At 44.0% G+C, this 115,343-nt stretch carries 101 protein-coding genes, 1 rRNA gene and 4 pseudogenes (1 of these 106 running past the window's edge); 37 read left to right on the forward strand and 69 right to left on the reverse strand.

From position 1 onward, the window contains the following. From AC58VC_RS32860 to AC58VC_RS32880, 5 genes are all read right to left on the reverse strand, one after another. A 16S ribosomal RNA gene (locus AC58VC_RS32860) occupies positions 1–112 on the reverse strand; the annotation flags it as partial. Between the two features lie 426 nt (positions 113–538). Continuing rightward, a complete protein-coding gene (locus AC58VC_RS32865; RefSeq protein WP_497375304.1) occupies positions 539–1,060 on the reverse strand; it encodes a GNAT family N-acetyltransferase in 522 nt (173 codons plus the stop codon). A gap of 89 nt (positions 1,061–1,149) precedes the next feature. Continuing rightward, entirely contained in the window at positions 1,150–1,935 is a 786-nt protein-coding gene (locus AC58VC_RS32870; RefSeq protein ID WP_497375306.1) for a putative protein N(5)-glutamine methyltransferase, read from the reverse strand. A 193-nt stretch (positions 1,936–2,128) separates the two neighbouring features. Next, positions 2,129–2,488 (reverse strand): DUF1304 domain-containing protein, encoded by a 360-nt coding sequence (locus AC58VC_RS32875; protein ID WP_497375596.1) that lies wholly within the window; start codon positions 2,486–2,488, stop codon positions 2,129–2,131. A 252-nt stretch (positions 2,489–2,740) separates the two neighbouring features. Next, positions 2,741–3,268, reverse strand: coding sequence for a hypothetical protein (locus AC58VC_RS32880; protein ID WP_497375308.1), 528 nt, complete (start codon positions 3,266–3,268; stop codon positions 2,741–2,743). 415 nt (positions 3,269–3,683) lie between these two features. Between AC58VC_RS32880 and AC58VC_RS32885 the strand changes: the two genes are divergently transcribed. The 3 genes and pseudogenes from AC58VC_RS32885 to AC58VC_RS32895 form a co-directional block, all read left to right on the forward strand. Next, positions 3,684–4,133: a sulfatase-like hydrolase/transferase gene (locus AC58VC_RS32885; RefSeq protein WP_497375598.1), complete on the forward strand. Its 450-nt coding sequence runs from the start codon at positions 3,684–3,686 to the stop codon at positions 4,131–4,133. Next, positions 4,072–4,983, forward strand: coding sequence for a sulfatase family protein (locus tag AC58VC_RS32890; RefSeq protein WP_497375310.1), 912 nt, complete (start codon positions 4,072–4,074; stop codon positions 4,981–4,983). The genes AC58VC_RS32885 and AC58VC_RS32890 overlap by 62 nt, the downstream gene beginning before the upstream one ends. A gap of 167 nt (positions 4,984–5,150) precedes the next feature. Continuing rightward, positions 5,151–5,378, forward strand: a pseudogene (locus AC58VC_RS32895) (heavy metal translocating P-type ATPase); the annotation flags it as partial. A 102-nt stretch (positions 5,379–5,480) separates the two neighbouring features. Here the strand turns inward: AC58VC_RS32895 and AC58VC_RS32900 are convergent. From AC58VC_RS32900 to AC58VC_RS32925, 6 genes are all read right to left on the reverse strand, one after another. Continuing rightward, on the reverse strand, positions 5,481–6,524 hold the full coding sequence (locus AC58VC_RS32900; protein ID WP_497375312.1) for an Atu2307/SP_0267 family LLM class monooxygenase: 1,044 nt from the start codon (positions 6,522–6,524) through the stop codon (positions 5,481–5,483). Positions 6,525–6,738: 214 nt separating this feature from the next. After that, positions 6,739–8,037 carry a purine/pyrimidine permease gene (locus AC58VC_RS32905; protein ID WP_497375314.1) on the reverse strand — a complete coding sequence of 433 codons (1,299 nt, stop codon included), beginning with the start codon at positions 8,035–8,037 and terminating at the stop codon, positions 6,739–6,741. 217 nt (positions 8,038–8,254) lie between these two features. Then, positions 8,255–9,823 carry a glutathione ABC transporter substrate-binding protein gene (locus AC58VC_RS32910; RefSeq protein ID WP_497375316.1) on the reverse strand — a complete coding sequence of 523 codons (1,569 nt, stop codon included), beginning with the start codon at positions 9,821–9,823 and terminating at the stop codon, positions 8,255–8,257. A gap of 1,085 nt (positions 9,824–10,908) precedes the next feature. Continuing rightward, positions 10,909–12,135 (reverse strand): amidohydrolase family protein, encoded by a 1,227-nt coding sequence (locus tag AC58VC_RS32915; protein WP_497375318.1) that lies wholly within the window; start codon positions 12,133–12,135, stop codon positions 10,909–10,911. A 39-nt stretch (positions 12,136–12,174) separates the two neighbouring features. Further along, positions 12,175–13,659, reverse strand: a complete 1,485-nt coding sequence (locus AC58VC_RS32920; protein ID WP_497375320.1) for an amidohydrolase family protein — start codon at positions 13,657–13,659, stop codon at positions 12,175–12,177. Beyond that, positions 13,656–14,882 carry an amidohydrolase gene (locus AC58VC_RS32925; protein ID WP_497375322.1) on the reverse strand — a complete coding sequence of 409 codons (1,227 nt, stop codon included), beginning with the start codon at positions 14,880–14,882 and terminating at the stop codon, positions 13,656–13,658. Before AC58VC_RS32925 ends, AC58VC_RS32920 begins: the two co-directional genes overlap by 4 nt. A 192-nt stretch (positions 14,883–15,074) precedes the next feature. On the opposite strand from AC58VC_RS32925, the gene nikC reads away from it, so the two are divergent. The 10 genes from nikC (at position 15,075) to AC58VC_RS32975 (ending at position 25,917) form a co-directional block, all read left to right on the forward strand. Then, positions 15,075–15,974 (forward strand): nickel transporter permease, encoded by a 900-nt coding sequence (nikC, locus tag AC58VC_RS32930; protein WP_497375324.1) that lies wholly within the window; start codon positions 15,075–15,077, stop codon positions 15,972–15,974. Between the two features lie 63 nt (positions 15,975–16,037). Next, complete coding sequence (locus AC58VC_RS32935; RefSeq protein ID WP_497375326.1) at positions 16,038–16,958, forward strand: ABC transporter permease; 921 nt, start codon at positions 16,038–16,040, stop codon at positions 16,956–16,958. A gap of 14 nt (positions 16,959–16,972) precedes the next feature. Continuing rightward, entirely contained in the window at positions 16,973–18,004 is a 1,032-nt protein-coding gene (locus AC58VC_RS32940) for an ABC transporter ATP-binding protein (RefSeq protein ID WP_497375328.1), read from the forward strand. Then, entirely contained in the window at positions 18,001–19,008 is a 1,008-nt protein-coding gene (locus tag AC58VC_RS32945; RefSeq protein ID WP_497375330.1) for an ABC transporter ATP-binding protein, read from the forward strand. Before AC58VC_RS32940 ends, AC58VC_RS32945 begins: the two co-directional genes overlap by 4 nt. Positions 19,009–19,087: 79 nt before the next feature. Continuing rightward, on the forward strand, positions 19,088–19,855 hold the full coding sequence (locus AC58VC_RS32950; protein ID WP_497375332.1) for a sensor histidine kinase: 768 nt from the start codon (positions 19,088–19,090) through the stop codon (positions 19,853–19,855). Further along, positions 19,855–20,553: a response regulator transcription factor gene (locus AC58VC_RS32955; protein WP_497375334.1), complete on the forward strand. Its 699-nt coding sequence runs from the start codon at positions 19,855–19,857 to the stop codon at positions 20,551–20,553. The genes AC58VC_RS32950 and AC58VC_RS32955 overlap by 1 nt, the downstream gene beginning before the upstream one ends. A gap of 2 nt (positions 20,554–20,555) precedes the next feature. Beyond that, positions 20,556–21,869, forward strand: coding sequence for a sodium:solute symporter family transporter (locus tag AC58VC_RS32960; protein WP_497375336.1), 1,314 nt, complete (start codon positions 20,556–20,558; stop codon positions 21,867–21,869). 15 nt (positions 21,870–21,884) lie between these two features. Beyond that, positions 21,885–22,772 carry a DMT family transporter gene (locus tag AC58VC_RS32965; RefSeq protein ID WP_497375338.1) on the forward strand — a complete coding sequence of 296 codons (888 nt, stop codon included), beginning with the start codon at positions 21,885–21,887 and terminating at the stop codon, positions 22,770–22,772. A gap of 121 nt (positions 22,773–22,893) precedes the next feature. Further along, positions 22,894–23,979 carry a stalk domain-containing protein gene (locus AC58VC_RS32970; protein WP_497375343.1) on the forward strand — a complete coding sequence of 362 codons (1,086 nt, stop codon included), beginning with the start codon at positions 22,894–22,896 and terminating at the stop codon, positions 23,977–23,979. 498 nt (positions 23,980–24,477) lie between these two features. After that, a complete protein-coding gene (locus AC58VC_RS32975) occupies positions 24,478–25,917 on the forward strand; it encodes an ABC transporter substrate-binding protein (RefSeq protein ID WP_497375347.1) in 1,440 nt (479 codons plus the stop codon). 131 nt (positions 25,918–26,048) lie between these two features. Here the strand turns inward: AC58VC_RS32975 and AC58VC_RS32980 are convergent, their stop codons facing one another. Beyond that, positions 26,049–27,515, reverse strand: coding sequence for a sulfatase family protein (locus tag AC58VC_RS32980; protein WP_497375349.1), 1,467 nt, complete (start codon positions 27,513–27,515; stop codon positions 26,049–26,051). A 219-nt stretch (positions 27,516–27,734) separates the two neighbouring features. On the opposite strand from AC58VC_RS32980, the gene AC58VC_RS32985 reads away from it, so the two are divergent. The 6 genes from AC58VC_RS32985 to AC58VC_RS33010 all read left to right on the forward strand — a co-directional run bounded on the left by AC58VC_RS32985 (position 27,735) and on the right by AC58VC_RS33010 (position 35,087). Then, the gene (locus tag AC58VC_RS32985; protein WP_497375351.1) at positions 27,735–28,532 is read left to right on the forward strand and encodes a helix-turn-helix domain-containing protein; all 798 of its coding nucleotides are present in this window, start codon (positions 27,735–27,737) and stop codon (positions 28,530–28,532) included. 98 nt (positions 28,533–28,630) lie between these two features. Beyond that, complete coding sequence (locus AC58VC_RS32990; protein WP_497375353.1) at positions 28,631–30,385, forward strand: ABC transporter substrate-binding protein; 1,755 nt, start codon at positions 28,631–28,633, stop codon at positions 30,383–30,385. Positions 30,386–30,567: 182 nt separating this feature from the next. Continuing rightward, entirely contained in the window at positions 30,568–31,581 is a 1,014-nt protein-coding gene (locus tag AC58VC_RS32995) for an ABC transporter substrate-binding protein (RefSeq protein WP_497375355.1), read from the forward strand. Between the two features lie 36 nt (positions 31,582–31,617). Beyond that, the gene (locus tag AC58VC_RS33000) at positions 31,618–32,373 is read left to right on the forward strand and encodes an IucA/IucC family C-terminal-domain containing protein (RefSeq protein ID WP_497375357.1); all 756 of its coding nucleotides are present in this window, start codon (positions 31,618–31,620) and stop codon (positions 32,371–32,373) included. A 317-nt stretch (positions 32,374–32,690) separates the two neighbouring features. Beyond that, positions 32,691–33,254, forward strand: a complete 564-nt coding sequence (locus tag AC58VC_RS33005) for a hypothetical protein (RefSeq protein WP_497375359.1) — start codon at positions 32,691–32,693, stop codon at positions 33,252–33,254. Positions 33,255–33,749: 495 nt separating this feature from the next. Beyond that, on the forward strand, positions 33,750–35,087 hold the full coding sequence (locus AC58VC_RS33010) for a glycosyltransferase (RefSeq protein WP_497375361.1): 1,338 nt from the start codon (positions 33,750–33,752) through the stop codon (positions 35,085–35,087). Positions 35,088–35,166: 79 nt separating this feature from the next. On the opposite strand, the gene AC58VC_RS33015 is transcribed toward AC58VC_RS33010, so the two are convergent. Together AC58VC_RS33015 and AC58VC_RS33020 are read right to left on the reverse strand one after the other, a co-directional pair. Continuing rightward, the gene (locus tag AC58VC_RS33015; RefSeq protein WP_497375363.1) at positions 35,167–36,474 is read right to left on the reverse strand and encodes a nucleotide sugar dehydrogenase; all 1,308 of its coding nucleotides are present in this window, start codon (positions 36,472–36,474) and stop codon (positions 35,167–35,169) included. Positions 36,475–36,744: 270 nt separating this feature from the next. Further along, a complete protein-coding gene (locus tag AC58VC_RS33020) occupies positions 36,745–37,278 on the reverse strand; it encodes an acyltransferase (RefSeq protein WP_497375365.1) in 534 nt (177 codons plus the stop codon). A gap of 284 nt (positions 37,279–37,562) precedes the next feature. On the opposite strand from AC58VC_RS33020, the gene AC58VC_RS33025 reads away from it, so the two are divergent. Next, the gene (locus AC58VC_RS33025; RefSeq protein WP_497375367.1) at positions 37,563–38,048 is read left to right on the forward strand and encodes a hypothetical protein; all 486 of its coding nucleotides are present in this window, start codon (positions 37,563–37,565) and stop codon (positions 38,046–38,048) included. A gap of 474 nt (positions 38,049–38,522) precedes the next feature. Here the strand turns inward: AC58VC_RS33025 and AC58VC_RS33030 are convergent, their stop codons facing one another. The 3 genes and pseudogenes from AC58VC_RS33030 to AC58VC_RS33040 all read right to left on the reverse strand — a co-directional run bounded on the left by AC58VC_RS33030 (position 38,523) and on the right by AC58VC_RS33040 (position 40,295). Continuing rightward, positions 38,523–38,705 (reverse strand): hypothetical protein, encoded by a 183-nt coding sequence (locus AC58VC_RS33030; RefSeq protein WP_497375369.1) that lies wholly within the window; start codon positions 38,703–38,705, stop codon positions 38,523–38,525. Next, positions 38,669–39,197: pseudogene (locus tag AC58VC_RS33035) on the reverse strand (Gfo/Idh/MocA family protein). Before AC58VC_RS33035 ends, AC58VC_RS33030 begins: the two are co-directional and overlap by 37 nt. Before the next feature lie 9 nt (positions 39,198–39,206). Then, on the reverse strand, positions 39,207–40,295 hold the full coding sequence (locus AC58VC_RS33040) for a glycosyltransferase family 2 protein (protein ID WP_497375371.1): 1,089 nt from the start codon (positions 40,293–40,295) through the stop codon (positions 39,207–39,209). A gap of 118 nt (positions 40,296–40,413) precedes the next feature. Between AC58VC_RS33040 and AC58VC_RS33045 the strand changes: the two genes are divergently transcribed. Further along, complete coding sequence (locus AC58VC_RS33045) at positions 40,414–41,136, forward strand: glycosyltransferase family 2 protein (RefSeq protein ID WP_497375373.1); 723 nt, start codon at positions 40,414–40,416, stop codon at positions 41,134–41,136. A 16-nt stretch (positions 41,137–41,152) separates the two neighbouring features. On the opposite strand, the gene AC58VC_RS33050 is transcribed toward AC58VC_RS33045, so the two are convergent. The 21 genes from AC58VC_RS33050 to AC58VC_RS33150 all read right to left on the reverse strand — a co-directional run bounded on the left by AC58VC_RS33050 (position 41,153) and on the right by AC58VC_RS33150 (position 62,373). Next, entirely contained in the window at positions 41,153–42,142 is a 990-nt protein-coding gene (locus AC58VC_RS33050) for a phosphotransferase (RefSeq protein ID WP_497375375.1), read from the reverse strand. Positions 42,143–42,585: 443 nt separating this feature from the next. After that, positions 42,586–44,928: a helix-turn-helix domain-containing protein gene (locus AC58VC_RS33055; RefSeq protein WP_497375377.1), complete on the reverse strand. Its 2,343-nt coding sequence runs from the start codon at positions 44,926–44,928 to the stop codon at positions 42,586–42,588. 30 nt (positions 44,929–44,958) lie between these two features. Further along, positions 44,959–46,461, reverse strand: coding sequence for an extracellular solute-binding protein (locus tag AC58VC_RS33060; protein WP_497375379.1), 1,503 nt, complete (start codon positions 46,459–46,461; stop codon positions 44,959–44,961). Positions 46,462–46,514: 53 nt separating this feature from the next. After that, positions 46,515–47,603: a mandelate racemase/muconate lactonizing enzyme family protein gene (locus tag AC58VC_RS33065; RefSeq protein ID WP_497375381.1), complete on the reverse strand. Its 1,089-nt coding sequence runs from the start codon at positions 47,601–47,603 to the stop codon at positions 46,515–46,517. 58 nt (positions 47,604–47,661) lie between these two features. Further along, positions 47,662–48,540, reverse strand: coding sequence for a carbohydrate ABC transporter permease (locus AC58VC_RS33070; protein ID WP_497375383.1), 879 nt, complete (start codon positions 48,538–48,540; stop codon positions 47,662–47,664). A gap of 21 nt (positions 48,541–48,561) precedes the next feature. Further along, positions 48,562–49,518, reverse strand: a complete 957-nt coding sequence (locus AC58VC_RS33075) for an ABC transporter permease (RefSeq protein ID WP_497375385.1) — start codon at positions 49,516–49,518, stop codon at positions 48,562–48,564. A gap of 30 nt (positions 49,519–49,548) precedes the next feature. Further along, positions 49,549–50,835 carry a Gfo/Idh/MocA family protein gene (locus AC58VC_RS33080; RefSeq protein WP_497375387.1) on the reverse strand — a complete coding sequence of 429 codons (1,287 nt, stop codon included), beginning with the start codon at positions 50,833–50,835 and terminating at the stop codon, positions 49,549–49,551. Between the two features lie 288 nt (positions 50,836–51,123). Next, positions 51,124–51,732 carry a DUF1349 domain-containing protein gene (locus AC58VC_RS33085; RefSeq protein ID WP_497375389.1) on the reverse strand — a complete coding sequence of 203 codons (609 nt, stop codon included), beginning with the start codon at positions 51,730–51,732 and terminating at the stop codon, positions 51,124–51,126. Positions 51,733–51,771: 39 nt separating this feature from the next. Beyond that, the gene (locus tag AC58VC_RS33090; RefSeq protein ID WP_497375391.1) at positions 51,772–52,191 is read right to left on the reverse strand and encodes an HIT family protein; all 420 of its coding nucleotides are present in this window, start codon (positions 52,189–52,191) and stop codon (positions 51,772–51,774) included. Between the two features lie 353 nt (positions 52,192–52,544). Continuing rightward, positions 52,545–52,769, reverse strand: a complete 225-nt coding sequence (locus AC58VC_RS33095) for a DinB family protein (protein ID WP_497375393.1) — start codon at positions 52,767–52,769, stop codon at positions 52,545–52,547. Beyond that, positions 52,766–52,975, reverse strand: a complete 210-nt coding sequence (locus AC58VC_RS33100; RefSeq protein ID WP_497375395.1) for a DinB family protein — start codon at positions 52,973–52,975, stop codon at positions 52,766–52,768. Before AC58VC_RS33100 ends, AC58VC_RS33095 begins: the two co-directional genes overlap by 4 nt. A 121-nt stretch (positions 52,976–53,096) precedes the next feature. Next, positions 53,097–53,570 (reverse strand): DinB family protein, encoded by a 474-nt coding sequence (locus AC58VC_RS33105; protein WP_497375397.1) that lies wholly within the window; start codon positions 53,568–53,570, stop codon positions 53,097–53,099. 354 nt (positions 53,571–53,924) lie between these two features. Beyond that, positions 53,925–54,650, reverse strand: a complete 726-nt coding sequence (locus AC58VC_RS33110) for a 5-oxoprolinase subunit PxpA (RefSeq protein ID WP_497375399.1) — start codon at positions 54,648–54,650, stop codon at positions 53,925–53,927. Beyond that, entirely contained in the window at positions 54,647–56,128 is a 1,482-nt protein-coding gene (locus AC58VC_RS33115) for an amidase (protein WP_497375401.1), read from the reverse strand. The genes AC58VC_RS33110 and AC58VC_RS33115 overlap by 4 nt, the downstream gene beginning before the upstream one ends. 114 nt (positions 56,129–56,242) lie before the next feature. Next, positions 56,243–57,523 (reverse strand): cytosine permease, encoded by a 1,281-nt coding sequence (locus AC58VC_RS33120; protein WP_497375403.1) that lies wholly within the window; start codon positions 57,521–57,523, stop codon positions 56,243–56,245. A 97-nt stretch (positions 57,524–57,620) separates the two neighbouring features. Next, entirely contained in the window at positions 57,621–58,271 is a 651-nt protein-coding gene (locus AC58VC_RS33125; RefSeq protein WP_497375405.1) for a GntR family transcriptional regulator, read from the reverse strand. A gap of 253 nt (positions 58,272–58,524) precedes the next feature. Then, positions 58,525–59,238 carry a DUF421 domain-containing protein gene (locus AC58VC_RS33130; RefSeq protein ID WP_497375407.1) on the reverse strand — a complete coding sequence of 238 codons (714 nt, stop codon included), beginning with the start codon at positions 59,236–59,238 and terminating at the stop codon, positions 58,525–58,527. A 95-nt stretch (positions 59,239–59,333) separates the two neighbouring features. Then, the gene (locus AC58VC_RS33135; protein WP_497375408.1) at positions 59,334–60,455 is read right to left on the reverse strand and encodes a HAMP domain-containing sensor histidine kinase; all 1,122 of its coding nucleotides are present in this window, start codon (positions 60,453–60,455) and stop codon (positions 59,334–59,336) included. After that, positions 60,448–61,149 carry a response regulator transcription factor gene (locus AC58VC_RS33140; protein ID WP_497375410.1) on the reverse strand — a complete coding sequence of 234 codons (702 nt, stop codon included), beginning with the start codon at positions 61,147–61,149 and terminating at the stop codon, positions 60,448–60,450. Before AC58VC_RS33140 ends, AC58VC_RS33135 begins: the two co-directional genes overlap by 8 nt. Before the next feature lie 52 nt (positions 61,150–61,201). Beyond that, positions 61,202–61,801 carry a DedA family protein gene (locus AC58VC_RS33145; RefSeq protein WP_497375412.1) on the reverse strand — a complete coding sequence of 200 codons (600 nt, stop codon included), beginning with the start codon at positions 61,799–61,801 and terminating at the stop codon, positions 61,202–61,204. Further along, a complete protein-coding gene (locus AC58VC_RS33150; protein ID WP_497375414.1) occupies positions 61,798–62,373 on the reverse strand; it encodes a class I SAM-dependent methyltransferase in 576 nt (191 codons plus the stop codon). The genes AC58VC_RS33145 and AC58VC_RS33150 overlap by 4 nt, the downstream gene beginning before the upstream one ends. A 222-nt stretch (positions 62,374–62,595) precedes the next feature. On the opposite strand from AC58VC_RS33150, the gene AC58VC_RS33155 reads away from it, so the two are divergent. The 3 genes from AC58VC_RS33155 to AC58VC_RS33165 are packed head-to-tail and all read left to right on the forward strand — an operon-like array spanning position 62,596 to position 65,882. Further along, positions 62,596–63,390: a DUF6492 family protein gene (locus tag AC58VC_RS33155; RefSeq protein WP_497375416.1), complete on the forward strand. Its 795-nt coding sequence runs from the start codon at positions 62,596–62,598 to the stop codon at positions 63,388–63,390. Continuing rightward, positions 63,387–64,502 carry a glycosyltransferase family 4 protein gene (locus AC58VC_RS33160; RefSeq protein ID WP_497375418.1) on the forward strand — a complete coding sequence of 372 codons (1,116 nt, stop codon included), beginning with the start codon at positions 63,387–63,389 and terminating at the stop codon, positions 64,500–64,502. The genes AC58VC_RS33155 and AC58VC_RS33160 overlap by 4 nt, the downstream gene beginning before the upstream one ends. Before the next feature lie 39 nt (positions 64,503–64,541). Next, positions 64,542–65,882: a sugar phosphate nucleotidyltransferase gene (locus AC58VC_RS33165; RefSeq protein WP_497375420.1), complete on the forward strand. Its 1,341-nt coding sequence runs from the start codon at positions 64,542–64,544 to the stop codon at positions 65,880–65,882. Between the two features lie 281 nt (positions 65,883–66,163). Here AC58VC_RS33165 and AC58VC_RS33170 read toward each other — a convergent pair whose 3' ends face one another. The 8 genes from AC58VC_RS33170 to AC58VC_RS33205 all read right to left on the reverse strand — a co-directional run bounded on the left by AC58VC_RS33170 (position 66,164) and on the right by AC58VC_RS33205 (position 74,164). Further along, the gene (locus AC58VC_RS33170; protein WP_497375422.1) at positions 66,164–66,523 is read right to left on the reverse strand and encodes a hypothetical protein; all 360 of its coding nucleotides are present in this window, start codon (positions 66,521–66,523) and stop codon (positions 66,164–66,166) included. Between the two features lie 244 nt (positions 66,524–66,767). Further along, complete coding sequence (locus AC58VC_RS33175; RefSeq protein WP_497375424.1) at positions 66,768–67,238, reverse strand: DUF4367 domain-containing protein; 471 nt, start codon at positions 67,236–67,238, stop codon at positions 66,768–66,770. A 251-nt stretch (positions 67,239–67,489) separates the two neighbouring features. Beyond that, positions 67,490–67,726 (reverse strand): hypothetical protein, encoded by a 237-nt coding sequence (locus AC58VC_RS33180; protein ID WP_497375426.1) that lies wholly within the window; start codon positions 67,724–67,726, stop codon positions 67,490–67,492. 625 nt (positions 67,727–68,351) lie between these two features. Next, on the reverse strand, positions 68,352–69,008 hold the full coding sequence (locus AC58VC_RS33185; RefSeq protein WP_497375428.1) for an alpha/beta hydrolase: 657 nt from the start codon (positions 69,006–69,008) through the stop codon (positions 68,352–68,354). 869 nt (positions 69,009–69,877) lie between these two features. Then, on the reverse strand, positions 69,878–71,065 hold the full coding sequence (locus AC58VC_RS33190; protein ID WP_497375430.1) for an NAD(P)/FAD-dependent oxidoreductase: 1,188 nt from the start codon (positions 71,063–71,065) through the stop codon (positions 69,878–69,880). Positions 71,066–71,499: 434 nt separating this feature from the next. Beyond that, complete coding sequence (gene sigJ, locus AC58VC_RS33195) at positions 71,500–72,372, reverse strand: RNA polymerase sigma factor SigJ (protein WP_497375432.1); 873 nt, start codon at positions 72,370–72,372, stop codon at positions 71,500–71,502. Between the two features lie 276 nt (positions 72,373–72,648). Beyond that, on the reverse strand, positions 72,649–73,287 hold the full coding sequence (locus tag AC58VC_RS33200; protein ID WP_497375434.1) for an FMN-dependent NADH-azoreductase: 639 nt from the start codon (positions 73,285–73,287) through the stop codon (positions 72,649–72,651). 94 nt (positions 73,288–73,381) lie between these two features. After that, positions 73,382–74,164: an arylamine N-acetyltransferase family protein gene (locus AC58VC_RS33205; RefSeq protein ID WP_497375436.1), complete on the reverse strand. Its 783-nt coding sequence runs from the start codon at positions 74,162–74,164 to the stop codon at positions 73,382–73,384. A gap of 397 nt (positions 74,165–74,561) precedes the next feature. On the opposite strand from AC58VC_RS33205, the gene AC58VC_RS33210 reads away from it, so the two are divergent. After that, the gene (locus AC58VC_RS33210) at positions 74,562–75,422 is read left to right on the forward strand and encodes an NAD-dependent epimerase/dehydratase family protein (RefSeq protein ID WP_497375438.1); all 861 of its coding nucleotides are present in this window, start codon (positions 74,562–74,564) and stop codon (positions 75,420–75,422) included. 650 nt (positions 75,423–76,072) lie between these two features. On the opposite strand, the gene AC58VC_RS33215 is transcribed toward AC58VC_RS33210, so the two are convergent. Continuing rightward, the gene (locus tag AC58VC_RS33215; protein WP_497375440.1) at positions 76,073–76,879 is read right to left on the reverse strand and encodes a HAMP domain-containing sensor histidine kinase; all 807 of its coding nucleotides are present in this window, start codon (positions 76,877–76,879) and stop codon (positions 76,073–76,075) included. Here AC58VC_RS33215 and AC58VC_RS33220 point away from each other — a divergent pair. Beyond that, the gene (locus AC58VC_RS33220; RefSeq protein ID WP_497375442.1) at positions 76,878–77,942 is read left to right on the forward strand and encodes a DMT family transporter; all 1,065 of its coding nucleotides are present in this window, start codon (positions 76,878–76,880) and stop codon (positions 77,940–77,942) included. The genes AC58VC_RS33215 and AC58VC_RS33220 overlap by 2 nt on opposite strands. A 712-nt stretch (positions 77,943–78,654) precedes the next feature. Here the strand turns inward: AC58VC_RS33220 and AC58VC_RS33225 are convergent. Next, the gene (locus AC58VC_RS33225) at positions 78,655–79,218 is read right to left on the reverse strand and encodes a hypothetical protein (protein ID WP_497375444.1); all 564 of its coding nucleotides are present in this window, start codon (positions 79,216–79,218) and stop codon (positions 78,655–78,657) included. 198 nt (positions 79,219–79,416) lie between these two features. Here AC58VC_RS33225 and AC58VC_RS33230 point away from each other — a divergent pair, with 198 nt between their 5' ends. Further along, positions 79,417–79,680 (forward strand): IS110 family transposase, encoded by a 264-nt coding sequence (locus tag AC58VC_RS33230; protein ID WP_497375446.1) that lies wholly within the window; start codon positions 79,417–79,419, stop codon positions 79,678–79,680. An 89-nt stretch (positions 79,681–79,769) separates the two neighbouring features. Here the strand turns inward: AC58VC_RS33230 and AC58VC_RS33235 are convergent, their stop codons facing one another. The 7 genes from AC58VC_RS33235 to AC58VC_RS33265 form a co-directional block, all read right to left on the reverse strand. After that, positions 79,770–81,023 (reverse strand): threonine synthase, encoded by a 1,254-nt coding sequence (locus AC58VC_RS33235; RefSeq protein ID WP_497375448.1) that lies wholly within the window; start codon positions 81,021–81,023, stop codon positions 79,770–79,772. Positions 81,024–81,062: 39 nt separating this feature from the next. Next, entirely contained in the window at positions 81,063–82,172 is a 1,110-nt protein-coding gene (locus tag AC58VC_RS33240; RefSeq protein ID WP_497375450.1) for an amidohydrolase/deacetylase family metallohydrolase, read from the reverse strand. Between the two features lie 72 nt (positions 82,173–82,244). Further along, positions 82,245–83,795: an ABC transporter substrate-binding protein gene (locus AC58VC_RS33245; RefSeq protein WP_497375452.1), complete on the reverse strand. Its 1,551-nt coding sequence runs from the start codon at positions 83,793–83,795 to the stop codon at positions 82,245–82,247. A 118-nt stretch (positions 83,796–83,913) separates the two neighbouring features. After that, positions 83,914–85,503 (reverse strand): response regulator transcription factor, encoded by a 1,590-nt coding sequence (locus AC58VC_RS33250; protein WP_497375454.1) that lies wholly within the window; start codon positions 85,501–85,503, stop codon positions 83,914–83,916. Then, on the reverse strand, positions 85,478–87,199 hold the full coding sequence (locus AC58VC_RS33255; RefSeq protein ID WP_497375456.1) for a sensor histidine kinase: 1,722 nt from the start codon (positions 87,197–87,199) through the stop codon (positions 85,478–85,480). The genes AC58VC_RS33250 and AC58VC_RS33255 overlap by 26 nt, the downstream gene beginning before the upstream one ends. Before the next feature lie 180 nt (positions 87,200–87,379). Then, a complete protein-coding gene (locus tag AC58VC_RS33260) occupies positions 87,380–88,267 on the reverse strand; it encodes a carbohydrate ABC transporter permease (protein ID WP_497375458.1) in 888 nt (295 codons plus the stop codon). A gap of 13 nt (positions 88,268–88,280) precedes the next feature. Further along, a complete protein-coding gene (locus AC58VC_RS33265) occupies positions 88,281–89,150 on the reverse strand; it encodes an ABC transporter permease (protein ID WP_497375600.1) in 870 nt (289 codons plus the stop codon). A gap of 502 nt (positions 89,151–89,652) precedes the next feature. Here AC58VC_RS33265 and AC58VC_RS33270 point away from each other — a divergent pair. Continuing rightward, positions 89,653–90,107 (forward strand): annotated as a pseudogene (locus tag AC58VC_RS33270) (ABC transporter substrate-binding protein). Positions 90,108–90,354: 247 nt separating this feature from the next. On the opposite strand, the gene AC58VC_RS33275 reads toward AC58VC_RS33270, so the two are convergent. Next, complete coding sequence (locus AC58VC_RS33275) at positions 90,355–91,053, reverse strand: hypothetical protein (RefSeq protein ID WP_497375460.1); 699 nt, start codon at positions 91,051–91,053, stop codon at positions 90,355–90,357. On the opposite strand from AC58VC_RS33275, the gene AC58VC_RS33280 reads away from it, so the two are divergent. Continuing rightward, on the forward strand, positions 91,022–91,702 hold the full coding sequence (locus tag AC58VC_RS33280; protein WP_497375462.1) for a Ger(x)C family spore germination C-terminal domain-containing protein: 681 nt from the start codon (positions 91,022–91,024) through the stop codon (positions 91,700–91,702). The genes AC58VC_RS33275 and AC58VC_RS33280 overlap by 32 nt on opposite strands. A 669-nt stretch (positions 91,703–92,371) precedes the next feature. Here the strand turns inward: AC58VC_RS33280 and AC58VC_RS33285 are convergent. The 6 genes from AC58VC_RS33285 to AC58VC_RS33310 all read right to left on the reverse strand — a co-directional run bounded on the left by AC58VC_RS33285 (position 92,372) and on the right by AC58VC_RS33310 (position 98,586). Next, positions 92,372–93,064: a GNAT family N-acetyltransferase gene (locus AC58VC_RS33285; RefSeq protein WP_497375464.1), complete on the reverse strand. Its 693-nt coding sequence runs from the start codon at positions 93,062–93,064 to the stop codon at positions 92,372–92,374. Positions 93,065–93,247: 183 nt separating this feature from the next. Then, on the reverse strand, positions 93,248–94,165 hold the full coding sequence (locus tag AC58VC_RS33290; RefSeq protein ID WP_497375602.1) for an alpha/beta fold hydrolase: 918 nt from the start codon (positions 94,163–94,165) through the stop codon (positions 93,248–93,250). Positions 94,166–95,046: 881 nt separating this feature from the next. Then, entirely contained in the window at positions 95,047–95,832 is a 786-nt protein-coding gene (locus tag AC58VC_RS33295; protein ID WP_497375466.1) for a GNAT family N-acetyltransferase, read from the reverse strand. A gap of 187 nt (positions 95,833–96,019) precedes the next feature. Further along, positions 96,020–96,361 (reverse strand): nuclear transport factor 2 family protein, encoded by a 342-nt coding sequence (locus AC58VC_RS33300; protein ID WP_497375468.1) that lies wholly within the window; start codon positions 96,359–96,361, stop codon positions 96,020–96,022. Between the two features lie 37 nt (positions 96,362–96,398). After that, positions 96,399–97,190 (reverse strand): SDR family oxidoreductase, encoded by a 792-nt coding sequence (locus tag AC58VC_RS33305; RefSeq protein ID WP_497375470.1) that lies wholly within the window; start codon positions 97,188–97,190, stop codon positions 96,399–96,401. A gap of 238 nt (positions 97,191–97,428) precedes the next feature. After that, the gene (locus AC58VC_RS33310; RefSeq protein WP_497375472.1) at positions 97,429–98,586 is read right to left on the reverse strand and encodes an MFS transporter; all 1,158 of its coding nucleotides are present in this window, start codon (positions 98,584–98,586) and stop codon (positions 97,429–97,431) included. A 334-nt stretch (positions 98,587–98,920) separates the two neighbouring features. On the opposite strand from AC58VC_RS33310, the gene AC58VC_RS33315 reads away from it, so the two are divergent. The 4 genes and pseudogenes from AC58VC_RS33315 (at position 98,921) to AC58VC_RS33330 (ending at position 104,717) form a co-directional block, all read left to right on the forward strand. Next, entirely contained in the window at positions 98,921–99,796 is an 876-nt protein-coding gene (locus AC58VC_RS33315) for a LysR family transcriptional regulator (protein ID WP_497375474.1), read from the forward strand. A gap of 186 nt (positions 99,797–99,982) precedes the next feature. Next, complete coding sequence (locus tag AC58VC_RS33320) at positions 99,983–100,291, forward strand: DUF1330 domain-containing protein (RefSeq protein WP_497375476.1); 309 nt, start codon at positions 99,983–99,985, stop codon at positions 100,289–100,291. A 420-nt stretch (positions 100,292–100,711) separates the two neighbouring features. Continuing rightward, positions 100,712–101,921: pseudogene (locus AC58VC_RS33325) on the forward strand (IS110 family RNA-guided transposase). Positions 101,922–102,815: 894 nt separating this feature from the next. Then, the gene (locus AC58VC_RS33330; protein ID WP_497375478.1) at positions 102,816–104,717 is read left to right on the forward strand and encodes an N-acetylmuramoyl-L-alanine amidase; all 1,902 of its coding nucleotides are present in this window, start codon (positions 102,816–102,818) and stop codon (positions 104,715–104,717) included. 184 nt (positions 104,718–104,901) lie between these two features. Here AC58VC_RS33330 and AC58VC_RS33335 read toward each other — a convergent pair whose 3' ends face one another. The 6 genes from AC58VC_RS33335 to AC58VC_RS33360 all read right to left on the reverse strand — a co-directional run bounded on the left by AC58VC_RS33335 (position 104,902) and on the right by AC58VC_RS33360 (position 109,676). Beyond that, positions 104,902–105,204, reverse strand: a complete 303-nt coding sequence (locus AC58VC_RS33335; RefSeq protein WP_497375480.1) for a hypothetical protein — start codon at positions 105,202–105,204, stop codon at positions 104,902–104,904. Positions 105,205–105,638: 434 nt separating this feature from the next. Further along, positions 105,639–106,130 carry a P-loop nucleotide/nucleoside kinase family protein gene (locus AC58VC_RS33340; RefSeq protein WP_497375482.1) on the reverse strand — a complete coding sequence of 164 codons (492 nt, stop codon included), beginning with the start codon at positions 106,128–106,130 and terminating at the stop codon, positions 105,639–105,641. 613 nt (positions 106,131–106,743) lie between these two features. After that, positions 106,744–107,622 carry a hypothetical protein gene (locus tag AC58VC_RS33345; protein ID WP_497375484.1) on the reverse strand — a complete coding sequence of 293 codons (879 nt, stop codon included), beginning with the start codon at positions 107,620–107,622 and terminating at the stop codon, positions 106,744–106,746. Positions 107,623–107,872: 250 nt separating this feature from the next. Further along, positions 107,873–108,262: an HIT family protein gene (locus tag AC58VC_RS33350; protein ID WP_497375486.1), complete on the reverse strand. Its 390-nt coding sequence runs from the start codon at positions 108,260–108,262 to the stop codon at positions 107,873–107,875. Between the two features lie 125 nt (positions 108,263–108,387). Beyond that, positions 108,388–109,059: an orotate phosphoribosyltransferase gene (pyrE, locus tag AC58VC_RS33355; protein ID WP_497375488.1), complete on the reverse strand. Its 672-nt coding sequence runs from the start codon at positions 109,057–109,059 to the stop codon at positions 108,388–108,390. Between the two features lie 158 nt (positions 109,060–109,217). Then, entirely contained in the window at positions 109,218–109,676 is a 459-nt protein-coding gene (locus tag AC58VC_RS33360) for an NUDIX domain-containing protein (protein ID WP_497375490.1), read from the reverse strand. A gap of 763 nt (positions 109,677–110,439) precedes the next feature. On the opposite strand from AC58VC_RS33360, the gene AC58VC_RS33365 reads away from it, so the two are divergent. Continuing rightward, on the forward strand, positions 110,440–110,994 hold the full coding sequence (locus AC58VC_RS33365; RefSeq protein ID WP_497375492.1) for an NADPH-dependent FMN reductase: 555 nt from the start codon (positions 110,440–110,442) through the stop codon (positions 110,992–110,994). Between the two features lie 145 nt (positions 110,995–111,139). After that, on the forward strand, positions 111,140–111,904 hold the full coding sequence (locus AC58VC_RS33370) for an SDR family NAD(P)-dependent oxidoreductase (RefSeq protein WP_497375494.1): 765 nt from the start codon (positions 111,140–111,142) through the stop codon (positions 111,902–111,904). A 252-nt stretch (positions 111,905–112,156) separates the two neighbouring features. Here the strand turns inward: AC58VC_RS33370 and AC58VC_RS33375 are convergent, their stop codons facing one another. Next, a complete protein-coding gene (locus AC58VC_RS33375; RefSeq protein WP_497375496.1) occupies positions 112,157–112,621 on the reverse strand; it encodes a YciI family protein in 465 nt (154 codons plus the stop codon). Between the two features lie 412 nt (positions 112,622–113,033). Here AC58VC_RS33375 and AC58VC_RS33380 point away from each other — a divergent pair, with 412 nt between their 5' ends. Both AC58VC_RS33380 and AC58VC_RS33385 read left to right on the forward strand, forming a co-directional pair. Beyond that, a complete protein-coding gene (locus AC58VC_RS33380) occupies positions 113,034–114,158 on the forward strand; it encodes an IS110 family RNA-guided transposase (protein ID WP_497375498.1) in 1,125 nt (374 codons plus the stop codon). A gap of 548 nt (positions 114,159–114,706) precedes the next feature. Next, positions 114,707–115,343, forward strand: partial view of a YncE family protein gene (locus AC58VC_RS33385; RefSeq protein ID WP_497375500.1) — the 5' portion only. The gene runs 407 nt beyond the window's last position; only the first 637 of its 1,044 coding nucleotides appear in the window; its start codon is at positions 114,707–114,709; its stop codon lies beyond the right edge, outside the window.

Raw genomic sequence — 115,343 nt, forward strand, 5'->3', positions numbered from 1 at the left:
CCTACGTGTTACTCACCCGTCCGCCGCTAAGCACCGAAGTGCTCCGCTCGACTTGCATGTATTAGGCACGCCGCCAGCGTTCGTCCTGAGCCAGGATCAAACTCTCCATAATAGTTGACGATTGCTCGCCCTTATATCTGAAAGCTTAATTGTACTCATTGACTTGCTAGCGAGATTATTCATCTCATTTATAGTCGATTACTCGACTGTGCTTACTCACTCGTTGTTCAGTTTTCAAAGATCAATTTCTTTCGTTCACTGCCGCGTTACCGAAGCAGCGAGAAGTAATATACCATGTAAGAATTTCAATTGCAAGTGTTTTTTTCATCCATTTTTAAAGTTTTCAACATGTTCAGCTTAACAATTAGTCTGACTATTTCATGCTGATCTTTATGCCACGCCATATGAATTGATTACGTTATTCATCCGCGTTGAATGGTGGATTTGCAATATACCACGGATTAAAAAGTATTACAACCTTTTATTCAAAAAAATTCTTTTATTCACTTTCTCATTTATTCACTCTTTCATTCATCTTTCACGCATCGAGCACTAGTCTCCAATTATTACAATGCATGAAATTGCCTGGAGGGTATTCGAATTCACAGTCACTGATCAATTGAAAGTTGAGCTTGTGACAGACTGCGTTCGACGCCGGGTTATGAATAGACGGGAAAGCATGAATATACTTATGTTTCTTCTCGATAGTTGCGTTTGCGATAGCTTCAATGACCGCTGAGGTTGCCACGCCTCTACCTTGGTAGGAAGGCAAGACACTCCAACCAATCTCATAGATGCTCTCGTCTTTCCACTTGCTATCCCAGTAACCAATACTGCCGACCGTTTCATTATCTGGAAGCAGCACAATACTAAACATGCGGCCGGTTCCCTTTCCGCCGATCTCAAGATATCGCTTATGGCGTCTTAGCAGTAGCTCCTCCGATTCAGGACCACCGAGGTGTTCCATCATCTCAGGCGCATTAATCTTACGCAGCAAATCAAGATTAGATTCGGACCATGATTCTAACTTGACATGTGGTCTTCTCATTGGCTCTGCCATTTCCCTCACCTCAATTATTCCTTCTATAGAGATTCATTCCTGCGCCCTACTCAAAATATCTACCCCCAAATATTAACAGAACATATGTTCTATGTCAAATCAAACCTCGTTCCAACGATAACCGTAGCGTCCAACTCATCATATCTAGACACAGTCGGAATCAACCCGCTGCGGGCAATAATCTCTGCAGCCTGCGGCGCCTGCCGCTCACTAACCTCAACGAAAAGGTGACCACCGGGCGCTAACCAAAGTAGCGCTTCGAAAGCAACACGACGCAGCACATCAAGTCCGTCCTCTCCCCCGTCTAGCGCCAAGCGCGCCTCATGAATACGGGCTTCCGAGGGAAGCAGCTCGATAGCTCCGGTTGGCACGTAAGGTACGTTAGCCAGCAGGATGTCGATACGGTTAAGCAATGTTTCGGGCAGCGGCTCGAAGATATCGCCTTCGAAGACCTGGCCTCCGGCAGCTGTGATGTTTCGGCGGGCACACTGCACCGCTGCGGGGTCGATATCCACTGCATACAGCTCAATTCCTTCCACCTCATCTGCCAAAGCTGCGCCCAACGCGCCTGTTCCACAGCATAGATCGACGACGACCGCTCCTGACTTGGCTACTTCAGTGGCCCGACGAACAAGAAACTCTGTGCGGTGACGGGGAATGAAGACTCCCGGGTCTACCTCTATCCGAATACCGTAGAACTCCATCCAACCAATGACGTGTTCTAATGGATAACCTAAGGCTCGCTGATCCGCCATTTCTGCTAACTCAACCGGCGTCTTCGCGACCGAAATGAGCATTTGAGCTTCATCTTCTGCGAAAACGCAGCCTGCATCACGAAGTCTAGTGACGAGATGATGATAATTGATATTCTCCATAAAAAATCACCACAATTCTGTTTATCGATAACATCATTTTATCCTTTGTACAAGTTTGCCGGACAGGTAGAATTTTTTTATAGCTAACTATCCTTCTGTTCACTTAGTTCGCACGGACATGCACGCACCAAAAAAAGCCCTGTGCTCAACATCAACACAACAGGACCTTCTTCTTTTCCAATGATTTTACAATTTACAAAATAACAAACAGCAGGGCTATCACAGCCGGCAATCCTTGCACAAGCAAGATCGACCTCTTAGCGGTTGCCCCGCCGTACAAGGCAGCAACAATCACACAAACGAGGAAAAACAGTTGAATGGAGCGTCCGATCAATGGATCTGGATGAACAAGTCCCCATATGAGCCCAGCTGCCAAAAAGCCATTGTACAAACCTTGATTTGCTGCCAGCGACTTAGTAGCCTCAGCCTGCTCCTTGGTCATGCCAAAGGCTTTCATCCCACGAGGGCTGGTCCACAAAAACATTTCCAAAACAAGTATGTATACATGCTCCAATGCCACTAATCCTACGAGTATAGACGTAATTATCGTAATAATAAACTTATCCCCCTGAACCGAATTGTGTGTATCCTAATACGTTTATTATATTTTATTAACTTAAATTTCGATAGTAAAAAAAGAAGCTACCCCGAGGGAAGCTCCTTTACTTGACAAGCCTGTTAGAATTCCTTCTACCACAAAAACAAATCATTCCCTTTCAATTTAAAACAGCTTCCATGAAATAATAATCCCCATAAATGATTGTCGAGTGGCATACATGGTGGTGATACGCAGCTGATGCATGGGTTAGCACACAATCAGAATCAGTTGTCCAGTCACTTCCAGCGTTCTCAGGAGCTTCAGTGCGGCGCTCAGATAAACATCCTTTTCATGCTGTCCAACGACTTTGGAGATTTCAATTAATCCGCATGCTGCTACAGCTGCCTCCGTGGAGTCTTCGTAGGCAGGCTCTTTCGGCTGTTTGAAATCAATTGGAATCACGCCGTTTGCGGGGTTGTTAGCCATAAAATAATGTGCAACACGTTGGGCTGTATGCAAGTATTCCACCTTCTGCGTGTGCATATAGCTCATCACAAAACCATATAAGGCCCATGCCTGTCCACGTGTCCACGAGGAGCCTTCTTCATATCCTTGACCGTCGTATGTTTTTACCACTCCGCCCAGAAACGGGTTGAACTCAACAATATGATGAACGGATCCATCCGCCCTAACAGATGCCTTCATTGCTGTATCCGCGTGCGCCATAGCAATTTGCTTAAATTGTGGATCGCTCGTTTCTTCACTTGCCCAATACAAAAGAGGAAGATTCATCATACAATCCACAATGGCCCAACCCCGTGTGTCTAACCTCTCTGAGTCATTCCATGCACGAATAAATCCGCCAGCCAGATTAAAACGCCCAGCAAGCAAATTGGCAGCATGCAGCGCTCATAGGCAGCCACATGAATCCGACGTCTTGATGCAGTCCGTAAAATTGGGAAAAACATTCGTCAAGCGCCTCTTCTGAGATATTAGCCATTTGTCTATATATTTCATTGCCGGTTTCGTGATACATGAGCCACATGATGCCGGCTGGCTAGCGATTAGAAATCAGCGATATCATCGATGCATCATCCAAAACCAACTTTTGCTGTTATCCGATTCCGATCTACGTATCCTATTTATGACTTCACAGTCCGCATCATTGACAGTCTTCATTATGTGCACGTAGAGTGAGTTCTAGCACGAGATTAGAAATTGCCAATACGCGCCTAATATCCACAAACTATCACAGGAAAGTGTCCGATTCAACCGGGCTTACTGTTCCTCTCCCCTATGTGTTCCGGCACGCGGATCGTTCTTTACGGGGCGATATCCGAACCAAACCGGTTGTTTAATAAATCCTTGGGAAGAGCAGGACGCCGTTCATGGATATGTGCAAAAGAACACCCCAAATCTATATCAGCTCCTTGAAAATGACTGGGACAGCTGGCATACAGGGAAGCAGCATCTGCTGACCGAGGAGCGTTTCGATCGTTCCGAACGCTCACAAACTCACTGGGTGCCACTGGAAGGGCGATATACCAAGCACCTTAAGAGTACCGGGAGGAGCTTCCTTCCAAAGCGTAGTTCCGGAAATGGCGGGCGGAACGACCACTCGTGCGGCAACGTACTCCATACCCACGACTGGTTGCTATGAAGAAGGGTTTGACGCATTCTTCGATGGATTCATCTTGAACGACTCGCTGCAAGCTTTGCAATTGCGGGATCAGACGAAGCCTGTGTTCTTGAGTGCTATGTTCCTTGCTCCCCATCCACCACTCGATATTCCCGATCCATGGTATTCGATGTATGCACAGGAGGACATAACGCTTCCAGAAAATGTTGGTGTATGGGCCAAAAATCAGTCGCCGCTTCAACTTTACAACCTGACAGGCGCGATCGGAACCCATTACTCCAGAGAGGACTGGCAACGGATTTGGACCGTGTATGCCGGACTTGTCCGGCTGCTTGACGATTGCGTGGGCCGCATCATCGATGAGTTGAAGGCACAGGGGATCTATGACGATACGCTTCTGATCTTCACAAGCGATCATGGCGAAATGCTCGGCTCCCACTGCCTCTGGCAGAAAATGTGCATGTACGAAGAGTCGGTACGTACTCCGTTATTCATGAAATTCCCTGCCCGTTTCAAGGTGGAGGCGCGCGATTCAATTGCTCTTGTTAGTGCCATAGACATTGTACCGACGTTATGCGACTACTTAGACATTCCACTGCCAGAGGGCGTTGCAGGAACATCGTTATTACCGCTTGTACATGGGGAGCAATTAAACCGTGAACGTCTATTTATTCAGTTTGACGGCAATGGAGCCAGAGGCATCTTCCAGCGCTGCGTGATTGAAGGAGATGATAAACTCATTGTCGATTGGTTCAAGGATGAAATCTATCTTGAATTGTATAATACGGCTAATGACCCCCAAGAACGAATCAATCTCTCGCTCGAAGCCGTTCACCGTGATAAAATCCTATCACTGCTTGGACATATCTAAGAGCACATGCGGTCCACAGGCGATTTACTGGAGTTGCCCGATGACACGTATGACATGTTTATCGTTAGATATACTCCTTTTCGGCATTAAGGCTCTCACCGCAGTTACTTACTCTGGAAGTAGACGAATCAAAAAAGATCGCCATCCCTCCCTGCATACCCAGGTGGTTGTTAATGGCCGATCATTTAGAGAAGCTTCCTCACACCGTTAACCTTAGCCGCAAAGCCATACAAATTATTAAACAAAATATATGGTTTTCACTGATCATTAAGGTAGCAGCCTTGATTCTCATTTTCCCTGAACTGCTAACTTTATGGATTGCAGTCATCAGTGATACAGGTGCGGCTTTAATTGTGATTTTGAATAGTATGCGCTTATTAAAGTTCAAGAATTAAAGCTTTTGCGAAATAACGAGTAATTACAACAGAGAAACACTCCAATGATAGCCTAACTGGCCCTCATTGGAGTGTTTTTTTAATTCTTTATTTGAATGCTTATTAAGCTTCCAATTTAGCAAGCTGTTCCCGAACTCGCGGTGCGACTTCTGTCCCCAACAGTTCAATGGCTTTCATAACTTCATCATGCGGCATTGTGCCGACTGGTAAATGCATGAAAAACCGCGAGAAACCTAAATGTTTGCTCATGTGAACGATTTTATTAGCCACCGTTTCGGTATCGCCTACATAAAGCGCGCCTTCAAGGCTTCGGGAAGCATCGAACTGTGCACGGCTATAATTCCCCCAACCGCGCTCTTTACCAAACATGTTCATCGAAGCTTGCGTAGGTGGAAAATACCTGTCGACCGCAAGCGAGGTGCTCTCGGCAACGAAACCAAGTGAGTGTACAGCCACTGGTAATTTCGACGCATCATGTCCTGCACGAGTAGCTGCTTCTTTATATAGCTTAACGATCGGAGCAAATTGGACCGGGCTCCCGCCAATGATCGCCAAAACTAGCGGTAATCCTAGTACACCTGCGCGAATAGCCGACTCAGGATTCCCCCCACTGCCTATCCACACAGGTAGAGGGGTCTGAACAGGACGCGGATAAATACCTAAATTCGTAAAAGCGGGACGATGCCCACCTTTCCAGGATACTTTCTCCGATTCCCTTAATTTCAAGAATAGTTCCAGTTTCTCCTCGAAAAGCTCTTCGTAGTCGTTCAAATCATAGCCAAACAATGGAAATGCATCGACCATGGAGCCTCGACCCACAATAATTTCTGCACGACCATTGGAAATACCATCGAGCGTTGCAAATTCCTGAAACACACGGACTGGATCCGCAGCAGAAAGTACGGTAACCGAGCTGGTTAAACGTATCTTTTTGGTAACAGCCGCCGCTGCCGCCAGCACCACGACTGAAGCGGAATCCCCAAATTCCTTACGATGATGCTCACCGACTCCGAATATATCCAAACCTACCTGATCGGCGAGGGTAATTTCTTCTACAACCTGACGCAATCTCTCCGCATGACTTATTGTCTTGCCTGTATGAACATCCGGCGTCGTTTCAACAAATGTATCTACACCTATTTCCACTTTCAAATCCCCCTATCTATAGTAAAAAATCGAACTCTATTTTCTTATCCTTAAAATATTTATCCTAACATTAGAAATTATAATATTAATGTAATGGAGTCGTCAACCTAGTGTTAGAATTTGGGACATCCTACAACACAAAAAAAATTGCCGTATCTCCAGCCTTAAGGCCAAGATAACGACAACTTTTTAAAAAATGCTTATGCTTTCGTGCTCATGCTTTATCAGTTTTCCATAGTTGCTCTAGCAAGATCACGATCATCGTACCTACCAGCAGTCCATTACTGAGTACATATTGTAGGATAGAAGGAAGTCCTTGGAATGCTGTCGACGGTAGGAACATAAGTCCGATGCTAATCAGCAGTGTGATGCCCAGAATAGTCAGTCGGCGTTGATCCAGTGTTTCCTTTAGAATAGACTGAAAAGCGATGCCAATCATTTGGACAAAAGATGCCAGTAATGCCGCCGTAGCGATTGGCCCTGGAAGCAGTGCCAGGAAGTTAACGATAACCGGTACTAATGAAATACCTGATAAGGCCAGACAAGCTGCAAGGAACGGACGAATTCGTGTCTGTTCGGTTAGTCGAATAAAACCCGCGGAAACCGGTAATGGAACGACTCCGATGGCTGAGAACAAAGCACATAACAGATGCGAAATTCCACCTAAGATTCCGCCGCGATTCAGCGTTTCTTTTAATTTCCTCGGAGGTTCCGGAACGACTTGGCTGACAGCCGAAACCGCAGCAATCGTATTAGAGACTAAAATGAACGTAAACAGAATCGCGGTGATCACAATTCCAGCATTGAATTGCGGGTTCCCCCATGCAAAAATGTCCGGAAGCTTAACCCAAGATTGGTTCGTGCTAAGTGTACCTGAGCTTTTGCCGAGCAAAGTATACAGCAGCCACCCGGATAAGATCCCGATCAACACGGCATAATTTTTGATCCAACCTTTGCCTCTCACAGATAGAAGGATGACGAGAATAAAGACTCCAAACGATATCGCTGCGGTTCCATAATCGGGAAGGGATGCCTCTCCTTGTAAAGCTATCATACCTTTCATGAAAACGCCGCTAAGTTGAAGCGCTAAGATCAAAAGAAAAGAACCGGTAACCAGAGGGGTGAACAGGAAGAGAAGTCGATGGAAATACCCGCTCAAGCCAAGAATAAGGAGAAGTACACCTGCAATAATGAATCCACCCTCCAGAATTTGCAGCGTTTCCTTCAAGCTTTGACCCTGTCTGACTGCTACGTCGGCCAAAATCACAAACACACTGACCCATGAACCTGCGGGGCCATCTGCAATCGGATACCGATGCCCCAACCATCCCTGGATGAAAGAACTCAAGCCAACCACCAAGAATGTTCGCTGCATCAACGCCGAAACTTCTTCTATCGATAAGTGAAAAATACCGCCGATCACGATAGGTAGTGCGACAGAATTGGCCAACAGGAAAATAAACCATTGAAATGTGCTTAAGCTGCCGTAGAACCGGCCTTTTTTTGTTTCCATTTTACCCACCTTATATAGGGATCTTTGGGCGTAGCTCAAAGTCTCTCCGCTTTTATATAGGGATCTTTGGGCGTAGCTCAAAGTCTCTCCGCTTTTATATAGGGATCTTTGGGCGTAGCTCAAAGTCTCTCCGCTTTTATATAGGGATCTTTGGGCGTAGCTCAAAGTTCTCCGCTTTTATGCAGGGAGCTTTGAGCGTGCCCAAGTCTCTCCGCTTTTATTTTACAGTAACGTCATTCAGCATCAGATAGCCTATTGGATTTAATGAGAATCCTTTGACACTTTTAGCCGTTACAGCTATGTGATCAATTGTTCGAATCGGAATTAACGGACTTTCTTTCATCTCGATGTCTTGCGCTTTCGCGTAAATAACTTTGCGTTTCTCCACATCTTTCTCACGACGGCCTTCTTCAATTAACTTGTCCACTTCCGGATTGGTATAGAAAGCGAGATTGCCTTTGCTTCCGTGGGAAGAGCTGTGGAAGACATTATACTGATTATAATCCGCATCGCCAGTTGCGTTCCCCCAACCGCCGATAAATAGATTGTGTTCTCCTTTACCTGTGATATCCAGATAAGCGCCATACTCCATCACTTTGATTTCGAGGTCGATGCCAATCCCTTTCAACTGGGATTGAACCACTTCTGCTAGGTTAATGCGCTCTTTTCGATCGTCTGTCACAATAGACGTTTTAAAACCATTTGGGAAACCTGCCTCGGCAAGCAGTTCTTTCGCCTTGTTGATGTTGTACGTATACTCGCCCAAATTAGGATTAAAACCGATCATCTTAGGGGAAAGCGCTGAGATGGCTTTGCTGCCCACGCCGTTATACACACCTTTGATAATGGAATCCTTTTCAATGGCATAGGAGAATGCCTGACGAACACGCACGTCATCGAACGGCTTTTTCTTCACATTAAACCCAATGTATTCTACCCCAAGCCCTTCGGTACGAGCTAGCGTCATGGCAGATGAATTTTGCACGCGGTCTAATTCGGTTACTGGCAGTTGATCGCTAATCTGAACTTCTCCCGATTCTACCATGGCAACACGCGTAGTATCCTCTGGAACTACTTTGTAAACAACCTTATCTACCTTCGGAATCTCTCCCCAGTAGCTATCATTTTTGACAAGAACCATCTCTTGTCCTGGCGTCCAGGACTGGAATTTGAATGGACCTGTTCCAATTGGATTTTTGGACAGCTTGTCGGCTTGTTCCGCAATGGCTTTCGGGCTAAGAATACTGCCTTCTGTGCTGGCAAGAATGGACAGAAGAGGCGCATATGGATAGGACAGAATGAACTGAACGGTATAATCGTCCACAGCCTTCACTTCTTTGACCATGGAGAAATTACTTGCTCTTGGCGAATTTACTTTAGGATCCAGAGCACGCTCCATGGTCTTCTTGACCGCTTCTGCCGTGAACGGCGCTCCATCGTGGAACGTTACACCCTGACGCAGCTTGAACTCCCAAGTTAAGTCATCTACCTGTTTCCATTCTGTTGCCAGAGCAGGCTTGTACTCCATATTTTTATCTGTCATGAGTAGGCCTTCGTAGACTTTACCAAAAATGTAATTCGCTGAAGGAATGTTTGTTATAAATTGGGGATCTAGGTTGTTCGCATCCGCCTTTCTTGCGATGGTCAGCGTACCTCCCGCTTGGGAAGCATCCGCCGCTTTCCCATTATCGGTTGTCGAATTTGGTGAAGAGGAGCATCCGGCCAACACAGACATACCTACAAGAGATATCGCGAGAAAGCCGCCGAGAATAAGATTTCTTTTCATTGTATAAAACCCTCCTATTTCGATCGTTTATCTAATACTTTAAATGGCTTATTAGCATTATAGGAAAAATCAGCTCTAGAACCTTGCACATTCTTTACGTTTATTTACAATATCTTTACTACTTTCGTTATGCAAACAAGCTACACCCAAGAAAGCGTTAACATTTTATCCTTCATGCAAAATCCCCTTTACGAGTGAATGATCTTCTTAGTTAGATAATAAATAATTTTCAGATTATTTAGTTTCACAATCTTTACTTGTATTTATATAATCTTTACTTCTTTTCGTGGAACAAAGTAAACAAACTAGCCAGCAGCTAGGCCCTCGTCTAAACCCAAACGTTTGATCATGGGGAGGGAATTGGATATGGGCCTCCAACCGTTTCTTGAATTGATTTTATATGGATGGAACTCGATTTCAAATACGGGCGCTACGCTTTTCCACCCCATATCCATTCCCTTTTGGTTCTACTTAGAATTGACTGCTGCTTTTATTTTCCTACCATGTTCCATACCATGCTGGTTGCTAGCTCACTTCACTATGTCCTGTGTCTCATTTCTCTTACTGACTTCACTTACTACTTCACCTCTATCCTTACCCTTACCAATACCTAACTCTACTTCTCTTACTACTTACTTTGTATTTCTCTTTCCTTACTATCCTTTTCTTATATATCTCCACTTACTTTACATCTCTACACACCCCACCTTTTCTGAGTTCTCAAACACGTTAGAAGTTAGCGTACTTCCATCTCTCATTGGACGAAATCCAATGAGAACGCCGTGCAGACGTGTTCATTCTTCTTTTCGTTGGATGAAATCCAACAGAGCAGCTAAAATGACACCGAAACCCCACAATATTCCTCTCTGTGTTGGATTTTGTCCAATGAGAATGGCGTTTAAGCATCAAAAATCGCATGTTCGTTGGAATTCATCCAATGAGCTTGACTCTCCTCAGGACGCTGCCCCTTCGACCCCACCTGAAACAAAAACAAGGTGGAAAATACTCTCCAACCCCGATAAATTCTATAATGTTTTAAAAAAAGCATAGCCCTCTCCGCATGAGAGAGAACTATGCCCTGACGACTACAACGAACCGGAAACGACGTTCCCGCGATACAGCACCGCTTGACGCTCGGCTCGTCTCGCTACCGCTTCCGCCGAACAACTCGCGTGAACAAGCACCGCGCTTGCTTCATCGCCAACAGCCGGCCAGACGCGGACGCCCTCCGCGGAAAGCGGAGTCTTGCCTCCAGTAATGAAGCCGAGCGCCTGCGCGAGCGAACGCTCATCACTCCAGCGGAATCGCTCCGCCAGACGGCCAACTCTTTCCAAGCTGTCTCCTTGGCCGAATGGGGACCAATGATCTGTGATGCTATCGTCGCCTAGTGAGACGGATACACCTTTTTGCTTAAGGAGCGGAATCGGTATTGTCGCTCGGTTAATCGGGACGGTCGAGGTGATCGCGATACCCAGCTCAGCAAACAGCTCGGCCACTTCGCTTTGCAACTCGACCGGAACGTCCGCCAGACCGAGGGCGTGGCTAACGGTAACACGCCCCTGCCAACCCGCTTCCTCGGTTAGTGCAGCAAGCCTTTTGAACGTGAATATGCCTAAATGACCTGGATCGTGAATGTGAACATCCACGTCAACATCAGCCTCTACAGCCAGCTCCATAATCGTATTCAACGATTTCTCGATGTTCTGATCGACCGAGGCCGGATCTACGCCACCCATCGATGTCGCTCCCATTCGCAGCGCTTCACGCGCCATTTCTACAACGTTACTGCGCAGCAACCCGTGCTGAGGGAAGGCTACGATTTCCCCAGAAAGCTTGCCCGAATAAGTTTCAAAAGCTTGCAGAGTGGCCTCAAGATTTTTCAAGCCGATATAGGGATCAATGTTGCAGTGGCTTCGGACGTGGGTTGAGCCGTTCTTCTGCAGCAGCCCAAGCATCGCTTCCGCCCGCTCCCTAGCTGTCGGCAGCAGTTCAGTAAGCAGCGTTTCTTCTTCCTTTAAACGAGTAAAAATGTTCACGGGCGGTGAACAAGCTTTCCACGGCCCTCCGTAATATGTTTTATCAATGTGAATATGCATATCGCGGAACGCTGGAAGCAGAAGCAGGTTCTTCGCATCTTGCTTAGGCAGTTCGCTGTCTATGGCTGTGTCTGCAGAGACGATTTGCATTATCTTCCCATCTTCGATGAGGAGATGACAGATCTCTGTCTCCGTTCCTGTGATTGTTCCATTTTCGAAGCTAAAGCCATTCTCCAAACGCACGTTAGTTAGCCAATAAGTCGAAATCATACTCATGATCGTTACACCCTTTCTCCTAGCCAAATTTGCAATCACTTACAACAACTCAGGATCAAAACGTTGTTCATCCACATAAGCCCTAGCATGACCCCAGAAATATTTAGTCGGTTCCATGTACTTCTGCAGCCCTGCGCGCTCAATCGTCCGCTTCGCTTCTTCATTCGCCTCATCAAGAGCGCTCAGCTCGTCAACTGTGAGCACTTTGCGGTCTTCCATCACGATTTTCCCATTCACAATAACGTTGTCTACGTCGCTCGCTACTGCCTGATGAACCAATCGGTGCACATACATATATTCAGGTGTCAAATGTGGCTGGCGCATGTTAACTGTAATCACATCCGCTTTTTTGCCAGCTTCCAGCGAACCCAGTTCATCGTCCCAGCCTACACAGCGGGCCGCATCGATCGTGACCATCTCAAGCAGCTTGCCAGCAGGCAAATAATAGTAGTCCTTGAGCGCTGCCTGATGAATCATCTGCGTCTTGCGCATCGCTTGAAACATATCAAAACTGGCTGCTGGGGAGGTACCGTCTGTGGATATCGCCACAGTTGCGCCCATCTCCATCAGTTCCGTAATTGGCGTTCGCGCATTCACTTGTCCGAATCCTGGCGCAGAGCTAACATTGGTTCCTGTTTCGGCCAAAATTCGCGCTTCATCAAATGAGATGCCGCGGCAGTGCTGCAGATGCACATCGGGGCCAAGCAAAGCGTTTTCTTTGTCTTGAATCGCCAGATGAATCATGCCACCAAAAGCATCCGAGTGAATCCGCGTCTTATATTTTCTGGCGATCTCACGAATTTTCTTCGCTTGATAACGATCATGATCCGTTAAGCCACATAATTGATCCGGCGGCGTCGGGGCTGACGGATTAACGGAAGTAACAATCACAAAAGGCGTGATGAAAGCACGAATGTGATCGTCGTGCGCATGATGCAAAGCTTCAATCACCGACTCGGCACCTTTCAGTACCTCTTCGTAGGTCACTTCTCTCGTTACCCGTTTCCCATCCACCCAGCGGCTGAATGAATGCGGCCACGGCGGATTGCAAGGCCCCGTGCAGACGATTTCTCGTATGCCAACTTCGGAGTAAGCTTTGGCATGATTGAGTGCAAAGATCGGATCATCCGAACGAGGCATGGAGCCAAGCACACAGGCGCCTGTCGTGATCCCTGCCTTTAGGCGTTCAAGCGCGTTCAACTTACCTTCGTAATACCAGAACTCATCTGTTACAAAATGCTTATACGTATGCGTCATGATTGGCATCCAGAAACTGATATTGTCCATTGCGATCGTCTTGAACATGGAGTGACCGCCGTGACCATGGACGTCTATCAAGCCAGGCAACACACAGTGATGATTGCAATCTATCGTTTTCTTTGCCTCATACTTCGTCAGCAATTGCTCAGTATCAGCAACTTCCAGAATTCTCCCCTCGTGGATCGCGACAGCTCCATTCTCCAGAATGCGCCGTTCTTGATCCATCGTAATCACGACGCCATGAACGAGCAATAAGTCGATCATTGCCTAAGTCCTCCCGCCACCAATGTCCCTCGGTAGAAGACAGCCTTTCGTTCAGCTCTTCTCGCGACCGCCTCCGCTGTGGAAGTAGCGTCCACTAGGACCACGCTTGCCTCATCTCCGACATTTGGCCATGCGCGTTTGCCATCTCGATCCAGCGGCGTCTTGCCTCCAGTAATGAAACCAAGCGATTGTGACAAGGCATACTCGTCAATCCAGCGGAAGCGTTCCGCTAAGCGACCCGCTCGTTCCAAGATGTCCCCATTGCCGAAAGGCTGCCAAGTATCAAAGATATTATCGCAGCCCGCAGCAACAGCGACCCCTTTCTCATGCAAAAGCGGAACCGGTGGCAGCGTTCTGCTATGTGGCGCGCTTGTAATGATCGTAATGCCTGCCTCAGCTAAAATAGCGGACAATTCTGCCGCCTCACCAGCAGGCACTTCACCAAGAGCGAATGCGTGACTGATCGCCACTCTTCCTTGCAAACCCGCTTCCATCGTAAGCGCTGCCAAGCGTCTCATTGTAAAAGTACCCAAATAATCCGGATCATGCAGATGTAAATCGACGCCCGCATTCGCCTCAACAGCCAGCTCCATCATCTGTTGCAACGAGGCTTCAACATCCCCATCTACCATTGCGGGATCGACGCCTCCGATCAGTGTAGCCCCCTCACGAAGAGCTGCTCTAACCAGCTCCTTGGACTTGGATCGGAGTAAGCCATGCTGCGGAAAAGCGACTATTTCGTAAGAGAGTTTCCCCTCATACGTGTCGAGCGCTTGTTGCACGGCTTCCAAGTTGCGCAGTCCCACTTCCGGATAGATATCCACATGCGTCCGCACTTCCGTCGAGCCTGCCGCAAGAAGTGTATCCAGCAAGTTTTCTGCTCTCTCCTTGGTCGAAGTCGGCAGTGTAGGGAGTATCCGTTTCTCCAATTCGAAGCGTCCCACGATATTAGCTACAGGGATGACTGCACGCCACGTATCCCCGATTAACGTCTTATCCAAATGAACGTGTTTCTCAATAAATGATGGCAGCATAAGCAGGTTCTTTCCGTCTTGCTTCAGAAGATCCGTTTCTAACGGTTTATCAGCTGTAACGATTTCACGGATAACACCGCCCTCTATACGTAGATGACAACTTTCAGTCTCCGTCCCGGAGATCACGCCATTCTCGTACAAATAACCGCTCTCCAGACGAACATTGGTTAACCAATAAGATGAACTCACGAATTGCTCACCCTTCCTTCCTTTTCCAAAAATTCGGTGTGATATGCTCGTACACCCTCAATTATAAAGAATATTCTGTGTTTTATTTTCACAATCTTTACTTCTATTTAAGGTATCTTTACGAGTTGCCCAAAGCTTATTTACTTCGCCCTGTTTTCTGATAACTTTAATTAAACAAAGGAGGACTGCTAGATGAATGTTGAATATGCTGAACAAAAGCAAGCGCTACCAAAACAAGCTCTCTCCGCTCGTCCTGGCAAGTGGAGAACATTTTATTTAAAGCTTCGGAGAAATAAGTTAGCGATGATAGGCGGGTATGTCATTCTTTTCTACTTCCTTGTCGCAATCTTTGCTCCGCTTCTAGCGCCATACGATCCGTATCATATTGATTTAGTAAACAAACTAAAACCTCCCTCAGCCGAACATTGGATGGGGACGGACGATAAGGGGCGCGACGTGCTAAGCCGATTGATTGTTGGGACACGCCTTTCACTCTCTGTAGGGTTTGTAGCCGTATTTATCGGAGCCTTCTTCGGAATTGTTCTTGGGTTGTTCGCCGGCTATTACGGGAAATGGGTGGATACGATCATCATGCGTGTGATCGACGTTTTGCTTGCTTTTCCGGGCATTTTGCTCGCACTGGCTATCGTTAGTGCCTTAGGGCCTAGTTTAATCAACGTAATGATTGCCATTGGCGTATTTTCCATTCCGATGTTCGCCCGGATCGTTCGCGGTTCGACCTTATCGGTTAAAAAGTTGGAATACATCGACGCTATTCGCTCATTGGGAGCCAGCGATATGCGGATCATATTCGCGCACATTTTCCCGAACATCCTGTCCCCGATTATCGTTCAAGCTACTCTAAGGCTCGCAACGGCCATTCTCTCGGCTGCCGGATTGTCCTTCTTAGGACTTGGCGCTCAACCGCCCTTGCCTGAGTGGGGCGCTATGCTAAGCAATGGTCGCGATTTTTTATTCACAGTACCCTACCTGGCTTTATTTCCGGGACTTGCCATCTCTACATTAGTCATCGGTTTTAACGTATTTGGAGACGGGCTCAGAGATGCATTGGATCCAAGAATGAAACAGTAAGCTTTCCTAAGCGCATGCTTACGAAGACCGTTTTCCTAAAGGAAAACTCTAAGGGGGATATCCATGTTCATATACATCGTTCGCCGGCTGCTTCAGATGATCCCGGTGCTGTTAGGCGTCATTCTAGTCGTATTCCTGATTATGCAGCTCGTGCCGGGCGATCCCGCCGTTATGCTCGCAGGAGAAGGTGCTTCAGCTGAGACTGTTGAACGCATACGTCATCAATTAGGGCTGGATCAGCCATTGTTTATTCAATATTTCCAGTATGTCATTGACGTGGTACAAGGAGATTTCGGGACTTCACTACGTTCCAATCTGCCTGTTTTTAAAGAAATTATGATTCGCTTGCCTATCACGATTGAGCTGGCTGTGGCCAGTATCTTCATCACCATTGTTTTCGGGATGCTTGCCGGAATCGTATCCGCTACAAAGCAATATACGGCATCAGATATCACGATCATGATCGTCGCTCTGCTTGGTGTATCCTTGCCCAGCTTCTGCCTCGGGCTCTCGCTTATTTACTTTTTCTCCGTGAAAATGCACATCTTTCCTGTCGCGGGCTGGGGAACATGGAAACATGTTGTACTCCCCGCAATCACGCTAGGTGCTTCAGGTGCTGCCATTGTCGCCAGGATGACGCGCTCCACGATGCTGGATGTCATTCGCCAGGATTATATTCGAACTGCCAAAGCGAAAGGTTTGAAATTACGCGTTATTATCTATAAGCACGCCCTCAAGAATGCGCTAATTCCTGTCATTACCGTGGTAGGTCTACAGTTCGGCGTACTGCTCGGGGGTACGGTATTAGTAGAATCTGTTTTTGCCATTAATGGACTTGGACGGCTGATTGTAGATGCCATTCGCATGCGTGACTTGCCTATGGTCCAGGGCGGCGTACTGGTCGCCTCCATTATTTTCGTCATGGTTAACCTTGCTGTCGACGTACTGTACCGAAACTTCAACAAACGGATCGAGCTCGATTAAAAGGAGGGAACGAGATGCTTAAACAACAAGAAAAGGTTCTGGAAGTAAGCAATCTTCAGACACACTTCTTTACTGATGAAGGCGTAAGCAGAGCTGTTGACGGCATTGATTTTACGCTCCATAAAGGGGAAACACTTGGGCTTGTAGGAGAATCCGGCTGCGGTAAAAGTATTACATCGCTTTCCATTCTTAGGCTGATCGCAAGTCCCCCCGGACGAATCCTTAACGGAGAAATCCTTTTCAAAGGACAAGACTTATTGAAAAAAACGGATAAAGAAATGGGTGCCATCCGTGGCAACGACATTTCGATGATTTTCCAAGAGCCTATGACTTCTTTAAATCCCGTCTACTCGGTTGGGGAACAGATCGCGGAAGTGTTTCGCCATCACCAAAAGCTGGGGAGAAAGGAAGCCTGGGAGAAAGCAGTCGACATGCTTCGCCTTGTCGGTATTCCCTCCCCAGAGAAGCGCGCTAAGCAAGAGCCGTATGAGCTGAGCGGAGGCATGCGGCAGCGGGTGATGATTGCCATGGCGATGGCTTGCAACCCGGAGATTCTTATTGCGGATGAACCGACAACAGCTCTTGATGTAACGATTCAAGCGCAAATCCTCGATTTGATGAAGCTGCTGCAGAAGCAAATGGGCATGAGCATCATTATGATCACCCATGATCTAGGCGTCGTTTCGGAGACATGCGATCGCGTCGCTGTTATGTATGCCGGTAAGATTGTGGAATACACCGATGCTGGCGAGTTATTTGCCAATCCGAAACATCCGTATACCATCGGATTACTTAACTCTCTACCTCGTGCGGACCAAGACCAAGAAGAACTGCAAGCGATCAAAGGCAGTGTTCCAAGTCCCTATAACATGCCTGCGGGATGCCGTTTTGCTCCCCGTTGTCCTCATGCCAGAGAATTATGTCAGATAACGATGCCAGAGCTAACCGACGTCGGAAACGGCAGTCAGGTTCGCTGCTGGATGTACACACCTGAGTGGGACGCACAGCTTGATACGCATAGGAAAGTGGGGAATTCCATCCAATGACAATACCTGTGGAGCGTGACACGGAGAAGAACGTTTTAGTTGAAATCAACCATTTGAAACAATACTTTCCGATCAAAGGCGGCATCTTAGGGCGAACCGTCAATCATGTTAAAGCTGTTGACGACATCAGCTTTAACATTTATGAGGGAGAAACGCTCAGCATTGTAGGTGAATCAGGCTGTGGCAAGTCAACCACAGGGCGAGCCCTCTTGCGTCTGGATGAACCCACCGGAGGAGATATCCACTTTCAGGATATGGATGTCCTCGGCCTGAATAAGACTGAACTCCGAAAGCTGCGCAAGGACATGCAGGTCATCTTCCAAGATCCTTTCGCATCCCTGAATCCAAGGCAAACCGTCCGCCAAATTCTGGGCGAAGCATTGGCCATTCAAGCTGTCATTCCGAAGGAAAAACGGACAGAACGAATTAAGGAACTGCTTGATAATGTGGGGTTACGGACCGACCATATTGATCGTTACCCGCATGAATTCAGCGGTGGTCAACGCCAACGTATCGGCATCGCACGAGCACTAGCTGTGGAGCCGAAACTAATCATCTGCGATGAGGCCGTTTCCGCACTCGATGTGTCGATCCAAGCACAAGTGCTGAATCTATTGAAAAAGCTGCAGAAACAGTATAAGCTGACTTATCTTTTTATCTCTCACGATCTAGGCGTGGTACGCCACATTTCCGATCGGGTGATGGTTATGTATCTGGGTAAAGTCGTAGAAATCGCTGACAAAAGGTCGCTTTTCGATAACCCGCAGCACCCTTATACCAAAGCACTCCTTTCTGCCATTCCTGTACCTATTCAGAAGGAAAAGAAGGAGCGCATCCTATTGACCGGAGATGTCCCCTCTCCCATCAATCCGCCTCAAGGATGCCGGTTTCATACACGCTGCCCGTTTGTTGTCGAAGCGTGCAAATCCCAGGAACCTGAGCTGCGCTACACTAGTGTTGGACATCAAGTTGCTTGCCACTTGGTTACTTCAGGTAATTATTGACTTCATTCGCTTTATAAAGACGAATAATTTAAACTGGTAGAGAAACCATATATGAAAACCGTATTGCAGAAGGGATCTCATGCTTAGCTTTGAGGGTTTTACCTTACTCATTTTATTGTTTATTCTAGCTCCAATTATTGGAGCTATTACTTTATTATTTCTGTTCGTCTTTGAGAAACGCATTGATCTCTTAGAAAACAAAACGAAAAAGATTGAGCTGGAGAAAGAGCTCCAGCAATCGCTTTATAACCAATTAAATCAGCAAATTCAGCCCCATTTTTTATTCAATTCGTTGAATGTGATTCTAACCTTAGCGCGATTGGAACGTACGGAAGAGTTGGTCAGAGCCCTTGAGGTTTTCTCCCAATTCCTTAAGTTTAAATATAAAACTACGGAACCCGTGATTCCTCTTCGGGAGGAGATTCGTTACACAGAGTACTATATTGAGATTCAAAAGCTGCGTTTCGGCACTCGCCTTACGGTCAAACTAACGTGTGATGAAGACATCCAGGAAGCCTATATTCCGCCTTTTGTTTTGCAAACCATCGTTGAGAATGCGTTTAAGCACGGGCTGGAACGAAAAATTGGACCCGTGAATCTGGACATCCATTTCTTCCTCGAACATGAGATGGCCAACCTCACCGTCTTCGATAATGGCACGATGGAGCTAGTGGAAGCCCCCATCGAGGAGAAGAGCGGACATGGCTTGGACAACATTCGGCGCCGTCTGCATCTCTACTTCACTGATCAGGCTAGCTTGCAGATTCAATCGATCCCGGAGACAGGCACGAAGGTGCAAGTCAAATGGCCTTTCATCCTAGAACCTAACTTAAAAGAGGTGCCCTAATGAACGTATTACTCGTGGATGACGAGCCTCTTGAGCTGGAACAGCTTGAGTATCTGATTCAGCCGCTTTTTCCTTTTTGGAACTTGTATAAAGCAGCCGATAGCTGCCAGGCAGCCGCCGTTAGCCAAAAGGTGAAAATTCATCTGGCCTTTCTTGATATCAATTTACCAGGCAAATCAGGGCTGGAACTTGGCGAAGAGCTGCGTCAGCATAATCAGGATATTGAACTCATTATCGTCACCGCATATCAAAATTTCCATTATGCCAAACAGTCCATCCGACTTGGCGTGGTAGATTACATGACGAAACCTGTCATTCAAAGCGAATTAGTTGATATCCTGAGCAAATACCGTAACAAAATGCCGCAATCCAAGTACTCCCATGTGATTCATGACGCACTTACCATCATCCATGAAAAATATGCGGACAAGCTCGCGCTTGCTGATCTTGCTGCAGAGGTTCACATTAACCCAACCTATTTAAGCCGACGCTTTCATGACGAGGTTGGTGTCTCATTCTCCGAATACTTGATGCAGTACCGTATTCAGATTTCTAAAAAGTATCTCATCGCCCATCCCGACTGGAGTATTTCTACCGTATCAGAGAAAAGCGGCTTTAACAGCCAACATTACTTCTGTACCATTTTCCGCAAAAGCACCAACCAAACACCGAAAGAATTTCGCGAGAAGGAGAAATAAACTTGCTTTACCAATCATTTCGTGAATATGCGCAGGGAGCAGCCAAGATTGGCATAGGCCTCGGAGTCATAGCGATCTTAGCTAGATGGGTCACTGGGATTACCATCTTTGCTTCTCCTGAAGCGCTCGTCAAATATGGCATCTTTGGTGGAATCGGCTATGCATTGATGGGAGCTATCGCGCTGATGGCTTTTGGCTGGCTTGGGAAAAGGGTGCGCAGAGAGTACGGCGATGGCCTCACCATTGGGGATTTCTTTCAATTTAAGCTGCACGGCCTCGGCTATTGGATGATGATTGCTATCCTGCTTATCACCAGTATAGAAGGCTTATTTATGCAGGGAATGGCAGCCGGCGTGCTGCTGAACATTCTATTCAGTGTCCCGATTTCGATCGGAATGCTTTGTTTCTTCCTGTTTTGCGTCATCTATGTCGGCTTTGGCGGGATGGTCCTTATTCAGCGCTTGGCCTTCGTTCAAGTCATCCTGATGTTTGCCGCAGCTATCCTCATCCCTCTTTATTTCTTCCTTGCAAAAGGGGTTGAAAACGTCTATCAAGGAATTCGGCTCTACCATCCTTATTTGCTTGTGCTGAACAATCATGAAGGCTTGTTTTTTATGTGTACAGGCCTATTAATTGGCTTCGGGCAAATTTTCGTTGACCAAGCAACGTGGCAGCGTCTGTACATGATCGAAGGCAAAAAAATCGTGCCCACCTTCCTTCTTTCCGGACTCATCTGGGCAACCGTTCCGCTAGCCTTTTCTTCGCTAATTATGGTCGTCATATTTACAGGCAGTTTTAATAACATTTATTCGCTCTTGTTTGATCTTATCCGTAAGATTGATACGATCTTCCTCTTAGTTTTGTTCGGACTCTGTTCATTCGGTGCTGTTACCTCCGCTTTTGGAGCAGGGCTGCACTCCATGATCAGTCTCATTGCGGGCAACGTGTATCCGCTCTTGAAGCCTGGCGCCAGCGAGAAACAGAAAATGCGCATGGGATACATGCTGGCGGTAGTGATTGGAGTTCTGTCGTTTGCGCTTACCTATTTTTTCACACCTACGCTTCTGGATTTGCTCTTTTTCTTTGGCATTATCTACGCGGCACTCATTGTCCCTCTTCTGTTCATCGTTTTCAGCAAAGGCAAAGTGGACAATTTCATTCCTCTCTGCGCATTGCTTGGACTGGTCGCGGGCTATTCAAGTCGATACACATTAGGGAACTTAGATGCCGTCTGGGTTAGTATGATGGTGTCAAGCCTGCTAGTGATTGTGTACTGGTGCGGTAAATTCATTAAGAAACACCTGGTAAATCATTGAGAGGAATTCACTTACATGTTTCGTTCCTACTTGTTGCTAATCTTTTGCGTTACCGTTTGGGGGAGCAATTTTGTCTTTGGAAACATGCTAGTCAAGCAGTTCTCCCCCTTATTTATAGCCATGGCTCGCTTGTTGTTCATATCCTTGTTTCTACTTGGCTATACATGGCTCCGACACCGCTTCATTCCCATTAGCAAACAGGAGTGGAAACTGCTTATTCTGCTTGGCATCATTGGCGTGTTTATTAACCAGTGGTCATTTTACCAAGGCTTACAAACAGCCGATCCAACCACCTCGGCGCTTATTCTCGCGTTAACCCCCATTACGACAGCCCTTTTAGCAGCCCTATTTTTAAAAGAAGCTTTAACGGTAAGCATGCTAGTTGGCTCACTGATGGCAATCTCGGGTGTATTTCTGGTCGTTTTTAATGGTACACGGCTTGAATTTCATATTGGTCACCTTTGGATTTTTATCACGATGATTACGTTTGCCATCTCCATTGTATTGGTACGTTTATTGGCTAGCAGGCTGCCCCCCATCATTACTACGCTTTATTCGACCTTGGTCGGATTCGGCACAATGGTACCGATTGTACTCGCGGGTGGGACAGGCTGGAGCATCAGTCATGAAGCGTGGGCATGGATCTTGTTAGTTGTCACTGCGATCCTGATGCACGGCATCGTTACCCTCGTTTGGAACAGCCAGCTGCAAAAGGTTGGAGCAGCGAAAGCCGCGATGTTCTCGAACCTAGAACCATTTGTCGCGATGATTGTTGGCTATGTGGTCCTCGGCCAGCTCGTTACTTCGCAGATGATGTTTGGTTCCCTGTTCATCGTGGGTGGCGTTACCTTGGCATCCTTGACTCTATCTAAAAGAAAGTCACAGCGGGTACTTCCCCAGTGAGCGAACTCATGGCTAAACAAACTAATTTTCGGACAACTGCAACCTTTTCGGACCCACTTCCGTTTGATGATTGTCGACATCATTACTACAAGATTTCAAATACCGGAAGGAGCTTTATCATATGAAAAAGAAACTAACAGTACTATTAACTTTGGCTGGAATCCTTGGCACAACGGCCGCAGTCGGAGCGGAAGATTTGGTAGAAAAGGTTACAGGTTACTTACAAAAGGATGTAAAAATTGTTGTTAACGGACAAGACAGCGCGCTTACACCTGTTTACATCGATGGAAAAGCGTATCTCCCCGTGCGCGATGCTGCAACTCAGCTCGGATATACGGTAAAATATGATGAAGCTAACAAAGAAATCGAGCTTGATGAAGCTGAGGTTGCTGACCTGATTCGTGCATCCGGTGTAGTTGTAAGCGTACAGGCTAAAGAAGACGGTAGTGCTCGCATCGAGCTACTTGGCAGCACATGGGTCATTTTAACCGTTGATAAAACCACTGCGATCAAGGGCTTAGACGGTAAAACGTTGACTGTAGCCGATCTGAAAGCCGGCACTCAAATCGACGCCGAATTCGGACCAGCCATGGCGATGAGCTACCCAGGTCAAGCGCAAGCCGTAAACATTAACGTATACGCAGACCGTTTGGTCAAAGAAGATACAATTAAAGAAGTGAAACATACGGATGACGGCTGGCAAGTTCAATTAGATGGTTTGGTACTGAACGCAGGAAAAGAAACTCGCGTCATGACGTCCCAAGGAGAATCCCTGACTTGGGAGGACCTGAAAGCCGGCACGAAAGTCAAAGCTTACTACGGACCAATGGAGACGAAAAGCCTTCCTCCTCAAAGTCCAGTGTACCTGCTTGTTGTTCAGGCTCAATCACCAATAACTGGAACTCCGAAAATGTCCCCAGAGGCAGCTCAGGAGTACCGCAACTTGGCATGGGCGCAAGTGAAAGAGCAAGTGTCCCATATTACAACGAAACAAGACGAAGCAGCTGTTCAAATCGTTTCCTCTAAAGAAGCTGGCGTACTAGCTTCCACAGACGAGCAGAAGAAATTGCTCGCAGACGTTCAAGCTGCGAACGGTAACTTCGTGACGGTTACTTACAACACAGACCAAGACGAGCTTCTTGGACCGTTGACAGCTGTGTTCGATTTCAACACGAAAGCTTTTGTTGGTTTCAACGCTAGAAGATAATTGATTACTGAAAAGAGGCTGTCTCCCGACAGTTCAAAAGAGAGGCTGTCCCGCGGTCATTGGATGACTTGGGATAGCCTCTTTCTTATGGAGCTGCAGCGATTAGCGGGGAAAACTCCCGTTATTTCAACCAATTCCGTCCTTAAAAATCAAATAACTGGAAAAAATACCGTTAATTCACTCCAATTAACCTACTTACTGGCTTAATCGTCCCCATTAACAGGAGAATTTCCATTTATTCATCCAGTAGCTGTGTTACTCAATTAAATAGCGGTAGTATTTCCCGTTAATCTAAGGCGGCACTGCCAAGCGCACAAAAGGCTCTCCCTCAGTCATTTGATGACTTTTGGGAAAGCCTCTTTTTATTTTTTCAGTTTCATATTGCAACCTTCTTCAACTCTACTAAATTTGTCATTATTTGTATTTTAACTCCTATATGTGTATGATAGCGAAAGAATTATAGCAATATTTGGTAGAATTGAAAATGGAGGGAATCAAATGAAACGTTGGATGTGCACACTCGCTGCGATTGTGGTAACTGCCTCGCTAACAGGGTGTAATTTTTCAGAGAAAACTAGCGGTACATCAAGAGAAGAAGGATCACTTAAGCAATTGGGGAAAGACGAGAAGGCAACGATTAAAGTGATGTATTATGATAAAATTTCTTTTTATCAACAGTACGGTAATCTTTTCATGGCCAAAAATCCGAATATTGATGTAGAAGTCATCTCTAATCAAGGAATTTATGGTCCCAACAAAGATCCTCAGGAAGCGCTTGATGCTCTCATCGATGAAGAGAAGCCGGATGTTCTCCTGGTTAGCGGTACCGACCAGCTTGAAAAGCTCGTGCAAAAAGGACGTCTGTATGCACTGGACGATATCATTAAGCAGGATAAATTCGATGTGGAGCAAATCCTCCCAGCTACACTGGATGCGATCAGGCTTAAAGGCGAGGGCAAATTATATGGACTTTCACCAGACTTCTACAGTCAAGCTCTTTATTATAACAAAGATCTTTTCGAGCAGTATGGCATAGAACTTCCGAAAAACAAGATGAGCTGGGAAGATGTCATTAATCTTGCCAAACGATTCCCAACCGATGGTCAAGGAGATCAGCGAATTTATGGATTTTCTTCTAATTCTTACATGACTGAAGGAGTCGCTTATCAAATTATGAACAGTATCGGCTCAACTTTGGGTCTGACTTTTATCGATCCCGATCAGATGAAGGTGACGATCCAGACAGATGCCTGGAAGAAGGTTCTTCAACTTACCGTCGACTCTCTGAAATCCGGTGCGTTGTATGTGCCCAAAAATCAAAACACAGACTCTAACGCTCCACGCATGTACGAGGACTATCTCAAACAAGATCTGTTCGCTACGGGCAAGGTTGCAATGACGATTGATGGCAGTTATAAGATGCAAAATCTGCAACAGGTTAAAGACCATCTGAAAGATGTGAAGTCCATCAATTGGGATATCGTCACGGTTCCCGTTGATCCCCAAAATCCGGACTTTTCTGCCACTGTTTCTGTATCCAATGTGTTCAGTATTAATGCCCAATCAGCTAATACGCGGGCAGCATGGGAATTCATTAAGTATATTAACGGTGATGAATTCGCTAGAGTCATGTCCAAATCTTCGAGCAGTCTGATGACTCGCACCACTTACGCGAAAGAGCGGGACGGTCATAATCTGGAACCATTTTATCTCCTGAAACCAAATCCAGATACGATCTATAAAGGCTACGAGAAAATTCCAGGCGGTTTCTACCAGCCATTCAGTATGCTTGCCAATCAAGAAATTCAGGCTGTCATCGATGGGAAGAAATCAGCTGACGAGGCACTTAAGACGATTCAAGATAAAGGTCAAGAGCAATTACTGCAAGCCAAACAAGCGGATGATGCATTGAAAGAGGCTCAGTCCAAGCAGAAATAACTCGGGAACTGGTGTAATCCATTGATTAGACGGTACTATATAGCAATAACATAAAAAAACTAGACCCAGTACCATAAAGTACTGGGTCTAGTCTTTTCGTCCAACAATGGCACCAAAGCTTAAACTCCACTTCAGCCAAGGAATTCCGCCGGATGCCGGCGCTTAAGCTCAGGAATTGCATACGCCCTCCCGGTCTGTTCCAACCAGCTGATGTAGCTCTGCAGATGACCCTTAGCGTGGTAAGGACCACCTTCCTTCATAACCGTCCATAGAGGATCGTTATCGAACTCCATCGATTCCATCATCGCGTCATGCCATTCATTCAGGTAGTACACCGCATCTTTGCATAGACTCCGCTCAGTCTGCGCAAGATTGTGCTGCTCGTGCGGATCTTCCTTCAAATTGAAGAGCATCTCCTTGTCAAATAAATGATAGCCATCATGATAGGTCCGCACATATAAATAATCGCCGAAGCGGACACTGCGCTGGCAAACATGTGCACATTGCGATACCACCAGATAGTCCCGGCCGCAGGCGTCGCCTGTCTGCAGTGCCGCAGCATAGCTAGTGCCGTCCCACGACGGAGCCGGTGACTTGCCTAGTAGCTCAGCTATCGTCGGTAAAATATCAAGATGATAGTGTAGGCCCTCATCCAAATGGTTCTTCATCATACCCGGCCAACGGATAATCATCGGAATTCGGCAGGTGCCTTGATCAGCGGTTCCGTGTTCACCGTAGATCCCGAGTTCACCCATATTCTCACCATGGTCGGCAGTAATGATCACGACGAGGTCTTCCATTACCCCCTGACGCTCCAGCTCACTGAATAACATCCCGATATGATCGTCCATATGACGGATGCCGCAATCGTAACCGTCAATGACACGGCGCAATCCCTCGCGGTCGGTGAAATCTCCAGGGTGGCGCGGGAATTTCGGATTTGTTTTATTATCAAACATGCTGATCTCACGAGCACTATGTGGACCAACCTTACGTGTGGTGTGTTCCTTCAGTACCTCATCCGTTATCCACGCGGGCAGTGGGTCATTCGCAAACGGGTTGCCGAACTCCTCCGGCGCGCGGTACGGGGTATGCGGATCCCAATAATTCACATACAGGAACCAATCATCCTGCTTCGCATTTTGCTCAATCCAATTCAAAACGACCGGAGTGACCTCCTCGGCGGACTCGATGCCACCCTTTCCAGTGTTATGAATCTCGTTAAAGCCGGCATAGAATGTCCAAGCCGAATGTCTTTCACCGAAAGGACTGATGAGAGCCGTTTTCATGCCAGCGGAGCGAAATAAAGCTGGGAAACATTCACTCGTTAAGCGGCTGCGGAACTGACGATCCTCTCCTTCATGACGAACATCAGCGGCTGTACCACCATGTCCGACAACTCCGTTATGGATGCCAAAACGTCCGGTCATAAGCGCTGTCCGCGAAGGAAAGCATGGAGCATCTGACGTATAGTAATTCGAAAATCTGACTCCTTCGTCAGCAATTTTGTCAATGTTTGGCGACGTATTTCGCTGATAGCCGTAGCACCCCAAATGATCGGGTCTGGTGGCGTCCAAATCAAGCAACAATATTCTCATCTCGTTCTCTCCTTCTAGTAAAATTCAAAATTGAAAACGCTCTCCTTAATGAGAATAGTACTAAACGCACTAGAGAATAGTCCATGCATATTATATGGATTATGTGTACAATTCTCTTCTAATTTATATTTTAAAAGCTTATTAATATAAGGATTATTGAATATTATCATGTATACTGCTAATGTCTAGGTATATTGTCTGAAAGGAACTTTCATATCTATGTTGTCCCTACGTTCCATACACTTTGATAACCGCATTCCGAACTGGCGTACTAATCTGATGTTGTTAAATCATAATGTACTCGTATTAATGATTGACGGTAAAGTTAAATACACCATCAACGATCGCACTGTGATTGGGGAAAAAGGAGAATTGCTGTTCATACCGGTTAACTCGTTGCGAACAGGTGAAAATTATGAAGGTGAGCATCAAAAATTCACCATCTTATTCAATCATGGCGAAGAGGATTCGGAAGAACTTCCTATTTTCGGAAAAAGTCAATTCAGCAAGTGTAAAATCCGTAATTTCGAGTATTTTAAGCAACGATTCGAAAAGCTTTATCTCGAAGTCGTCGGTGACGGCAAATTCACTCGATACTTTGTCAACGGAATTTTACAGGAGTTAGTCGGAATGGCCGCACGTGAATTTGAACTAGTGGAAGTAACTCCTGTCAAGCTGAAGCTTGCGAACGAACTGCAAAAATATTTGGTCGATCACTACAGACAGCCCATACATATCGATGAACTTGCCGCCCTTATACACCGCTCGTCCAACTATACAATATCGATGTTTCGCGAAGTTATGGGCGTCTCACCTATTCAATACATTCACCTGCTGCGTATGAAGGAAGCTTGCAATTTGCTGACGAATTCCGACCTTTCGGTAACTGAGATCTCTAATTATTTAGGTTATTACGATCATTCTTATTTCTTCCGCATTTTCAAAAAGTATACCTCCATGTCTCCCACGGCGTATAAGCAATCGGGATCGTACCCGCCATCACTGCAGTTATTTTAACAAAAAAAGGATTATGTACGATGGTCTGCATGATAGTGTTAAAATAATAGAATAACTTCAGGGAAAAAGATGGACCTAACAGGAGCTGATATCACGCTATGATTGTGGAAAATCACCTTATACTTTGGAACCTCGTATCTCTGAAAATAATTGATGTGCAGCGGACCGAACTGCCGATCGGCGAGTATTCACACACATCCCCGCTTCTGTCGAGTGCTCTATTATACACGGTAAAAGGTCGAGCTCGACTCCATCTGGACGGAGATGAGCACCAAGTTGAGAATGGATATGTATGTCATGCTGGTAAAGGTACAGTTCTTTCTATTATGGACGTCACCGACCCTTTAGAATATTACATCATTTCGTATAAAGCCATTCTGCCCATGCCGTGCAGCCAAGATGTGCTTGAGTTGCTGACTCGTACGGAACCGTTTGATATCCAATATGGTTTTGTACTCAGTCATGCTGCTCCGCTACTCATCCTTTTATCCCGTATGGAACAGGAATGGGGACAGCCGGAAGCGATGGCGAAGCTGCAGGTGAAATCGTTATTTTATCAACTCATTTGCGAGTTGATGGGACAACTGCAGCACCAACAGTTAGAGCAACCTTCACCTGATATGGTGCTGCAGGCAGTCAAATATATGGATGAACATTATTTCGAATCGATCACAGCAGACACACTTGCAACGTTATTCAACAGCAGCTCTCGGACCATGCAGCGAATGTTCAACAAACGGCTGGGTCTTGGCCCGATTGACTACCTGATGCAGATCCGTATAGACAAAGCCAAGGAACTACTTTGTAGTACGAAGGCAGGACTCAAGGATATCGCCGAAGCAGTCGGTTATATAGATAACTATTATTTCAGCCGATTATTTAAACGTTATACGGGCGTTTCTCCAAGCATGTATCGGGAATCGATTCAACAAGCCAGGGGTGATGAACCGGAGAACATTCATTTGATCGAAAAGAAAGCAACGTCGGATCCACTGGATGCACCTGTCCGTCGCTTATTGCGGACGATTATTCATCTTAAAGGCGAGATTCTGCTTCAGCGGCAGCCTGAGAAAATCGCTGTGCTGGATCCCCAGTTCATGGACCATATGCTAGCTTTAGGTGAACAGCCGGCTGGCAGCGTCCTGGACCCCGATGATCTTAGCGGCTTTTCAGAGTATCTGTTCGGAAAGCTTCGTGCCGTCAAGCCTTTGGGCACGATGCGTGAACCCGATCTCGAAGCTCTGCGTTCATTGGCACCCGAGCTGATCATCTGCACCGAGGTTCAGCAAAACTTGTATGCAAGCCTCACGCAAATAGCGCCGACCATCATGCTCGAGCGAAATCGCGACTGGAGAGAAACATTGCGAACCATTGGGCGGATTATGGGTAAGAAACTTGAGGCGGAACAAGTCCTACAGCAATATAAACGCAAAATAAACGGGCTGAAATCACTACTTGCGGCCAAGCTTCATGAGCAGTCTGTAACGATGATTAGACCGTTGGACAATTCAATTAGGCTGCATACATGTGCTCATCGTACGGCGGCGATCCTATACACCGATCTCGGACTGCATCCGCCGAAGCTAGCAGTTGACCGCAAAAGAACCAGTTCCCTGATATCGTTGGAAGGGTTAACAGAGGTGGATGCGGACCATTACTTCGTATTGACCAACAACCAATTTAAGGCGATGTCGGATGAGATCCAGACCACGACGACTTGGAAAAATCTTCGTGCCGTGCAGCAGCAACATGTTTATCAAGCCAAATCGAGCATTTGGATTGCTTATTACGGCCCTATCGCGATGAACCAGGTGGTCGATCAAGTGGCAAAAGTTTTATTGGATGCAAAATAATCCCGTTCTTATATACACACTGTTGTTCCGGATCCGCTGATCCGAGCAACAGTGTTTTTGTTGTCGCCACAATCCATGGCTTATTGGCGCAAATATCCATGGAAGATAACCGAACGAATCGTTATAGTATTGTAAGTGATCATGAGTCTCATTCTCAATAAAAAGTGGAGGAATTATATCATATGTATCCAAAAATCAAGTTCGTATGGACCTTTAGCCTGTTAGTCAGTCTGGTTATCTTTCTGGGCGCATGCTCAAACAACGCCAATCAAAGCAGCACTAATGCTGGGGGAGAAGCGACGAACCAAGCTCAAACTAAGAATAATGAGTCCGTAACAAGCAGCCCCGCAGTGAAGTCCGAACTCCCAGCACCGGTTACAATCAAGCATTTGAAGGGTGAAATGACACTCAAGGAAGTACCCAAAAAAATTGTCGTGCTAGACGTTCAGTTCGCGGATCAAATGATCGCGCTGGGTGTTAAACCGACGGGCAGCGTAATAGCTGAAACCGACAACGGACTCCCTCCGTATTTGGGTGATAAGATGAGCAATATCCCGCTGCTTGGAACCTATTTGGAACCAAATATGGAAGGGATCATTGCCTTAGATCCAGATCTTATCATCGCTACGGACGCCCATAATAAGATATACGACGATTTAGTGAAAATCGCACCGACGATTATTTTACAGCGCACTGAGGACTGGCAGACTGTACTGTTGAAGTTTGGGCAAATCCTGAATAAGCCGCAAGAGGCGCAGCAGTTGGTTGATGGTTACAAACAAAAAGTAAGCGATCTAAAAACGGTATTGGCAACCAAAATGAAGGGCCAAACCGTTGCCTTGATCCGACCAAGAGATAAAATGATTCGTCTCCAAACGACATCACATCGAACTTCACAAATTTTGTACAATGATCTGGGCCTGACTCCACCCCAAATGGCAAACAACGCTAAGGATACAAGTGTAATGATTTCTCTTGAAGTTCTCCCAGAATTGACTGCCGATCATATGTTTCTGCTTCAGGACGATACGAATTTGGAGCTAACGACTAAATTTCAGGAATCTGCGATTTGGAAAAATCTAAAGTCGGTTAAGGACAACCATGTATATTCGGAAAACACAGCACAGTGGATCGGTTATTATGGACCCATTGCCATCAATTTAATTATCGATCAGATCGCTGCTGCGCTCAAATAAACTCGTTTGAACACAGACTACTAGGGGGTTGGGTGTATGAACAAGCAGTCACAGCTCGCGCTGGATGAATGGGATTACTTGAGCCAACAATTTGGCTTGCGTGAATATGGTTCAACTCGTCCTACTTATTCGGTGAAAGCCCTGGACCTGCTGAACGAGGAGATGTGCTCCGATTATCTGGACCAGCTGACAGTGCTTCTACAGTCTCCGTCAAGAATGATCACAGCTTCGCAGTTTTTTAAAAGGTACGCCGCCTTAACCGCTGTTCCGCTGCTGTACGCCATGACCGTGTACAACAAGGGGCTAGATTTATCTGCCGCAAATTGTTATCTTGAACCGGGTCACTCCTGGCTGGAGCATGTCAGTCTTGTCGATATGGGTGCTATCATGCCCGAAGCTGGCGAGCGACATATTTGGCGTAATATGGTTATTTCAGCTCTTTTTGCTGAGAATATAGGGAAATTGATAACGGTCATGTCGAAAGTGGCCAACGTGCCCAAATCAATATTATGGGAAAATGTTGCGGTTCGTGTCTTCTCATTATACGAGAAACGAATCGGGATAACGGGTGAACAGCAGGAGCAGTCCCGAGCAGACTTTCAGTACTTGATTCTTCAGGCTCCTGGCGCTTTGTTCGGAGAAAAACAGAACCCGTTAAGCCGTTTTTATCACAAATCGACACTCACATCTGTTTCTACTGCACCTATGCGGGTCCGCAAAACCTGCTGCTTCTACTATGAGGTCTCCAGTGTCAAAGAATACTGCTCCACGTGCCCTAAGTTGAGGAATTAAGGGATACATCCCCTGTTAATAGCATAAATATTAAAACTAGCGCCGCCCAGCTCCCCGGGTGGCGCTTTGTCTGCTGTTTGAACAGGTTGCCCACTCGAGGAACTGGTGGAAAATACATACCGATCTCGGGGATCGTTGGATCAAAACCGCTCCATGGCAAATCGAGGTTCCTCCCCCGACGACCATTCGATTAATGTCGGAAACCCCTTTATATGCGCGGGCATTAGAAGCAGGCGGACCAACTGCCCTCTCTCCCCCTCAGGAAGTGATGATTGTGGGTTTATTACCCGGTCGTTTATTACCGAGGTTCCCCGCACATGGATTACATTACGTATCAATATGAAGGCTTCTTAGCAAGATGTTCGTCATCAAACCGTAGAATACCGCACCTTGCTTGGGGCTCTTATCAATTTGATTCGGAGTATGGTCCAAAATGGGCTTTTGCTCCAGGCATGCCGATCACGTCAGACAAGAAGATCATCAAGCGTACGGAGCCTAGCCCGTTATTCGCGTATCCGGATTCGAATGCAGAGATTGTTACTGAGCAGTCTCCGGGCGACTTGAACGTGGTCGAAACGACCCTCAATGATGACGGCTACTCGATTCATGAAGAATGGTATCACGTCAAAAACGAGCAAGCGGAGGGCTGGTATAGCCCAACCTATGCCGAGCCTGAGGGTACGGTGAATGATACGGCGTCCATTCAACTTCGGAGAGCAACATCGGTTCAAAATCGGCATAAAGCGCATCGATATCCGCCTCATGCGGCGGATGCCCGTAGCGTTTCTCCCATAGGTATGCAACCCGCTCCATCTGCAGAATGCCACGGATATGCTCGCGCTTCAGCAGCCCCATCGGCGCCCTGGCTTCTTCAATCGTGATTTCAATTTCCCTTCTGCGGAAAACTTTCATAAACACGTTCAACCGCGCGAAGCACCCGTAATCCACCATCGTGCCTGCCACTACAAAAATAACCGCTTTAAACATTTTTCTACCTCCACGTATTAAACTTTGAAAATCCAACATGTTTTTTTTGGATTTTGTTGTTATTTAGTTCTGTCTTACATGAAAATTGGTTTAGGAACGTTAAATATACGTAAATTTTGTGTGTTATTGTTGTTTTTCTTTGTTTTAGTTACACTAGAGATGATTTAGATGGAAACTAACAGAAAAAAGTAAATAGAACTACACAGACGGCTTTGACGGCATCGGGTGTGCAATTCTTGTTCCGATCTTCTCGTGCAAAGACCAAAATCAATTTAAAAATGAATCAAAGATAGTTACGAGTCTAACACTGTTTCTTGCGTCTAAAAATAAGATATAAGGGTACAGGTTCAGCTAAGCCGTTAATTTTGAACAATGGGAGTTGAGGATAATTGGAAAGAAAGAAAAAGTCTCTAAATCACAAAACAACAAGTCGATCTTCCAGAAACCACTCAAAGAGAAGCAGTCCTATTAAGTATGTAATCAAAACAATAAAGCCTCGCTTCGTTGAAGTTAATAAATCATATCCAATCGAAGCTTATTCACAAACGTATCAACGATTACAGGGTCACAACGAACAAGATAAATTAAGAATCCTGTTTACGTTAGATCAGTTAAATATCGGCGGAACAGAAACGCATACTTTAAACATAGCGAGAGAGCTATTAAAACTTGGCCATCACGTGGTCATTGCAGCAAAAAGCGGGAGAATGGTAGATTCCTTTACAGCCCTTGGGTGTCCTATCTATAACCTCAGCTTCGTGAATGAGAGATTTCATAAAAACGAGGAATATGAAGAAGAGATTATCATCCAATTAAAAAATATCATCACCACTGAACGTATACATGTGGCTCATTGCCATCAAGTTCCCTCAGGAGAAATAGCCATCAAAGTCGCAAATCAATTAAAAATTCCAGTTCTCTTTACACTCCACGGCACCTACTATGATAAAAACTTTATAGCCAACTCCCTGCAAAAATGCTCTTCCGTCATATGTGTTAGTCCCAGTGTCAAAAAATCAATCCCCAAATTACAAGTACCAGTTCTCCTGATTCCTAACGGTATTGATACGATCGAATTCGATTACCTTCCGCCTTTGCTTCAATCTAATCTTCGTAAAGAATTAGGGATTCCCGAACAATCCCAGATTATTCTTTATACAGGTCGCTTATCTTGGGAAAAGGCGGATATCTGCGAGAAATTGATTCTTGCAAGTCAGACTCTGCGAGAAGAGCATTTTCCTGAGTTACATTTACTAATCGCTGGCGGAGGTAAACAGGAGGAGCATATTAAGCTTCTGGCAGATCAGGCACATAACCACATAAATAAGGATAAGGTATTTATTCATATGTTAGGAGAAACGATCAACATGCGATCCATTTATTCCATCAGCGATTGCGTAATTGGTACTGGCAGGATTGCTTTAGAAGCCATGGCCTGCAAACGTCCTGTAATTGCAGTAGGAACGAAAGGATATTTCGGAATCATTTCTAAAGAAAATTACGCTCAGGCATGGAATTACTGGTTCGGAGATCATGGCTCCATTCAAAATTGCTCAGAGGAATTGTTTGTCGACGCCATTAAACAAGTGTTGGAAGTCCCTGAGGAGATGCAGATTGAAAACGGATGGCTCGGAAGAAAATTTGTACAAGAAAATTTTCATATTCGTCGGTCTACGGTAAACTTAATCGAAAATTATCAAAAACTCATAAAGAACACCATGATATGAAATCAGATTCATAGCTCAACCCCCTTCAAATTATGAGGCCACCCGTAGGCGGCCTCAAGGATACATATATTTCCATTATCTATGATGAGCCGCCGCCTAATCGATAAATACTCGCCTTTCCCTGCCAATCTTTCGTGACATTACGCGTATCATAAACTAATTTGCCATGATCAATGATTTTCTGAATAGGAATGCCAGAATGATCCGTCAAGATAACGATGCAATCGGCGTTGCTCAGTGTTTCATCCGTCAGCTTCACGCTGTGGAGCTCATTTCCCCCCATTTGAATGCATGGTACAAAAGGATCATGATACGAAACTTTAACCCCTTCATTCGATAGCAGCTTCATGATTTCTATTGCAGGGGACTCCCTAGCATCATTCATATCGCGTTTATAAGCCACTCCGTACAATAAAACATTAGCAGCACTTAATTCCTGATCCTTCAGCTGCAAAATGTGTCTAATTCTTTGCACAATATAACTAGGCATTCTACCATTCGTTTTTTCCGATAATTGAATAAAAGAAGGTTTAATACCAAATTGTTCAGCCTTCCATTGCAAATACAAAGGATCAACAGGGATACAATGTCCCCCTATTCCGGGTCCCGGATAAAATGCCGAATACCCAAATGGCTTCGTTTTTGCTGCGCTAATGATTTCCCATATATTCAAATTCATTGCATCACAGACTTCAGCCAGTTCGTTGATCATGGAAATGTTAACAAACCTATACGTATTTTCTAAAAGCTTTGTGAATTCAGCCGCTTCCGTTGAAGACACCAGAACGACTTTCTCAAAGATTTGGCTGTACAATTGATATACGGCACTTGCACATTCGTCAGTAATTCCGCTTACTACTTTGGGAATTTGTTCAATCGAATAATTTGAATTTCCCGGGTCAACCCGTTCCGGGGAATAACCCAAATAGATATCCGTCCCCACTTCTAAATGACTTCTTTCTAGCAAAGGCAGCAATACTTCTCTCGTCGTACCGGGAAAAGTGGACGACTCCAAAATAACCAGTTGCGATTTCGTGATTCTGCAGCTGATCTCTTCACCAGCTCCAAGTAAATAGCTCAAGTCCGGAATATGATCAGCAGTTAAAGGGGTTGGTACACATATCACAATTGCATTTGCAGCTTTAATTAAATCATAGTCATCTGAAACGGCCAATCTCCCCGTACTCAAAACCGAACGGAGCTTTTCCTCACTCAAGCTAGACAAGTAACTGGTTCCATTACGCAAATTATTGATTTTCTCCGAGTTCATATCAATCCCTATGACATGATAACCTTTACTTACAAAAGTCATAGCTAATGGAAGACCCACATAACCTAATCCGACGACAGCTATAGTTTCAACATTTGTAATATTTTCATTTTCCAATCTTCGTCTCCTCCTGATGTTAAATTACAGTGATTCGGTGTGATTGTTAACCAAATACCATCACCCTATGACGCTGAATTATGGAATATAGCGCACTATGTAATATATTCATGGATTGTCCATCTTGTATGGTTATACGACATATCATTTTGAATACTAGTGTGCCTATTTTCTATCAACAAGCTAATTTGAGAGGTTTACAATAAACGATATGATTCCACCTTAAATGGCCGTCCCTTAGTAAAAAATCTACTTGGGACGGCCATTTTGTTATTGATTTTCTAACCATTGATCAACTGGAACATCGCGTAATTTACGAGCAGGAGATCCGGCGACGAGTTCTTTTGATTTAACATCTTTTGTTACGGTGCTGCCGGCTGCAACCACGCCATCTTGTTCGATCGTTTTCCCTGGCAAAATAGTTGCGTTCGCGCCTACTCTGCCTCCTTTTTTGATAGTAACGCCTTTATATTTACCGAACCTCTCCTTGGTTCTCGCCATATAATTATCGTTGGTAGTTACTACACAAGGAGCGACAAGTACCGAGTCCTCCAACATGGAATACGCAGTAATGTAACAGTTTGTTTCTAGCTTACATCCTGCCCCGATTTTACAGTCGTTTTCTATAGCGACTCCCCGGCCAACGATCATTCGTTCTCCGATCGTCACTCTTTCCCGTATCGTAGCCAGATCAGCGACAAAGACGTGATCCTCCAAATGAGCGTCAGCATAAATGATCGACGATGTACCGATTATGCATTCTTCTCTGATACTTGCAGCGGGTACTTTTTCCGTTTGATTCATGATTGCTGAATTTTTGGCGTCTCGTAAAAATGTATGTTTATATCGATGCCGACCGACCGAAGGGTCTATTTTCATGGGATTAGGGTAAAAACCATATTACAAGTGTTCGTTAATGAATAAAAATATATATATCTGCAAGTATGGATTGTCATTAGAGAGGGGAAAATCTTTTGAAAGTTTTACACCTTCCATATGGAATTGGTATTAGCACTTTAAGTCAGGCATTACGCACTCAGGGAATTGACTCTACTTCATGCAGTTTTAAAAATAACTCTTACACTTAAATGGCCGATATTCAAATGCATTTTGATCAATACCCGCCGGAAAAAGCAAACGAGATGAGAAAGGTGTTCTTCAAGGAAGTGATGGAGAAATATGATATTTTCCATTTTCATTTTGGAGAAACATTCTTTCCTGATAGGAGGGATTTGGAGCAACTCAAGAAAAAAGGTGAAAAAATGGTTGTTAACCATCGCGGTTCTGAAGCTCGCATGCTGTCGATAGCGAGACGTTTCAATAATCCATATGTCTGCGTAAAATCCGCCTGGAAGGACGAAAAAAAGATACAGGCTAACCTAAAGACTTTATCCACCTATATAGACCATGCCATTGCAAATGATTTTGAATTATTGCCTTATGTTGAACCTTGTTATAAAAAAATTCATGTACTACCGCAGGCAATTGAGGTAAATCAATTTCAGGCCAATTATCCGTCAAAAGACTTCACTCCCTTAGTTGTCCACGCATCGTCTCGCAGGGAAATTAAATGAACCCAATTTATTTTGGCTGCTGTCAAGCAGTTAAAAAAAGAAGGAGTCAATTTCAACTTCAGATTAATAGAAAAATTACCTCACACCGAGGCTCTGGAGCTGTATCAAAAATCTACGATCGTGATTGACCAACTTCGAATAGGTTCTTATGGGCATTGGAAGCGATGACAATGGGGAAACCTACAATTTGTTATTCGTGAAGATCTTCGGGTTAAGTATCCGTCCCAGCTGCCCATTGTAAGCGCCAACCCAGATACAATTTACGATGTTTTGAAGAATCTGCTGCGCAGTCCCGAACGAAACGATGGAGACACCTTGGCAAACAAGGCCGGCGATATGTCGAGCAATAACATAGCCTAGAAAAGACAGCTAAATCACTAATCGCTATTTATAATCAGTTGTAACAGATGGACAATTACTCGGTCGTAATGGGGAGAAAGCGGGGAATGCCGTAATGAAAGTGCTACATCTACCCTATGGCATCGGGATCAATTCGTTGTCCCGTGCACTGCGCGCCCAAGGCGTCGATGTGAAATCGTGCTGTTTTAACTCAAACAATTCCTCCTTGACCATGCCTTTTGTTGTGAATTCATGAATCGGAAGTTCAACCGGCTGTCCTTCTAATATCGACTTATAGACGGCAAGTACGATTTCCAACGAATGCAGCGTTGTTTCCGCCAAGGACTGGACTTATAATAATCATCGTCCCTATTCCAGCGAACAGAAACAATGCCATGCATTAACTGCCCAAAACAACCCTCATCCACTGCTTTTTTCATCGCTTTGATTTGAGACAAATATCGTGTTTGCAACGAAACCGCTAGAATGCGTCCATGTCGTTTAGCTTCTTGTGCCACATGGCGGGCATCACGAATTGATAATGCCAGTGGTTTTTCCACAAGAACGTGTTTTCCTGACTCAAGAGCCACCAGCGCTAACGGAATGTGTGAATCCGTACTCGTAGTGATCACAACGAGATCAATGTCTTGCTGCTTTATACAGCTATCTGAATTCGTGTACAGAGCAAAGTGCGACCAATTGTGCCGCTGAACCCAACTCATTTATTGCGCGCACATGTTTCTCAGCTATATAACCGCAGCCAATTAGAGCGATTCGAATAGGCTTCATACGGCAAACTCTCCTTTCCATATCGAGACATTAGATCGTAACATGAGCTTGATAATCCCCATCACAATTAATTTTGACGCATTCATGCATTAATAATTTATCCGATATTTTCCATGTATGGCCACTTTGGTCAATCCTTCGAATACAAATGTAGTTAAATTTGTCCGACGCAAATAGCTTAAGGCCCTTCGACATACAATCTCTAAGAAAATAAGCATCTGACCCTGAAACAACGTTCGTTCGAAACGATACAAGATCAAATACTTCCTTTTTTACAACAAGAGTAGATCCTGCAACATGATAAAAAAATCTGTTTTGGATATATGGAAACTTAAGAACCAAACGTTGCTTACTTTCGAAATATATAAAAAATGCTTTTTTCCCCACAATATCCGCATTCGATACATCAAAAGCGTGCATCATATCGGTCAAATAATAGGTGCCGTAATAATCATCATCATCCAACTTAGCAATATAATCGTATTTTGCGTGTGAAACTCCAAAGTTTAAGCATGCCCCCAAATTTTTATTTTCATCAACCTGATACACGGAAATTCCCACGTAGTTTGCAGCCTTTTTACACCATTCTGTAATATCCATTGAATTGTTGTTTAGTACAATAATTAATTCTTTGTGTGACCATTCCTGCCGGTTATAATTAGCGAAAATATTCTCGATAAATTGTTCGCGATTCGTGCATGTAATAACAGAGACAGCCCTTTCCTCCTTTTTTTCGAAATTGCCAACCGCCAATAATTGTTGAACCCTTCGTATAAATAATGACATCGCTACTTTATCCTGTTGAAGCTCTTTAAAACTTACAGGCAAATAATAGACTCTATCGCACACATTTCTGATCTGATCGCTTAACTCCTCTTTAATAGATAAAAAAGCAGTTTCAATTCCTTTGTTTTTACTGCTTTCTAGGATATTAAGCAATTTGCTTCTGTTAAATTGCCATTCTTCAGAGGTAGATACCACTAAGAGTTTTTCAGGTTTCATATCCTCTATTTGCTGTCTCCAGGACAATAGATCCAATTTCTGAAAGATGCATAAATCCTCGAAGAGTTGTAAGCTGGGTGCATCTATGAAGCAAGCTACCTTAGTTTTGCTCATCATGTCGGTTTGACACCCCCTTATTAAATGAGTGGAATAATTATTTACTCAAAATAATATGAAATAAGACTGTGATATTTAAATCCGGCTTAAGCCATATCAAACAGAGTTGAGGTGTACCATGCCGAATGGTCGAACTGCAGGTCTTGTCAGTATTATTGTTCCTTGCTACAACCGGGAACGCTATATAAAAGAATGTTTGGACAGTTTAATCCAACAAAGCTACCATAATATAGAGATCATTATTGTTGATGATGCATCCACAGATGGGTCAAGGCTTGAAATTCAATCATGGATGAAATCCATTGAAAAGAAAGCTCCTCATTTTTCTTTAAAGGAACGCGTGCAACTTCTTACTTTACCTCGAAATGCAGGCTTTTCTGGAGCCGTAACCACTGCAATGTTCTTGTCTCAAGGCGAATTCATTGCTATGCAAGATTCCGATGATCTATCTCATCCCGACAGAATTATGAAACAAGTTCTATTTCTACAATCCAATCCTCACGTAGGGGTTGTCGGGACAGTGTACGCTACTTTCAGCGATGGAATATTCGACCAGCAGAAAAAAGCGAAATGGATTCGGTTCGGCGAACAAATTAAACAGGCCTATGCAAATGGCAAACATTGCGTTTGTCATGGGACGATATTGTTTCATGGACATATATTCGATAAACTTGGAGGCCTAAACAGACGGTATCAAGGTGCCGAAGATTTCGAATTCATCGCTAGGTGTATTTCGAAGAGCATTACATTCGACAATCTTCCTGAGGTTTTGTACTATTACCGGAAACATGGGGATCAACGATCCCGTCAATTTTACGGCAAGAAAAGTGATAAAATATGATTAGCTGCATTTGAATTCAGGTACAATACGACTGAATAGTGTTTAAACCATTGTTCGATAGCACCCATTTAATAAAATCCTCATGAACTGCCAGTTTCTTTTTCAGCTTCTCATTATTAGATCTGGAATGAACTGCGGCGCAAACAAAAAATAAACTGACCTTTGCCATTTCTTGCGGAAGTTGTTGTTTTTCTTCACTTGTTAATTGGCCATACCCTTCCAAAAACGAATTTGAAAATGAATAATGACAGGTGCCTGAAAAAAAATGATGTATACCCCACAACGTATATGCAATGTCAAAAATACGCTCCGCTCGCTGTACAAAGTCAAAATCCATAACGCAATTGACTTTATCGTTCTTGTATAATAGATTCCAAAAATGCCAATCTCCGTGGATCACGGTTTCAGGTAAGCCACTCGGTTCACTTTGACAATTCCCCACTCCCATAACCCAATCATGAAGATCCACGATTCTGTTTTTCGTAACCTCCGAAACCTCAGGCATTTCATGAAGCTTAAGTAAACATGAGGACAAAAATGTTTCTGAGGGATATAGGGACCAATTGAGGGGGGGGCCTGGCTTTTCTTCTACGAGTGCATTGTGGAATTTTCTAAGCATGACGCCACTCAAGTAAACTTGCTTGACAGAATTGGAAAATGGAAAAGCTTTAATAAACGGTGATACTTGTACTAAATTTCCGTCCCATTCCGCGTATACCTTGCCATTCTGATTCGTTAGTGGCTCAATAACCGGTACCCCTTTGTTACAAAGCGTAGAAATGATGTCTTGGACATATAGGATTTGTGGAATGCTTGCAGAAGGTGACATTTTCCGAATCACATAGTTACCTTTAGATGTCTCCACCTTTAAATTTAAATTAAAGTGGCCACCGAGTTTTTTTTGTATGGCTTTTAATGCGCCTATATCGAACTCGTCACATAGTCTTTGAATTTCATTAAGAGGATACTCATTTTGCTCAAGTGAGTTCTTAACATCGTCAGACATTCGCAGTCTCCTTTCGAGGCTACTTTACTGAAATTCTATTCAAGTACGCCTGGCTTACAGCACAACCTCTACTAACAGTTAATTCATAAACCAACAAATTTGATATGGACAAATGAGGAGAATCTATGTCCATCTATGTCCAGAATGAAAAATGAATAATTTATCATTTTTGGATATAAAATATATGATTGGATATTTCGGGATCGTGACTGGCGAAGCAAACGAGCAAGGAATTTAGGCTTCATGCGCATGCGTCATCACATTACAACTCCCCACCTACTTCCTTACTAAAAAAGCGTTCACCCAAGAGGGTGAACGCCTACTGTATATCTTTATCCTCAACTTCAAGACTTTATTTGTTACTTCAGAACCTTGTTTGTTACTTCAAAACATTATTATACCGAACATAATTAATTGTTGGAGTATCAGCTCGGCATGGTATGTTACTTCTCTCTATTGTCATTTAAAATCATTTCCCTGTACTGTCCCGGTGTCAAACCAGTCGTTTTCTTGAAATAGCGTATAAAATTTTGTGAGTTATTATATTGAAGCTTTTGCGACATATCGGCTATTTTCATATCTGTTTCCGACAGCCACTTCTTGGCGATTTCCATCCGGTATGAAAGCAAGTAGTCGGTAAAATTAATATTCAAGCTTTTTTTCAACGCGCGTCGGATGTAGCTGGAATGATAATTAAGTCGCGAGGCGCATTCCTCCAGCGTTAATTCACGGTCATATTCACTTTGAATAATCCGGATGACCTCATTGGATATCTTGTGGTGCGGCGCTTCCTTGTTCTGATCCTCCGTATGTATAATCGGCTCAATAATTTGCACCATGAACCAATGCTCGATTTCCTGAATTGTGTTGAATCGTTTCAATTGTTCATACAACGGAATCGCATCGGTATCGACCAAGAACAGAGCCCGATCCTGCCGCTCTGGGATATACAACAAATCCAGCAGAAGCTTCATCAGCCAGTTATACATCTGGTTGTGTGTCAGCTCCCGATTAGACAATATTTGTAGAAATTCCTTTAATAACACATTGGCCCGCTTCTCATCCGTGAACTTCACTGCTTCCACTAGCTGCTTCTCCAAATGGTCAGGGAAAAAAACCATTTGCTTCTCCGGCTCTTCATTTTCGATAAACAGGATCGTCTCCGTATCTTTCGTAATCCGATACTTAAGCGCATCAAGCCCCTCTTCATATGCCTTAGGAGTATCTTTATACATCCGGAAAGGGCGGCTGATGCCTGCGCTGACGTGAAGGTCTAGAAATGTTAGCACGCTGGCCTGAACCTGCTTGATCGTTTCATATAGAAATTCCTTAAATGCCTCTGGTGAATCGTGATTGCCATGGATGATGGTTACCTGCGATTGCTCAATGACTACCGGATTTATACGGTACTCGATCGGCACCAGCTCCTCGACAATATTGCTGACCGCAAACAATAGCAGGTCACGGTCGCTTTCTTGGTAGCGGGTAGGCTCAAGTGTATCAATTAGAATCACCACAACAGCGAGCCATCGGAATTCAGGGGTATAACCGAACTGCTTGATCTGCTCTTCAATTTCTGTGGTCGACAGTTCCCCCTGCACCAATTTATAAATCATAAATGGTTTCAATTGGTTCTTTAAACTTTGTACATAGTTAGTCATATTCATATAATTTTGCGACATTTTTTCCATTCGGCTTTCGATGACCTTGAACTCATCCTTCGGAGCATGAGAATCAGAAACTTCACCCGGTTGTGCGGTCCTCTGATATAAGCTTCGGACAGGCAAATACAGCTTATTCGCCCCTTTCAGCGAGAGTATGGAACTCAAAGCAATGATGACGATACAGGCCCATATCGTAGCCCAACCGATCGATTGCGATTCCCGTGTAAGGCTGTCTAGCGAAACGACAGATAGGTATGTCCATCCGTTATAGGACGATTTGCGGTATGTGAAGCCGTATTCTTCCTTGCCCATTTGTTGAATACGGTAACCAGTGGGGTCTGAAGCTGCAGTCATCTCCTTCAACAACGGCGTATTTCGAACGACCGTATCCAATGATGACGCCATATCAGTGGCGATAATATTGCCTTTGTCGTCTAAAATGATCAACGACCCCAGATCGCTGCTTTTCGGGAGTACTTTGAACAGCTCCTGATTCGACATCTGGGTCACCAGAAAAGCACTAGGTTTCACCGAAAGGTTCGGAAATTGTTTGAACAAATAAACATTCGTTTGTGGAGGCTTTCCTGCTTTTCCTTCCACCGTTTGCGTGATCCATTTGAACTGCCTGTCCAGTGGAGAAAACGATCGAAACAGCTGGAGGTCCTCCGATTCTTCCAGCTTGGTGTACCCCTTATTGCTAATCACCCACTGCTGATCGATATTAATCAGTCGAATATCGAGAATTCCCAGTTCATAAATTTGAATGCGCTGCATCGTTTCCAGCAATCTGTCAACCAGCGGGAAATCGTTGGCCTTTATCTGTACTGGCAGAATATCAGTAACCGCCTGTGAAGTACCAAGTTGAAAAATGGAGAAGTCGACGATTTTTAGCGTGTTTTCAATTTGGATTTGTGTCTGCTGAAGAAGCTGCTCATTTCCTTTCAGCACTTTGCTTTCAATGATGCTCGATGATTTCATATACGAAAAAATGCCCAGCGCCATAACCGGTATGGCGCCAAGCAGTAGACATAATGCGAACAGTTTCACTTGATAACGGGGCAAATTCAGCTTCATGACAATCTCACTTTCTTTATGCCAATTCAAAGATTCGACTGCGTACATTATCGCATGAAGTTGGTACCATCGCACCCTTTAATTTTTTAGTGTTTTTTCATACTCGGTTTTGTACTCGGACATGACTTGGTCTCCACCTAGCTTTTGCCAGTTAGCAACTGCTTGTTGAAAGCCCTTTTCGTCCAGTTCACCCAAGATGAATTTCGTTCTGGCATCCGTAATGACCTGATCCAGCTGTTTTCCTTTTTCCATATAGGTTTTGGAAAGAAGCGGTAAGGCCGGGTTCGCAACAGCCAATTTTTCGTTGTTCTGAATAAGCTTGTTATACTTATCGACGCTCGGGTCCAGCTTGCCCGGAAGTGCCTTGCTGCCATCAAACACCATTAATTGGAACAGATTATTGTAGACTTCATCAGTGAATACTTTCTCGTCAATCCGAACCGCTTGGCCATTCTCCACTTTATAATGCTTACCTTCAATCCCCCACGTCATTAGGTTCTGTACCTTCTCGTCACCGAGCTTATCGATATAGGTAAGAACTTGTTTAAGTTCAGCCTCGGTTTTTACACTAGTTTTCGGGATCATATATACGCTGTTGTAGCCGGTACCTCCCTGCACTTTCATACCGCCCGGTCCGCTCAAGCTAGCAACGGTATCCAATTTAGCATTTGGATTCGCTTTCAACAAGTCGGTGAACCGGGAGTTCAAATCATCATAGGCCCCAATATATACGCCCGCTTTGCCTTGGTTCACCAAGACAGTTCGGTCTTTGACTACTGGGAAGTCACTGTTAAACAATTTGTCCTTGAACATTTGCTGCAGTAATTTCATGGTATCCATATAAGGCATTGTCATGAAATCCGGCGACATTTTACCATCTTTGTATTCCCACGTATTCGGAGCGCCCATCATGGCAAGGAGGTGAAAAATTTGCGCGCTGCTGGAATCAAATGAGATGCCGTACGTGTCATTTTTACCATTTTTATCTGGGTCATTATAGGTAAAAGCTTTGAGAACACTCACCAGATCGTCGAGGGTTTTGGGCTCCTGGAGACCTAAATTATCTAACCAGTCTTTGCGAATAATAACGCCGTTGCGCGCTATCGGTCTCCAACGGAAAATGCTGTACACTTTACCGTCAATTGACGTATTGGTTAGACGTGTAGCATCCATCGTTTTCAGATTCGGATAATCTTTCAGATAGGGCCCCAGTTCCCAGAATAAACCTGCACGTGCAGCTTCGATAATCGCAGGGTTACGGTCGTCCTTCACGAGAAGAAGTTGCGGCAGATCTCCGGCAACTGCGATCGAGGCTGTAACCTTCTCACTATAGCTTGAACTAGGGACCCAAGTTATGTTCAATTTCGTGTTCGTGTACTCCTGAAGTAGTTTCATCGCCTCGCTGTCCATTTTTGGAGGCTCTGGCGTCAAATACAGGTTCATCATTGAAAGCTCCATCGGTTTCGTGGTTTCCGCCGTACCTGGTTGGGATTCCCCGCCGCTTGAGCATGCCGAAGTGAGAATAATTGATAATGCTGCTGTAACGAGCAGTCCCTGCTTAAGTAGATGATTCGTTTTCATGGATACGTTAGCCCCCTAATTACGAACTGTTAATAACCAAAACCATTAAACTCTTAACGAATAACCTCGAGTGTCGCTTCCATGAGTTCCTCATCCATTTCGATCCCGAGTCCTGGTCCATGCGGTACAAGAACATGTCCATCTTTCACTTCGAAAGGCTGTTTCAAATAACGTTCTCTGGTACTGTTTGTTTCAATGTTGTATTCGTAAAAGCTGCTGCATTCCGGTGAACTGGCTGCCAAATGAATGGCTGCAGCGAAGCCAATGCCCTTGGTGGTATTGTGCGGCACATAGTGAATACCGAACGCTCGACATAAAGCAGCAGCACGCTTCGCGCTGGATATCCCCCCGCATTTGACAGGATCGGCGGCATACAGATGACAAGCACCCTTGCTAATAAAATCACGGAAAGTGAATATATTCCAATCTTGTTCTCCAACATGAATGGGAACCGGCAGTGTGTTAGCCAGCTTCACATAAGTGTCCACATCGTAATATGGACAAGGTTCTTCGAAATGATGTATGTTGTATTCCTTAATACGGTCGAATAACTGTACAGCCTGTATATAAGTATAAGAGCTGTTACCGTCGATCATCAGCTTGCAATCTGGACCGATCGCTTCTCGAGCCGCCTTGACTTTGAGCACATCATCGTTCAAATCAACCGGCAGCCCCGTCCCGAAACGAGGTCCTACCTTGATTTTGACGGCTTTGACCTTAAGACGGTTGATCGCATCGCGGATTTTATCCGCTTCTTCCGCATGCGTTAGATCGCGGCTCATACTGGATGCGTAAAGCGGAATGCGGTCACGATAAAGACCCCCGATTAAATTATACACGGGCTGGTTCAAATAGCGACCCTTCAGATCCCATAGCGCAATTTCGAGACCGCTGTACGCCGAAGCAAGCAGTTGACCTGATATTTTGTAATTTCTCCGCAGCACGACCTCTTCGATTAGCTCCGTTTGAAACGGGTCCATACCAATGACGAGCGGCTTGATCACTGTGTTCATGATTTGCATCAGTACATCCGGCCGCATCGGGCTCGATTCGCCGAAACCGTAAACGCCTTCATCTGTTTCTACCTTTACGTAAAACAACCCCATCGTTTGCTTGTAACAAGTGATATTCTTAATTTTCATGATGGCCTCCTAATAAGTACATGTATAGACGGTTCGTAATCAGCAGCCTAATGTGCGCCTAACCTTTCACAGAACCGAGTAAAACCCCTTTGGCAAAATGCTTTTGCAAAAACGGATAAACGAGCAGGATCGGCACGGTCGATACGACGATAACCGCCATCTTAATCACTTCGCCGGGCGGCGCTACATAATCGCTTCCCATCTGTTGTGAGTCCCCGATCCCTCCTTGCGATAAAATGACGATTTGACGAAGCCATACTTGAATCGGCCATTTCGTCGTATCATTGATATAAAGAATCGCATTGAAGAACGTGTTCCAGTGGCCCACTGCATAAAATAAGGCAAAGGTAGCCATTGCGGGAAGCGAGAGCGGCAGCACGATGCGGATCAAGATTTGAAAATCGTTGCATCCGTCGATTTTCGCCGCTTCCTCCAGCCCGTCTGGAAGCTGCTGGAAGAAATTTCTTAGAATGATCAAGTTAAATGCACTGATTGCGCCTGGAATAAGCAATGATCCATAACTATTCAGCAGCCCCAGCGATTTCACAACCAGAAACGTCGGAATCATCCCTCCACTGAACAGCATCGTGAACAAAATGAGCAGCATGATCGGACGTCGTCCCATGAACTCGCTTCTCGCGAGCGGATAAGCTGTCAAAGTAGTAAAAAACAGGTTGATCAACGTACCAGCAATCGTAATGAAAACTGTCACACCCAAGCTCCACAAGATCGTTTTCGTCGAAAAAATGTATTTGTAACCATCGAGGGATAATTTGGTTGGAATCAGGACGACACCGCGGCGAACCAGCTCTTCAGAAGCCGTTAGCGAACCTGACAATACAAATACGAACGGAATCAAAGTAATTAAGGCAATTGCAATTAACAGGACGACATTGACAATATCAAATATACGTGATCCCAGTGATTGGCGAATCATGGCAGCAGCTTCCTTTCCACATTAATAAACACCTTGTTCCCCGAACTTCTTCGAAACTTTGTTAGCCGCAAGTACCAGGCATAAACCTACTAATGATTTGAACAAGCCCACAGCCGTGCTGAAGCTGAACTGTCCCTGCTGAATGCCGTTAACGTAGACATAAGTGTCGAACACTTCCCCTACCTCACGATTGGTTGAGTTGAGCATTAGAAAGATTTGCTCAAAGCCAGTATCCAGAAAGTTACCCAACCTCAATATGAACAAGATCACAATTGTACTGCGAATTGCTGGCACAGTGATGTGCCACATCTGTCTGAAGCGTCCTGCTCCATCGATTTTAGCTGCCTCGTATAACGTAGGATCAACACCTGACAACGCTGCCAGAAAGATGATCGTCCCCCATCCGGATTCCTTCCAAATCACTTCCAGAATGATCATCGGACGGAACCATGTGTTAGACATTAGAAAGTTGGTCTTTTCCATTCCCGCCTGGACGAGCATATTCGTAAAGATACCGTTCTCCAATGAGAAAAAGGTGTAAGCCATTCCAACTACGACGACCCAGGATACAAAATGCGGAATATAGATGGCCGTCTGTATAGTACGCTTAAACCATTCCAGACGCAGCTCGTTGAGCATCAGCGCGATTAGAATCGGAATCGGAAAGAAAAAGACAATATTGTAGATGGCCAGCACGAAGGTGTTTTTAAACAGCAACCAAAACACAGGATCGTGAAAAAAGCGATCAAAATGCTTGAATCCGACCCAAGGGCTATTCCAAAAGCCGCGAAAGGGCAGGTAGTCCTTAAAGGCAATCAGTACCCCCCACATGGGCCAATATTTAAAAAGAGCAAAATAGAGGAGTCCCGGTGTAACCATGAAATATAAATAACGGCTTTTAACGATCCTTCTCCAGAAAAGACTTGCACTACGACCCAAGCCAACCGTTGTCTTCCTCGGTGTCACATCTGTCTTCAAGCCCAACGCCTCCTTTCTGCTACGCGTGTATTAAGTCGAAGTGAGAACATCCTCGATACGGATTGGACGGTTCTCCTTAACGGAGATCCAAACGGCTTCGCCAGTCCCAACGGAATAAGCGCCATCCATCGAACCCGACAAAATGTCATAGGGCCGAGTCGGATCCGGACCGAGAAAAATGTCCTCCAAAAGTGTGGGGTCGCCGCCACCGTGTCCACCTTCCCGATGAACAACATGTATCGTTTCCTTGGAGCCGAATAGTGGGAAGTAGTCAATCGTTTGCTTGGGGACCGGGAACGGCACCCTGCTGGGAGAATGGTATTCCATCGTTTCGATACGGCCTTTTGTGCCGTTGATCGCAAGCCTATATCCCTCGTAAGGAAGGGAGAAATTAACGGAATACGTAAGCAGTGCACCGCCGTCATATTTAACGGTAGCGGAATACGTATCCTCGATATTGATTTCCGAATCGAATATGCAAGCATCGGCCCTGTAACCGCTATACGGCATCTGTACGTCAGCTGAACCCACGTCTACATGGTCATCTTTCACATAGACTTCCTTACTCCGTGAAGACCACCGCATGAAATAACGGCAATTCTGTTTATCCGCGCATGTTCCGCAATAACGTCCGTTCTCCTTCTTCGGGTTCAGCTCGCCATCCGGACCGTAGTAATTAAGCGCACCATAAGCAAACACTTCCAGCGGCTTCTGACCTGTCCACCAGTTGACCAAATCGAAGTGATGGGAGCTTTTATGAATGGAAAGCCCACCGGAATGCTCGCGTAAGCGGTTCCATCGTTTAAAATAGCTAGCCCCGTGGTAGGTATCTATGTACCAGTTCAGATCAACGGAGGTCACTCTGCCAACCTTTCCTTCCAATACCATTTCTTTAATCCGACTGTGAATGGGAGCGTACCGGTAATTAAAGGCAACTGTTACTTTACCTTTGCTTTTTTTCTCAGCTTCGATAATTCTGCGGCAATCCGTCCCTGTCGTCGCCATAGGTTTTTCTGATAACACATCCAGGTCATGTTCCAGCGCTCTAATGATATACGTCACGTGCGTATCATCACGCCCCGTTACAATAATCACATCCGGGTTCGTTTGTTCAACCATCTTATCGAAATCATCCGCACCATATTCCGGGACATCGGAAAGCTCTGGATATTTGGACTTACATACGTCAAACCGTCTTGTGTCGACATCAAGCAATCCGACAATTTCAGCCTGCTTCGAAAAGGTTTGTAACATCGGACCGATATACATTTTCACACTTCGATTGCTGACACCGCATATCGCGTATCTTCGTTTCATGATGCACCTCTTTATGTAATTAAGTTTTCATCATGCGATAAAACTGATTTCATTGTTCCTTACAACCGAATAAATAGATACAATCTTTAAAGAGACAGTTTCTTGAACCGTTTATTAGCGTACTTTCAGTGTGCTAGGAGTCGGCTTTTATTTACCTATAATCATTAGAAGCACCTTGTATAATCTTTATAGATACATGGATTCACGACGTACGGCTGATCCTTATGCGGATAAAAAAAACGCTCACCAGTTGGGTGAGCGCCTAATTTGAGGATAATAAACATTTTATTATTTTATATTTCTTACATCTATATTCGTATTAGGAAGAAGGTGTAAGTAATCGAACTGCACGACACATCCATCACCAACTGGACTCTGGGCAACTACACCGACTTTTAAACTATGAATATTAGTCATTCCAAAATACCGAACTAATGCCCATTCATTACCATCAAGAGAATAATGAAAAGCTATACAACTATCATATCGAGATACTCTTAAGAATGGGTTTGTGTTCCCGATATCGTCACCGATACAATCATCCGAAATATCTTTCGTTACAACACTAATAATGGAAGGTCGCCCTCTAAAATCCTCATAACATAACTTGGCCCAGTTATTCTCGTCCGCCATTACCATAAGGCATCCGGAGTCATTCCGGTCACGTATGTCCACGCTGACCCGTGTGGTTAAAATAAAATTTTCATTTGTTGTCGTATGTAGGAATGGAGCAGAATTATTTCTACTTCCCTGTGTTGGGTTATGGAAGAAGTCTGCACGAGGTGGCGCGGTAATCATAAGTGAATTTTGTTCGGAAAATTCCCATTCCTGTGGTTCATTCATCCATTTAAGAGAAGTATTTAATGTCTTCCCCACGCAGTTATTAAAAAGACTCATACCTAATCATCGCCACCCATCCATATCGTGTATATTACCTTACAGATGGCTCTTGATTTGATCAATGAGCGCCCCATATTGTTCTTCCGTTAAAAGAAGATTTGCCGATGGGTTCATTTCAAACATTTTCCCCCAGGTATAGCCATCTTGATATTTCGGTACGATGTGAAAATGTACATGCGGCATCGTATCGCCAAATGCACCGTAGTTAATTTTATCAGGTTGAAACGCTTTTTCAATTGCTGCTGCCGCTTGCGCTACATCGCGCATATAAGCATCCTGCTTATCCTGCGACAGATGAAAAAACTCCGTTTCATGCTCGTTCAGCGCGACAATACAGCGCCCCCGGTACGTCTGCTCCCGAAACAAATACAAGGTTGATACACGTAACTGGCCGATTTCGATCATGAGATTGTTCAGTGCTTCGTTTTTACTACAATAATTGCAAATTGAACTCATGTCTGACACTCCTGTTCGATAATAGAATAAGTGAAGACTGCTATCCTATCATACCATATCAAACATCTCCCGAATGACTTTGGGATGAAATACACGTCTCCGCTTATAAGTGAATATCTTGCTAGCATCCGATGATTCTTCTTACGTAACAGGAGCGGTCTTGCATGTTAATGGAGGGTAATGTCAGAATCATGATTGCCGCTTGATAGACTCCCCTTAAAGTAGACAGGTGAAGTAACAAAAACGTCCTACAAGAAGGGGAGCTTCTTTTTACCAAGACGTTCAGAAAATCTGCCTAGACAAAAAAAACTTGATTTCTCAAGCTTTTTTAGACGGTCTAAATTAGATCATAATTAAACACTTAGATCTACATAAAATGGTGGTTGTACACCAAGTATACGGGCATAAACGAATAGTTGTCCTTTGTGATGCGCTTCATGGGCGACCAGGCGAGAGAACATTTCCTCGATCGGCTCTGTAATATTAACACCGTTAATATTAATCGTGGCAATATCTTGAAGCTTTGAATCGGTATAATCATTCAGTTTCTGCTCCGTCACTGCGGTCAAACGCTTCACAAACTCGCGCGCTTCTCGATTTGAGCAAAGAAGAACTCGGGCGTCCAAGCGAGGTGGTGCACTAGCTCCAGCGTGGTCATGCCGCCGTCCCAAGGACTCCAGCTGCCGCTCGTTTCGGGTAATAGATCTACCAATTCAACCACGCTGTTGTGATGCATTTTCCAGCCTTTTATGATTTTTTGAGCTGTTGAAAGTTGAGTTATCATTTTGAATTCCCCCAAAATTTTTGATTAATCATGTATTCAATAGTTTAGGCTTGTAAGGTTGAATTTATCAGGAAGATTGCATGCGATAATTCCACAAATCATTTATTTTCGAAATCCAAAATTAAACACTTAGATCTACATAAAATGGTGGATTTACGGCAAGCATACGGGCATAAACGAATAATTGTCCTTTGTGATGCGCTTCATGGGCGACCAGACGATGGAACATCTCCTCGATCGGTTCAGTGATATTAACACCGTTAATGTTGATAGTGGCGACTTTTTGAATCTCTGAATCGGCGTATGCATTCAGCTTCTGCTCCGTCACCGCGGTCAGATGCTTCACAAGCTCACGCGCTTCTGCAATAGTCGTAGGAACGGGCGGAATGTTCATATCGCGCTTCTCGATCTGAGCAAAGAAGAACTCAGGTGTCCAAGCCAGATGGTGTACCAGCTCCAGCGTGGTCATGCCGTCATCCCAGGGACGCCAGTTGCCGCTCGATTCCGGCAGTTGATCTACCAATTGAACCAAGCTGTTGTGATGCATTTTCCAGCCTTTCATGATTTTTTGAGCTGCTGTAAGTTGAGTTGTCATTTTGATTTCCTCCTGTATTTTGAGATTGATATAGATTCAATCCGTATATTTCTCTTATAGTGGTCAAAAGGCTTCGAAATGCAAGAATACATTTCGTTGTCTTTGCCGTGTTCATACTTTAACACCAAAGCAACCATGAAATGTACTACCGTTATGTTAGGTGAGGAATAACAAAAAGTTATGGATACTGTCATCCGAATTATCAAAAATTAAAAAGGCAGCTGTCCTATGCCTACAGCCGCGTCTCTTGGTTGGTTGATATATAAGCGTTATTTTCGTATCCTATAATCTACTTATACTACCCGCTAGCGGAGAAAAGGCAACCGATCACTAGGTCGGCTGCCTTCTCTTTAATTATAGTTCTTGAGGATCTAGCACAGGCAACAGCCGGTCGCGGATCGCTTTCATGATAGCTGGCGCGCCTGCGGTGTCACTGTGTACGCAGACCGTTCCGATGTCAGCATAGTCCGGATTCTCTAGCAGTTCAGCCACGCGCGTGGCGATATCCACAGGCGGACCAATCTCTTCGAGTGTCCATCCGAACATCTTCACCTTGCCCTCCGTGTACGGTCGATCGGCGAAGTATTCATGAATGACCCGCAAGCCGAGGCGCGCCGCACTCATCGAAGTATTGCACCCAGGCAGGCTAAATACGCTGAGCGAAGGGTCAAAGGCGTAGACGGCTTCAGTGAATGCGTCGGAAAGCGCCGGATCGTCGGATGCCATCATATAAAGAGCTCCGTGAAGTTTCACGTGTGCCATTGTCATTTTTTCCGCACGAAGGAAGGCATCGAGAGCCCCAAGCTGATACAACGACAGATCATACACTTCCTTCGCCGACATTTGAATATACCTGCGACCAAAGCCTCCACGATCAGGCAGTCCGATGTGGGCGCCTACTCGAACACCGTGCTTTTTAGCGAGAGCCACCGTCTCCCGCATAATACGAGGGTCCCCACCGTGAAAGCCGCAGGCAATGTTGGCTGAAGTAATAAGCGGCATCATCTCTTCGTCGGCCCCATACCGGTAAACACCAAAGCTTTCCCCCATATCGCAATTTAGATCAATTGCTGTCCTCACAACCCCGGTTCTCTCCTTGGGGATGCAAGCTGTTCGTAATCGTAAGCGAACCGCAAGAGATCAGCTTCTGCGAACGGCTTACCAACTAATTCAAAGCCTACGGGGAGATGACCGGCGAAGCCTGAGGGAACTGACATAGCCGGAAGGCCGGATTGTGAAGCGATGACCGTATTCGTCGGGAACGTTAAACAACTCCACTTCTGAGCGTACAACTCCTCGCGCTTCGGCGGCAGTACTTGAACGGTCGGATAGAGTAGGAAGTCTACTTCATTGTCCAGCATCAGGCGAACGATGGCACGCCGGAATTCCTCTTGGCGTACCCGCGAACGGTAATAATTCTCGTCATTCTCCGGCTCCTCTGGTCCAGCGTTAATGTCGTGGAACAAGTCGTTCATTGGGTGAAACGCATTAGCATCGTATATTTCCTTGAAACTCTTGAGTGGAACGCTTGGACGTTTCTGCAAGAAATTGTTGATGTCTTTCTTCGACTGCAAGGTGTATAGCGATGTTTCAGTAATCCATTGGTCAATATCAGGGAGTTCAAGCTCTTCCACGACCTCGACGCCTTGCTCCTTCAACCAGGCAACAGTCGATCGAATCCGGTCGTTCACAGGAGCAAAGTCCCTATCACTGTCTGGACCGAATGCACTGGAGAGGACGCCTATTCGGTACTTCTTCATGCTGGCACCTTCGAGCATGCTCTCATATTGCCCCGCATGCGCGGTTTGAGCGGTAGCGGCCGTAAACACATCGTTCCGATCAAAGCCGACGAGGACGTCCATTAGCTTTGCGGCGTCTTTAACTGTACGTGTAATCGGGCCAGCCGTGTCTTGAAAATGTACGAGCGGAGAAAAACCGTTACGGCTGATCAAACCGGTTGTGACGCGAAGGCCGAATAGATTATTGAAAGAAGACGGTAATCGAATGGATCCACCCGTATCTTCACCGACACCTATCAGGCCGAAATTTGAAGAGATACCGGCGCTCGTACCGGCGCTTGAACCGCCGGATTCGCGGTCCAGATCATACGGATTCTTCGTGTGATCCGTCATGGACGAAAAGGAGAACCACCCCGCTGCGAAATCACACATACTCGTCTTCGCAAGAATTATTGCCCCAGCTTGGCGGAGCCGCTTGATAAGCGATGCGTCTTGTTCCGGTACGTAATCTGCGAATGCTATGGAACCGAATGTTGTGCGGATGCCAGCCGTCTCGGCCTGGTCTTTCACAAGCACTGGCACTCCGTGCAACGGGCCCTTGAACTCGCCCGTTTCGGCAAAGTAAGTATCCAGTGCCTTCGCTTCCTCCATCGCGGAGGGATTGACAGTTACAATCGCTTGTATACTAGGACCCTGATTATTATAAGATTCAATTCTATCTAGATACCATCCTACCAAATCTACTCCGGTAACGATCTTTGCTTTCAAAGCCTCGTGGAACGATTCCACCGTAGCTTCCATATATGTAAAAGTGCGCATATGATCAACTCCTTCTTCTGTCTAAGCAAATATGCTACAATGTCAGCAATGAATCTCCTTGGCTTGGTTGGAGAGACGCGTTGGCAGACGCTTCTCTCGCTGCTGATTCCGTTACTATTTTGCTGCTACCGTCTTGGGCGCAACCACGGATGACTTCTTAGAAATCATCCAATAAGCAATAGCGGATATGATTATGCCACAAATCGCAGTGGATACACTAGGAAACTGATAATTGGCGAAGAGAGCGGCAGCTGAACCGATTCCCCAAGCAAGGAAAGGCTGGTACCGAATATTGCCGTCGATGGCAGTCGACGCCTTACGCGTTACCAATTGGTCCATAATGATAATCGTACCGATCGGCGGCACGATCACGCCTAGGAGATTCAGCCAGTTAATGAAGTAACCCCAAATACCAAGCGCCGCAACCAGAATTCCAATAATGCCGAGTAAGATTGTCATCGTGCGCATTTTGGTCCCCGTAATGTGCGACCAACCTACGGCTCCATTGTACAAGCAGTGTGAGCAGACTGTACCTAGATTAACGAAGAGAAACAGCACCGCAATCCAAGTTAAAAAGCCCCCTTTCGCAACGATGACACCGAATACGTCACCCGAGCCGCTTAGTGTCGCTGCGGCAATAACACCTCCCACAATCATTGCAATCAAATTTGAAATGGGGAATGCAGCAAATGTCGCGATTAAAGCGTGATTGCGATTTTTTGCCCAGCGGGTAAAATCTGACGTCATCGTTCCCGAGTCCGCGAATAAGGCGAATACGAGCGTGACACCGACCCAGAACGCCAGCGGGGAATCCGGATTACCGGCATAGCTCATAACGGCATGCCCGTTCCCGACAGCTTCTACTGCAGAATACAATCCTAATACGAGAAACAGAGGTACTGATATAATTCCTATTATGGACAATGCCTTGATACCTAACAGAGTCAACAGCAAATACAGAACACCCGCAATCACCACGATGAGCACTTGATTCACGCCAAATGCACTCCCCATACTAACGCCGGTTAATCCCGTCTGCACAGCAAACCACCCTATGACGAGTGTAGACAAGAGCGCGGAAGAGACCATATACCCTTTTCGCCCAAATGTCCTTGAAGCTTGAAGGGAGAAATTATACCCATCCTTCGCCCCAAGCATGCTTAGAAGCCCAACATACGCGAATAGCAATCCATTACCAAGAACCATTGCAAGTATCCCGCGCATGAAGCCCAACCCATGCACGAGCGTGGCGCCGGTGACAGCACCGGTAATAATCATTGGAAATCCGACCCATACGGACATAACGGATAACAAGGACTTTCGTTTATCCTCTGGAACGGGTGTATGTTCGTACTCGCTCTCAAAAAGCTCATGATCAACTGATGCTTGACTCATTTGAATACACCTCCAATAATTTTTTCAACTGCCTATTCTTTCTTCGAGCCTTAATTGCACTACACCTCACGCCATGGCATTCACCTCCTTAATGAATTTACTTTTTATTAGATAAAGCTTTTGAAACCACGTCGCAAGTATAAATCAGATGGTCGGTTATCTTCTCGCGAAGCAGAGGAAGGTTACGCTGGCGAATCAAATCCAAAATCTCGCGGTGCTGAATATGCGCCTCTTGAAAATCGTCTACCGACGACGAATAGATCGTCATGTAAGGTTCCACCTTATCCCACACATTCTTGATCAGCTCAAGCACATGAGTGGATTTTGAACATTCGTAAAATCGAAGGTGAAAGAGCTTATTCAGCTGCCTCCATTCCGCCACGTCCATGTTCGGATTCGCCATCGTTTCTAAGATGTCTTCCAAAACCCCCATGTCATTGTCTGTTACCTGTTCGATGGACCACTCCGCAGCTAACATTTCAAGGTGCTGACGAATGGTGAACATTTGCTTCACTTCCTCCACCGAAAGTTCGTTGACGGTCACGCTGCGCCTTTCGAATGTAATAAAACCTTCCGCCTGCAGCATGCGCAGTGCTTCTCGAACCGGCATCGTGCTGACGCCAAACAGCTCCGCTATCGTGCGGATCGAAATTTTCTTCCCTGGCGGGATCACCCCAAGAGTAATGCGCTGCTTTAAGCGATCGTACACTTCGTTGTTCACTGATGGCACTTTTATGATGTCACTCATTCTTTTTCCTCCGTGATATGTGATATGTGATCACACTATTTTAATAAGATTATTATGACAAGGCAAAGACGATACGTCAATACTATTTACCTGAGAACCTTCCCCCTATAACCACAAATAAATCTTCATGGTGCTAAACAATGCTGCCTGTTACTTTAATGGAATCAAAAAGGAGCTGCACCATGCAGCTCCTTGAACCTTATCCTACTTTAGGCAAAATTTTTCGCAAGTAACAGCTGGCTATCAATTGGTACTAGTGCCGAATTGGCGGAGGATTCGGGAAAGTTTTATCGGAAATGTAAATGATGCCATTGTCGTCAACGGATGCATAGAAGATATCGTCTCGGCAAACCCCTTTCTCCTGCAATTGCGACTCCAGCCAGAACGCGTCTTTCTTAATATAAGAAAGGGTTTTATTGTATAAGGTCCCTTCTACGATTAATGGATAGGACAGATCGATCTGCTTCTTGGCTAGCCCCAAATCTTCGAGGGTCGGTGCCGATTTAGGGCCGCTCTTATACACAGTCAATTTACCGTTTGCCTCCAGAATGGCAAGATCGACATCCGGAAGATGAAAAACGTCCTTCTCGCGCAGCATCTGAAGGATATTATCGATCGAATAACGTGCATTCTTGAGGTTATTGATCAACAGGTTTCCTTGATGAATCACGATTGTTGGTTCGAACGAAATTAGCTTGCCGAATTTCCTTGATTTTATAGCTAATATAGAGACAATCCGTTGCAACAGACCGATCAAAACGATGGCGATTCCGATATGGATATGGTTAATGTTCGGTTCGGCTATATCAGCGCCGACGACGGATCCCAAGGAGAGGATGACCAGAAAGTCAAATACAGGCAGTTCTCCTAGGGAACGTTTGCCCATGAATAACCCGACAATCAACATTAAAGGATAAATCGTCACGATCCTTCCTGCAATCAGGAAGAAATCTTTTATGGTTTCCATCCACATGGCGTACACTACCTTCCTTCTGACAAAACTAACCTTTATCAGACGATCGAGATTTGGATTTATATTCAATATATCCAAATACCATTTTTTTACTCCGATTGTGCTGTTCTCGGCAGATCAATAAAAAAGGTAAAATGCCCGTTCGCATGCTTAAGTCCGATTTTCCCCCCGTGCAGCTCGACGATATAGTTCGCAATCGATAAACCGAGTCCTGCACCCGAAGGCACGTCTCGATCACGCCTGGAGGGCTCCGCCTTATAAAAACGCTCAAATAAAAGCTTCTCCTGCTCCTTGGTAATCGGGTTTCCCCAATTTTCAACCGCAAACAGGATAGATTGACCATGTTGGGCAAGCCGAACCGTAATTTCGCCGGGCTTCAAGGAAAACTTGAGTGCATTCATGAGCAGATTATCGATTGCGCGCACCAGCTTTTCAACATCAACATGAGCAAATAGGGATTGTTGTTCCCAATCCTTCTTGACCGTTAGAGAGAACTCTTGCGCGATCGGCTCGAACTCGATGATGATTTGCTCTAGGAGGCTGTTGAGGTCGATCTTCTGGAAGGTAAGATTGGTGTCGCCACTGGTAAGACGGGTATACTCGAAAAGATCATCGATTAACTTTTTCATTTGCTGGGTCTTGTTAAAAGCGTTATGGATGTACCTCTTGTGTTCATCGAGATCGTGGTAGTGGTCACTTTTGAGCAGGTTCAAATAGCCGATGATGCTCGTCAAAGGCGTGCGCAAATCATGGGATACGTGCGTGATCAGCTCCATTTTGGATGTCTCGATCTGACGTTCTCTCTTCATCATGCTTTGAAGCTGCTCGGCCATGTAATTGATGTTCTGCGCGACTTCCCCCAGCTCGTCTTGGCCTGGCAGGGGAACCCGATAATTGAGATCCCCCTTGGCGATCGCCATGAGTCCGTCGGCAAGAGTTCTCACTTTCTTGACGATAGGACGCATCAGGAAGAAAAATATGAGCAAAAAGAAAAACAAAAACGAGAGGAAAGAAAAGGCCACGCCGACGAAGTAGTCCATAGTTGCGCCTTCAGTCTTCCGTGCAAACATCTGCGGTAAAATAAATCTCAAAAGGTTATTGATGATGGATGATCCGATAAAAGAGACGATAAGGCTAAAGAGAAGCGATCCGAGCAAGCGCAGCCTAATGCTTTTTTTCCAGTTTAAGAGGGAAAAGAAGTCTCTATTCAACTTTATATCCCACTCCCCAAACCGTTTTAATAATCCGTGGTTCACGCGGATTGTCTTCGATCTTCTCGCGAATGTTGCGCACGTGGACCATTATCGTATTGTCGGACAAAAATTTGTCTTCCTTCCAAACGTTTCTATAAATTTGCTCTACTTTAAACACTTGTCCACGATGGCCGGCAAGCAGCTCCAGAATGGAGAACTCGATTGGCGTAAGAGGTACCTCTCGGCCGCGCACCGTCACGAGATGCTTGGTTTTGTTAATGACCAGCTCGTCGATTTCAACTACGCTGCCATCGGAAGCTTTGAGCTGATGCTCAGCAGCGCCGGTGAATGTTTGCCTGCGCAACTGCGCCTTGACTCTTGCGATCAGCTCCAGCGGATTGAACGGTTTGGCCACGTAATCGTCCGCCCCGGTCGTAAGCCCCGTTATTTTGTCGATATCCTCACTTTTGGCTGAGAGCATAATGATCGGAATTTTCGTCATCTCTCTAATCTTGAAGCAAGCTCTGATTCCATCCATATTCGGCATCATTATGTCCAGAATGATCAAATCGATCGATTCACGGCGCAGCTGCTCGAGTACTTGAACGCCGTCCTCCGTTTCAAAAACGCGGTAACCTTCATTTTGCAGGTAAATACGAATGACGTCGCGAATTTCCGGATCGTCGTCTGCGACAAGAACGCTGATTGTCAAGTTCAATCACTCCCAGATTGTTAGAGATTTAGTCTAGCCAGCGTTTAAGGGGCTAATTGGCATTTCTCCTTGTGAGAAAGCGGATAATCCCCCACACTGCAATGAGCACGAAGGGCAGCCAGAGCACGCGCAAACCATATTCGTAAAATAACGTACCGACTTCCCGAGCATGATTACCTACGTAACGTCCAATCATAAAAAAGAGGAATGTCCAGACCAGCCCCGTCGTATAGGAAAAAAGGGCGTACCGTTTGAAGGACATCTTGTGGACACCTACCACATAGGGCATAACATGCCGAATGATAGGAAAAAAATAACTAATGCCTATTGCAAAGCTACCATATTTTTGGAAAAACGTCTCCGAAAAACGCAAATATTTCTCCATCTTTTTTTTGCGTCTCAACCTCGTCAAGATAGGTGTTCCAGCGTAACGACCAAGCAAGTAGCCTAGCGTTAAGCCTGAGACGACGCCCAGATAGGTCAATATAAAAGCGGGAATCGGATGCAAAAGCGTGCTGACAGTAACGGCGCCGCCAGTCATGACGATGACCTCGTCGGGAATCGGCAGGCCGACAATGCCGAGCCACAGCACAAAAAATAGTGCCGCATAGCCGAATTGCTGAAGTAACGATAGAAACCATTCATAACTCATTTACGCGAGCCTCCTTTGCGGCAGACGTAAACGAAAGCGGGAGGGACATTGAGAGGGATAAAATGAACTCGCTCGATTTCGAATCGCTGGCTGAGCTGTTTACGCATCTGCTGCGAATACTGGAAGGCAATGAATAAGCCACCCGGTTTCAACGTCGTTTCGATCTGGTACATTAATTGCTCGCGCAGAGCCGGCGGAAAATTAAAAAACGGAAGACCGCTCAAAATGCAATCGAGCCCATCGATTCCTTCTCTCCGTAAGGCATGCTGCATATTGCATGCATCGGAATAGCAGGCGAAGTGCCGAAACCGTGCGGACAATTGACTGCGCATCTGTTGGTCTTTTTCGAACAATAGAACCTTTGCCTCATTATGCAGAACCTTCTCCAGATGTCTGGTGATGGCGCCAGTGCCAACCCCGAGTTCAGCGACGCTCCTTACTTGGTTCCATCGAACTGGTTCGAGCATTTTTTTGGCCAAAAATACGGAGCTCGGTGCGATGCTGCCGATCTGCCTCGGTGCACGCATGAATTTATATAGAAACAAAAGCTGCTCCTGCATGGCTCTAATCATGAAATAACTCTCCTCTCATTCCTTACGATGCATCTATCGTAACGAAAAGTTCTGCAGAATGAGCTAAGAAAAAGATAAAGAATTTCTGAAGAAAGTTTTCATTTTCAATTTTGAGAGCCGCTGAACCCTGTCTTTTGTGTGTTTTGCAACCTCACTATACCCATTCCATTTCATTCTCCTGACATATGATAATCCATACATTTGATTTATGGAGATGAGCGAATGACAACCCCTATTGATGTGTTAATCCCAGCGATCGAGAAGGATCTGGGGACACTCCCCCATGTTATTGATGCCGTGAGGAAATATGTGAAGCACCCTATTCGAGAAATCATTATTGTGGCTCCGCGAAAGCAGAGAATTCTTGATCTTTGTTTAACAAAGGGGTGTAAGTTCGTTCATGAAGATACGGTTCTCCCTATAACGAAGAAAGACATCGATTATGAATCCAAAATCTGGGATCGATCTGGATGGCTTTTTCAGCAGTTGCTTAAGCTGAGCGGTGATACTTTGTGCTCGTCAAAGTACTATTTGGTCATTGATGCCGATACAGTGCTTATTCGTCCGCACGTCTTCAAGGTGAACAATAAGGCTGTGTTTTACTGCAGAAACTGGAGTCAGGGCGAATACTTCAATACGTATAAAAAATTGATGGGAAGAAGCCGCTCCGCTCGATTGTCCTTCGTTACCCATTACATGCTGTTCGAGAAATCAAAAGTAACCCAATTGAAACAAGCGATTGAGTCTAAACATAACAGAAGCTGGTATTCTGCGATAATAAAATGCATGAATAAATCCAAGCCATTTGCTTTTTCAGAATTTGAAACGTATGGAAACTTCCTTTATTCGTCTGCGCCTGACAAGATGATTTTGAAGCCTGCCATGAATAAGAGCCTAAATTTGAGCCCTTCCCAAATTTCACCTTCAAAGATGTCTTCGCTGGCAAAAGCGTATAGGTCCATTTCTTTTCACAAACGTAAAGGGTATCTTAAATCCGTCAAGATGACGTCCAAATGAAGCCCTATCTTGTGGTCTGGAAAGGCCCTGTGCACAAAGCGAGCGGTCTTGGTCGTGCAAGTCGAGCTTATGCACGAGCATTAAAACGGCAAGGGGTTTCCGTTAGAATTGGTGGTTCCAGTCAAGGTATACGTCCCGCCAAAGGCAAGAAGGCACTCATTTATCACTATATTCCTAGTCACATTCAATGGAAGATCGAGCGTAGTGTTTATGATCCCATTATTTTGAATACCGTTTGGGAAACAAGCAAGACCCCCAAAGGCTGGCTTTCCGATATGAACAAATTTGATGCGGTTTGTGTACCATCTCAGCATAATAAGAGGGCACTAGTGGACAGCGGAGTAAAAGTGCCTATTTTCATAGTTCCGCATGGCGTAGACACCAAAGAGTTTCATCCGAACAATAAAAAAATGTTTATGCCGATTGCAGCAGATAAGTTTACGTTCGTTTCTGTATTCGGCTTCCAGCATCGCAAAAATCCAGAAGGCCTGCTAAGTGCATACTGGGAAGAATTTTCATCTAATGACAACGTTATTCTTGTGATCAAAACGAACGGATATGCGGCTTATGAGAATGAGAAATGGATTCAGCAGAAAATTTCGCATTACAAAAAAAAACTCGGTATTCAGAAAGATACAGCCCCAGTTGTCATTATCGGCCGCCGACTTAACGAAAGCCAGTTGAAAGGTTTATATACGCTTGGCGATGCATTCGTCCTCCCTACTCGAGGCGAGGGAGTTGGACTACCTTTTTTAGAAGCACTGGCGAGTGGCGTACCGGTCATCACTACGGGTTGGGGCGGGCATATGGATTTCCTTACGAGCCATAACTCGTTCTTAATTCCTTATCAGTTGAAGAACCCGTCAGTTAGCATGAATAGTCCGCATGCCATCTCGAGAAAGTTCAGTAACCTATTTGCGCAAAATGAACAACTATGGGCGGAACCGGATCTGCACAGTTTGAAAAAAATCATGAGGAATGCGTACGAGAATCCTGAGCTTTGCAAAGCAAAAGGACGCCAAGGCAGAAGGGATATGCTTCATTTATCCTGGGAACGAGCAGGGATGTTAATGAAGCATGCGGTTGAAACAGTAATCCGATCCAAGAAATAAGGATGATGGGTGACGTTCCCCAAGGAAGGAGTATTCGGCTTGCGTATTGTACTATTGTGCGGGGGATCGGGAAAAAGGCTATGGCCATTATCCAACGAGATTCGCTCCAAAGTGTATCTAAAGCTTTTGAAAAACGAAGCTGGGGTCAGAGAGTCGATGATTGAACGCATATGCAGACAATTGGATGAGGTGGGACTGCTTCAATTTACTTGTATCGTCACTCATCAAAGTCAAGTGGAGATTACGCGTAAATATGTTGGTGAGCACATCCCTATTATAGGCGAACCTCATAAAAGAGGAACTTTCACAGCCGTCGCTTTAGCTGTGAGTTATCTTCATGAGAAGATGCAGGTGGATCCGAATGAAACGATTTGTATTCTTCCAGTGGACACGTACGTAGATACCGCGTTTTTCAGGCTACTCCATCGCTTTCCCGATGTCCTTGCACTTTCTAAGGCAGAACTTGCTCTCCTCGGAACAAAGCCTAATAAACCCTCAGATCAGTTCGGCTATATAGTTCCAGTTTTGCCAAAAGATAAAGATGACTATTTTTTCGTCCACCAGTTCATAGAAAAGCCTAATGAGCAAGCGGCCACTCGCTTAATCGAGTATCACGCTATGTGGAATTGTGGTGTATTTGCATTCCCCTTGAGATTCATGCTGACGTATTTGAAGGACAATGGGCATCCTCTCCAAGTTGAGACTTGGTTGGCTAATTACGAACAAATTACAAATGTAAGCTTCGATCGAAAAGTAGTTGAGCTCACACAGCCTGCTGTTGTCATAGGGTATGAAGGTTATTGGACTGATTTGGGGAGTTGGGACGCGCTAAGCGTTCATTTTGAGGATAGAATTATCGGATCAGGCCGAATTTCGGACGATTCCGCCAATACCCATCTGATTAACGAACTTCCCTACCCCATTGAAATTATTGGCATACCGGATATCATTGTTGCGGCAAATTCTGACGGTATTTTGATCGCTAACAAAGATAAAGCTAATCTAATCAAGGAAAGGCTCGCACAAGTGCCTCAGATACCGATGTATGAAGAGAAAAGATGGGGTTCCTATCGGGTCCTAAATTATTGGAAAGATGAAAGAGGAATTGAAGCCATGATTAAGAGTGTGAAGCTCATCCAAGGAAACTATACAAGTTATCACCAGCATCTCAAACGACAAGAAATCGTGACGATCTTGTCAGGTAGCGCAGAGATCTTAATGGAGGAGAAACTGTATAGGCTTCAGGCGGGCGATGTTTTACAAATTCCAGCTGGCACAAAACATGGAATTAAAGCAGTTACCCATCTTGAGCTAATGGAAGTCCTTTTGGGGAATGAACTCGCTCAAGAAGATATCATTCGTTTTGCAATAAAGTGGTAGCCAAAAAAAAGATATTCAAAATAGTAAAACAGGTCCTTTCCTCAAAAAAGGATAGCACCTGTTTTCCTTAGGATTGATTATTAACGGGCGCAAACATAATTGAGAACACCCTTGCATTGGGTAGATTGCAGCAGCATTATTGACTACGGAACTTTACTCAATGATGCGCAACGTTACCGAAATGGCCTGAATACATAAATGTCTTAACAAAAAATCTAAGAACGTTATCTTTTGCGCTTTAGTTTCCAATAAAATATCTTTCTTCAACTCTCTCTCCTGCACTACTTACGCTGTAACAGCAAGCGCCAGCTGTCGGAACGACTTAAAAATCTAGTGTTATTGGCTGTATTAACAGCACTAATAAGGAGGAAAATCGTCACTTCTGACCCGGTTGTATTGTTAACCAGCACTTTGTTAGGGCTTAGGTCGCCAGCCCCGCCACTAGCAATATATACTCCAGGAGAAGGCTCTGCCTTGATTTTGATAGCAAAGGCTTCGTTATTGAGTAGAAAGTTCAGGTCTTTCAAAATGAGCTTTTGACGCTTTTTTACCCGAATCACGATCTGTTGAAGCAGGAGTGTCTTTCGCGCTCTTACTGCAATTTGAGCATTGCCACCTACAATTCCGTTCAGTTGCATCAACGTCCTCACCTCCAAGATATTTGTACTTTAAACATATTCAATATGTTCTCTTAGGGGAGGGTTTTTGTAGATACTCTCAAAAAAGGGCTATAATCCATTAGGAAGAATGACTCAGTTGTACATTCATTGAACGCCTTATTTCAGCAGCAGCGGTATGTTTAGAGAATATTCAGCATTCCTCCCGTTAGGGGAGCGAATTTTTTTATGTTCAACGGCTTTATACGAAGGAAGCTTCTCCAAGCTGTCATCGACTGATTGATTTCATACTTTTTGCATATTTTATCATCTCATCTTCATCTAATGTAAATGATGTCATTATACATCGTGTATTACCTTGTATCCACACAAGTTGCCCACCCTTTTGTCCTTTCTTTGGAGCGTGCCATTTGACGAAATATCCTTTATTCCCATTAATGTCTGCGATTTTCTCTCCAGTAGAATGTAAATTTCTACCAATCCCTACACTTGAACTCGATTCAATAATTGCTACCATTATATCCTCATTTTTGACATAGTGTACTCCCAGATCCTGCGGTTCATTTTCACTACTCTTCGGATAAGGGTTTACAATTAGCTTCCAATCCTTATCTGTAACTTGTGGAACTAATACCTCGAAAGGCATTTTCCCTCTTACATCATCTAAAGTTGGTTCATGATGGGGCGGTGTGAAGAAAAGTATTCCTGCTACTAGTGAAAGTGTTGATAAAAAACTCATTGGGTTCTCCTTGCTAAAGACTAAATTTATATATAGTTTCCACCAAATATAATCCAATTACCCCCGTTACTTTAATGAAAACAGGGAGCAGATGCGGCGGCAATCTGCTCCCTGTTTATTGTGTTAACACCGTGAGACCCCTAAAAATAAGTTTTAGACCGAGCATAAAAATTAAAACAGCGACAGCCTAGGACTAGTAAATATAGTCCTAGGCTGTCGCTGTTTTATTGTGCTATTCTCGTCTAGCTTTTTCACACAAATTTTCTGTATAAACCCTTGTAAATATTGATACTCAATATTAAAGTAGATGCAGCCAATAACCAATTATGACTCCAAATCGAATATACAGAGATAGCTATAAACATTAAACCTAAAAAAATAATAGCTGGTTTTGCACCAAATTTTTTTCGAATAATACTTAAAACTACAATAAATAAAATAGCATAAAAAAATAACATTCCAACTAGACCTAGATATGCAACGATCATGTTCACACCACCTAATTACTAAGGTTGATTATATTATAGCATCAATATTCCGAGGGAGTTTAATGATGAACCCATGGTTTGGTTAATAACCATCTGAATTCGGATGAAGATGATTTTCGATAACAAAGAAATGATTGAAAATACCTATTACACGTATTTTATTGTCCTCATCTCCGAAAATATGAGAACCCGCTGTCATAAAGAAAATGAGATGCGTGAGTCTTGACGCCAACAAATCAATCTTAGTGTGAAAGCAATCAGAGCTTTCGGTAGGTTCGCAATTAAGCTTCTGGACGTTATGCAAATACATTTGATATTCTTTAGAACTTGGTCTTGTATAAGCCATTACGAACAATAAGAGGGCGATTATTAATACTGTATATCTTCTCTTCTTAAAAATCTTTTTCCCTCCTCTCCCCCATTACCTTAGTGATATCTCAATACTCTTCGACAACTATTTTATTCCACTAAATCTTTTTGATTCAACTAACGTTCCTCGGAATGATGATTCACGTAATGGTCCCCAACCGGACGATCCGCTGACGATGCAAGCCAAGGACGATTGGGCTGCTCATCAGGCGGGACAGATGCGAGTCAAACCTATTTGACCCGGCTCGGTGGATGTTTATCGTCCAAACGCCCACGCCACCATCAGCGGGAACTCTTCTCGCCACATCACATCGTCGTGCGACGCGACCCGCTCTCTCATTTCAACGTCCGCACCTGCATCGCGCAGCGCAGCCGCCCACCGGGTCGCGTTCTCGAGGAAGAACGGCTCCAGTGTGCCGGCTACGAGGTATGTGCGCGGTAGCGGGCTTGGCATCACGGCAGGCGGTCGGTAGCCCCCGCCTGGCGATGCGGAGAAGACCGTACCGTAGATGTCCGGATGCCGAAGCCCTATGGCGAGTGACAGCTCTCCACTCGCCGACACGCCGCACACCGCGGTGCGTTTGGCGGGCAGCACGACGCTGAAGCGCGATCGCACCAATCGGCGGACGTCTTCGACGAAGAACCTCTCATGTGCCGCGAACCGTTCCTGGTCGAACGGCGGTGAGTACTCATGGATGCGCACCATCTCATCCTCATCGGATGTTCGGTAGGCACCGACGATCATCGTGGGCGGTACGTCGGCGGCCTCGAGGTACCCGCCCCACTGCGAGATAAGCTGACCGTCACCGGCGAACACGACTGCCTGGGGTGGATCCGGAGGGACGTATACCGTAACCTGACGACCACCATCATACTCGAGCGTCTCTGTGACAAGTTCTCCCGCGATCTTCATATCTCACATCTCCTGTGCTCATAATTAAACTTATCTCGTGTAGCGCAATGAGGGGCTATATGTTCCTATTTATTATAACTCAGCGTTTTAAAAAACCACTCCAAAATGCGTTCAACTAAAGTTCCCCGTTAGCTTAAATCCGAGTCCCTTAGGCATAGCGATTGGGTATAGCCCCAATGCTTTAAATATGGTGTTATGTAATGTCAAAGTCCTCTATAAAATCTAATCATTCCACTTTCTTGTTACATCTTCTAATTCTAAGTCCTCGAATTGCATTTATAGATATCTGGTTTCTTTAATTGGTTCAAAAACTCCAAGCCAAGAGCTGGATCAAAATGATTCATCATCAAAGTCATTACAAGACCATGAGTCCCGATTGCTATTTTCTTCCCAAGGCATAATTAGGGTCATTAAAACTCTCTCTGATACTAGACATTAAACTCTGCATTTTCAATAATATTACATGCAAAATGACGTTCTCTAAGATCTACAAATAATTTAATATCTAACTTTAAATGCTCGGCCAATCCCTCAACTCTAAGAATTGCTCGAGTATAAGGAATTGATATAATCATGTCTATTCCACTGTGATTTCACATAACGTTATATTCACAAAGTTTATGAAATTATCCAACTCAGAAAATATTCGAGTAACAATAGAACTATCCTCCCGTTACTTTAGCGATGAAATGAAAAAAGAGCTGCTTCAATGCAGCTCTTAAGCTAAAGTGTCCTTATCAAACCAGTTGCTCCCTTGTCAAAATCCCCCCACGAACCCGTCACCTGGTAAGCCAATGTAAGCAAAAGCCGTTTGTATTGTTTGTATAGCTTCCCTATTTTCGCCAACCCCGTTTCCGATTTCACACACATTATTTCGTCAACAAGCTTGCCGTTTCCCAAGTATATTTTTTGATTTTCCAGCCCAATTTACCCGTTACGACGATATCGAGTCCCCATTTATTTACCCAGGTTAATCCTTTGTCAGGACCAAGACCGATGCTGAACGATCTCATGAAGCTTTCATGCACCGGTGCCTTACGTCCTTCAAGATCTGCCAGCATAATTTTGGCAAGTCTTGCCGCCTGTGGGATCGCTTCCTTGCACGTCTTGCCATCGACATGCCCGTTGTCCGGGTCTACGATTCTGGCGCAGTCACCAATACCATATACGCTTGGCATACCCGCTACCCGGTAACTGGCATCAACAAGTGCATACCCTTCCGGCGTTACCGGCAAGCCGATCGTGTGAAGCATGGGATTGGGTTGTAGCCCGAGCGTCCAGATGCATAGGCCGACTGGCCGTTTTTCACCGTTGGATAACCATAATACCCCATCTTTTTCCTTGATCACGCGTTGTTCGTGCATAATGTTGGTTCCAGTCTCGCGAAGGAGATGCTCCAATTTCATCCCTACCTTGGTGGGACCGTCAAGGAAAAGCCGTTGGTGAGCATTGTACAAATCGATTTCTATAGCTTGCGGATCAAGTCCCAGCCGCTCCGCATCCTTGCGAGCGTAGTAAGCGAGCTCTGCGGAAGTCTCCATACCGCTGATGCCCGCTCCCGCAATCGCGATACGCATCAGTCGCTCGCGTTCCTTCGTATTGTCCTCCACGGCGGCTCGCTCCAGATTGGCAAGCCATGTGCTCCGAATCTTTTGCGCATTTTCCAGCGAAGTGAGCGCAATCCCGCCCTGTTCCGGGTCTGGCTGTCGGATAACACTTCCCGCTGCTACAACGAGTATATCGTAGTTCATCTCATGCTCTGTTCCCGCAGCATTCAGATACACCAGCTTCTTCTCTGCCGCTTTGATGTTCGAGACGGTCGCCTCCAACAATTCAACCCCGTCCGGAAACAGCCTTGTCAGCGGGATTCGAATTTCTTCATTCGTGACAGCTGGTCTAAACATTAACACTTTACGCAAATGAAAAGGATTTTTGTCAATCATGACGAGCCGCAGGGGATGCTTGTTTACCTGATCTTTGAACAGCTTGCGGATTTCCTTTACGGCATGAATTCCCGCATATCCGGCACCGATGACAACGCAAGTCATTCTTTTCATAAGAGTCACTCCTTCTGTTTGATCACATATAGAACGAAGTAGAGGGTTTGGATGTGACACGGAACGGAGCGGTTCGTCCTTATGCATGTAGGATTCACTTAGTGTATTCAGATCCGGATCTTTATAAAACATTCGGTAATAATGTATGGAATGGAATCATGATATTTATTTTAACAACGCATACGAGATACTCTTTAATATACCCGGACAAATTACGAAGTGAATACTTTATTCATGCTTTATAGGGTTGTTTTCTTGAACCTAAACATGAGTTCAATAATTAAGCCGGCCACTGTGCCGGCTTTTTTTAACCAAACAGAGAGCCATCCTGCTGTCCGTTGAAAAATAAGTCTTAGACTGAATCGTTGATTTAACGCGGTTTTCGAATTGAAGAAACGTAAGCTTTTGAAAAAATTAAGTTTTAGACTGATCCATTAAAAACGAGATTGGAAAAGCTTCAGCTTATCCGGATTGCGGACGATATAAATGCCGCGAACCGAAGATCCCTCCTCATGCAGCAGCACGACGGAATCGACATGAGTCCCCGAATAGACTATGATCCCGGTCTGGCCGTTAATGCTGCCGAATTCGAAACGAATGCCGTTCTCGAGCCGAAGCGACTTCCGGTAATAACCGATTAGGAATTTGGAGACGGCGTCGCGCGCGGTGATCGGATGAGCTGCGGCGAAGACGTTGCCGCCTCCGTCCGAGACGAGCACGACGTCGTCGGCCAGCATGGAGACGACCGTATCCGTATTGTCCTGCTCGAGCGCCACGACGAATTGGCGAATCCAAGTCGCCTTGGCGGGTTCGGCGACGACCGGCTGCTCCTCGCCGAGCGCCATTTTGCTCTTCGCGCGGCTGTACAGCTTGCGGCAGTTGACCTCGCTTTTGCCGATGATCTCGGCGATGCCGGCATATTCGAAGGCAAGCGCTTCGCGCAGCACGAACACCGCCCGCTCCGCGGGGGTGAGCTTCTCCAGCAGGACAAGCGTCGCATAGGATAGAAGCTCGTCTTGGAGGATAAATTCCAGCGGTTCATCTTCCGAGGTGGGGATGGGCTCGGGAAGCCATTCGCCGAAATACCGCTCCCTCCGTCTTCGCGCCGATTTATACAAATCTCGGCAGCGATTGACGACCATTTTGCACAAATACGCCTTCGGATCATCGGCCACGCTCACCTGGTCCGCATCGAAGACCTTCAGAAACACATCTTGTACCGCATCTTCCGCATCGGACCACGAGCCGGTCATCTGGTAAGCCAGCGTCAGCAGCAGCCCGTTATACGCCTTGAACAATTCCTCCATGTAAGCCAACTCCGTTCCTGATCATGCCACTAGAATTTGACGAGCCTACTCGCTATTTCCCGCATATAGGTTTTGATTTTCCAGCCGAATTTACCCATAATCACGAGATCGAGTCCCCATTTCTTTAGTCAGGTCAGGCCTTTGTTAGGAGCGGGCATGTGAGCCCATTCTTCCTCCTCCTTTGCTAATAAGACGAAATAGCGAGGCATGCTGTGACGTCTATGGGACGATAAACGAATAAAATCCCCACGACGGGGATTTTTCACGTCGGCTGTGTTACCAGGTTGAGGCAAGCTTGGCGGCCTGTTCCATCGCCGTCTGGACGATCGCTTTCGCACGCTCCGGTTGATGCTCATGGCCTTCCACGTACAGTGCTTGGACGTCGCGTATCCCAACGATGCCGAGCACCATGTTCAGGTAGGGATGACTGTGGTCCATGGCCGCTGTCGGCCCTGCGGAGTAAATCCCGCCGCTCGATTGGATATGCAGCGCTTTTTTGTCGTGCAGCAGGCCGACCGGCCCGCCTTCCGCGTAACGGAACGTCCTGCCGACGATGACGAAGGCATCGATAAACGCCTTGAGCCGGGGTGGGATGCCCCAGTTCCACATAGGAGAGACAAACACGTATTTATCGGCCCGCACTGCCATCTCAGTAATCTCATTAAGGGCATTAACTTTTTGTTGTTCGACGGGACTCAGCTCGGAGAAGTCCAGACGTTCTTTTTTCAATTTCTCCCAAGCCCGCACCACATCGCCGTCGACCGTCTGGAACGCTTCCCGGTAGACGTCGAATACGATGACCTCATCGCTGGGATGAGCTTCCCGATAAGCTTGAAGAAACGTTTGTCCGACTTGCAGGCCGACCGAATGCTCCGGCGACTTGGGATTAGCGGTAATATATAATAATTGCGTCATGTAGCTGCCTCCTAGGTTGTATTGGGATTTGCGGCAATAACCGGCACTGTCATCGTCAACGAGGGGAAGGATGCGTTCGGTTTCGCTCGCGGCTTCACGGCCGCAGGCCGAAGCGCGAACGGAGCAGCTCGCGATAGCGGGGGCCGTCGATGCTTTCCTTCGATACAATGCCGTCATGCCATTCCGTAAACGATTCGTCCGTCAGCGTGATGTTGCCGGTCTCCGTCAATTTCGTGGCAAGCGGCCGCTTGTTGAACTTGGAGTCGGGATGATCCGCGACCAGTCTTCGAATGTCCTCGCACTCGGCCAGCCCGGCAATCGGTTTCCCGCTGTCAAAGGCATAGCCGATCTGCCATTCCGTATCCTTATGCTTGATTTGCACTTCGAGTCTGTAATCGCCCGGCAAGCCGTCCTTCGGCCGAATTCGAAACCTACCGTTCGCAGAAACGACGGTGTCTCCGGTTAACGGAACCGGCGTCAGCGGTAAATTCGCCCCGAATCCCGTGTCGAGCAGGTAGCGCCGCTCTTCGTAAAAGAGGAGCACGGCGATATGGGTTCGTCCTAGGGCCAAATAACGCTGTGCTTCCCGGTCGTAGTTGACCCCGCTCGTAAGCACCACGCAAAAGCCGTTTTCGGCCAGGAAGAGATAAAGAAGAGAATTCAGCTCGTAGCAGAGTCCACCCTCCTTCTCCAGCAGCAGCTTGCTCGTCAAGTACGGCTCCGTGATCGGGTGGGCCGAGCCATCCAGTACACGCAAATTTTCAAAGGGAAACGCCGCTGCCGTCTTCTCCAGCAGTCGGTCCAGTCCAGCGAATTCGAGCGGTTCGTCGACAGGCATGCCGATGCGTTCGCGAAATAACCGATTCAGTCCATTCATGCAAGTACCCTCCAATTTAGAGATGCGATTTTCTGTGTCAGTTCGCCTCGACGCGTCGCGGCGGCGAATACAACCAGCGAAGTGCCAAGCAGCGCGCTTACCCGGCTCTTCGCTAGTTATGACGACATAGCACCTCGCTTCTGTGACACGTTCCCGGAGGGACGGTGACGTAAAAAATAGGAAGGTACGAGATTGTCACGTCCGAAGCGGCTGCATCGTCTTAATAGGCGGAACCCGGAATGAAGTTGGAGCTTCGTGAAGACGGGTTGATTTGCTGGAAGTGGGAATGGCCGTCAAGATCCGTAGGATTCGTTGTTTCGGGAATATCGGAACGTTGCAAGGATGCGTAAGGAGCAGATTCAGGGGAAATCCTAACCCTATAACGGAGGTAATGGAAATGAGAATATTCGTAGCGGGATCTAGCGGCGCCATCGGGCGACAGCTCATTCCGATGCTCGTAGCGGCGGGACATGAGGTGACGGGATTGGTCCGCCGCCCGGAGCAAGCTTCTGCATTGAAGGAAGCCGGGGCCGCCTTTGCGCTGGCGGACGTCTTTGACCGTAGCGCGTTGTTCGAAGCCCTTGCCGAGGCGGCGCCGGAAGTGGTCATTCACCAACTGACCGCGCTGCAAGGCATTAATATGGCCGACAATGCGCGCATTCGCAAAGAGGGGACACGCCATCTCGTGGACGCTTCGCGCGCGGTCGGCGTCCGCCGCATGATCGCGCAGAGCATCTCTTGGGCTTATGCGCCAGGGGAGGGGCCAGCGGCAGAGGACTGTCCGCTTGACCTCGACGCGCCTGAGCCGCGGCTCCAGACCGTGCAAGGCGTTCATGCGTTGGAGTCCGCGGCGACGGAAATGCCGGAGCATGTCTTGCTGCGGTACGGCTTGCTGTACGGCAGCGGAACCTGGTATGCGCCGGACGGCCTAATGGCGGAGCAAGTGCGGGGAGGGAAACTCACCGCGACGGACGGCATCAGCTCCTTTGTGCATATCGAGGATGCAGCGGCGGCCGCCGTACTGGCGCTGAACTGGCCGTCCGGTGCATTCAACATCGTGGACAGCGATCCCGCATCAGGTACGGCATGGCTGCGCTTCTACGCGGACTGCCTCGGTGCTCCGGCGCCGAGGACGGAGCATGGCGGCGCCAGAGGCGAGCGCGGCGCGACGAATGCCAAGGCGCTGCGAAACGGCTGGAAGCCGAGATTCGCTTCGTGGCGCGAAGGGTTTCGTCAAACGCTGCGCGGGGAATCCTAAGCCAACGGCAACCGTTAGCTCAATAAAACAGCGACAGTCTAGGACGCTTCTCTCGTCCTAGGACTGTCGCTGTTTCATTCCTAGGCTGATACATCGCGGACTACCACACAGACTACTAACCGTATCTTATATAGATGCTTGGACCTTTGCGCTGGGGGACTTCTTGATCAGCAGCGCCATCCAAGCGGCAGGGAAGCGGTGATCTGATGAGCGACCACGATCCAGCCGAAAATCATGCCGAGAAAAAGCTGCCGATCATGCCGGCAGCCTCATGTTGGTTGTATGTAACTAACGTACCCTTTAGCTTAATAAAAAGGAGCAGCTACCGTTGTGGCAACTGCTCCTGGATGGCTAAACTAACGTCACCAGTTAGTTCAATCAGCACCTGACAAAACAAAGATGGGACCATTCCAACTCTTGTTTTGCAGAGTACTCTCTTGATAATGATTGTTTGTATACTTAGAAATTACTTGTTTCCGAAACGTCTAAGCAGGCCGGTTAACAGATGCCTGCCTCACTTCCCAACTGCCAGTGAACTCTTCAATGCAGTGGGCGAACTAATGTTTAATCAATTAAAATGAATTCCAGCTTCTTAGCCCTGGATCAACGTGACCTTAAACACGTTCCCCGATTCGGAGCTCGACTCCAGTTCAACGGTCCCCCTGGAAGATTGCAAGCAAATGGCGGACAATCGACAGACCTAGACCAGCCCCGCCATGACTACGTGCCCTGGATGAGTCGAGCCGGTAAAACCTCTCGAAAACCAACTCCCTTGATGGAGGGGATATTCCCTTCCCCGTGTCTGAAACCCTAACCACAACCCGTTCATCTTCCTGCGATACCTCCAGCGTAACAGTCCCGTTTGGCCGATTATACCGGATGGCGTTGTCCAACAGATTTCGAAAGACCAGAAATAAGAAGCTTTCTTCCCCCTTAACCAAAGCATCGCAGGGCTCCATCAGATGAAGTGTTACCCCATATTTGACTGCCATCGGTTTCATAAAAAAAGTTGCCTCTGCAAGAATGTCAGCAAGTACCACAACCTTGTGCTCGTTATTCTCCCGATCATAAGTGCCATCAGCCAGCAGCAGCAAATCCTCCGTTAATGACTCTAGTCGTGAAAGCGTTCGCTCCGTTGTCGCCCTATAATCTCTCCAATCGCTTGGATCAATGCCATCGCCGTCTCCGGCCACTTCAAGATTCGTGCGCAGGATGGAAAGCGGCGTTCTTAATTCATGCGCGGCCGCGGAAACGAAACGGGCCTGTTGTTTAAAAGAGTGTTCCAGCCCATCCATCATCGTATTAAATACGACCCCGAGTTTCTTCAATTCGTCATGTAGTTGGTCAATTTCGAGACGTTTGTGCAGGGTTGTTGCCGTTATTCCAGCGGCTGTTTCGCTCATCCGTTTCACAGGCTTCAGGATAATCACGGCGAGCCAGTGCGAACTGAGAATCATGCCTGTTAGAACGACAACCAAGCTTATGATTCGCCCCTGCAACTCGGATACAATTCTGAAAACAGAGAAAAAAGACTCTATAGCCACATATAAAGTAATCAATATCGCCAAAAAAAGAATAGAAAACAGCGTCACTCTTGCACGCAGCGAAAGCCGGTTCCATGGTTTTCAATATGCGTTTGTTGAGGGCGTAGGTCCCTTTACCCTTGCAGGCATGCGCTACAGCGCAGCGGCGTTTACCTTATGGGTGGTGCTGCGACTTCGTGATCAAAAGCACGCTCAGCGAAAAAGAGGACATGAGGCTCAAAGCGTTAGTAGAAAAGTATCACAAGGGAAATGGAAGCTGACCTGGAAAATCAATTTGTTTCTCGGAATTACCGGGTTTATTCTGGCACAAGGATTTCAGTATGCAGGCCAGTTTTATTTGACCCCTATGCAATCCAACTTGTTCCTATCGGTGGGAAATATGCTGTTCCTGCTCGTTATTGACGCGTTTTGGCTGCGTGAGTTGAAGGGCCGCGCCACCTTCCTGGCTGTTCTCGCTGCTATAGCCGGCATCGTCACTTACTATTATCCATGGCATTTAGCCCAAAGCAGTCTGATCGGCATCTTCTTGATCCTGATATCCTGTGTTGGTAACGTTGTGCACTTAACCTATTCCCGTTATTTGCTTACCCGAAAACAAACAGCCCCTTCTGCACTCGTTCTTACACCAATGCTGATCGGGGCTGCAGGTATGCTATTAGCTGGATTCATACTAGAGGGTACCCCGCCTTACTCTTTAAAGCTGATCCTCATTCTGTTATGGCTTGGACCCATCAATGGAGCACTAGCCTTTACACTTTGGGCTTGGTCCCAAAAGCAGCTGCGCGCCTATGAAAGTAGCCTCATTAATAATTTAATGCTGCTGGAAGTTGCCCTGATGGATATTTTGTTTCTCGGACGCAGTATTAACTATTTGCAAGCAATTTCGTTATGTATCACAGGAATGGCCATTGTTGCTGTGCAGCTTGCGCCGTTGTTGAGAAAGCCTAAACAATTACCAAGCGAATCCGATAAATAGAATCTGGGGTTTTTCCACTATTTGAGGTACTAAGAGGAACAGTTGGAGAGAATAAAACGCCGTAATAGTCGTTACTACGTGGGTAAACGGCCTACTGGTGTTTGGCAGAGAGTTCTTGTTTTCATCGTGAAGATTGTGTGGTGAAGTGATATTCTAAGAAATCAGCCGCCTGATCAATGGGTATTGAACGCAGTGATTTGATCGTACTGGTAGCGTTACTAGAATATGGAATTAATAGTTAAGTTGAAAAGTAGTATTCAAGCCAGTCGTACGAGAGACGAGTGATTTTGTTTTTGTTGAACCGTTTGCGCGAATAGGTGCACGTTTTCGCCCACCTACTTTTTAGCCAATTGTTTGCTGGCTGCTGTCAAGTAATGATTGAACTATTGTTCTTCGTTAGAGTTTAATCGCCGCATGATGCGTTATCTCATTAAAAAGCGTTCACCCAAGTGAGTGAACGCTAAGAAGAACTAATCATATTTTTATTCTCTACTTCAAGACTTATTTCTCACCCGATATTTTATTTTCATCTGTTGGTTGACAAATAAGTTTTGAAGTGCAAGAAGCCAGCAAACTCAAGGGTTTGCTGGCTTTTCTATTAAAATTGATTTACAAATTAAGTTTTGAAGTGGTGCTCTAATACAAAAATGCTGAATTACAAATAAGTCTTGAAGTACTTTTTACATAAAGTTCTTTCAACTAACGTGTCCCGTTAGCTTAAAGAATCATTGCTAAATCGTTGGATCCGATCAAAACATTTTGCTTTTAGAATATGACAATTAACTGTTGTAATTTTACTTAATAGTTCCTTTGTTTTTGCTTTTAGTTCTGTCTCAAAGTCATTCCATAGTAACATCTCATTGATAATTCCCTCTTTCTTGGCATTACTGAATAATTCGATATTGGTTTGAAGAGGGCTGTCGCTGTTCACTGAGATATCATTGTTCAGCTTACTAACGAGTAGTTCATTTTCTTTTCTAATGAACTCAAGCCATGTCCAAGGATTTTCAATATACTTTAGTGCAACATAGCTGTTCATTTGAAGCTCTGAATAGGCGTCGATAAGAAACTCAAAATGTGTGAGTATTAATTCAGAATAGATACGTTTCGTCTCCAACCTCATCTCAGGAGACGGGTATGGCAAGTACTCAATTCCATTAATAATCAAAGTAAAACAACCATAAATTTGATTGTACTCATCTATAAACGTATGAATATCCATTCCTTGAATTTCAGCAATATCATCTTCGAAGATTTCATATTTAATCTCAAACACTCAGAATTCCTCCGGACATTAATGATTATCGCCATAGCTGGCTTAAGGATACTTATATGTTAACACATATTGGAAGTAACCTGCCCGTTAACATTCCTGTAGGTGTTAGTACATTGAATTTGCAGAAAAAAGAACACCTCGCTACGATGAGTATGTACTGGGTTGCAGCCCTCAGAACTCACCTTAGGAGGCGTTATCATGAAGTCTAATCCAAATAAGTATCAAAATCAACGTGTAGAACGAATCTGCACTACCACTCTGGTCATAGGCATCGACATTGCCAAGGAGAAACACGCAGCACAAGCCATTAATTTTCGAGGTATTGTCCTCACCAAGCGCCCTATTCTATTTTCGAATGACCTTGCCGGATATGAGCATTTAGAACACAGCATTCGTAAATTACAGAAGATACATGGCAGGAATGACGTCGTTGTAGGAATGGAAAGCACCGGTCACTACTGAAATGACTTATCATAAATGCTTTCAATTTGGCTGTATGTACAATTCGGAGTCCTATTTTGATCACAAATGCGTAACATCACCGCCTAAGTTTACTTCCATAACTCGGTTATCATAGTATTTAAACTATCAAAGCTCGTATTCAATTTCAGTTCGCACTCCGTTGCCGCTCTCTGAATGATCGACGGCTGCTTCAAACCGCTTCCTGTAATGACGCAAACCACAGAATCATTTGGCTGAACAAGACCCTTTGAGACAGCTCGCTTCAACGCCGCAAGCGAAGCGGCAGAGGCCGGCTCGGCGCAAATCCCTTCATGGCCCAGCCATTGTACTGCCTCGATAATCTCTTCATCGGTTACAGCCTCTGCGAACCCGCCTGAATCATACACCGCATTCAACACTCTGCGTCCTCCTTGAATCGGAGCATCGGCTGCAATGCTTTGTGCAATCGTTTGGGTTGAATCGCCATGTCTCTCCGCTTGTCTTGCTCCCTGATTGAATGCCTGAACAATCGGTCCTGTAGCATTTGGCTGCACAGCAACCATTCTGGGCAGAGAATCAATCCACTCCAACTGCTTCAACTCACGAAAGCCCTTCCAAGCTCCCCAAATGCCCCCACCTGTACCTACAGGGTGAATCATGACATCTGGAGCTTTCCAACCTAAAGCCTGTGAAATCTCATAAGCATAGCTCTTCATTGCTTCATGCCGGGTTGGGTTAATAAAGTTCACAAACTGATATAACCCTAGCTCCTTAACTGCTTGCTCCAGCATAGCTGTAATATCCGTCATGCTTTCAAAATGCAAAGTCGCTGTATGAGCCCCATACAAGCTAATGATCGCTTTCTTGACCGGATTAGCCAAATACTCAACCAGAACAGTCGCATCGAATCCAGCTCGGCGGGCATACGCCGCAAAGGAAGCTCCCGCGTTACCAGAGCTATAGGTCAACCCCCGGATTATTCCTAATTCCTTCGCGAAGCTGATTGCCAAACTAAAACCACGATCTTTAAAACTGCCTGTTGGCATCAAGGCATCATTTTTGAAATACAGCTTGGATAATCCAAGCTTGTGGCCAGCAAAGACAGATGGGAGCAAGGGAGTGCCTCCCTCCCCCATCGATACCATATTTACTTTATCCTGCAGTGGGTAAAATTCGTGCCAACGCCACATAGAGGGTTCGCGAGAATCAAATAGCTTTGGGTGCAGTTCAAGCTTCATTCGCTCCAAATCATACTGAATTTCTAACAGCCCCCCACAGATTGGGCACGTATTTAAAGGTTGCATTAACGCAAAGTGCTCCATGCAATTATCACAGGAATAATGGGTAGCATATGACCAAGTCATCAGATCTTGTCCTCCTTTAAGCTTCCCTACTTAAATCACCTATATGGCCTTACACTCTGTAAATTGACCAGCATGTATAATTGCAGTTGGCTTAATAAATTGCTCTGGTACAAGAATATTGCCTTGCGAATCTCGATAATCGCGCCCTTCCGGACGCTGTTCATCAAGCCGAAATAACGTCGCTCGATTCACGTTTCCATTGAGGCTGCACCAATCGTTCAGCTGCAAGATCTGTGCCGGTGCACTCGTCACAGCAGCAATCACCTGCTCAAGTGGCATCCCGCAAGCAAGCAGTTTGGTCATCGTTGTAGGGAGGTCATATACTGGTCCTCGGATATTACGAATATGCACATCCGTGCTAATCGTATGGGGAGCGAATCCGGCAGTTATTGCATGGCGACAGACTTCAACATTAAAGCTTGCCCCTCCATGCCCCACATCTAACTTAACACCTTGATCCATGGCTCTCTGCAGCGCTAAAATCGGTTGACCATTCTTATGCCATGGATTACCTGTCTTTCCATGAAAGCAATGGGTAATCACGTCTCCCTCGCCCAACAGCTCTAAAACATCATCAATGATCGGAGGCGCTTCACCGATATGTATCATGACCGGCACTCCAGCTTCTCGCGCAGCCAGCTTGGCAAGTTGAAGAGGTTGAAGCCCCATCGCTCTAACAATAGCGCCGCTTGAACGAACTTTGATACCACAGACAAAATCACGATTATCGATGACAGCCCTCACCGTTTTATCAATATCAATATAATCTAGTGTGGCAACTTCACGAAGATGAACCAGACCAATTGAGCTAATGTTCAACCAAGCCATAACTTCCGTCCGGAAAGCAGGTGCCACATACTTACGTAGCCCAGACAATGTGGCTTCGCCAGCACTACCGGCATCTACAACCAGATGAACCCCACTCTGAATGCCGGCTTCATCTGCGGCTACACTTAGGTTAGCAACACCATCGTAGACATGCGTATGGAGATCGATCCATCCAGGACTCAAATAAAACTCAGGTTCTTGCGTTGAATATTCCATAGTAGAACGATCTAGGTGATAACCCCGATCTGTCTTTCTTAGCAATGCCTTATATGTCTCTTGTTGTAACGGATCTATAACGTTTACTAGCATCAGCTCTTTCATCAATGTGCACCTACTGTCTCATAGTAAACCCCAATCAACAATAGCTCTGTTGATTGGGGCAGCATTCAAAACCTATTTTTTCGTCGTCACCCAAGCATCCAATTGCTTTTGCTTTTCCTGTATGATTTTACCGATACCTGCTGACTTAAGTTTAGCAATGTAATCAGGAAGAGCCTTATCCGGATCGAGTGTGCCTGTTTCAAGACCTTTTTGATATTGATTAACCACGTTTGTAACGGCTGTTACTTCTGTTTTCACAGATTCGGCGTTAAAGTTAAAGCCAAGTGCTTTAGATTTCTTTGCATTCTTATTGAATTCATCCATCTTTTTCCAAATATCAGGGTCGTCGCCCTTAAACACATAAGAAAGAAATTGATTGCCAAAAATCCAACTCAGTCCCAAATAATAACCACTGTTTTTCGCGTCAATTCCTGGAGGGAAGTCGATTATATTGTCAGAAACTTTCACATAATGCTTACCTTCAATGCCCCAGTCAAGCAAATTAATTAAGTTTTTATCCGTATATAATAAATTCAACAACATCATCGAACGCTCTGGATTCGTTGCATTTTGTGGAATGCCCCACATTAGGTTCGTTATCGTGCTTGTCGTCGCAACTGGCTCGAGCAGTTGCACAGTCACCATTTGGTAGGTTGATGCTCTGGATTCCTGAGCATCATATCCAGGCTTCATTCCTGCCAAATACCCAAATAATTTCCCGGACTTAACCAAGTCACTCGTTGATGTTTGGCTTGTAGCCGCATCCTTCAAAACATAACCAGCTTCGTACCAACTTCTGAATTTCTTGATCAATGCAGCATATTCCGGTGTTTCTTGGTAATTCACAACTTTCATATTATTGTCATAGCCAGGCAAAACGCCAAAGCCATCAACTAATGGATCTTCCGGTTTGTATACTTTCAAAAACGTACTTCCAGTTCCCCCGGAAGCGATTGGCGTTAAATCGGGCTCTTTTTCTTTTACAATTTTCAAAACTGCTTCCACATCGTCTAGCGTCTTAATTTTGCTGATGTCGATGTTATATTTGTCAACAATATCCTTCCTCATGACAATTCCGTAGTTTTTAGCCAAATCCCGAACACTTGCAACACCGTAGTTCTTGCCATCAATTTTTGATGCATTCAGATAGGCGGGACCCAAAGCAGCGGAAATTCCTTTTCCATACTGTGTAAGTAAATCGTCCAGAGGTTTTAATTGTCCTTTGGCTACAAGCGAAGAATAGACGCTTCCACCGCCATTAATCGTCATAAGATCAAGCTTATCATTACTGCTCATCATCAGATTCGTTTGTTGAACCCAATTCCCTGAGTTGATAGGTAGAAGCTTTACAGTAGCGTTTATTTTCGCTTTGGTAATTTTGTTGACTTCTTCCTCAATAAGATTCATGTCTTTCGGCATTGCCCCGTAAATCGGAAAAGCCATCGTAAGTGCGGCTGGAGCTTTTGTATCACCGTTACTCGAGGAAGTTGCAGGTGAAGAAGTCGCCACACTGGTGGATGTGGGTTGTTGATTGTTTGTACTCTTTCCACATGCCGTTAGGAAAAGCACAGTTACCATGATCATCGCCAAAAACACAGTCATCATTCTGATCCGTCTGTTCATGCTCTAACCCCTTTTTAAAAGTTTATGGCTGTTACTAGTTGTAATGATACCCTAGGGATTCCGAGTCTTCTAACAGTTTGATGACATTTTCATTACCGCCCATCTGACTTTTTACAGCTCATAAACCATGCTGCTGACGATAGTCATTTGGATTCAAGTTTGTCACTTTCTTAAACATCTTGGAAAAATGAGAGAAATTCGAATAGCCCACGGAAAATGCGATATTACCGATTGACATATCACTCTTGCACAGTAACACCTTGGCCAAATTCACTCTTTCTTGAAGCAAATAATCGGATAGGGACATCCCCGTCTCTTTCTTAAATAAACGCGACAAATAATCGGGATGCAAATAGACATGTTCAGCTAAATTTTCTCGAGATAAATCCGCTTCGTCTAAATGAACGGCAATATATTGTTTGACAGATACAATAACCGAAGTTGCTTGTTCCACGGTCTCCGCTTGATCCATCGCTTTCACAACAGTATGCCGAATCCAAGCTAACAGGTCTGTTACCGAACGAGTGGCCTTGCTAGATAGTGACAAAGAAACCTCATCACAAAACAATTGATGAGCCTGGATTCCTTTCAGATTCAGTACATAGTAGATCATTTGAAGGAAGTTTTCATAGAATTGGCGCAACAAATTCGCATTTAACTCTTCTCTTTTGACAAGTTTCTGCAGGAATTCCGTTGCTTCCGCAATCACTTTCTCCTTTGCTCCTTTCTTTAACATGGCTGACCAGACAGTCATGTCTGGTAATTCGATCTGCGCAGACGAAACAGTTTGTTCAATTAAGCGAAATACTTTATTATTTAATGCTACATTGTTTGTATCTAGCACTTTCAATTGCTGTACAATCGGCAAAACTTCGTACAGGTATCCATTTCTCCCCAAATAACAGCAAAGATCACAGTGAAAATATCGACTGCAAGATGCAATATAAGCTTCGCAACTGTGAATTAACTTTTCTAAAAGCTCATCGTTATAATTTTCGAAATATAGAATGACGAGGATTTGCCCTCTGTCGATGGGAAGGATTTGCCCGCTAGTTACTTGCTGAACAATTATTTCTTGCGCCGAATTTTTGAGCGCATATTCCAAATTCTTCTCATCGCGCATACTAAACTCTTGATGCCAACGCTGAACGCTGATTAGAACTGGCAGGAACGTCATGTTTTCGGAGTAAAGAAAATTCCGCTGAAGAGCAATTTCCTTTAGTTCCTTTTCATTAGAAGGAATGGTTTGATCAAGTAAGTCCTTCCAAAATCTTTCTTCGACCAAATGATGATTTTGCGTCCAAAGCAAATTCACACGATGAAGCTCGCTATGTTTGGATATCTTCTGTTTGGCATTCGTTAGCACCTCTTCCAGTTCATCAACAAGTGCCGGCTTAATTAAATAAGCCAAGCTCCCAAGTTGAATCGCTTGTTTCGCGTATTTAAAATCCGCATGCGCAGTCAAGAAGATCACCTCCGTTTCCTGATGGTTCTCCCTTACCCAAGCAAGCAGCTCCAGTCCGCTGCCCTGCGGCATTTCAATGTCGCAAAATAGGATGTCGATACGGTGCTCCGCAAAAATGCTCTTTGCTTGCCTTATGTTGTATGCCGTATAAAGTTCTGAGATTTCGTTTTTTGCTAAATCTAGATCGGATTTAACGCCCTCAATCACATGCATTTCATCATCTACGATCAGTAAATGGTACATCTGCCGCCGCTCCTCCAACTTTCATCTTCAAATGAATAGGTAATGTGATAGAAATGGCTGCTCCGCGCGGCAACCCGTTCGAAAAAAAGATTTGCGCAGAATGGCCGTAAAGCAGACGGAGTCTCCGTTGAATATTCCATATTCCGACATGTTCGCCTTGATCGGTGACCAGACTTTCCTCTTTTTTCAAAACATGCAGTACTTCATCGGAGAAGCCCTTCCCTGTATCTTGAATTGAAAGGGTAATATAAGGGACACTATCCATCTCGATGACATCGATGTCGATTGAAATGTGAATCGGTTCATCCAGTGTAACCGCGTGCTTCACCGTGTTTTCAACAAAGGTTTGAATAACAAGCGGCGGTACATAGGTATCAACTAAAAAATCCGGTGCATTAACTTGACATGTTAGGCTTCCCGGAAATCGGAGTTCCTGTATACGAAAATAATTCTGCGTATGTTCGAGCTCAGCTTTTAGCTTTACGAGGCTAAGATTACTTCGAAGCATATATCTAAAATATTTCATCAAGGATAAAGACATCTCTTTAATCAATTCAAAGTTTTTCACTTTTGCTAAGTTGTATACAATATTTAATGAATTCATAAAAAAATGAGGGTTAATCTGCAGCTGTAAACGCTGAAGTTCTTCATTTTGCTTACTTAGCTGCTCTTCATAAACATTAATCCGTAGTCCTTCAATTTGTGCCATCATGTTATTAAACGTCTCATTAACTAGAATAAATTCTTCAGGAGTTGTAAATGTTTCAATACGAGCTTCCAAATGACCACTCCGAATTCTTTTCATCGCAGCCATCAATCGATTCAGCGGAAGCAGAATCGTTCTTCGCAACAAACTCAGACCTAAAGGTAGTGAAAATAAGCTGGCGAACGTAATAAGACCCACCATCTTTTGCAAATAAGGCAGCTTCTCTAGAATCTTCTCATCAGGCACGAGTGCGATTAGGTTGAAGTCCCCTTTGGATGATGGTTCACCAACCACTAGGAAATTACTAGAATTTCCCGATAGATAATAATTTTCCATGATTGCTTTCAGCTGCACTTGATTACGGTTTACAAGATCAACATTCGTCATGGGGACTCCGCTTTGAGTAGCAAACAAAGCACCGCCGTTCGCACCAAAATCAATGGTTTTGAATGGCACCATCAGATTGTCCGCTTTGATCCACGCGCCAAAATAAACATCCCCGGATTGAAATATGTACATTAGATAATAGGTGTTGTTAATCTGTTCAATATTCCAGTGTTTTGAGTTAATTCGATTGGAATCCACCGTCATCCTAATGACGTTATTCATGGCCTCATCTTCTTGGGTGGTGCCTCTATCTCTGGTAACCCGTAATAGATCATTTCTTTTGGGAGTGTATAGAAAAAAAGAATTCACAGATTTATACATGCCTATATCATTAGATAATTTATTGAACATCATAATCTTATTGAAATTGTAATCATAATCCGATTTTGATAATTGATAGGAAATAAAATCAGAATCGGCAGCCACAGTATTATTAATATACTTTTCGCTTTCCTCCAAAGTATTATCAACTTGATCCATATACAGAATCATCATGTTCTTATAAGAATCTGCTACCTGATTTCGGACGACCTTGGTTGAATACATACTGTAATAGATCAGTATCGTGATCAACGGTACCGTTAAAATCAATACCCCAAGCATCAATCTCATCCTTATTGAATTAAAGGAATACTTCCATGTTAACTTCGATGGCTTCATTATAACACCTACCCCTAAATCTTAAATGTATCATTATTATAGTACATTTATAAGAAAAGGAAGCCCATTTAATAAGCCCGCATGAGCTTATTAAATGGACCTGATATAATTTCCGAAAATGAACTACCCTTTTACGGCTCCGATTGTAATTCCTTTAACAAAATATTTCTGGAAGAAGGGGTACGCAATCAAAATCGGAATAATGCCGATGACGGCAATAGCCATTTTCACGGTAGAGCTGGGAAGTGATTGCGCTGCTGTACTGGAGCCGGAATTAAATTCACTGCTTGCCAAATACTGTGCATCCTGTAAAATGCGATTCAAAAGATTTTGGATACTGTAATAACGCGGATCTGTAATATAGATCATGCCGTTCATCCAATCATTCCAGTAGGTAATGGTTTGGAAAAGCCCCACCGTTGCAAGAATTGGCATTGAAAGCGGAAGAATAATTGAACCGAATGTTCTAAGCTCTCCCGCCCCATCTATATTTGCTGATTCGATCACGGCCATAGGAATAGAGGTTTGAAAATATGTCCGCATTAGCATGACGTTAAATCCATTCATTAGCAGTCCGGGGATAATCAGTGCCCAAATCGTGTTCTTGATATCCAGCATCTGCGAGTAGATCAAGTAGGAAGGTACCAACCCCCCATTAAATAAGAGCGTGAAAAATACGACGAATGCCAACACATTACGAAGAGGATAATCTCTTCGTGAAATTGGATAAGCCAATAACGAAGTGAACACAAGGCTGGCTGTCGTCCCTACGACAGTAATCAGCACGGTGATGCCATAGGCCCGAAAAATGTCTGCGCCTTCTTCTAAAATATATCGGTAGGCAAGCATACTGAATTGAGACGGCAGAAAGGAATACCCATTTCGGATAATCTCTTTCTCATCGGTAATGGATGAGAGAAACAGGAGAAGAAAAGGAATCACACACGCCAGTGAGAATAAAATCATGAGAACATGTCCAACCCACTGAAGCAATTTACTTTCATTTTTCATAGATGTCACCTCACTAAAACAATGCGTTATCTTTGTTGAATTTACCAACCAAATAGTTGGTTAACAAGACGAGAATAAACCCGACTACCGATTGATAAAGACCGGCTGCGGCCGACATTCCGATGTCTCCCAGTTCCTTCAATCCTCGATATACGTAGGTATCAATTACATTAGTTGTCGAGTAAATTGCACCAGAGTTCATTGTGACCTGATAAAACAGACCGAAGTCAGAATGAAATATTTTTCCAATGCTTAGCAATACCAACATCGTTATCGTAGGCGTCAACAGCGGGAACGTAATATGACGGATCTGCTGCCATTTACTAGCCCCATCCAGTTTCGCCGCTTCATAATACTCTTCATCAATTCCGATAATAGCGGCATAATAAACAATACTGCTGTAACCCAGACCCTTCCATACATGAATCAATGTTAATATGACCGGCCAATACTTCGACTCTTGATACCAGTCAATCTCCTTCATTCCCAATAAAGGAAGTACCGTTTTGTTGAGGAAACCCGTTTCCAAGCTTAGACCCGCATAAGCTAAATAACTGACGATAACCATAGAAATAAGAAACGGCAATAAAATAATACTTTGGTATAACCTAGACATGAATCGGCTTTTGATTTCATTTAAGAGAATCGCTACTCCGATAGATAGTAGGGTCCCAATGATAATAAAAACCACATTATAGAGAATCGTATTTCTCGTGATTTCGTAAGCATCCGATGTCTTAAATAAATATTCAAAATTTTTAAGACCAATCCAATCACTACCCCATATCCCTTTGGCATAGTTGATATTTTTAAAAGCGATAATGATTCCGAACATTGGTAGGTAGTTATTGAGTGCTAAGTAAAGCAGCCCAGGAACTGTCATTAATGTTAGCGGGATATACTTTTTAAAAACTCTCCTTTGTCTTTTTACTGCTTCCGCCAAGTTGTTCCCCCTCTTTCTGCGTTTCTATGCTCATATCATACAATAGGGTTAAGATCGCCACTAACAGTATGCTGACTTTTTCGTTATCATTCTGCTGACTTCTTTAAGGGGGCAACTCTGAACACTTAATTATTAATTACATCGAGCATTTGCGAAAAAATAAAGTGGTCCGCGAAAGACAAGAGAGGCTGATCATACGTGAGTGACTGCCTTCATGTTGACTTCAACGTAAGAACTCAGATATAGAAACAGAGGAGCCGCTATGCGACTCCTCTGTTGTAGCGTATTCCTAGTGACTTCTAGTGCTACGACTTAATTTGAACAATCATTTCAATTTCCACTGGCGTGTTAAATGGTAAATCGGAAGTACCAATGGCTGATCTGGCTGAACCATCAAGCGCCTCCTTATCATTAATTCATGATGACGTTGTTTGGCGGTGCTATGGTTCCTCCTCAATATATCAAGGAAAAAGGCGATGAGAATTTTGCGAAAAACCCTGTAGGAACAGGTCCTTTTAAATTTGTTTCCTGGCAAAAGGACAGTCAAATTACAATGGAAGCCAATGCCGACTACTGGCGCCTGATGTAGCAGCACAGCTGAAGACGCAACCCGAAATTAATGTTGTATCTAGTCCAGGAATTCGTACATTCTATGTTTCTTTAGATACGAAAGAGGCACCATTGGCTAAGAAGGAAGTTCGACAAGCGCTTAATTACGCGATCGATGTGAATACGATTATTAAAACTGTACTCGATGGTAACGCAGTACGTACGGCAACACTGGTGCCTAAAGAAAACTTTGGATTTGATTCGGCAATTACTCCTTGCTTCCTCTCCTGTTTTGGTACGCTTCGAAAGTATTACTTAAACCCGTTAGCTCCAACGCCGCCCCTGTAGTTTAATACTCTATACATTCAAAACATACACTGTCCACATTATCGCGTTAAAATGTCATGGCTCTCCTACTTTAGATCTGCGACACGATTTAAACACTCCGGAGAAATCGGTGTTCGGACATTATTCTTGTCTCAATTCCGTAATCGGTTCAAGTTCTTGACATTGCCAATTGACAAGAACTTGAACCGATAAATATAAAATCCCGAGATTTACACGGACTCGATTGATCTTTCCATAACTAATTGCATTAAATGATGCATACTTGCCCGTATTTACTTGCATCATATTCTGCTACTCCCAGCGCTTTGTTTTGAATTAGAACTGCTTTAACTTGTCCGAGTTGGTCTTTGTTACATTGCACCATTAAAACCACTTCTGACGTCTGTATCCTTCCGAATAAATTAATTTTGGGTAGATTTCGATAGAATAACCATTTAATTAAAAAGCCAAGCATACCACCAATGACTAATCCAAATAATGCCCACAGAACCGGGCCTAGCTTAAACACAAAGCCATAAATGCCACCCAATAACATAAATATTGAACCTAATATTGTTGCAAGATCCATAAAACTGACACCATCAGAATAGTGTGCAGTATCAAAAATTCGGGTCTTGCCATTTTGAATATTAAGCGGTAATGCGAACAACTGAGTTTTAGGCAAACCAATTTCTTCAAGTTCAGTGAGTGCTAATTCAACAGCAATAGATTGCTCAAATGTAGCGATGATGTGAATTGGTGATCTCTCCTTTCCAACAGGCATAGGAAGTAAAAATAGAGGACTTTGATATTCTGACGAAAGATATTGGGCTTGAGATAGTTTAAATTGAATATTATTAACAACACCTTTTAAATAACCGTAATAAACGTATCCTCCGTATATGGAAGGCATAAAAAGAAACCATTGAGGATCAATGACGATTTTGGCCTTTTCAAAGTTCCCCATAACGTTCAATCCCTCGGCAACAGCTCTCTATGATAGCATAGAAAAGAATGCGGGTTGGAATCCACAAATTGCTTTAACAAGAGTTTGGCAGGCATACCGGAGTATCAATTCCTATACACGTGATATAATCATTCCAATTTACAACAAAGGTCAAAATGGAACTGTCAACTTTCCAGGTTCCGCTATTATCAAGAAAGGGAGGATGGTTGACAAGCTTAATCAAGAAGAGACACTTATATACAATTTGTTTAATGGCGATAGTGTACAAGGAAAAATTGAGGTCATGGACAGTGCAAGTGTTCTCATATTAGATGATTCTGTCCGTATTAAGGGTAATATGTACAGAGACAAACCCATTGCTAATATTGATGTTACTGTGAAGTTATCATTAGTAGAAAAAAAAGAAGGGGCAACATTAAAGCAAATTAAGAGTGAACTTGAATTACAAATAAGGCATCGAGTTAATCAACTGATAGATAAGATGCAGAGAAACGAGGTTGACATTTTGGGCTTTGGGCAAGAATTCCGAAGGCTAATTCCTCGAAGTCAGCTTAAAAATTGGAGAGATCAGTATTTACCAAGATTACAAATCAATCTCCACATACATTCCATTATTCAAAATGAGGGAAACTTGAGTAGCAACACTTAATAAGGAGTGTACTATTTACGGTTCAGACTCCGCTCTCATCAACAGAAAAAGCCAGTTTACGGCTTAGCAGTCAATACTGTATATGCTAGAAGCAAACTAACTAGGCTCCTTAGCTTGAATTATAGTTAGAACTACCGATTTTATCTTAGATTGTAATAGTAGCTGCCGGTTCTCAAAAAATGACAATTGTTGAGGCTATATACCTTTAGTTTAATCAGTTGGAAAATACTCCTCTTGCCTTCGCTTCGAGAATGAGATAAAGTTCTTGTCATTTGGGTTTGACAAGAACTTTACCCATAAAACAAAAAAACCGCGATTTTCGCGGCACTTAATGAGATAATGTTCTTGTCACCCGACAATTCATAACAATCATGTAGTATTCAAATATTAGTAAAACCATTCATGCAGATTTGTGACATAAAGTGATTACATCATATGCTGTGAATATTGTTTCATATTGATAATATTATTAGCTGTACGTACGTTACAAGCTAAAAGAATAAGTTCTGATGTAAGGTATCTTATTTCACCATGGGATTCGGTATACATTCTTGGCCTCGATAGGCAATCAGAACAAATTCTTGACTCTTACAAATGACAAGAATTTGTTCTGATAAAATAATAAAGCCTCGATATACTCGGATCGTTATCTGACTATATTCTTGTCACTCAACAACTTTCCTTCATTTCATGTCCAGCCGTATAGTATTCGATCATCATTTCTTCCTTGAAACCTAGTCGGCTGTATATGCCTTGTCCCATCTCACTTGACTGTAAGATCGCTTGCTTGACTCCTGCCGCTTTCATGTCGGTTAAGGCACGAGTAACAAGTGCACTGCCGATTCCTCTAGAGCGGAATGCTTCCAGCGTCGCTACGGTATAGATTCCCCGAACATCGCCTTCTCCACAAGTAATTATGGTTCCCACGGCCACATCGTCCAGATAAGCAAGGTAATATTCCGCTTCGCCGCTCGGGTCATCAGCGAAGATTCGTCCAACGGATGCTGCCATCTCTCTACTTAGCCCGTATTCAGCAAAAAAGATTTGCCTGAATAAATCAAACTCCTCTTCGGAATGAATTGTTTGAATCCGCAACCCAGGCACTTCGTTAATCGGGAACGTAGCATTTTCGAGTGACACCGACATCCCCATCATCTTACCAGCGTGAACATATCCGTTATATTTCAACAGTTCAATAACAGTAACATCCAAATCATGAGAATAGGTAAACCACCGGCATTCCATACCTCGTTCATGATAGGATTTCGTTATTGCCTTAATATCCGCATCAACGTCCGATTGAGCAGATTGATGATAGTCGAAAACAATATTGAACAAAGGAAAAGGCACATCAGATGTCATTAGAACGCTGGTTGACGTGCGTCTAAAACTAGTAAGCGGATGATTCGTGCAAAAATATTCAAAAGTTGACAACAAATTTGATCGTATGGCGTTTGGATCGTGAGGCATTAGTTCCACTCTCTTCATTTTATCTCGTGAATAGAAACCAAACGATCCAATGATCGTTTGGTTTCTTTATAAGAGTTATTTTTTTATTTCCTGAAAGACAAAGTCATTCACAACGTTCATAAATTCCTGTGCATGCTCGAAATGGCTCATATGTCCGCCTTTTTCGAAAGTATGAACTTGAGAACTAGGAATTTTCTCTGCCATTTCCTTCGCCCAACGCGGCCCGGTGCAGAAGTCATACTCACCAACCAAAATAAGTGTTCGCGTTCGGATTGTATCTAATACATCACGAACATCGAAAGGTGAATCCGCTCTTTCAGTCATCGTAAAATCAACTGTAGCTTTCCAATCTTCTAATCCTGGAGGAAGATTCCAATAATTTCCGAAATAAGCAGGTAATAGACGATCTAAGGTTGCCATGTAGGTTTCCTTGTCTTTGATACTTCCATCCATGAATGCTTTGAAAGCCGGTATGGTATCCGCAGCTTCAGGTTTATCTGGATAGCGCTCTACAAATTTTTCTAATCCCCGCAGCATCTCCTCGTAGAGTTCCGAATTCATTAATGGTGCCGTACTAAAGAGGATTAACCCACCAAGCTCGTCTGGATAGTCAAGCGCATATTGCAGCCCAACAAACCCTCCATGAGATTGGCCGATGAAGTAAGGGCGCAACCCAGTACCTAGATGTTCTACGACTTTGTGGGCAAAATAGGCATAGCGTGGCATGCTGTAGTCTGTATCGGGCAAAAAGCCCGAATTCCCAGTACCTACGGGTTCTAGGTACACCATAGTCATGGTTTTTTCCAGTAATGGCATTTCCGTTGATTTCCAATTCATTCCAGGACCACCAGAATGAACGATACAAACGGGACCATTGCCAGTTCCAGCTACATGATATACTTGTTTAACACCATCGATCTCGATCACGTGCATACCTAGCGTAAGCGTATGTGGATGATTAGTAACCGCCATGTTTGACATAATTTTAGCCACTTTCAATTATTATTTAGTTAGAGGGTATACAACTTATACACTCCTCATTTGTTTCAGAACTGGTGATATTAACAATTCTAATTTTCTTTCACTCTTCTCCCTCTAGGAAAAACGCTTTGCTCTTAAATACTCTCTTTTTCTCAGTCTTTCATATTCAATATTTTTTAGAAGATAGTAAATCAATGGTACGATAGTTTTAGAGAAAGAAATATATGAATATGTGTAGGGGCAAAAAACTCTCTACCTAAACCACCTGCTGTAAAAAACGGATGGTATAGTAATGTATGGTTGCATCTTTGGATCTCCAAATGAGCTCATAGTGGTCAACCCTCCCGCATTCTCGCAGAGTCTACGCTCCCTAATTCCTTCATTCAACCTGTCCAGTAGGTGGAAGTCAGATATGCTGCCCGATAGGATCCCTTCGTCCGTATGTTAACGTTGTTCAGACTCATCCGTGCTTCTTATTATCTTGCTCATGTCTAGGTCATCTACATAAAAAAGCGATAATTTAGCAGCTTGCGGTATCTCCATAAATCGAGGGATATCCATCTTAACCTTTTTCCAAATATTAATTCCGAAATTTTTAATGTGAATTTTATCGTACCTTTTGTGAAATCATCAAAATCTTTGACAGTGTTATTACTAATCTCTTTTATAACAGCATTTAGATTGGTATCATTGACATAAGCAATAATTTTATTTTTTAGATTCGCAATTTAAATCATAAATAATATTTATTAAAAAATCGAATTGATATCGGAAGGAAGTCCAAACTCACATAATTTTTTGTAACAATGATAAAGGGCTGCCGCTGTGTGTCAGGCTTTAACACTTTGATTATTAAAAAGAAATGACATGGACTTTAATGAAACGAATCCGCATTAGCTGGAGAAAACATGTATGATTAGTTCTTCTTTAAATCCAACTTTCGGATAAACACTTCGTCCCATTGGAGTTGCATGAATAACAGCTAAATTCACACCATTTTGCTGAACAATGCGCAATACATGAGCAAGCATAGTACGGGCTATTCCTCTCGAACGATAGGCTTCTAAGGTTGCAATACTATAAAAGCCTGCAACATCGCCCTCAGTAAAGGTCGTCAGTGTAGTTACGGGGACTCCATCCATATAACCAAGATAATGTTGAACCGTGGTGATATCTTGATTTGGGCCATCCACAAACACTTTACAAAAAATATCGGCCATTGACTCTGGAACGTTATACCCTGCTAGTATGACCCTCCGGAACTCTTCAATCTCTTGAGGTTCCCGCACTGCTCGGACTTCCAGCCCCGGTAATTCCGGCAATTCCGAACGCCATTCTTTCAGAGAAAGCCCCATACCCGAAATGACGCCAACCTCATTAAAATGATTAGCAGCAAGAGCTTGGTTAATGACATCGTCCTGATCGTGCGAAGTGGTCAACCATGCTAATTTATGACCGCGATTATGGTAAAAGGATTTGATAGATGCCATCTCATCCTCGGGATTGATCTCTTCAGAGCGTTTGTATGTAAAAACGCTATTGAACAGTCCATAGGGGATTTCGGATTCAAATCGTTGTGTGCGATTCGTCTCCACGAATGTGAAAACCTGGCTAAGTTGACTCAATTTCTCGTAAGCGCGGACCATATTTTCAAAAATTAGTTTCTGAGTCGTTGACAATTAGATCTCTCCTCCTGTTTTCACGTAATACAACCGCGCAATGCGTGACAATTAAATGAATTGATAACTATGCCGTTTGATCCCAATAACTGAAAAATTATCGGCCTGTAACCTATTGTTCCACAAAGGAACCAATAACTTCACAGGCCGATTATTTTATTCTATAGGGTTTTGGGTCGGGTCATATTTAAGGCAAGGATACTTGTAACTCATTAATTTTACCGCCAGACAGCTTAAATGTATGTTTTAAATAGAATGGACTTGGAAGATTAGTTTTGTCAAAATCACCGTCAAGCGACGCGATAACGGCGTACGCGCCATCATGTTCCGTGGCATCCGTTATGTCGAAGCGAACATGAGCACCAAAGATATCGGTTTTACTCCAATTTCGAATGGCTTCTAACCCTCTAAACTCCCGATTATCGTCAAACACGTAAGCATTATCGTTAAATGCAGCGAGAAATGACTCTAACTGTTCCTCATTTGAAGCAGTGAAATATGCTTTTACGGAATCTGGTAATTGAATCATATAGAACTCCTCCTTTTTGTAAAAGAACAGATCAAAATTAAACTGTCGGAATCGTACCTCCGTCAATAACGTACTCGCTTCCCGTAATGGAAGCTGAGCGATCGGATGCAAGGAAAGCTGCAAGTTCCGCTACTTCTTCAGGTAGTCCCGGACGACCGATTGGAATGCCTCCAAGCGAGTCCATAAGTTCCTCTAGCGCGGCTTCGCGACTACCGGCAACTGTCGCGATGCGGTCGATCATCCGATCTGCTGCTTCCGTCTGAATGAAACCTGGCGCAATCGTGTTGATCCGAATTCCCTTTGGTGAAAACTCCTTAGACAAACCTTTGCTGTAATTGGTCAAAGCTGCTTTTGATGCTGCGTATGCTAGGGTAGTTTCATACAGTGGCAACCTTCTTTGAATAGAACTTACATGGATGATGACACCTTTTCCTTGCTCTACCATCATTGGTAGTAAATTTCTGTCCAATCGGACAGATCCAAGTAGATTCATATTCAAATTTTCCAGCCAGTCTTCTTCAGTTAAGGCCAATGCACCACCAGGAGGCGTCGAAGCACCTCCGACTGTATTGATGAGAATGTCGATACCGCCTAACTTTTCTTTCACAGCCTCAACCAGAAGCGCCGTGCCTTCCGGCTTCGTGATATCAGCTTGAATAAAGTGAACGCCAGGAATATCGTAATCCTCCGGGATTGTACGAGCCGTTGTGAGCACTGTGGCTCCAGCTTCGGCCAAACGCTTCACAATCGCATAGCCCATCCCTTTTGTTCCTCCCGTTATTAATGCCCGTTTACCTTGAAATTCATGTTCATAAGATGAAAAATTCATTTTACTATATCTCCTTTATAAAAGTTAATTTGTTTTGACCACATCTATTAGCATATCCCTACAACAAAGATAATTCTAATTGATTATAATAATAAATTTAATTATTAATATTTATGAATGGATAATGTATAAAGTAAAAGTACACTGCGAGTTCAGATCATAATCATATATTTCACATTTGTTGAAGAAAATATATATGATTGCCTGAAATTCCTCCTGATTTAGGCAATTATATACATTAATTTAATACTTTGACTACTGGGCGAATCGCGCGGATGGCAAGGATAGCAGCTATAGCTACTCCAAGTGCACCAAACCATACAACAGAACTTATTGGCATGCTCTTAAGCACAATACCGCCAAGACCTGCACCAATTGCCATGGATAGCTGCTGAGTGGAAGAATACAAACTGATCATAATACTTGATGCTTCTGGAGCCTGACTCACAAGATTAACCTGTTGAGTTGGACCAGAAGACCAAAGTGACAGGGACCAGAGAACAAGGACGAAGAGTACAGCGACAATAGAGTGGGCGCTTAACGCAAGAAGTGCAAGAGAAATGGCGTGAATGATGAGTCCTGAAAGCAATGTTTTTCTTACACCCCATTTATCCGTTGCAGATCCACCCATTTTGGCTCCGATCATACTTGCTAAACCAAATATGAATAAAGCCACACTAATCGTGCTTGTGCTCATATTGGCTACGTTAAGGAGAAATGGCGTGATGTAAGTGAAAGCAATCGAGTATCCTAAAATCCAGAAGAATATCACAACGAGTGCCATCAATATTTTTGGGTTTTTAAGGAATGCGAGTTGTTTAATTAACGGTATAGGTGTTTCACCCTCCGTACGTGGAATAGCAGCCATCAAAATGAAAATAGCAACAAAACCAAGAATGCCCAATGCAGCAAAGTTTAATTTCCAGTTCATATTCGCGGCAACCAGTCTTCCAAGCGGAATACCGATCACAAAGGATGTACTAAAGCCCATTACCACTGTAGAAATAGCACTTCCGATCTTTTCAGGCTGGGCTAATTTCGTAGCCATTGTAATTGCTACAGTCAGGAAAATACCCGCGCTGAGAGCAAGCACTACTCTTGATAAAAGCAAAGGTAAGTATCCTGGCAAGAAAATAACCATTCCATTACCGATTACAAATGTAACCAGTGACGCAATAAGTAGCGTTCTTCTTTCCATTCTAGCTGTTAAGGCTACGAGAATCGGTGTGCCGATTGCATAACTGAGTGAAAAGATAGAAATTAGCTGACCCGCGGAAGCAACAGATATTCCTGTATCTTTAGCAATGATATCTAGGAAGCCAGCAATTACGTATTCAGATGTTCCAACGAAAAAAGTAACAATCGCTAGAAGTAAAATTTTCAATGAGTTTGACATGTTTATACCCCTTTTTTAGTAAGTGTTAGTTCGTAGCATCTAATTAGCAGCAGTGAACCACCTGTTTCGCTAATGGGTTAACAAACGATAAAAGAGATAGAACTGCATGAATGATCGTCCCTTCTAAGGAGATTTGTTTATGATGTGAACACTCTTGTCCACAAGACATGAATTATCATAACAATGGACATTCAATCAGTCTAATGCATCATATCTATGTTTTATATTAATTATTTTCATGTAAGATCCGATTATAGCCTACTATTGCAACAATCAAATACGGTATGTATGATGAAAACTGAAATTAAATCGAGAATAAGTTTAGGAGGAATTTATGGAACTTACACAATTAGAATACTTCCTGGAAGTTGCCCGAATGGAGCATTTAACAAAAGCGGCAGAAACATTATCCGTTACACAACCCGCTCTAAGTCATTCAATATCAAAGTTAGAAGCTGAGCTCGGTGTACCATTATTTGAACGTAAGGGCAGAAATCTGCACATTAATCGATATGGCACAATGTTTGCTAAGCGTGTGGAGACCATATTAAAAGAAGTAGAGCGTGGAAAACAGGAAATTGAAGAATACTCAAACCCTAATTCGGGCGTCATACATCTTTCGTATTTAAATATTTTGGGCGTTGATTTCATTCCACATCTTATTCGTGAATATCAACAAGCTAATCCCAAAATATCTTTTAAGTTAACGCAAGGAGACAAAGGCTTGATTCGTGATCGGATCGAGATTGGTGATTCGGATTTGATGATTACTTCTGAAAGACCTATTGACGATACGTATGAATGGTTGTCGATTCTCTCGCTACCGCTGTATCTTATCGTCTCATCCCAGCACCCTCTTGCTGATAGAGAATCCATTAGCCTAAAGGAGATAACCGGTCAGCCGTTTGTAGGTTTAAAGATAAACTGTTCGCTAAAGGATTCACTCTTAGCCCGTGTTCATCACATGAATTTCACTTTAGTTTCTACTTACGATGCTGAAGATCTACCAACTGTGGCAGGGTTCGTATCGGCAGGATTAGGGGTATCTGTATTGCCAAAAACAGCAGGACTAGAACTAGAAGGCTTAAAATGGATTAAGATAGAGGAAAAAGGCTGGGTTTGGGAAGTTGGTTTGCACTATAAAAAAAACAGATTCTTATCGCCGGCTGCTCAAAAATTCGTTAGCTATATGCAAGAAAAGTATGATTAAATCTTCTCTTTAGCTCAAATGAGCGTTGTGGATCCGATTTATTACTAATATTAATTAAAATCATGAAAATTATAAATTATACAATACGAATTCATGTGTGTATAGTTGGTTTAGGAAAACGAATGTCTCCAATTAAGTTACTATGGGGCCTTTTGATATTCATTATGGAGAGGATTTGATGTTCCAATGCCAGCTTACGTTATTTTTATAAGAGAAAAGACAACGAATATAGATGAATTAAAAGTCTACGCGTCTAAAGCCCCATCAGCTCTTCAAGGTCATTTATTGAAACCTCTAGTCATGTACGGTATGCATGAAGTCATTGAAGGACCGGAAGTAGAGGGAGCTGCCGTGTTGGAATTTCCAAGTATAAAGGAAGCGAAATCTTGGTACTATAGCCCTGCTTACCAAGAGGCTGTTAAGCATCGGATGAAGGGTGGCATTTATCGAGGTATTATCATAGAGGGTTTTGCGAAAGAAGGTTCGGAAATATGAAAGCAGATTTAGCATTCTATTTGTTTGACAAACAATTTGACACTTTTATTGAATTGATATGAAGTATATGGAATGTGTCTCCGTGCTATGTGGATTGATTCTTTGATAAACCTTTTTCTAAGTATCCCACTGTATGAATCTGCATTTATAATTAAACATTGCAAGCTATTAGCTGGATTCGTTTTATGAGGTCACCAGATCTTTCTGGTAGACCTCATTTTTGTGTGGTCTCAAGATAGCGGTAGCCGGGGATCGAGCGTATCTGCCCGTGGGACTTTGATCCCGAGAGCTATTCAGTTCACCCCCCTGCTTGTTCAACCATGGTTAGGCTGGTTGGGACACGAATCCCGTATCACATGCGATAGTGTGGAAGACAAGAAGGTTAGGGGTTGCCGGTGAAAATAATTCAGGAGTGATGTCATGAATCCAGCCATTGGTTTGGATGTTTCAAAGGGAGAAAGTCATGCACAGCCATGCACAAGCTTTTTTTAGACCGTGGAGTACCTCATGGGAAGATTTTTAGGTTTAGTCATGATCTTGAAGGTTTAGCGTCTTTTTTAAATTATATTAGAGGAGTGGATCAGCTGCAGAGATGCCTCCCTCCATTGTTATGGAAGCAACAGGTCATTATCAAAGCCCCGTTGTTCAGTTCCTGGATGAGCACCAGTATTTGAACATCGTCATTAATCCTTAAATCTCACATGACGCTAAGAAAACCAATTTGCGACGGTTAAAGACGGATGCCGCAGATGCCCATTTATTAGGGACGCTGTTCTATAAAGAAGAGTTTGAACCCTACAAAAAGCGGGGGCAGCATCTCATGAATTTACGCTTTCTAACACGCCAGTATGAAGCTTTAACAGGTATGTATGTCCAAGCAAAACTTCAGTTTCAGGCTATTCTTGATCAAGTTATTCCTGAATATCATGGCGTGTTTGGTGATCTTTATTCAAAGGTGTCCCTTCGATTTTTGGCTTTACACCCAACATCAAAAGAAGTCCTTAAAATGTCAGAGTTGGAGATTACTACTGCAATTCAAAGTCTTACTGGACGCGGCAAATCCGTCTCATGGTGCTTGGAACGTGCTCAAATCTTAGTTGCGTCAGCAAAGCGAAATCCCTTTAAGGAGACGGCTTTTTCGAGCCATTTAATCTCCATGCAGCGGCTCATCAAATTGCTTCTTCAATACCAGGATCATCTATCAACCCTTAATAATTCGGTAGATAGCCTGGCTGAAGAGCTACTTGAATATGATTTAATCCAATCGATACCCGGAATTGGCACTAAGATTGCTGCAACAATTTTAGCTGAGATTGGTGAGATTCGGTTTGATCACGCAAAGAAACTGGTTGCCTTTGCTGGTGTTGATCCAAGTGTTTTTACTTCAGGTAAGTTTGTAGCTACCCAAAATAAAATCACTAAACACGGCTCTAGGAGGCTCCGTACTGCCTTGTATCAAGCTGTACGATGCGGTATTCGCAGTAATAGAAATAAGAAATTAAGGGCTTATTATGATAAGAAACGTGCTGAAGGAAAGCTATTCAAAGTAGCAGTAATTGCATGTGTGAATAAACTCATCCACTGGATTTTTGCCACCTTAACTACTAAGGAAGCATTCCGGTTAGAGTGAACAACAAGAAATAGAAATATATGGAATATATATCCATGCTTAATAGGACGGTACTTTCCCATGCACTTTTTAAAGAGTATACCACCTCCTGAAACTACTATTAATATTTAAATAGTGACAAGCTATTAGCTGGAATAGTTTAACACCTGCTTGCTGAAAACTGATCGAGTCTCTAACCTGTCTAGAGATCGGTGTCTAGAATGTAGGGAGATTTGTGTCACATGACTACAATGTAGGGAAATATGTGCATTTTTCTATGACACAAATTCTCCTACATAAAAAAATAAAAGCTTGATTTCTCAAGCTTTTTCGCTCTGATTTATGTAGGCACATTTGTGTCATTGGACAGCGAAATCTATTGTCGGTTGTTGTTTGACAAGAACTAGATGTCATAAATGACAAGAACCTCCTTATCCTTTTCCCGACAGACAAAAAAAACACCCGTCTTTTTTTAGACGATGTTTAGAGCTGCTTATTAATCCTTAATTAGTTTATCAGATTTGATACGTTCTCTCGAGTATAGAAAAACCACTTCTAATGATCTCTTCACGCCTTTAACAAGATTCTCATTTAAATTCATTAACACCAAATTATCCCTTATTCTTTTCATTTCAGGCGTGTATTTCAGGGTAAAAAGTATAGTGCTTTTAGTTCATTTTTTTGGGATGATAAGTAGCGGTTGGCTCGGAATTGCGTTGAAAAATAGGGAATAGTGTAGAATCATTGGAAATTCTTAAAGTATTTTCTAACATTTAGTTTGATTTGACTAGATCCAGGTATCAATTTAGTAAATTTATTTCATTTTCTAATGTTGATGAGGATATAAAATTTCATCTATAATGTTACTGAAACTATTAGTAAATTTAGTAAATTAATCTAGTAGGAGGATTGATCATGCGCCATCATTTTCGTATTAAGAAATTCATCGCTCCACTCGCACTAACCGGCTTACTCTTTGGAATCGTTTCCTTCACACCTGTTTCATTACCGTGGGCGAAGCAACCGCTTTCTGCAAATGCCGCAGTCATTCAGAGTGATTCGCTTCAAGATGCTTTTACTGCAGCCGCGAAAGAATTTGGTGTCCCGGAAAGCATCCTATTATCTGTTTCTTACAACCTTACCCGTTGGGAGCACCACAATGGCGAGCCAAGTTCATCAGCCGGATACGGAATCATGCATCTTACCGATAATGAACATGGAGACCTTGAAGATTCCAAAGGATCAGAGGAACAGCAAAATACAACAGTTACACAGGATCCCAATCTCACTCTTTCAGCTGCGGCGAAGCTACTTCAGCTTACTCCGGATGAATTAAAAAGCGATCCGAAGCAAAATATTCGCGGTGCGGCAGCTTTACTAGCCCTATACGCCAAGGAAACGACCGGAACGGTTCCGAGTAATCCGGAAGACTGGTATGGGGCCGTAGTCAAATTCAGCGGTTCAACGGAAGCGTCTGCTGCTCTGGATTTTGCCAATGTAGTATACGATACGATCAATCAAGGGGCCGAACGGCAAACGTCCAATGGACAACTTGTGCATCTTGCCGCCCAACAGTTAAAACATAACGATGCAACAGCGAATTCTCTAAAGTTGCATACTAGTAAACTAGACGATGCGGATTGTCCGAATGGTATTTCCTGCCATTTCGTTCCGGCTGCTTATCAGCAGCACAGCGCCAATCCAGGCGACTACTCTAATTATGACCCGGCTAACCGACCCAATTACGGGCCAGTTATCCGTTATATACTCATCCATGATACGGAGGAAAGCTACAACGACACGATCAATATTTTTCAAAATCCGTATTCCTACGTTGCGGCGCATTATGTCATTCGATCCTCTGACGGCGATGTGACGCAGATGGTGAATAATAAAGATGTCGGTTGGCATGCAGGGAATTGGTACTTTAACATGCATTCGATCGGGATCGAGCACGAAGGCTTCGCAATGGAAGGGGCTACCTGGTATAGCGAACAACTATATAGTTCCTCAGCGAAACTTGTGAAATACTTAGCCAATAAGTATAACATTCCGATCGACCGCGCCCATATTTTCGGGCATGAAGAAGTTCCCGGGTTGTCCGCATCCAAGCAAAAAACGATGCATCGTGATCCCGGACCGTTCTGGGATTGGGAACATTATATGGAATTGCTGGGTGCGCCGATTCATCCAAATGGGGGCTCTCAAAAGCTTGTGATGATTAAACCGCATTTCCAGACAAACCAGAACTCATTTAGTGACGCTCCTTCACAACCTTCCGACTTTGTTTACTTGTATACTTCGCCAAGCTTCGAAGCTCCACTCTTGGACGATGCTGCTACCCAAGGCGAAGATAAGACGGAGGCCTTAAATTGGGGCGATAAAGCGGTAACTGGGCAAACATTTTATCTAGCCGACCGTCAAGGGGATTGGGACGCGATTTGGTACGGCGGACAAAAGGCGTGGTTCTACGATCCTAATCAACGGAATACGGTGAAATCTGATGGACTAATCATTAAGCCGAAATCGGGAAAAGCAACAATTTCGGTATATGGAGGCGCTTATCCGGAAGTAAGCGCATATCCGAGCGGTGTTATCCCTAACACTCTCAATCCCCTGCAATATACGATTCAACAAGGACAGGAGTATGTGGCCTTCGAGAAAGTGAAAGGCGATTATTACAATGCAAAAGTTTTTACCTATGATCCTTTTCATGATTCTAAAGAAGTAATAGGCAACGAAGAATATTACCGCATACAATTCAACCATCGATTTGCCTTCGTGAAAGCTTCGGACGTCGACATCGACGCCAATTGATCTAAAATTATCAAGGAAAGACGGATGAAGATGTTGATTTCCCTGAAGAGTTCTATAGGTTTGTTGTACGGAAATACGATGGATGGACTTTTCGAAAAATAACTGAAGTTCCAGATCCAAGAACTTGTTAACTCGTAAATACTTTTATTGTAGAGTAGGGGACTGGTTTCCCAGTCCCCCCTCATCAAACCGTACGAGGCTCCGCAATTTCAATACTTCGTTCGATCGGGGTAAGCGGGTATTGTTCTCTAATGTCAACGATAGCATCTGGCCAGCTTAATACCATAAGATAGCGACATTCTTCTTTAGAAAGCGTATAGTGTATTCTACCGGTCTTCCATCCTAACTCCCGAATAAGATACCCTTTAGAAGGAGTTTTGTTGTCGCTTACTTGAATGAATGGTTTATAATCTTTTCCGTATCCTTGACCTCTTCCATCCTTAAGTCTGTTCATCTGCGTCTTGCGAATAGCATTACCTCTATTCATCAATCATTCCCCCTAAAAATAAAATATGCGTTCACTCAATGGAGTGAACGCAGCAGCTGACATAGGACACTAATAACGCCTAAGGTCCTTAAATCTTGGTATTATATAATCTCGCCAAACTAGCCAATTTCTATACTTCAAAACTTTATTTGTTACTTCAGAACTTTATTTGTCACTTCAAAACTTTATTGTCTACTTCAAAACTTATTTGTCAACCAACCCAGGCGGATGAGCGGATGTTGGGTGACAAATAAGTTTTGAAGTGCAAGAAGTCAGCAAACCTAAGGGTTTGCTGGCTTTTCATATAAAATCGATTTACAAATTAAGTTTTGAAGTGGTGTATTGGAGTGAAAAACCCGATTTACAAATAAGATTTGAAGTACTTCTAACAAATAATTGCCTACCATCTCATTCAACTAACGTTCCCCGTTAGTTTAATCGTCCCAGGAATCAAGTTCTTCTGATGAAGGTGGTTCAAAAATCTTTATCCATTTTTTAAGATTCGCTTCAGGTATGAAAAAAGTTCCTTCTGTACGCATATCATTTCTAGCTCTTAGACGTTCAAATAACACTTCTTCAGACACATCAACATAATGAATTTTAAAGTCAGCCCCTAAGTTTTTGACTCTAGAACGAAACTCATCTCTTTGAATTCGAACCCAGCATCCAAAATCCAGAATTACATCAACACCAAGAACTAAAACTCTAGCCGCTACATCCCACATTATGGATTCCACTGAATCATGTCTAGAATCATGATTAGCTTCTTCAGATTCTGTCATGTTTTCCCCATAATCATGCCCAAATAATCTGATATGCCATTCATCGGGAGTAAGGCGAAGTGCAGAGTATTTCGATTCAAGTTGCCGAGCCAGAGTAGTCTTGCCGCTACAAGGGAGACCAACCATTAAATGAAGTGTTGCCACAAGATTCCCCTCCTTATATAATGCGGTTATTTTACAGAAAGTTTTTCATTAATCCTAATCTGCCCATTAAATCAGCAAGCCACCTATTGATTTCAGCGGCGGCTGCTGTTTCAACTATAGTTCTTCCGTTAGTTCAATTGCACCTCACGATTTTCGGCATATTTATTTGGAATTAAGGCTATTTTTAATTACAAAAAAGTGATTAAAAACACCTACAACTCTTATTTCTTTTCCTCCAGAGATATTAGTTTTTGCTGTCATAAAGATAGGGAGAGTTCGAATATGTTCCGACATTTGGTCTGTTTTAATATGAATACATTTGTCACTATAGTTATCGCAATTTAGCCCATGTATGTTGTGTAGATAATCATGATAATCTTTATCTGATGGTGTCGTAAAGCCCATCAGAGTTAATAAGAAAACAATCGCTAAAATAACGTATCTTTTTTTCTTATTGATAAGAATATCCCCCTTGAGGCTAAGAATACACCACTTTAGATAAAAGACTTTTAATTATGTAAACTTTTGCACTCTACTGCATGTTAGCGGGGAGGGGACTTCACCTGTTAATCCTCAGGTATTATCCTAATATTGACCTATTGGTTATCAGCTTTTATTTAATTATTCCAGTTGTGACTATAATTTTACCGGCAGAAGCGTTTTCGACGTAGAAATAATATTCTCCTGTTGAATCTGCTGTAACAGCATAAGAAAATTCCTTTGCCTTTTTAAGAACTTTGCTGATAATCTCACCATTTTTAATATAACCGATCCTCATATTTTCTCCTATTGGATCTGACTGCATGTTGGTTTTCAGATCAATCTCGTAATCGATGGTCAACTGCTCGCCTTTGTTCAAATGCCATCCGGAATCATCTGTCTTTGTGAAAATCACGAGATCAGCGTTCTCCGTCAAAAGCTCCGGTATTTCATAACTGCCGTCGTTTTCTTTTACGGCAATATTAGTTACCGAACGGGGAGAGACCGTTTTGATTTGGTTTTTATTAATAATATTGTTACTGAGAACCGGTTCTTTAAATGGTATGGTTTGTATTCCAGCTTTTCCCGCGTAACCCTGATTTACTTCTTTAGCGAGATACCTATTTTCGTTGTTCAATAGCACTGCACCATTCCGCTTTAAATTAAAGGTTTCTTCCTTGTCATTCCAATTAATTTTTACTTTGATTGGCAAATTTTCGTTCGAAACTACACAACTTGAACAACTAGTCGGTATTTCAATAATTGTACCTTTGTGGTTGCCATCTTTAAGTATCTGTTTGTTATCATTAATGGTTACTTCTAAGTTTTGTGGTGTTGAACTTGTTGCCTCTTTATAACTAATAACATACTTCCCATTTTCACTATCCCCGCTAATGTTTGCCGTGTATTCGCCTCTCCAACTCTGACTCTCTCCAACTAGAAGAATGGAATTAGTGTTACAACCGACTAAAATAATAATCACAGAAAATAGCAATACATAGAATTTCTTCATTGTAACCTCCTTGATTATGCAGTGAAGACTGCTGTTTTATGATTTGGACAGCTTTCTTATTTTTAACAAATAATCCCACTTATTTAGACGTTAAAAATACACTGATAGTTGCATGTAACTCAAAAAAAGTGGTAGCTTAAACTCAAGCTACCACCACGCTCTACTGCCCGATAGTTGAGAAGGCTGCCGAACAAAAATCATCGGCAGCCTTCTCTTAAAATGTTCGATTGAATTATAGTTCCTAGTTAGCTTAGTCGACTTTCTGATTCTTTTTAAATAAATACCGAATCCCTTTTCCCGCCATTAATTCGTCAGAATATCGAGGAATAACATGTAAATGTGAATGAAAAACATGCTGTCCTCCCACATGACCACAATTCCATCCAACATTGTAGCCATCTGGCTTGTAATTATGATCCAAATACAGCTTAACTTCTTGTAGTAACTGAAATGTTTCATTCCATTCATCTTGAGTTAAGTCAAAAACAGTTTCCCTATGTTCTTTCGGGACAATAATACCAGCCCCTTTAATCTCTTGTTCTTTAAGTAAAGTATAAATGCATCTTTCATTGCTCATTATGACTTCATGACTGTTATCATTGGAAATATTGCAATATGGACAATTAAGCAAACTCCACACCTCACAGATTAAAGGCTGATCTTGATCCTTTATTCTTTATTCTTTACCTCAATATAAGCTATCGATTGTGACGGGGTGCTTCTTCTTCATTTAACTATTTTTATCCTGTAGTTCAATAGTCTTGTTCAACTTACTCCATGAAGAGTGAGATAATCTTCTATTTTATTTTTCATTAGCCCATCAATTGCAATCTTCCCATCGATTTCACGATTATGTAGAAATGTGAGAATATCTTCTATAGTTACGATAGCACTGGTTTGAATACCGTAATCTTCGCTTAACTCTTCAATTGTAGTTTTATTTCTCTGTCCTCTTTCTAGACGATCGACAGAAACAATTAAGTTCGTTATCTTAGCTTCCGAAATACTACCAAGTAAATTCAAACTTTCCCTTACAGCAGTACCAGCCGTAATTACATCTTCGATAATTGATATGCGATCATTACTTTGAGGAATATAACCGATGATTTGTCCTCCCTCACCATGATCTTTCTTCTCCTTTCGGTTAAAGGTGACCGATATGTCTCTATTGTATTTATTATATAGAGCAGTCGATGCAGCCACTGCTAGTGGAATTCCCTTATAAGCTGGACCGAACAAAACGTTTACTGATTTATCCACTTGAGTCTGTATACAATCAGCATAGTATTCGCCTAGAATAGCAAGCTGTTTGGCAGTTCGAAAGTTCCCTGTATTTATCATGTAAGGTGTCATTCTACCGCTTTTAGCTACAAAATCACCAAATATAAGAACATTTGATTTGAATAGAAATTCAATAAAATCCCCTTTGAAACTCATTAAAATGCAGCCCCCTAAATTTAAATAGTCCTCTTTATGTTAACACATATTGGAAGTAATCTGCCCGTTACTTCAATGGAACAGAGAGCAGAGCCGCGGCGGCCTGCTCCCTGTATTGGTTCAACTATAGTTCTGCGTTACTTCAACAAATTAGGAGTTTAAGATCTAAGAATATTTGTCTTTCCACTAAGCAAATCTTCAAAAACTGGTCGTTGGACTATGTTTATTTGATCCAGCGAGATATCGCTAATATTCCAGAACTGTAATTTCAATGACTCACATAGATCGTCCTGAAATCTTATCGTGTCTCCATCTTCTGATAAATGCTCACTGTGATTAGTCCAAGCATTGAAAAGGAACATAACGAAAACCACCTTGTTCCCATCAGGATAGGTGTATTCCATTCTAGGGCCGCTATAAACTGCGTAAAATTCACAATCCTTAACAGATAATCCTGTCTCCTCAATAACTTCTCGTATCATTGTCTCTTGAATAGTCTCACCCGGATTCATGCCTCCGCCTGGCAATCCCCAATCACCGTAATCAGATCTCTGCTGCAATAAAACTCTACCGTTGCTATCTCTTATAATCGCTCCGCCTGTTACAACAATCCTCATTAGAGGTGACCTCTCTTCTCACTAATATAGTCATACTATATTAGCACATATTGGAAGTAACCTGCCCTTTACTTCAATGGAACAGAGAGCAGAGCCGCGGCGGCCTGCTCCCTGTATTAGTTCAACTATAGTCTCCCGTTAGCTTGATGCTCCACTATAGTGCAACGTTGCCCCGTAGTGTGAGTAAGGTGTTATCTTAAGTAATTGTCTTCGTAATGTCACTATTAAAGACTGCTCTGCTAATATCTTTGATTGTTGAGTTCCTTAAGTAACATTTCAATGTTTTGAAGACTTCGCTTACTCTTTTGGGAGTTAACCACAAGAATTATGATTGTAACAATTAAAAACAACAAAAAGACAATAGATAAAATCGGCATAAATAAAGCCCATATTGAAATTTGCGCAGATCCCATTGATCCCATTACTACATTCACCAACCTTTTTCAATAATTCCTCTTAACTGTATTCGACAGTTGAACAAAATAACCTTGCTCTCTTTAGCTAATCTGCATCTTTCATAAAGGTCTTTTATGTCACATCAGTCTCGCCATATAATTAGAAATACGTTTCCACTCTAAACTGCCCTTTAGTTGAGAAAAGGCAACCAATCCACCAGGACCGGCTGCCTTTTCATATTGTTATTAAGCTATAGTTCCCCGTTAGCTCAACCACTTCTTACTTCGAATGGATTATTTTTGATTAAGATTACTGGAGATGGATACAATAACATCCGAAATAAAAAATGGTGCAGGAGGAGTTATGAATGGTTAAGATAGCAATTATTATTGGGAGCACACGCCCAGGACGTAATTCTGAGGCTGTAGCTAAGTGGATATTTGAGTTAGCTAAAAAAAGAACAGATGCTGCGTTTGAACTCGTTGATATAGCAGATTTCAATCTTCCGCTTCTTGATGAACCGGTACCCCCTGCGATGGGACAGTACTCGAAGGAACATACAAAGGTATGGTCCGCTAAGATTGCCTCTTTTGATGGCTACGTATTTGTAACACCAGAGTACAATCACGCAACAACTGGGGCGCTCAAAAACGCGATCGATTACTTATATAATGAATGGAACAACAAAGCTGCTGGATTCGTAGGGTTCGGAAGTAGCGGGGGTACACGCGCGGTGGAAAATTTACGACTTATTATGGGTGAACTTCAGGTGGCCGACGTACGTGCTCAAGTAGGATTATCTCTATTTACTGATTTTGAAAACTTCAGCGTATTCAAACCTGCCGACCATCAATTGGGTTCGGTGAACGCTATGCTTGATCAGGTAATATTATGGAGTGGTGCATTGAAGGCTATTCGGTAAAATCGAGAAGAACAGTGTATCCCCGAGTAAATGCTCGGGGATTTGTGCTACGCATTCGCTTTGTCTAATTAATTATACTGGGATAATTGGAAAATAATAACTTACAACAAAGTCCCTAGGACAAACCACAAACTAGGAGGATATTATGGGTAATCTTGATAATAAAATCGTGCTGATCACCGGTACCGGAGGTGGTCTAGGTCGTGTCGCGGCGCAGGTCTTTGCGCGGGAAGGCGCAAAAGTCGTCGGGAGCGACATCAACGTTGATGCCAACAATGAGACAGCCGAACTTGTCCATCGCTCCGGCGGTGAGATGACTGGCATCGCTCCATATAATCTCACCGACCCCGAACAGGCGCGGAAAATGGTTGAGGATGCTGTTGCCGCGTTCGGCGGGCTCGACGTAGTCTATAACAACGCGGCCATACAACGCTTTGGTCCGATGCCCGATTTTTCTATAGAGGATTGGCGGTTGACCATTGCCGGCGAACTCGACATTCCCTTTTTTGTAACGAAATACGCATGGCCACACCTAGTAAGTCGCGGTGGAGGTGTCATTATCAACGTTTCTTCCTTGGCAGGCATAATCGCTGGAGAGACCCCACCGATGGTTGGGCACTGCGCAGCGAAGGCTGGTGTTATCGGGATGACTCGACAACTTGCGCTTGAAGGTGCGCGGCATGGGATTCGTGCGGTGACGATTAGTCCAGGACCTTTTTTGACCCCAGCCAGCGACCGCGATCTCGGGGACAACCAAGCGGCTCGGGACGCAATAACCAGTAAGACGCTTCTGAAGCGCTTCGGTCAACCAGAAGAGCTGGTGGAGCTCGCAGCATTCATTGCTTCTGACCGGGCATCTTACATTACAGGCGTCAACTACGTAGTGGACGGCGGCGCGAGCGCTTGGTAGAGCTGGTTTTACTCAACAAAGGCTGCCGAGCTCTCGGCAGCCTTTGTTGTCGGTCGTTGCACTATCGTTATCCGTGAGTTAATGTATCAAAGACCTGCACACTCCTCACTTCCTCCACTTTTTTTCAACAACAGTTAGAACTTTATTATTTTATATTGGGTCAACAGCCGAAGATCTGTTCCAGTTTATTGAATTAACGTTTCCTCGTTAGTGTAATGACCTTACCTGTCATCTGTGGTACGGATCTCCGCACTAACTGTAACGGCAAGTTTTTAAGGCCACTCCTTGCGGGATGGCCCTTATTTTCATACATTGAACGATTTTTTCCGTAAAACAGTTGTTTCTAATCTCTCGATTCAAAGTAGTGGATCGGGCGGATCTCAATCCCCCATCCAAACTGCTCGCCGATGCCACTTGTACGGTTGGATGTAAGGAAGCAATCCGGATTGCTTCCTCCATGTCCCGTGCTTCTATGAGAAAAGCACTGCCGATCATCTCCTTCGTTTCGATAAAAGGACCGTCCATAACCTTCACTTTCCCATTCGCCCGCCGCAAGCATTTCGTTTCGGATGCGAGACCAGCATCAATAATCACTTGGCCGCTCTTGTAGAAATTTTCCAGGTGGGGCGAACATTCGTTCATTATTGCATCAATCTCATCTTTTGAGCGGGCATCCATTTTATCTGACTCCAAGTAACCCAAACACAGAAATTTCATTTTCATTTCTCCTCTTTCGTGAGTTTGAAGCATCCATTCTTACCTCTACTTAATCTACGAATGGTATACAAATAAATCGACATACCTTTAATAATATTTTATAAAAATTATTAAAGGCTTCTTTATCTTTACAAAGTTCAATCTTCCACAGGCTTGCTTTTCAATATTACATTTTTAACGCATTTAGCAGCACGTTTCAATAGCAGTTCTCGCTCACGGGTGTTGCCCGCAAGCGCTGCGCGCTTATGCACTTGGCCGACTGCCTCCATGTCTTCATTAAACTATAGTTCACCGTTAGTCATAATGAACAAGGCGGCCCTCTTTCGCCTATCGTAGGTTGCTTTTGGTTAGAATGTGTAGTGGATTCTACTTAAAACCAAATGCAGAGCTACATTCAAAAGGAGCCGCTATTATGAAGGATTACACAAAATATGTTGGTTTAGACGTGTCAAAAGATTTAATCTCTGTTGCTGTTGCAGATTCTGGACGAGGTGAACCTCGTTTTCTTGGAAATATTCCGCATACACCTGAAGCAATCCGTAAGATCATGAAAAAAATGGGTCCTAATGAGCAATTACATGTTTGTTATGAAGCAGGACCAACTGGATATGGCCTTTTTAGGTTTCTACTTTCTCTCGGAATTGACTGTATCGTTGTTGCACCAACACTCATTCCAAAGCGCGCGGGAGATCGCATTAAAACGGACCGAAGAGATGCATTAAGGCTTGCACAGCTTCTTCGAGCTGGCGAACTCACACCCGTTTGGACTCCCGACGAAGACCATGAGGCTTTGAGAGACTTGGTTCGCGCTCGTCATGACGCTAAGGAAGACTTACACCGAGCTCGACTTCGCCTTGTCCAATTTTTGCTTCGCCATGATCTGCGCCCAGAAAAAGGAACACGGAATTGGTCTGTTAAGCATAGAGAGTGGCTGGACAGTCTTCGTTTTGAAAAATCATCGTTACGAATCGTATTTCAAGAGTATCTTCATACCATTGATGAAGTGACTGACCGAATGAAGCGTATCGAATCTGAAATTCACGAACAAGCAACAAGAAGTGTTCATGCGCCTGTTATCCAAGCCCTTCAAACTATGCGTGGAGTAGCAGAAGTGACTGCGACCACGTTAGTTGCGGAAATTGGACAATTCTCTCGTTTTTCAAGTCCCAGGCAATTAATGTCGTATGCTGGACTTGTTCCTAAAGAATATTCAAGTGGAGCAAGTCGTTGGCAGGGATCTATCACCAAAGTTGGGAATGCTCACATACGTCATGTCATCGTAGAATCAGCTTGGGCCTATCGTCACTCCCCTTCTTTAAAAGGACAAATCCGTGCTCGTCAAGAAGGACAAGATCCTGAAGCTAAACGTATTGCCTGGAAAGCTCAACATCGTTTGCATCAGAAATATCATCTGATTACGTCTCGAGGGAATGCTGGAAAAAAGGCTGCCGTAGCTGTTGCCAGAGAACTCATTGGGTTCATTTGGGCTATTGGCTGTGAGATCGAAAAGAAACAATCTGAAGCTTTGGTTGCATAGTTGATGTTATTCTAAAAACTTTTTGGGTCTTGAAAAAGAGAATTTGAAATTTTGGCTCGGAGGCAAAACCCGGTAAGGAGAACCCTCATGTTGAACTATGCACTAGGCAATGATTGATAGCCGAACGTGCGCCGTTAGTCAGAGGCAGCTCCACGACGAATGGATTGAAATGCGGTACCCAACCCGCGCATATCAGACTGTTAACCACCGTCAACGTCTTTGCCTTCGTGCCAAGGTTTTAAAACCTTTTCAAACCTTAGTACATTTATTAAGAGTGGGATGTTTAAACCTTAAAAATACAAGATCATTAAAAGAGGTATTGACCGCCTCGTTCATATCAGTTCAATGTGCCTAAAACTACCCATTAATTCAATGCCATTTATTAAACGGAACTCACGTGAGTTTAATAATACCTGTTGGCTTAGCCTTAGGTTTTTCTTCGTTACGACTTTACGACTGAACATACGTACATCTAAAAATAATAAACATTACTTTTATCCTGAGCATATAGTATAGGATTCTTAATATATGGAGGTATTAGAAGAAGTATGAGGAATAAGCGTTCCATTACTCGATTATCATTGAGGAATCGTGTCATCAAGACTATACCAGTTGAAAGAAACCCCTCCAAAATCTATCTTAATGAGCCCCTTAACCGGATTTATGTACTTAACACCGGAAGTAATACCGTCACTGTAATAAATGGTGTTACGAATAGAATAATTCGCACCATAAGTGTTGGCAACAACCCGTTTCACGCTGCGGTAAATCCTCGTACCAACCGATTTTATGTATCCAATACAATAAGTGGAACCGTTTCCGTCATTAACAGTATCACAAATAGGATCGTAAAGACGATCAAGCTTTCATCCAGTGTGGGAAATATAGCTGTAAATCCGTCCACCAACCGAATCTATGTAATCAATCGTAGTAGTAACACATTAGTTGTTATCGACGGCGAAACCAACAAAATTATGTCTAAAATACCATTGGTCGGAATTCAACCGATAAGTGTTGCTGTGAATCCTTTAACGAATCGGATTTATGTCGTGTTTGCGAATACAGGGAACTTGGCCGTCATAGATGGAAAGAGCAATCTGATAATCGCAAATCCTCAAACGGGGCCAGCTTTCGTAGTTTTAATCAATACTAGGACAAATCGAATTTATGTCGTTAAAGACGCTG

Source organism: Paenibacillus sp. J22R67, assembly GCF_059692175.1.

What these genes read in the sequence shown, in the direction of transcription:
- AC58VC_RS32880 (WP_497375308.1), bottom strand. Translation starts at nt 3,268, where the DNA reads ATGATGAATCTTCCTCTTTTGTATTGGGCAAGTGAAGAAACGAGCGAT.
- AC58VC_RS33360 (WP_497375490.1), bottom strand. Translation starts at nt 109,676, where the DNA reads ATGAGGATTGTTGTAACAGGCGGAGCGATTATAAGAGATAGCAACGGT.
- AC58VC_RS32870 (WP_497375306.1), bottom strand. Translation starts at nt 1,935, where the DNA reads ATGGAGAATATCAATTATCATCATCTCGTCACTAGACTTCGTGATGCA.
- AC58VC_RS33310 (WP_497375472.1), bottom strand. Translation starts at nt 98,586, where the DNA reads ATGTCAAACTCATTGAAAATTTTACTTCTAGCGATTGTTACTTTTTTC.
- AC58VC_RS32980 (WP_497375349.1), bottom strand. Translation starts at nt 27,515, where the DNA reads ATGAGAATATTGTTGCTTGATTTGGACGCCACCAGACCCGATCATTTG.
- AC58VC_RS33300 (WP_497375468.1), bottom strand. Translation starts at nt 96,361, where the DNA reads ATGATTCAATTACCAGATTCCGTAAAAGCATATTTCACTGCTTCAAAT.
- AC58VC_RS33090 (WP_497375391.1), bottom strand. Translation starts at nt 52,191, where the DNA reads ATGAGTTCAATTTGCAATTATTGTAGTAAAAACGAAGCACTGAACAAT.
- AC58VC_RS33280 (WP_497375462.1), top strand. Translation starts at nt 91,022, where the DNA reads ATGACGATTTTGGCCTTTTCAAAGTTCCCCATAACGTTCAATCCCTCG.
- AC58VC_RS33235 (WP_497375448.1), bottom strand. Translation starts at nt 81,023, where the DNA reads ATGACTTGGTCATATGCTACCCATTATTCCTGTGATAATTGCATGGAG.
- AC58VC_RS33345 (WP_497375484.1), bottom strand. Translation starts at nt 107,622, where the DNA reads ATGAAGAAATTCTATGTATTGCTATTTTCTGTGATTATTATTTTAGTC.
- AC58VC_RS32935 (WP_497375326.1), top strand. Translation starts at nt 16,038, where the DNA reads ATGTTCATATACATCGTTCGCCGGCTGCTTCAGATGATCCCGGTGCTG.
- AC58VC_RS33120 (WP_497375403.1), bottom strand. Translation starts at nt 57,523, where the DNA reads ATGAGTCAAGCATCAGTTGATCATGAGCTTTTTGAGAGCGAGTACGAA.
- AC58VC_RS33000 (WP_497375357.1), top strand. Translation starts at nt 31,618, where the DNA reads ATGAACAAGCAGTCACAGCTCGCGCTGGATGAATGGGATTACTTGAGC.
- AC58VC_RS33245 (WP_497375452.1), bottom strand. Translation starts at nt 83,795, where the DNA reads ATGAACAGACGGATCAGAATGATGACTGTGTTTTTGGCGATGATCATG.
- AC58VC_RS33210 (WP_497375438.1), top strand. Translation starts at nt 74,562, where the DNA reads ATGAGAATATTCGTAGCGGGATCTAGCGGCGCCATCGGGCGACAGCTC.
- AC58VC_RS33130 (WP_497375407.1), bottom strand. Translation starts at nt 59,238, where the DNA reads ATGGAAACCATAAAAGATTTCTTCCTGATTGCAGGAAGGATCGTGACG.
- AC58VC_RS32915 (WP_497375318.1), bottom strand. Translation starts at nt 12,135, where the DNA reads ATGAGTATGATTTCGACTTATTGGCTAACTAACGTGCGTTTGGAGAAT.
- AC58VC_RS33040 (WP_497375371.1), bottom strand. Translation starts at nt 40,295, where the DNA reads ATGATGAGCAAAACTAAGGTAGCTTGCTTCATAGATGCACCCAGCTTA.
- AC58VC_RS32955 (WP_497375334.1), top strand. Translation starts at nt 19,855, where the DNA reads ATGAACGTATTACTCGTGGATGACGAGCCTCTTGAGCTGGAACAGCTT.
- pyrE (WP_497375488.1), bottom strand. Translation starts at nt 109,059, where the DNA reads ATGAGTTTCAAAGGGGATTTTATTGAATTTCTATTCAAATCAAATGTT.
- AC58VC_RS33190 (WP_497375430.1), bottom strand. Translation starts at nt 71,065, where the DNA reads ATGAAAAGAATGACTTGCGTTGTCATCGGTGCCGGATATGCGGGAATT.
- AC58VC_RS32975 (WP_497375347.1), top strand. Translation starts at nt 24,478, where the DNA reads ATGAAACGTTGGATGTGCACACTCGCTGCGATTGTGGTAACTGCCTCG.
- AC58VC_RS32970 (WP_497375343.1), top strand. Translation starts at nt 22,894, where the DNA reads ATGAAAAAGAAACTAACAGTACTATTAACTTTGGCTGGAATCCTTGGC.
- AC58VC_RS33175 (WP_497375424.1), bottom strand. Translation starts at nt 67,238, where the DNA reads ATGAGTTTTTTATCAACACTTTCACTAGTAGCAGGAATACTTTTCTTC.
- AC58VC_RS33005 (WP_497375359.1), top strand. Translation starts at nt 32,691, where the DNA reads ATGGATTACATTACGTATCAATATGAAGGCTTCTTAGCAAGATGTTCG.
- AC58VC_RS33020 (WP_497375365.1), bottom strand. Translation starts at nt 37,278, where the DNA reads ATGAATCAAACGGAAAAAGTACCCGCTGCAAGTATCAGAGAAGAATGC.
- AC58VC_RS33220 (WP_497375442.1), top strand. Translation starts at nt 76,878, where the DNA reads ATGCCTGTTAGAACGACAACCAAGCTTATGATTCGCCCCTGCAACTCG.
- AC58VC_RS33315 (WP_497375474.1), top strand. Translation starts at nt 98,921, where the DNA reads ATGGAACTTACACAATTAGAATACTTCCTGGAAGTTGCCCGAATGGAG.
- AC58VC_RS32920 (WP_497375320.1), bottom strand. Translation starts at nt 13,659, where the DNA reads ATGATCGACTTATTGCTCGTTCATGGCGTCGTGATTACGATGGATCAA.
- AC58VC_RS33205 (WP_497375436.1), bottom strand. Translation starts at nt 74,164, where the DNA reads ATGAATGGACTGAATCGGTTATTTCGCGAACGCATCGGCATGCCTGTC.
- AC58VC_RS33260 (WP_497375458.1), bottom strand. Translation starts at nt 88,267, where the DNA reads ATGAAAAATGAAAGTAAATTGCTTCAGTGGGTTGGACATGTTCTCATG.
- AC58VC_RS33060 (WP_497375379.1), bottom strand. Translation starts at nt 46,461, where the DNA reads ATGAAAACGAATCATCTACTTAAGCAGGGACTGCTCGTTACAGCAGCA.
- AC58VC_RS32910 (WP_497375316.1), bottom strand. Translation starts at nt 9,823, where the DNA reads ATGAAAAGAAATCTTATTCTCGGCGGCTTTCTCGCGATATCTCTTGTA.
- AC58VC_RS33150 (WP_497375414.1), bottom strand. Translation starts at nt 62,373, where the DNA reads ATGATTAGAGCCATGCAGGAGCAGCTTTTGTTTCTATATAAATTCATG.
- AC58VC_RS33065 (WP_497375381.1), bottom strand. Translation starts at nt 47,603, where the DNA reads ATGAAAATTAAGAATATCACTTGTTACAAGCAAACGATGGGGTTGTTT.
- AC58VC_RS33255 (WP_497375456.1), bottom strand. Translation starts at nt 87,199, where the DNA reads ATGCTTGGGGTATTGATTTTAACGGTACCGTTGATCACGATACTGATC.
- AC58VC_RS33085 (WP_497375389.1), bottom strand. Translation starts at nt 51,732, where the DNA reads ATGAGTCTTTTTAATAACTGCGTGGGGAAGACATTAAATACTTCTCTT.
- AC58VC_RS33230 (WP_497375446.1), top strand. Translation starts at nt 79,417, where the DNA reads ATGAAGTCTAATCCAAATAAGTATCAAAATCAACGTGTAGAACGAATC.
- AC58VC_RS33100 (WP_497375395.1), bottom strand. Translation starts at nt 52,975, where the DNA reads ATGATAACTCAACTTTCAACAGCTCAAAAAATCATAAAAGGCTGGAAA.
- AC58VC_RS33380 (WP_497375498.1), top strand. Translation starts at nt 113,034, where the DNA reads ATGAAGGATTACACAAAATATGTTGGTTTAGACGTGTCAAAAGATTTA.
- AC58VC_RS32890 (WP_497375310.1), top strand. Translation starts at nt 4,072, where the DNA reads ATGGCGGGCGGAACGACCACTCGTGCGGCAACGTACTCCATACCCACG.
- AC58VC_RS32990 (WP_497375353.1), top strand. Translation starts at nt 28,631, where the DNA reads ATGATTGTGGAAAATCACCTTATACTTTGGAACCTCGTATCTCTGAAA.
- AC58VC_RS33370 (WP_497375494.1), top strand. Translation starts at nt 111,140, where the DNA reads ATGGGTAATCTTGATAATAAAATCGTGCTGATCACCGGTACCGGAGGT.
- AC58VC_RS33045 (WP_497375373.1), top strand. Translation starts at nt 40,414, where the DNA reads ATGCCGAATGGTCGAACTGCAGGTCTTGTCAGTATTATTGTTCCTTGC.
- AC58VC_RS33320 (WP_497375476.1), top strand. Translation starts at nt 99,983, where the DNA reads ATGCCAGCTTACGTTATTTTTATAAGAGAAAAGACAACGAATATAGAT.
- AC58VC_RS33055 (WP_497375377.1), bottom strand. Translation starts at nt 44,928, where the DNA reads ATGTACGCAGTCGAATCTTTGAATTGGCATAAAGAAAGTGAGATTGTC.
- AC58VC_RS32905 (WP_497375314.1), bottom strand. Translation starts at nt 8,037, where the DNA reads ATGGAAACAAAAAAAGGCCGGTTCTACGGCAGCTTAAGCACATTTCAA.
- AC58VC_RS33125 (WP_497375405.1), bottom strand. Translation starts at nt 58,271, where the DNA reads ATGAGTGACATCATAAAAGTGCCATCAGTGAACAACGAAGTGTACGAT.
- AC58VC_RS33365 (WP_497375492.1), top strand. Translation starts at nt 110,440, where the DNA reads ATGGTTAAGATAGCAATTATTATTGGGAGCACACGCCCAGGACGTAAT.
- AC58VC_RS33050 (WP_497375375.1), bottom strand. Translation starts at nt 42,142, where the DNA reads ATGTCTGACGATGTTAAGAACTCACTTGAGCAAAATGAGTATCCTCTT.
- AC58VC_RS33250 (WP_497375454.1), bottom strand. Translation starts at nt 85,503, where the DNA reads ATGTACCATTTACTGATCGTAGATGATGAAATGCATGTGATTGAGGGC.
- AC58VC_RS33155 (WP_497375416.1), top strand. Translation starts at nt 62,596, where the DNA reads ATGACAACCCCTATTGATGTGTTAATCCCAGCGATCGAGAAGGATCTG.
- AC58VC_RS33200 (WP_497375434.1), bottom strand. Translation starts at nt 73,287, where the DNA reads ATGACGCAATTATTATATATTACCGCTAATCCCAAGTCGCCGGAGCAT.
- AC58VC_RS33115 (WP_497375401.1), bottom strand. Translation starts at nt 56,128, where the DNA reads ATGCGCACTTTTACATATATGGAAGCTACGGTGGAATCGTTCCACGAG.
- AC58VC_RS32985 (WP_497375351.1), top strand. Translation starts at nt 27,735, where the DNA reads ATGTTGTCCCTACGTTCCATACACTTTGATAACCGCATTCCGAACTGG.
- AC58VC_RS32995 (WP_497375355.1), top strand. Translation starts at nt 30,568, where the DNA reads ATGTATCCAAAAATCAAGTTCGTATGGACCTTTAGCCTGTTAGTCAGT.
- AC58VC_RS33180 (WP_497375426.1), bottom strand. Translation starts at nt 67,726, where the DNA reads ATGATCGTTGCATATCTAGGTCTAGTTGGAATGTTATTTTTTTATGCT.
- AC58VC_RS33105 (WP_497375397.1), bottom strand. Translation starts at nt 53,570, where the DNA reads ATGACAACTCAACTTACAGCAGCTCAAAAAATCATGAAAGGCTGGAAA.
- AC58VC_RS33145 (WP_497375412.1), bottom strand. Translation starts at nt 61,801, where the DNA reads ATGAGTTATGAATGGTTTCTATCGTTACTTCAGCAATTCGGCTATGCG.
- AC58VC_RS33240 (WP_497375450.1), bottom strand. Translation starts at nt 82,172, where the DNA reads ATGAAAGAGCTGATGCTAGTAAACGTTATAGATCCGTTACAACAAGAG.
- AC58VC_RS33160 (WP_497375418.1), top strand. Translation starts at nt 63,387, where the DNA reads ATGAAGCCCTATCTTGTGGTCTGGAAAGGCCCTGTGCACAAAGCGAGC.
- AC58VC_RS33375 (WP_497375496.1), bottom strand. Translation starts at nt 112,621, where the DNA reads ATGAAATTTCTGTGTTTGGGTTACTTGGAGTCAGATAAAATGGATGCC.
- AC58VC_RS32965 (WP_497375338.1), top strand. Translation starts at nt 21,885, where the DNA reads ATGTTTCGTTCCTACTTGTTGCTAATCTTTTGCGTTACCGTTTGGGGG.
- nikC (WP_497375324.1), top strand. Translation starts at nt 15,075, where the DNA reads ATGAATGTTGAATATGCTGAACAAAAGCAAGCGCTACCAAAACAAGCT.
- AC58VC_RS33070 (WP_497375383.1), bottom strand. Translation starts at nt 48,540, where the DNA reads ATGATTCGCCAATCACTGGGATCACGTATATTTGATATTGTCAATGTC.
- AC58VC_RS33275 (WP_497375460.1), bottom strand. Translation starts at nt 91,053, where the DNA reads ATGGGGAACTTTGAAAAGGCCAAAATCGTCATTGATCCTCAATGGTTT.
- AC58VC_RS33025 (WP_497375367.1), top strand. Translation starts at nt 37,563, where the DNA reads ATGGCCGATATTCAAATGCATTTTGATCAATACCCGCCGGAAAAAGCA.
- AC58VC_RS33305 (WP_497375470.1), bottom strand. Translation starts at nt 97,190, where the DNA reads ATGAATTTTTCATCTTATGAACATGAATTTCAAGGTAAACGGGCATTA.
- AC58VC_RS33330 (WP_497375478.1), top strand. Translation starts at nt 102,816, where the DNA reads ATGCGCCATCATTTTCGTATTAAGAAATTCATCGCTCCACTCGCACTA.
- AC58VC_RS32945 (WP_497375330.1), top strand. Translation starts at nt 18,001, where the DNA reads ATGACAATACCTGTGGAGCGTGACACGGAGAAGAACGTTTTAGTTGAA.
- AC58VC_RS33335 (WP_497375480.1), bottom strand. Translation starts at nt 105,204, where the DNA reads ATGAATAGAGGTAATGCTATTCGCAAGACGCAGATGAACAGACTTAAG.
- AC58VC_RS33080 (WP_497375387.1), bottom strand. Translation starts at nt 50,835, where the DNA reads ATGAAACGAAGATACGCGATATGCGGTGTCAGCAATCGAAGTGTGAAA.
- sigJ (WP_497375432.1), bottom strand. Translation starts at nt 72,372, where the DNA reads ATGGAGGAATTGTTCAAGGCGTATAACGGGCTGCTGCTGACGCTGGCT.
- AC58VC_RS32940 (WP_497375328.1), top strand. Translation starts at nt 16,973, where the DNA reads ATGCTTAAACAACAAGAAAAGGTTCTGGAAGTAAGCAATCTTCAGACA.
- AC58VC_RS33265 (WP_497375600.1), bottom strand. Translation starts at nt 89,150, where the DNA reads ATGACAGTTCCTGGGCTGCTTTACTTAGCACTCAATAACTACCTACCA.
- AC58VC_RS33215 (WP_497375440.1), bottom strand. Translation starts at nt 76,879, where the DNA reads ATGATTCTCAGTTCGCACTGGCTCGCCGTGATTATCCTGAAGCCTGTG.
- AC58VC_RS33185 (WP_497375428.1), bottom strand. Translation starts at nt 69,008, where the DNA reads ATGAAGATCGCGGGAGAACTTGTCACAGAGACGCTCGAGTATGATGGT.
- AC58VC_RS32865 (WP_497375304.1), bottom strand. Translation starts at nt 1,060, where the DNA reads ATGGCAGAGCCAATGAGAAGACCACATGTCAAGTTAGAATCATGGTCC.
- AC58VC_RS33285 (WP_497375464.1), bottom strand. Translation starts at nt 93,064, where the DNA reads ATGACATCTGATGTGCCTTTTCCTTTGTTCAATATTGTTTTCGACTAT.
- AC58VC_RS32950 (WP_497375332.1), top strand. Translation starts at nt 19,088, where the DNA reads ATGCTTAGCTTTGAGGGTTTTACCTTACTCATTTTATTGTTTATTCTA.